At 65.1% G+C, this 115,343-nt stretch carries 90 protein-coding genes and 6 pseudogenes (1 of these 96 running past the window's edge); 40 read left to right on the top strand and 56 right to left on the bottom strand.

Translation table 11 applies throughout. The features are described 5' to 3' along the window. The 3 genes in view from EJP69_RS28905 to EJP69_RS28895 are tightly spaced (at most 9 nt apart) and all read left to right on the top strand, a layout consistent with a single transcriptional unit that may run on beyond the window. Positions 1 to 489 carry the 3' portion of an acyl-CoA/acyl-ACP dehydrogenase gene (locus EJP69_RS28905; RefSeq protein WP_126473833.1) on the top strand. Its footprint begins 522 nt before the window's first position, so only the last 489 of its 1,011 coding nucleotides appear in the window; the start codon falls outside the window, past its left edge; the stop codon is at positions 487 to 489. Next, positions 477 to 1,235 (top strand): PIG-L deacetylase family protein, encoded by a 759-nt coding sequence (locus EJP69_RS28900; protein ID WP_093206246.1) that lies wholly within the window; start codon positions 477 to 479, stop codon positions 1,233 to 1,235. Before EJP69_RS28905 ends, EJP69_RS28900 begins: the two co-directional genes overlap by 13 nt. Positions 1,236 to 1,244: 9 nt before the next feature. Then, positions 1,245 to 1,847, top strand: coding sequence for a class I SAM-dependent methyltransferase (locus tag EJP69_RS28895; protein WP_093206245.1), 603 nt, complete (start codon positions 1,245 to 1,247; stop codon positions 1,845 to 1,847). Positions 1,848 to 1,859: 12 nt separating this feature from the next. Here EJP69_RS28895 and EJP69_RS28890 read toward each other — a convergent pair whose 3' ends face one another. Next, positions 1,860 to 2,246, bottom strand: a complete 387-nt coding sequence (locus EJP69_RS28890) for a nuclear transport factor 2 family protein (RefSeq protein ID WP_126473831.1) — start codon at positions 2,244 to 2,246, stop codon at positions 1,860 to 1,862. Positions 2,247 to 2,527: 281 nt separating this feature from the next. Here EJP69_RS28890 and EJP69_RS29945 point away from each other — a divergent pair. The 3 genes and pseudogenes from EJP69_RS29945 to EJP69_RS28875 form a co-directional block, all read left to right on the top strand. Beyond that, positions 2,528 to 2,849 (top strand): annotated as a pseudogene (locus tag EJP69_RS29945) (glycoside hydrolase 100 family protein); the annotation flags it as partial. Between the two features lie 200 nt (positions 2,850 to 3,049). Further along, the gene (locus EJP69_RS28880; RefSeq protein WP_093307623.1) at positions 3,050 to 3,478 is read left to right on the top strand and encodes a hypothetical protein; all 429 of its coding nucleotides are present in this window, start codon (positions 3,050 to 3,052) and stop codon (positions 3,476 to 3,478) included. Between the two features lie 30 nt (positions 3,479 to 3,508). Continuing rightward, the gene (locus EJP69_RS28875; RefSeq protein ID WP_126473829.1) at positions 3,509 to 3,712 is read left to right on the top strand and encodes a hypothetical protein; all 204 of its coding nucleotides are present in this window, start codon (positions 3,509 to 3,511) and stop codon (positions 3,710 to 3,712) included. A 131-nt stretch (positions 3,713 to 3,843) separates the two neighbouring features. Here EJP69_RS28875 and EJP69_RS28870 read toward each other — a convergent pair. After that, positions 3,844 to 4,053, bottom strand: a pseudogene (locus EJP69_RS28870) (phosphoketolase family protein); the annotation flags it as partial. A 239-nt stretch (positions 4,054 to 4,292) separates the two neighbouring features. Here EJP69_RS28870 and EJP69_RS28865 point away from each other — a divergent pair. Both EJP69_RS28865 and EJP69_RS28860 read left to right on the top strand, forming a co-directional pair. Then, positions 4,293 to 4,445, top strand: a complete 153-nt coding sequence (locus EJP69_RS28865) for a hypothetical protein (protein WP_093082840.1) — start codon at positions 4,293 to 4,295, stop codon at positions 4,443 to 4,445. Positions 4,446 to 4,513: 68 nt separating this feature from the next. Next, positions 4,514 to 4,873 (top strand): hypothetical protein, encoded by a 360-nt coding sequence (locus tag EJP69_RS28860; protein WP_170217258.1) that lies wholly within the window; start codon positions 4,514 to 4,516, stop codon positions 4,871 to 4,873. Between the two features lie 22 nt (positions 4,874 to 4,895). On the opposite strand, the gene EJP69_RS28855 is transcribed toward EJP69_RS28860, so the two are convergent. Further along, positions 4,896 to 5,747 carry a nucleotidyltransferase gene (locus EJP69_RS28855; RefSeq protein ID WP_126473825.1) on the bottom strand — a complete coding sequence of 284 codons (852 nt, stop codon included), beginning with the start codon at positions 5,745 to 5,747 and terminating at the stop codon, positions 4,896 to 4,898. Positions 5,748 to 5,907: 160 nt separating this feature from the next. Here EJP69_RS28855 and EJP69_RS28850 point away from each other — a divergent pair, with 160 nt between their 5' ends. Beyond that, positions 5,908 to 6,684: a metallophosphoesterase family protein gene (locus EJP69_RS28850; protein ID WP_126473823.1), complete on the top strand. Its 777-nt coding sequence runs from the start codon at positions 5,908 to 5,910 to the stop codon at positions 6,682 to 6,684. A 489-nt stretch (positions 6,685 to 7,173) separates the two neighbouring features. Here the strand turns inward: EJP69_RS28850 and EJP69_RS28840 are convergent, their stop codons facing one another. The 3 genes from EJP69_RS28840 to EJP69_RS28830 all read right to left on the bottom strand — a co-directional run bounded on the left by EJP69_RS28840 (position 7,174) and on the right by EJP69_RS28830 (position 9,039). Then, on the bottom strand, positions 7,174 to 7,464 hold the full coding sequence (locus tag EJP69_RS28840) for a hypothetical protein (protein WP_126473821.1): 291 nt from the start codon (positions 7,462 to 7,464) through the stop codon (positions 7,174 to 7,176). Positions 7,465 to 7,855: 391 nt separating this feature from the next. Next, a complete protein-coding gene (locus tag EJP69_RS28835) occupies positions 7,856 to 8,596 on the bottom strand; it encodes an SDR family NAD(P)-dependent oxidoreductase (protein WP_126473892.1) in 741 nt (246 codons plus the stop codon). Between the two features lie 11 nt (positions 8,597 to 8,607). Beyond that, positions 8,608 to 9,039 (bottom strand): DoxX family protein, encoded by a 432-nt coding sequence (locus EJP69_RS28830; RefSeq protein ID WP_240652321.1) that lies wholly within the window; start codon positions 9,037 to 9,039, stop codon positions 8,608 to 8,610. A 71-nt stretch (positions 9,040 to 9,110) separates the two neighbouring features. Here EJP69_RS28830 and EJP69_RS28825 point away from each other — a divergent pair, with 71 nt between their 5' ends. Beyond that, complete coding sequence (locus EJP69_RS28825; protein WP_126473891.1) at positions 9,111 to 9,491, top strand: winged helix-turn-helix transcriptional regulator; 381 nt, start codon at positions 9,111 to 9,113, stop codon at positions 9,489 to 9,491. 495 nt (positions 9,492 to 9,986) lie between these two features. Here EJP69_RS28825 and EJP69_RS28820 read toward each other — a convergent pair whose 3' ends face one another. Continuing rightward, positions 9,987 to 10,994: a hypothetical protein gene (locus EJP69_RS28820; RefSeq protein WP_126473819.1), complete on the bottom strand. Its 1,008-nt coding sequence runs from the start codon at positions 10,992 to 10,994 to the stop codon at positions 9,987 to 9,989. A gap of 752 nt (positions 10,995 to 11,746) precedes the next feature. Here EJP69_RS28820 and EJP69_RS28815 point away from each other — a divergent pair. The 3 genes from EJP69_RS28815 to EJP69_RS28805 are packed head-to-tail and all read left to right on the top strand — an operon-like array spanning position 11,747 to position 13,220. Beyond that, the gene (locus EJP69_RS28815; RefSeq protein ID WP_093308053.1) at positions 11,747 to 12,403 is read left to right on the top strand and encodes a glutathione S-transferase family protein; all 657 of its coding nucleotides are present in this window, start codon (positions 11,747 to 11,749) and stop codon (positions 12,401 to 12,403) included. Next, positions 12,403 to 12,744 carry an ArsR/SmtB family transcription factor gene (locus EJP69_RS28810; protein WP_126473817.1) on the top strand — a complete coding sequence of 114 codons (342 nt, stop codon included), beginning with the start codon at positions 12,403 to 12,405 and terminating at the stop codon, positions 12,742 to 12,744. The genes EJP69_RS28815 and EJP69_RS28810 overlap by 1 nt, the downstream gene beginning before the upstream one ends. Positions 12,745 to 12,770: 26 nt before the next feature. Further along, on the top strand, positions 12,771 to 13,220 hold the full coding sequence (locus EJP69_RS28805; RefSeq protein ID WP_206169396.1) for an SRPBCC family protein: 450 nt from the start codon (positions 12,771 to 12,773) through the stop codon (positions 13,218 to 13,220). 1,943 nt (positions 13,221 to 15,163) lie between these two features. Here EJP69_RS28805 and EJP69_RS28800 read toward each other — a convergent pair. Both EJP69_RS28800 and EJP69_RS28795 read right to left on the bottom strand, forming a co-directional pair. Then, positions 15,164 to 15,441: pseudogene (locus EJP69_RS28800) on the bottom strand (class I SAM-dependent methyltransferase); the annotation flags it as partial. A gap of 174 nt (positions 15,442 to 15,615) precedes the next feature. Then, positions 15,616 to 15,819 carry a hypothetical protein gene (locus EJP69_RS28795; RefSeq protein ID WP_126473813.1) on the bottom strand — a complete coding sequence of 68 codons (204 nt, stop codon included), beginning with the start codon at positions 15,817 to 15,819 and terminating at the stop codon, positions 15,616 to 15,618. A 335-nt stretch (positions 15,820 to 16,154) separates the two neighbouring features. Here EJP69_RS28795 and EJP69_RS28790 point away from each other — a divergent pair, with 335 nt between their 5' ends. Further along, the gene (locus EJP69_RS28790) at positions 16,155 to 17,747 is read left to right on the top strand and encodes a HEAT repeat domain-containing protein (protein WP_170217256.1); all 1,593 of its coding nucleotides are present in this window, start codon (positions 16,155 to 16,157) and stop codon (positions 17,745 to 17,747) included. Here the strand turns inward: EJP69_RS28790 and EJP69_RS30145 are convergent. After that, a pseudogene (locus EJP69_RS30145) lies at positions 17,708 to 18,131 on the bottom strand (hypothetical protein); the annotation flags it as partial. The gene EJP69_RS28790 and the pseudogene EJP69_RS30145 overlap by 40 nt on opposite strands. Positions 18,132 to 18,197: 66 nt before the next feature. On the opposite strand from EJP69_RS30145, the gene EJP69_RS28780 reads away from it, so the two are divergent. The 3 genes and pseudogenes from EJP69_RS28780 to EJP69_RS30135 all read left to right on the top strand — a co-directional run. Continuing rightward, complete coding sequence (locus tag EJP69_RS28780; RefSeq protein WP_126473809.1) at positions 18,198 to 18,899, top strand: DUF6088 family protein; 702 nt, start codon at positions 18,198 to 18,200, stop codon at positions 18,897 to 18,899. Further along, the gene (locus EJP69_RS30140) at positions 18,896 to 19,075 is read left to right on the top strand and encodes a hypothetical protein (RefSeq protein ID WP_420824238.1); all 180 of its coding nucleotides are present in this window, start codon (positions 18,896 to 18,898) and stop codon (positions 19,073 to 19,075) included. Before EJP69_RS28780 ends, EJP69_RS30140 begins: the two co-directional genes overlap by 4 nt. Further along, positions 19,029 to 19,217 (top strand): annotated as a pseudogene (locus EJP69_RS30135) (nucleotidyl transferase AbiEii/AbiGii toxin family protein); the annotation flags it as partial. The gene EJP69_RS30140 and the pseudogene EJP69_RS30135, both read left to right, overlap by 47 nt. A gap of 32 nt (positions 19,218 to 19,249) precedes the next feature. On the opposite strand, the gene EJP69_RS29600 reads toward EJP69_RS30135, so the two are convergent. From EJP69_RS29600 to EJP69_RS28730, 10 genes are read right to left on the bottom strand one after another with little or no spacing between them, the layout of a single operon-like run. Next, entirely contained in the window at positions 19,250 to 19,459 is a 210-nt protein-coding gene (locus EJP69_RS29600; protein ID WP_170217251.1) for a hypothetical protein, read from the bottom strand. Positions 19,460 to 19,464: 5 nt separating this feature from the next. After that, the gene (locus EJP69_RS28770) at positions 19,465 to 20,214 is read right to left on the bottom strand and encodes a class I SAM-dependent methyltransferase (protein WP_126473807.1); all 750 of its coding nucleotides are present in this window, start codon (positions 20,212 to 20,214) and stop codon (positions 19,465 to 19,467) included. After that, positions 20,207 to 21,475 (bottom strand): cytochrome P450, encoded by a 1,269-nt coding sequence (locus tag EJP69_RS28765; protein WP_170217255.1) that lies wholly within the window; start codon positions 21,473 to 21,475, stop codon positions 20,207 to 20,209. Before EJP69_RS28765 ends, EJP69_RS28770 begins: the two co-directional genes overlap by 8 nt. A gap of 5 nt (positions 21,476 to 21,480) precedes the next feature. Then, a complete protein-coding gene (locus EJP69_RS28760; RefSeq protein WP_126473803.1) occupies positions 21,481 to 30,039 on the bottom strand; it encodes an RHS repeat domain-containing protein in 8,559 nt (2,852 codons plus the stop codon). A 14-nt stretch (positions 30,040 to 30,053) separates the two neighbouring features. After that, a complete protein-coding gene (locus EJP69_RS28755; RefSeq protein WP_126473801.1) occupies positions 30,054 to 30,926 on the bottom strand; it encodes a phytanoyl-CoA dioxygenase family protein in 873 nt (290 codons plus the stop codon). Then, positions 30,923 to 31,246, bottom strand: coding sequence for a hypothetical protein (locus tag EJP69_RS28750; RefSeq protein ID WP_126473799.1), 324 nt, complete (start codon positions 31,244 to 31,246; stop codon positions 30,923 to 30,925). The genes EJP69_RS28755 and EJP69_RS28750 overlap by 4 nt, the downstream gene beginning before the upstream one ends. Continuing rightward, entirely contained in the window at positions 31,239 to 33,218 is a 1,980-nt protein-coding gene (locus tag EJP69_RS28745; RefSeq protein ID WP_126473797.1) for a prenyltransferase/squalene oxidase repeat-containing protein, read from the bottom strand. Before EJP69_RS28745 ends, EJP69_RS28750 begins: the two co-directional genes overlap by 8 nt. A 20-nt stretch (positions 33,219 to 33,238) precedes the next feature. Continuing rightward, positions 33,239 to 33,934, bottom strand: coding sequence for a hypothetical protein (locus EJP69_RS29595; protein WP_170217254.1), 696 nt, complete (start codon positions 33,932 to 33,934; stop codon positions 33,239 to 33,241). Positions 33,935 to 33,971: 37 nt separating this feature from the next. Beyond that, the gene (locus EJP69_RS28735) at positions 33,972 to 34,172 is read right to left on the bottom strand and encodes a hypothetical protein (protein WP_126473795.1); all 201 of its coding nucleotides are present in this window, start codon (positions 34,170 to 34,172) and stop codon (positions 33,972 to 33,974) included. Between the two features lie 15 nt (positions 34,173 to 34,187). Continuing rightward, positions 34,188 to 34,898, bottom strand: a complete 711-nt coding sequence (locus EJP69_RS28730; protein WP_126473792.1) for a hypothetical protein — start codon at positions 34,896 to 34,898, stop codon at positions 34,188 to 34,190. A 1,216-nt stretch (positions 34,899 to 36,114) separates the two neighbouring features. Here EJP69_RS28730 and EJP69_RS28725 point away from each other — a divergent pair. After that, complete coding sequence (locus tag EJP69_RS28725; RefSeq protein WP_126473790.1) at positions 36,115 to 37,251, top strand: PDDEXK nuclease domain-containing protein; 1,137 nt, start codon at positions 36,115 to 36,117, stop codon at positions 37,249 to 37,251. 91 nt (positions 37,252 to 37,342) lie between these two features. On the opposite strand, the gene EJP69_RS28720 is transcribed toward EJP69_RS28725, so the two are convergent. Next, positions 37,343 to 37,864 carry a helix-turn-helix domain-containing protein gene (locus tag EJP69_RS28720; RefSeq protein ID WP_240652327.1) on the bottom strand — a complete coding sequence of 174 codons (522 nt, stop codon included), beginning with the start codon at positions 37,862 to 37,864 and terminating at the stop codon, positions 37,343 to 37,345. On the opposite strand from EJP69_RS28720, the gene EJP69_RS29590 reads away from it, so the two are divergent. Beyond that, complete coding sequence (locus EJP69_RS29590) at positions 37,863 to 38,057, top strand: hypothetical protein (RefSeq protein WP_170217250.1); 195 nt, start codon at positions 37,863 to 37,865, stop codon at positions 38,055 to 38,057. The two genes, EJP69_RS28720 and EJP69_RS29590, sit on opposite strands and share 2 nt — an antisense overlap. Before the next feature lie 67 nt (positions 38,058 to 38,124). Continuing rightward, the gene (locus tag EJP69_RS28715; RefSeq protein WP_240652320.1) at positions 38,125 to 38,346 is read left to right on the top strand and encodes a helix-turn-helix domain-containing protein; all 222 of its coding nucleotides are present in this window, start codon (positions 38,125 to 38,127) and stop codon (positions 38,344 to 38,346) included. 191 nt (positions 38,347 to 38,537) lie between these two features. Here EJP69_RS28715 and EJP69_RS28710 read toward each other — a convergent pair whose 3' ends face one another. From EJP69_RS28710 to EJP69_RS28700, 3 genes are all read right to left on the bottom strand, one after another. Further along, positions 38,538 to 38,732 (bottom strand): YqaE/Pmp3 family membrane protein, encoded by a 195-nt coding sequence (locus EJP69_RS28710; protein WP_126473787.1) that lies wholly within the window; start codon positions 38,730 to 38,732, stop codon positions 38,538 to 38,540. Between the two features lie 349 nt (positions 38,733 to 39,081). Then, the gene (locus EJP69_RS28705; RefSeq protein ID WP_126473785.1) at positions 39,082 to 39,720 is read right to left on the bottom strand and encodes a hypothetical protein; all 639 of its coding nucleotides are present in this window, start codon (positions 39,718 to 39,720) and stop codon (positions 39,082 to 39,084) included. 233 nt (positions 39,721 to 39,953) lie between these two features. Further along, a complete protein-coding gene (locus tag EJP69_RS28700; protein ID WP_126473783.1) occupies positions 39,954 to 40,193 on the bottom strand; it encodes a hypothetical protein in 240 nt (79 codons plus the stop codon). 474 nt (positions 40,194 to 40,667) lie between these two features. On the opposite strand from EJP69_RS28700, the gene EJP69_RS28695 reads away from it, so the two are divergent. Next, on the top strand, positions 40,668 to 41,978 hold the full coding sequence (locus tag EJP69_RS28695) for a DnaB-like helicase C-terminal domain-containing protein (RefSeq protein WP_126473781.1): 1,311 nt from the start codon (positions 40,668 to 40,670) through the stop codon (positions 41,976 to 41,978). Between the two features lie 547 nt (positions 41,979 to 42,525). Here the strand turns inward: EJP69_RS28695 and EJP69_RS28690 are convergent. The 6 genes from EJP69_RS28690 to EJP69_RS28670 form a co-directional block, all read right to left on the bottom strand. Beyond that, positions 42,526 to 44,622, bottom strand: coding sequence for a hypothetical protein (locus EJP69_RS28690; RefSeq protein ID WP_126473779.1), 2,097 nt, complete (start codon positions 44,620 to 44,622; stop codon positions 42,526 to 42,528). Between the two features lie 175 nt (positions 44,623 to 44,797). Next, entirely contained in the window at positions 44,798 to 45,778 is a 981-nt protein-coding gene (locus EJP69_RS30130) for a UvrD-helicase domain-containing protein (RefSeq protein WP_420824237.1), read from the bottom strand. A gap of 9 nt (positions 45,779 to 45,787) precedes the next feature. Continuing rightward, positions 45,788 to 46,246, bottom strand: coding sequence for a nuclease-related domain-containing protein (locus EJP69_RS30125; protein WP_420824239.1), 459 nt, complete (start codon positions 46,244 to 46,246; stop codon positions 45,788 to 45,790). A 371-nt stretch (positions 46,247 to 46,617) separates the two neighbouring features. Beyond that, positions 46,618 to 48,093, bottom strand: coding sequence for a carbon-nitrogen hydrolase family protein (locus EJP69_RS28680; protein WP_126473777.1), 1,476 nt, complete (start codon positions 48,091 to 48,093; stop codon positions 46,618 to 46,620). A gap of 1 nt (position 48,094) precedes the next feature. Next, positions 48,095 to 50,338 (bottom strand): KGGVGR-motif variant AAA ATPase, encoded by a 2,244-nt coding sequence (locus EJP69_RS28675; protein ID WP_126473775.1) that lies wholly within the window; start codon positions 50,336 to 50,338, stop codon positions 48,095 to 48,097. Next, the gene (locus tag EJP69_RS28670; protein ID WP_126473773.1) at positions 50,335 to 50,997 is read right to left on the bottom strand and encodes a helix-turn-helix domain-containing protein; all 663 of its coding nucleotides are present in this window, start codon (positions 50,995 to 50,997) and stop codon (positions 50,335 to 50,337) included. Before EJP69_RS28670 ends, EJP69_RS28675 begins: the two co-directional genes overlap by 4 nt. Positions 50,998 to 51,770: 773 nt before the next feature. Here EJP69_RS28670 and EJP69_RS28660 point away from each other — a divergent pair. Continuing rightward, a complete protein-coding gene (locus EJP69_RS28660) occupies positions 51,771 to 53,438 on the top strand; it encodes an HsdM family class I SAM-dependent methyltransferase (RefSeq protein ID WP_206169395.1) in 1,668 nt (555 codons plus the stop codon). Further along, on the top strand, positions 53,428 to 54,444 hold the full coding sequence (locus tag EJP69_RS28655; protein WP_126473761.1) for a hypothetical protein: 1,017 nt from the start codon (positions 53,428 to 53,430) through the stop codon (positions 54,442 to 54,444). Before EJP69_RS28660 ends, EJP69_RS28655 begins: the two co-directional genes overlap by 11 nt. A gap of 98 nt (positions 54,445 to 54,542) precedes the next feature. On the opposite strand, the gene EJP69_RS28650 is transcribed toward EJP69_RS28655, so the two are convergent. After that, positions 54,543 to 59,129, bottom strand: coding sequence for a CHAT domain-containing protein (locus EJP69_RS28650; RefSeq protein WP_206169394.1), 4,587 nt, complete (start codon positions 59,127 to 59,129; stop codon positions 54,543 to 54,545). Positions 59,130 to 59,177: 48 nt separating this feature from the next. Beyond that, positions 59,178 to 60,656 (bottom strand): alpha/beta hydrolase, encoded by a 1,479-nt coding sequence (locus EJP69_RS28645; RefSeq protein ID WP_126473757.1) that lies wholly within the window; start codon positions 60,654 to 60,656, stop codon positions 59,178 to 59,180. Between the two features lie 1,045 nt (positions 60,657 to 61,701). On the opposite strand from EJP69_RS28645, the gene EJP69_RS28640 reads away from it, so the two are divergent. The 4 genes from EJP69_RS28640 to EJP69_RS28625 are packed head-to-tail and all read left to right on the top strand — an operon-like array spanning position 61,702 to position 69,073. After that, a complete protein-coding gene (locus EJP69_RS28640) occupies positions 61,702 to 62,880 on the top strand; it encodes a hypothetical protein (RefSeq protein ID WP_126473755.1) in 1,179 nt (392 codons plus the stop codon). A 9-nt stretch (positions 62,881 to 62,889) separates the two neighbouring features. Beyond that, positions 62,890 to 64,794, top strand: coding sequence for a VMAP-C domain-containing protein (locus EJP69_RS28635; protein ID WP_126473753.1), 1,905 nt, complete (start codon positions 62,890 to 62,892; stop codon positions 64,792 to 64,794). 5 nt (positions 64,795 to 64,799) lie between these two features. Continuing rightward, complete coding sequence (locus EJP69_RS28630) at positions 64,800 to 65,837, top strand: AAA family ATPase (protein ID WP_206169393.1); 1,038 nt, start codon at positions 64,800 to 64,802, stop codon at positions 65,835 to 65,837. Between the two features lie 8 nt (positions 65,838 to 65,845). Next, positions 65,846 to 69,073, top strand: coding sequence for an SAV_2336 N-terminal domain-related protein (locus EJP69_RS28625; RefSeq protein WP_126473748.1), 3,228 nt, complete (start codon positions 65,846 to 65,848; stop codon positions 69,071 to 69,073). A 213-nt stretch (positions 69,074 to 69,286) separates the two neighbouring features. Here EJP69_RS28625 and EJP69_RS29935 read toward each other — a convergent pair whose 3' ends face one another. The 9 genes from EJP69_RS29935 to EJP69_RS28580 form a co-directional block, all read right to left on the bottom strand. Then, positions 69,287 to 77,650, bottom strand: coding sequence for a putative Ig domain-containing protein (locus EJP69_RS29935; RefSeq protein ID WP_126473745.1), 8,364 nt, complete (start codon positions 77,648 to 77,650; stop codon positions 69,287 to 69,289). 25 nt (positions 77,651 to 77,675) lie between these two features. Then, positions 77,676 to 78,257, bottom strand: coding sequence for a hypothetical protein (locus EJP69_RS28615; RefSeq protein ID WP_126473742.1), 582 nt, complete (start codon positions 78,255 to 78,257; stop codon positions 77,676 to 77,678). Positions 78,258 to 78,263: 6 nt separating this feature from the next. Then, positions 78,264 to 79,748: an HlyD family type I secretion periplasmic adaptor subunit gene (locus EJP69_RS28610; protein ID WP_126473739.1), complete on the bottom strand. Its 1,485-nt coding sequence runs from the start codon at positions 79,746 to 79,748 to the stop codon at positions 78,264 to 78,266. Beyond that, a complete protein-coding gene (locus EJP69_RS28605) occupies positions 79,745 to 82,006 on the bottom strand; it encodes a type I secretion system permease/ATPase (RefSeq protein ID WP_126473736.1) in 2,262 nt (753 codons plus the stop codon). Before EJP69_RS28605 ends, EJP69_RS28610 begins: the two co-directional genes overlap by 4 nt. A 578-nt stretch (positions 82,007 to 82,584) precedes the next feature. Beyond that, on the bottom strand, positions 82,585 to 83,520 hold the full coding sequence (locus EJP69_RS28600) for a LysR family transcriptional regulator (protein ID WP_126473733.1): 936 nt from the start codon (positions 83,518 to 83,520) through the stop codon (positions 82,585 to 82,587). A gap of 53 nt (positions 83,521 to 83,573) precedes the next feature. Then, on the bottom strand, positions 83,574 to 85,028 hold the full coding sequence (locus EJP69_RS28595) for an efflux transporter outer membrane subunit (protein ID WP_170217252.1): 1,455 nt from the start codon (positions 85,026 to 85,028) through the stop codon (positions 83,574 to 83,576). Then, the gene (locus EJP69_RS28590) at positions 85,025 to 86,011 is read right to left on the bottom strand and encodes an HlyD family secretion protein (RefSeq protein WP_093209892.1); all 987 of its coding nucleotides are present in this window, start codon (positions 86,009 to 86,011) and stop codon (positions 85,025 to 85,027) included. Before EJP69_RS28590 ends, EJP69_RS28595 begins: the two co-directional genes overlap by 4 nt. A gap of 27 nt (positions 86,012 to 86,038) precedes the next feature. Next, positions 86,039 to 86,245 carry a DUF1656 domain-containing protein gene (locus EJP69_RS28585; RefSeq protein WP_126473731.1) on the bottom strand — a complete coding sequence of 69 codons (207 nt, stop codon included), beginning with the start codon at positions 86,243 to 86,245 and terminating at the stop codon, positions 86,039 to 86,041. Beyond that, positions 86,242 to 88,260, bottom strand: coding sequence for an FUSC family protein (locus tag EJP69_RS28580; RefSeq protein WP_126473728.1), 2,019 nt, complete (start codon positions 88,258 to 88,260; stop codon positions 86,242 to 86,244). The genes EJP69_RS28585 and EJP69_RS28580 overlap by 4 nt, the downstream gene beginning before the upstream one ends. Positions 88,261 to 88,405: 145 nt before the next feature. Between EJP69_RS28580 and EJP69_RS28575 the strand changes: the two genes are divergently transcribed. Continuing rightward, positions 88,406 to 89,212 carry an AraC family transcriptional regulator gene (locus EJP69_RS28575; protein WP_206169392.1) on the top strand — a complete coding sequence of 269 codons (807 nt, stop codon included), beginning with the start codon at positions 88,406 to 88,408 and terminating at the stop codon, positions 89,210 to 89,212. Positions 89,213 to 89,232: 20 nt separating this feature from the next. Here EJP69_RS28575 and EJP69_RS28570 read toward each other — a convergent pair whose 3' ends face one another. Both EJP69_RS28570 and EJP69_RS28565 read right to left on the bottom strand, forming a co-directional pair. Then, on the bottom strand, positions 89,233 to 90,012 hold the full coding sequence (locus EJP69_RS28570; protein ID WP_126473725.1) for an SDR family oxidoreductase: 780 nt from the start codon (positions 90,010 to 90,012) through the stop codon (positions 89,233 to 89,235). Beyond that, positions 90,009 to 91,202, bottom strand: coding sequence for a PrpF domain-containing protein (locus EJP69_RS28565; protein ID WP_126473722.1), 1,194 nt, complete (start codon positions 91,200 to 91,202; stop codon positions 90,009 to 90,011). The genes EJP69_RS28570 and EJP69_RS28565 overlap by 4 nt, the downstream gene beginning before the upstream one ends. Before the next feature lie 189 nt (positions 91,203 to 91,391). Between EJP69_RS28565 and EJP69_RS28560 the strand changes: the two genes are divergently transcribed. The 6 genes from EJP69_RS28560 to EJP69_RS28535 all read left to right on the top strand — a co-directional run bounded on the left by EJP69_RS28560 (position 91,392) and on the right by EJP69_RS28535 (position 96,797). Continuing rightward, complete coding sequence (locus EJP69_RS28560; protein ID WP_126473719.1) at positions 91,392 to 91,748, top strand: Zn-ribbon domain-containing OB-fold protein; 357 nt, start codon at positions 91,392 to 91,394, stop codon at positions 91,746 to 91,748. Between the two features lie 6 nt (positions 91,749 to 91,754). Next, positions 91,755 to 92,891, top strand: coding sequence for a thiolase family protein (locus EJP69_RS28555; RefSeq protein ID WP_126473716.1), 1,137 nt, complete (start codon positions 91,755 to 91,757; stop codon positions 92,889 to 92,891). Between the two features lie 11 nt (positions 92,892 to 92,902). Then, positions 92,903 to 93,682 (top strand): SDR family NAD(P)-dependent oxidoreductase, encoded by a 780-nt coding sequence (locus EJP69_RS28550; protein WP_126473713.1) that lies wholly within the window; start codon positions 92,903 to 92,905, stop codon positions 93,680 to 93,682. Between the two features lie 46 nt (positions 93,683 to 93,728). Next, positions 93,729 to 94,919, top strand: coding sequence for a CaiB/BaiF CoA transferase family protein (locus EJP69_RS28545; RefSeq protein ID WP_126473710.1), 1,191 nt, complete (start codon positions 93,729 to 93,731; stop codon positions 94,917 to 94,919). Between the two features lie 9 nt (positions 94,920 to 94,928). Continuing rightward, the gene (locus EJP69_RS28540; protein ID WP_093209875.1) at positions 94,929 to 95,705 is read left to right on the top strand and encodes an enoyl-CoA hydratase/isomerase family protein; all 777 of its coding nucleotides are present in this window, start codon (positions 94,929 to 94,931) and stop codon (positions 95,703 to 95,705) included. Between the two features lie 108 nt (positions 95,706 to 95,813). Then, complete coding sequence (locus tag EJP69_RS28535; protein WP_240652319.1) at positions 95,814 to 96,797, top strand: Bug family tripartite tricarboxylate transporter substrate binding protein; 984 nt, start codon at positions 95,814 to 95,816, stop codon at positions 96,795 to 96,797. Positions 96,798 to 96,832: 35 nt separating this feature from the next. On the opposite strand, the gene EJP69_RS28530 is transcribed toward EJP69_RS28535, so the two are convergent. From EJP69_RS28530 to EJP69_RS28470, 13 genes are all read right to left on the bottom strand, one after another. Next, positions 96,833 to 97,705, bottom strand: coding sequence for a LysR substrate-binding domain-containing protein (locus EJP69_RS28530; RefSeq protein WP_093209872.1), 873 nt, complete (start codon positions 97,703 to 97,705; stop codon positions 96,833 to 96,835). A 77-nt stretch (positions 97,706 to 97,782) separates the two neighbouring features. Then, positions 97,783 to 98,505, bottom strand: coding sequence for an ABC transporter ATP-binding protein (locus tag EJP69_RS28525; RefSeq protein WP_093209870.1), 723 nt, complete (start codon positions 98,503 to 98,505; stop codon positions 97,783 to 97,785). Further along, the gene (locus EJP69_RS28520; RefSeq protein WP_093307837.1) at positions 98,486 to 99,253 is read right to left on the bottom strand and encodes an ABC transporter ATP-binding protein; all 768 of its coding nucleotides are present in this window, start codon (positions 99,251 to 99,253) and stop codon (positions 98,486 to 98,488) included. Before EJP69_RS28520 ends, EJP69_RS28525 begins: the two co-directional genes overlap by 20 nt. Then, positions 99,250 to 100,263: a branched-chain amino acid ABC transporter permease gene (locus EJP69_RS28515; RefSeq protein ID WP_126473709.1), complete on the bottom strand. Its 1,014-nt coding sequence runs from the start codon at positions 100,261 to 100,263 to the stop codon at positions 99,250 to 99,252. The genes EJP69_RS28520 and EJP69_RS28515 overlap by 4 nt, the downstream gene beginning before the upstream one ends. After that, positions 100,260 to 101,129 carry a branched-chain amino acid ABC transporter permease gene (locus EJP69_RS28510; RefSeq protein WP_093209864.1) on the bottom strand — a complete coding sequence of 290 codons (870 nt, stop codon included), beginning with the start codon at positions 101,127 to 101,129 and terminating at the stop codon, positions 100,260 to 100,262. The genes EJP69_RS28515 and EJP69_RS28510 overlap by 4 nt, the downstream gene beginning before the upstream one ends. Before the next feature lie 15 nt (positions 101,130 to 101,144). Next, positions 101,145 to 102,323 carry an ABC transporter substrate-binding protein gene (locus EJP69_RS28505; RefSeq protein ID WP_126473707.1) on the bottom strand — a complete coding sequence of 393 codons (1,179 nt, stop codon included), beginning with the start codon at positions 102,321 to 102,323 and terminating at the stop codon, positions 101,145 to 101,147. 91 nt (positions 102,324 to 102,414) lie between these two features. Next, positions 102,415 to 103,059: an isochorismatase family protein gene (locus tag EJP69_RS28500; protein ID WP_126473705.1), complete on the bottom strand. Its 645-nt coding sequence runs from the start codon at positions 103,057 to 103,059 to the stop codon at positions 102,415 to 102,417. Beyond that, positions 103,056 to 104,099 (bottom strand): 2,5-dihydroxypyridine 5,6-dioxygenase NicX family protein, encoded by a 1,044-nt coding sequence (locus EJP69_RS28495; RefSeq protein ID WP_126473703.1) that lies wholly within the window; start codon positions 104,097 to 104,099, stop codon positions 103,056 to 103,058. The genes EJP69_RS28500 and EJP69_RS28495 overlap by 4 nt, the downstream gene beginning before the upstream one ends. Positions 104,100 to 104,122: 23 nt before the next feature. Next, complete coding sequence (locus EJP69_RS28490; RefSeq protein ID WP_126473701.1) at positions 104,123 to 105,118, bottom strand: amidohydrolase family protein; 996 nt, start codon at positions 105,116 to 105,118, stop codon at positions 104,123 to 104,125. Positions 105,119 to 105,135: 17 nt separating this feature from the next. Then, on the bottom strand, positions 105,136 to 105,651 hold the full coding sequence (locus EJP69_RS28485) for an aromatic-ring-hydroxylating dioxygenase subunit beta (RefSeq protein WP_093209855.1): 516 nt from the start codon (positions 105,649 to 105,651) through the stop codon (positions 105,136 to 105,138). Then, the gene (locus EJP69_RS28480) at positions 105,648 to 106,958 is read right to left on the bottom strand and encodes an aromatic ring-hydroxylating oxygenase subunit alpha (RefSeq protein ID WP_093209853.1); all 1,311 of its coding nucleotides are present in this window, start codon (positions 106,956 to 106,958) and stop codon (positions 105,648 to 105,650) included. Before EJP69_RS28480 ends, EJP69_RS28485 begins: the two co-directional genes overlap by 4 nt. Positions 106,959 to 106,967: 9 nt before the next feature. Continuing rightward, a complete protein-coding gene (locus EJP69_RS28475; protein ID WP_126473699.1) occupies positions 106,968 to 108,239 on the bottom strand; it encodes an NAD(P)/FAD-dependent oxidoreductase in 1,272 nt (423 codons plus the stop codon). Further along, positions 108,236 to 108,553 carry a non-heme iron oxygenase ferredoxin subunit gene (locus EJP69_RS28470; protein ID WP_093209849.1) on the bottom strand — a complete coding sequence of 106 codons (318 nt, stop codon included), beginning with the start codon at positions 108,551 to 108,553 and terminating at the stop codon, positions 108,236 to 108,238. Before EJP69_RS28470 ends, EJP69_RS28475 begins: the two co-directional genes overlap by 4 nt. Before the next feature lie 430 nt (positions 108,554 to 108,983). On the opposite strand from EJP69_RS28470, the gene EJP69_RS28465 reads away from it, so the two are divergent. The 6 genes and pseudogenes from EJP69_RS28465 to EJP69_RS28440 form a co-directional block, all read left to right on the top strand. Continuing rightward, positions 108,984 to 111,365: a xanthine dehydrogenase family protein molybdopterin-binding subunit gene (locus tag EJP69_RS28465; RefSeq protein ID WP_093209847.1), complete on the top strand. Its 2,382-nt coding sequence runs from the start codon at positions 108,984 to 108,986 to the stop codon at positions 111,363 to 111,365. After that, positions 111,362 to 112,213, top strand: a complete 852-nt coding sequence (locus tag EJP69_RS28460) for an FAD binding domain-containing protein (protein ID WP_126473697.1) — start codon at positions 111,362 to 111,364, stop codon at positions 112,211 to 112,213. The genes EJP69_RS28465 and EJP69_RS28460 overlap by 4 nt, the downstream gene beginning before the upstream one ends. 6 nt (positions 112,214 to 112,219) lie before the next feature. Further along, positions 112,220 to 113,437, top strand: a complete 1,218-nt coding sequence (locus tag EJP69_RS28455; RefSeq protein ID WP_093209843.1) for a xanthine dehydrogenase family Fe-S subunit — start codon at positions 112,220 to 112,222, stop codon at positions 113,435 to 113,437. Between the two features lie 119 nt (positions 113,438 to 113,556). Further along, positions 113,557 to 114,363 (top strand): alpha/beta fold hydrolase, encoded by an 807-nt coding sequence (locus EJP69_RS28450; RefSeq protein WP_126473695.1) that lies wholly within the window; start codon positions 113,557 to 113,559, stop codon positions 114,361 to 114,363. Positions 114,364 to 114,438: 75 nt separating this feature from the next. After that, complete coding sequence (locus EJP69_RS28445; protein WP_093209839.1) at positions 114,439 to 114,975, top strand: MarR family winged helix-turn-helix transcriptional regulator; 537 nt, start codon at positions 114,439 to 114,441, stop codon at positions 114,973 to 114,975. A 107-nt stretch (positions 114,976 to 115,082) separates the two neighbouring features. Further along, positions 115,083 to 115,343, top strand: a pseudogene (locus EJP69_RS28440) (acyl-CoA dehydrogenase N-terminal domain-containing protein); the annotation flags it as partial.

Here is a 115,343-nt window from a genome sequence, read left to right as displayed (position 1 = left end):
CGCGCGGTGGCCACGCAGATCGGGCGGCCCGGCGACTACGTGAACCGCGCCGGCTTCTGGCAGGGTGGTGCCGGCATTGCGGCATGCTGGTTCGGCGGTGCATTCGGCATTGCGCGCGCGGCTCATCAACGCGCGGGACCGGCACCGGACGCCCATCGCCTCGCGCACATTGGTGCCATCGAAGTGGCTTTGACCGCGGCCGCCGCGCAACTGCGAGAGGCCGCAGCCTGGATCGACCGGCACCCCCAAGACAACGCACAGCGCATCGCCTTGCGTGCGCGCCTCGCCGTCGAGCAGGCGGCCAACGTCGTCATGCACCACGCCGGCCGCGCGGTCGGCGCCGGCCCGCTGTGCCGCGACCCGCACTTCGCCCACGCGATGGCGGATCTGCCCGTGTTCCTTCGCCAGAGCCACGCCGAGCGCGATCTTGCGGCGCTGGGCCAGCTCGCCGCGAACGAGAAAGAAGAGCCTTCGTCATGGACGCTGTAGCGCGCCGCGCCATCCGGGGTGAAGGCACGACCGAGATCGAGTGGAGCCGCTGGCCCGGCATCGCGCGACTGCCTGTGATCGAGCCGCAAGAGCTGGTTCCGGCGGGTGCCCGCGCCGTGGTTGTCGCGCCGCATCCCGACGACGAGGTGCTCTCGGTTGGTGGCCTTCTCGCGCTGCTGGCCGACTGCGGCAGGCCCGTTGAAGTGATCGCCGTCACCGACGGCACTGCCAGTCATCGGGGCTCGACCGAATGGCCCGTCGAACGGCTCGCGCGCACCCGGCCACGGGAAAGCCGAAAGGCCCTGCACTGCCTGGGCCTGGCCATCGAGCCCGCAAGACTGGGCCTGCCCGACGGCGGCCTGAAGGAACTGCGCGCCATGCTCACGGCCGAGCTCGTCTCCTTGCTCCGGCCCGGTGACGTGGTGTTCACCACATGGCGCCAGGACGGCCACCCCGACCACGAGGCGACCGGCGAGGCCTGCGCGCTGGCGGCTGCGAGCACGGGCGCCCGCTTGGTGGAAGTGCCCGTCTGGGGTTGGCACTGGTCCCGTCCCGGCGATGCGTGCATGCCCTGGCAGCGCGCCTTTCGGCTCCCGCTGAGCGAAGAGGCCGTGCGGCGCAAGCGCATGGCAGTCAAGGCATTCACCAGCCAGTTGCGGCGCGATGCGTCCACCGGCTCGGGCCCGGTGCTTCGCGCCACCACCGTCCAGCGCGCGGCGCGCCCCTTCGAAGTGGTCTTCCTTTGAGCAGCGGCAATGAATGACCAGCGGCCTTATTTCGAATCGCTCTATGCGGCGAGCGAAGACCCCTACGCACTGCGCCACCGCTGGTACGAGGCGCGCAAACGGGCACTGCTGCTGGCCGCGTTGCCGCGAGAGCGCTTCCGGAGTGCCTACGAGCCCGGCTGCGGAGCCGGCGAACTCACGCTTGCCCTTTCGCAGCGCTGCGACCATCTGCTGGCAAGCGACTTCTCGGCGCATGCCGTGGACATTGCGCGCAAGCGCACCGGCGAGCTCGCCAACGCGCACGTTGCGCACCACGTGCTGCCCGCCGACTGGCCGCGCGAGGCGGGCCAATTCGACCTCATCGTGCTGAGCGAGCTGGGCTACTTCCTCGACCGCAACGACATGCACCTGCTGGCCGCCTGCTGCCAGGACACGCTGGCGGCCGACGGCACTCTGGTGGCCTGCGACTGGCGGCCAGACTTCGCACAGCGCAGGCTCCCCACACAGGAGGTACACGACGCGCTGGCTTCGCTCGGCCTGGCGCGCCTGGCGTTCCATGAGGAAGCAGATTTCGTGCTCCAGGTCTGGACACGCGATGGCCGCTCGGTGGCTGAGCGCGAGGGCATCCGCTGACCCGCGTCATCGTTACCCTGACACAGGCGCTTCGGTGTGCATGACACAGCGCCAAGCGCCACCGTCACGGACCCACGTGGACGTGTCCGCCATGTGCTGCTCCACCCTGTCCGATTTTCCTCTCGGCGACAGAATCTGATGGACCTTGTAGCTCAGCACGGCGGTGCTATCGCCGGGAAAGGTGGCCTCCATATCGCTCAGCTCGAACGACTCGATTGTCATGGTCCCTTGCTCTGCCATCTTTCGATAGCCAGCGTGGTCGAACTTCATCGAGCCATGGGAGCTCACCATGAAGGCTGGTTCACACAGCAACTCGATGGCCGTGTCCGTGTCGGTGTCCACCATCGACTGCCAGAATTTCTTTTCAAGAGCGAAGAGCTCGCGGCTGTTGTCTTGCACGTACGTCTCCTGGTATTTTGGGGAAGGCAACGATCGCGTCGCAACAGACTCCGTGATGCAAGGTCACCCGCAGAGTTAGGGTCAGTTGCTTCCTACGACCCGGCTACGACGGCTGTACCGATGCCCGCTCGACCTGTTCGCACCGTCCTGTTGTTTTCAACGCCCGGTCGAACGACGCCTGAAGTTCCAGAGCAGGATATGGCTTGTACAGAAGCTCGAATTCCCGGCTGCGGTCGTTCGCAAGCACGTGGCTATGACCGCTGGTCAGCGCCACCGGCAAGCCTGGCCCGCGCCAGCCCGCCGTGTGGCGGGCCTACATGGGCCACCACAAGCAGAGAACATCGTGCATCGATATCACAAACGCGGCATCTGGCCCTTCGTCGACGGCTTCTGGGTGATGGCGCTCGCCAGGCTGGGTGCGCACGAGCTGGCCTGGTCCGAGCTCGTGCAACTCGCGCAGGTCAACGCACTCGACGACTGGCGCTTCACCGAGTGGTTCACGGGCGGACGCTGGCACCCATGGGCATGGCCGGACAGAGCTGGAATGCCGCGGCCTTTCTGCTGGCCCGGCGTGCCCTGCTGCACGGCGAGACGGCCGGCTGAGGCCTCACGGGCCCTCCTGCACACCTTTCATCCCGGCCAAGTCCGTGCGCCCGAGCATCCGCCGCAACGGCGTCGGCATGCACTTACGGCCGGTTCGTGCACCGTCCTATCGACGCTCCAGCCGTGGCTCCTAGTCTGGGTGACAGGCGCGGGACATCTTGTGCAACGAAAGTCCTCGGCGCCCCCCAAAGGAGATGACCATGCAGAAGCTTATATGGACCTGCGCCGTCGCATCCTCTCTCACGATGCTGTCGGCTCATGCGCAGATGGCTCCGCCTGCGGCGACCGTCGACCCGGCCGTCGCCGAACTCAAGGCTGGGCGCGACAAGATTGCGGCCGACTACAAGGCCGATCGGGCAGCTTGCGACGCCATGAAGGACAACGCCAAGGACGTGTGCGTCGAAGAGGCCAAGGGCAAGGAAAAGATCGCCAAGGCCGAACTCGACCAGAAGCTGAAGCCCAGCGACGGCAACGCCCGCAAGGTCGCGGAAGCCAAGGTGGACGTCGCCTACTCCATCGCGAAGGAAAAGTGCGACGACCAGAAGGGCGATGCCAAATCCGCCTGCATGAAGCAGGCCAAGGCGGACGAAGAGAAGGGCAAGGCCGAGGTCAAGGCGATGAAGAAGTAGGTCGAGGAACCGAAAAAAGGAAACTCGACCATGAAGGAGCAGCAGGCCAGGAGCGACGAGCGGGATGACAGCCGCCATGCCTTCACATGGGGCATCCCGGCGGTCGTCGTCGTCTTGCTTGGCGCACTTGCATACTTCCATGCGCTCCAGCAGCGCTTCGAAGTGCCGATTGAGATGCCGCCTGCGCAGAGTGCTCCCGGCGGCGAGGTGCCCGCAGCCCCATCGAACAAATAGACAGAGACGGCGAGACAGCGTTCTCGGCAGCACCAAGCCCCGGGGGCCTGTGCGGGGCTTCGGCTCGCGCGGACCGGAATCCGGTGGCGACGAGAGGGACTTCTGTCCATGATCACGCGATTCATTTCATGTGCGCGACTCATGTGGGCGCAGATGAAGTTCAGCCCGGGCGTGGTTCCCCGATGACCCACCAGGCGCGGCTTGCTGTGCGCGAGTGATAGCGGCTCGTGCAGCAGCGGGTTGCCGAACAGATGGATTTGTCCGACGGACAGGGAGTTGGCAGCGCGCCACCAGGCGTCGACTTTCTCAAAGGTGCTGACTGCCGGCGCCACGGATTCCATCGCCGTCCGCCTGGATTCGTCTGTTTCGTGCATGGCACCAAACGCACGAATCGGTTGAGGCAGTCTCGTTCTGCAGGAGATCTTCCCGCTCCGGGAAGATGACCTGAACTCCTTCGGAATTCTGGCTCCAATTCTGGCTCTGTCAGCGCGAAGTGAAATCGTCCGACATGCTCTCTCGCGGTTGCGGCCCAGAGTGAAGCTCTTCTGCCAACACCCAAGCCCTAGGAAAGGAGTCTGCGATGATCCGAAAACTCGCCTCGGGGGAATACCGCCTCTATTCGCGCAAGACCGATCCGAAGACCGGCAAGCGCCGCAACCTCGGCACATTCAGCTCGCGGGAACAGGCGCAACAGCACGAGCGCGAGGTGCAGTACTTCAAGCGCCACGGCTGAGGGCGCCGAAGCGCTGCGCACGAAAGCGCCGCTGGAGCCCGCGAGCCGCAGGCGTCGGGGACAGCACCATGCCACGACCTCTTCTCAGAGTCCTGAAGGCCGCGACCTTTGTCGCAGGCTGCCTGCTCGCAGTGCAGGCAGGAACGCAGGTGTCGCTGCCGTTGCCGGCGGAGATCGATGCAACGGGTTCGGCCCACGGGGCCGTGAAGGACGAGCCGACGGCCAACGACACCGCGCGCAAGGCAGCCGAAGCGAAGGTGGAGGCAAACTACGCCGCCGCCATGAAGAGATGCGACCCCCTGAAGGACGCCCGGAAGTCCGCCTGCACGGCACAGGCAGAAGCAGAAAGAACGAAGGGCATGGCCGACATCGATGCGTCTCTGCGCGCCGCCCCCAAGGGACAACCACCCACGAAGAGCACGCCATGAGCCAAGCCGCGGCCGGCATGCCCTATCTGCCCCGCTCCTTCGGCTTGCTGGCCTGAATGTCCTCGGTCCACGCGACCACGTCCTGCCTGGTCATCCCGCTCACCGGCGTAAGCCGCCCGTCCACGTAGCCCATCTTCTCGACGTCGTGCAGGTACTGCTCTCGCGACAGCAAGGTTCCCGCGCACACATGGTCCTCCGGATGAGGCGCCTCGCGCATCTCGCCGGCCAGTCGATCGATCAGGCAAGCGAGCAGCCAGCCGGGGATGCGATGGCGCTCGCCGGGGTAGACGTACCCGAACAGCGTCACATGGGCCAGCAGCACCCGCCAGTGCGGGCCGAAGCGCTCCAGCAGGTCGGCCCAGTCCATCCGCTCGGCGCGGGCCAGCAGCAAATGCGCGATGTCGCCGCCGTCGTAGCGCTCGCGCTCCATGATGAAGGCCTTGGACAGCACGCAGTCCTCGGCATTGGCGACGAGCACCGGCACGCCCAGGATCTCCGCATGACAGTTGCCGCGAAACCAGCGCTCGTCCACAGGCGAAAGGCCGTTGCCCGAATTGAAGATGAGGTCGATGAATTCCTCGCCGTCATGCACCTTGGCCAGCCAGTGCGGATGGCTCAGCTCGACATGCCAGCCGTGCCGGCGCATCAGCCGTGCAATGCGCTCGTAGTCTTCGCGCCGGATGAACAGGTCCAGGTCCTTGGTCGCGCGGCGGATGCCGGTGTAGCAAGCCTGGGCGAAGGCGCCGCCCACGAGAAACGGGATGTCCGCGCCGTTCAGTGCGCGCAGGGTCTTCCTGTAGAAGGCGGCGACATGAGGCTCGACTTCCTTTTCCAGCGAAGGCGCGAGATCGGAAAGAACGGTGGAAGGCCTCATGCGCGCAGCGTAGGTTCGGCGGGCGATCCTCGGGCCGGCGCAAACGGCCTCATCGGGCGTCGGTTGGCGCCTACAGCCGCAGCGGGATGAAGCCGATGACGGCCAATCGCGCAGGGGCGCAGTCTGGCTGTGCCCTTTTTCTTCGGACCACCGGATCACCATGCCCCAGCCGAAATCCTCTTCCCACATCCGGTTTGCCGCGGTCGGCGACCTCCATGTCCAAAGCGACGCCGCCGGCCAGCTGCACGACTTCTTCGCGCAGGCTGCCGACCAGGCCGATGCGCTGCTGCTGTGCGGCGACCTGACCGACTACGGCACCGCGGAGGAAGCCAAGGTCCTGGCCGAGGAGCTGAGCGTCGTATCGATCCCCGTCGTGGCCGTGCTGGGCAATCATGACTTCGAGTCCGGCACGCCCGAGCTGGTGATCGCGGCGCTCAACCAGGCGGGTGTTCGCGTGCTCGATGGCTCCATCTGCGAGATCGAGGGTGTGGGCATCGCCGGCGTCAAGGGCTTCGGCGGCGGCTTCGGACGCGGGTCGCTGGGCGCCTGGGGCGAGCCGGCGATCAAGCTGTTCGTGCAGGAGGCGCTCAACGAGGCGATGAAGCTGGAATCGGCGCTGGCCAAGCTGCGCACCCGGCGCCGGATCGCGCTGCTGCACTACTCGCCGGTCGTCGGCACGGTGCAAGGCGAGCCGGCGGAAATCTTCCCGTTCCTGGGCAGCAGCCGGCTGGAAGAGCCTCTGCTGCGCTATCCGATGGACGCTGTCTTCCACGGCCATGCGCACCGCGGCACCTTCGAGGCGCGCACCATCAACGACGTGCCGGTCTACAACGTCGCCAGGCCGCTGCTGCAGCGCACGCGGCCCGACGCGCCACCCTTTTTCCTTTACGAGTTGCCTCGCGAGGCGCTCGGGGAACCAGTGCGGACGGCGGCATAGACCGGCTCATTCGCTCTCGTCCGAGTGCGCCCAACATGACACACCGGGCGGCACCTGTTCACGCACCCTCTACACAAGGCCGGGACGATATTCGAGGTCAGTCTGCTCCCGCATGCAGAGGGCTTCCAACGGGCAAGAAACTGCTTTCGTTTTCTTTTTCGGAGCACCGATGTCCGACCGACACCTCATCGAAGAAGCACAACAAGGCTGGCCACCCGGCGAGTGGCTGGATGAACATTGAGTTCGGGTGAATACGCCGCTCGCCGCTCGCCCATGGCCCGTCGCGTTGGACTTCCGCTTGTGGCCGAGTTGGCGACTTTGGCCTTTGCCGCCGACAGGCCGATGCTGCTCTCGAGATGGTGACCGATGCTGCGGTGCTACCCGATGTCTCGCTGGCGCAAGCCAGGGCCTGTTCCTCGGCGCTGTGGCAGGGCGATCCGGAAGGCATGCGCACGTTGAAGGCGGTGATCCGGGAGCACTGGGCCGGCTTCACGGCTGGTCGGTTGGAGAGGACTTCCTGATCTGCTCAGGAGACGCCGGAGGCGTCGGCTTGCCTGCCTGCTCGATCTGCTCTATCCAGGAGATACATTGCTGCTTCAGGATGGCGATGCCTGCTTCGGTGGAAATGTCGGGACGGCAAAGCACAAGCTTGCATCGATGCCGACCGCGAAAGGCAATGTCCCCCACTGCGGAGAAGTCGCCCTCGTTGCTTTTCAATAGATAGATGGTGCAGGTCCATGGCCCCGAGCGGGTTTCGTGAATAAAAGTCTGTTCATTCATGACACACCTCGTGACTCTGCGCGGGCGCGCGATCCCGCATCAATGGCTCGGCGTGGGCACAGGCAGGGATGAACATACCCGCAAGTTCCGAACGCACCAATTCAGACGCTGAGGAAATGGTTTTTTGACGGTCGTCATGAAGAATGCTGGACGCCTCCAGACGCAATCACAGGCCGAGCGAGTTGCCTCATGAATCCCTGAAAGGAAAGAGCAGAGATTGAAGGAAATCCGCTCGACCTCCAGGGGCCGAGCGGAAAAGCCTTGCGCCGTCACGCACAGGCGTCGGTGCAGGGGGAGACACGGAAGTCCATCATCGGCGTTGCGCGGACCAGTCCTTCGCAAGACGAAGCCGGGAATTCCCGCCCTGAAGATCGCTTTTGAATGAATGGGTTCAACGGGCGCTGTCGATGATCTGGCCACCGTCAGGCGTCAGGCTGTACCCTGTCAGGTACTGCGCATCCTTGCTGGCAAGGAACAGGACGACCGGCGCGACGTCTTCCTCCGGCGATCCGTAGCGGGCCAGCGCATTGGCCGGCGGAGGAACGTTCGCCGCGCCCCAGGTGTCCGCGATCGGCAGCACGTTGTTCACGGTGATCTTGTCGGCACCCCACTCGCGTGCGGCAGAACGGGTCAAAGCGCGCACGGCTTCCTTCGCCATGTTGTAAGGGCCATAGCCCACCGAGCCAAGGACGCCAGCCAACGAGGCGAAGTTGATGACGCGGCCCTCACCACTGGCCTTGAGGTGGGGATAGCAGGCCTGCATCGTGCGCAGATAGGCAATCGGGCCCATCTCGAAATTGCGCTGCAGTTGCTCGATTGACAACTCGAGGATCGATGACGAGACGGACGACGGATCGAAGGCGTTGTTCACGAGGATGTCGATCCCGCCGTACGTGGCCGCCACCTTGTCGATCGAGTCCTTGACCTGATCGGGGTCGGCAATGTCGCAGACCACGCCAAGCGCAACGCCGCCTGCCGCCCGGATCTCGGAGACGACACGATCGACGTTTTCGGCAGTGCGTGAAACAACGGCCACGTTCGCGCCTTCGGCCGCAAACAGCTTCGCGGTGGCGCGGCCGATGCCGCGACCGGCGCCGGTGACGAGAGCAACTTTTCCATTCAGTCGAGTCATGATGAATTCCATCAGTTGAGGGTTGCTTGCTGCGCCGCCATGGCCAGGGCATCAGGCGACGGGATATCGCGGGCAAGGTTCTGCGTTGCGAACGAAGCGACGAGCAACACGAGGCCCACCGCTGCAGGCAGGGCGCCGCCGGGCTTGCGCACACCAATGTGCGCAAGCCCGGAAAGCAGCAGGTGATAGAACATGCCCGCGTAGGCGAGATCGCTCAGCGGTACGCTGATGCGCGACAGGATCGCGGCCACAGCCAGGATCTTCACGACAGTGAGGACCGGCACGAGATAGCCAGGGTAGCCAAGATCGGCCAGCGCTTGGCGAACCCAGTCCCTCTTGGCTACGTAGGCGGCGGCAGAAGCCAGATAGAGAAGCGACAGCAACGCGGTGCTGATCCAGTATGTGTAGTTTCCAGTCATGAGGTTTTCCTGATCGAGCGTCATTGCATCGATCCGCAGCAAGGATGTCGCCTAACATCGAAAACCACAAGTAGGATGAAAAAGTGATGCCTAGTATGGAAAAGCAGACCAAGGGAAATGCCGAGATCAACATGCACGAGGAAATGCGCCGCGCGTTCGCGCTGCTCTCGGGCAAATGGAAGCTGGAAATCATGTGGCTGCTCAATCAGCGCATCTACCGCTTCGGGGAACTGCGAAAGGCGATTCCCGGCATCACTCAACACATGCTGACGGCGCAGCTTCGCGAGCTCGAGGCGGATGGCCTGGTGTCGCGCACCGTCTTCGCGGAAGTGCCGCCCCGCGTCGAATACGAGATCACATCGAAGGCCCGGGGACTCGGTCCGACGATGCAGGCGCTCACGGCCTGGTGGAACGAGCATGGAAAGAGCGTCCCGGTGAAGTCGAACGCGCGCGGTCGCAAGGCCAAGGGAAGCTAGATGCGGTAGGCCAAGCGAGCGCCTGATGACGTCCGCGGCCATCGACGCTCCGTGGGGCGGCGCCTCCGCGATGACGCTGTGCGTCTTTGCGCTGATCGCCTCGGCGCTCCAACAGATGCTTTCGTCGAGGCCAATCGCATCAGCGGCGGCACCGCGCCGCTCTTCGCGTACTCGGGAGCGGGCATCGAGCAACTGTCGCAACGGCTGGCATACGAACACCTGAAGGGCGTTGTCATTTCCCAGGTCACCCCAAATCCCCAAAAGGGCAGCAGCCGCCCAGTGCGCGAGCTCAACAACGCCGTGGCCCAGCAGGGCCCAACGTCTGATGACACTCAGTGTCGCCACGTCAATCACTCCTGTGCTCCCGCCGCTGAAAGCGGCAGGCCGGGGTTACGACGTGGGTCAGTTTTGGATGGAAATCACACCACCGGCAGCAGAGGGATCGCCCCGCCGATGCCTGGGAAGGCGCGCTCCCCAGGAATCACTTGGCTGAGCCTATCGACCAAAAAGAGAAGTCGAATTGCAAAGTTCGCCGGCGCAATTGGCGGCCGCAAAAAAAAGGTTCTTGGCCTGACCACTTGGCATCATGTAGTCCCCGATCAGTCCATGGCCCTGCGCCCCCTGCGCATTGACCTGCTCCATCCACTTGGCACTGCCCTCAGCCGGATCCAGCGCAGAGAAGCTGAAAGTGGACGACTGGCTGCCGTCTTGCACATACAGCAGGCCGCTGCGGTCTGAGAAGCTGTACGGAGAACGGAACCGGAAGCCACGTGCGCCCTGCCCATTGAGCTGGGCCCACAGATCCGCATCGCTGCCTGGCGAGGAGGGAAATTCGTAGACGTAGCGCGCACGGCCGGCGCTGCCCTTCTCGTAGATGGCCACGGTTTCCGTGCCGACCATGAAGCCCGGCGCCAAGTTCAGGTAGCCGTTTGCCCCCTGTGCATTGGCCTCCTGAAGAAAGCCCGCACTGCTCGAGGAAGCGGTGGTGAGAACATACGAATAGGTGCCGGCGTCGTCCTTTCTGTAGAGCGTGACGCTCGCACCGCCCACCGCATAGGAGCCGGCCCAGCGGAATCCCCGTGCGCCTTGTGCATCGAGCTGCGCCTGGAACGCGCTGCGATTGGTGGTGGTATCCAGCAATTCGTAGACGTAGCTTGCACTCCCATCCTTCACATAGGTCTCAACGGTACTGACGTTCTGCCCGGACACAAAAGCCAGGGATGTGAGAAAGCGAAAGCTCCGTGCGCCCTCGGCATTGAGATGACCGAGGAACGCATCCTTGTCGGCAGCGGGCGACAGCGCCTCGTACATGTACGTGCGTGCTGCCGCAGCAGGTGCGGGGGCGGGAGACGGCGCCGGAGAAGGCGCTGGCGTACTGCCAGAATCCGGCGGCGCAACGGATCCCATGGGCAGTGAGGAAAATCCGCCGCCGCCTCCTCCCCCGCCACCGCAAGCGACGAGAACCGCGGCCGCGACAGCGGTAAGAACCAGTTTCAACTTCATATCTTCGAACCTCCTTGAATGGGACTTCTCTTTGGATGGGCCTCGTCAGAGGCAAAGGTTGCGTGCCGCCATTTCGGTGCTGCACGCCGCCAGGGTGGATGCGTGTCTGCCGCTGAAACGACGAAAGAGTCCAGCCTGCCCCGCTCCTTCAGCCTGCAGCCAGTCCGCCTCGAACGCCGCCACGACGGCCGGTGAGGCCCGGCGCCAACTCTTTCGATGTCGCGTTCGATATCCCGACTGCAGAGCGCCCGTCGATGTCGTTGTTCGTTGGTGAGCCCATGGCTCGCCAGAGCCAAGGCCAACGAGAACCTGTGGGTACCGACCAGTCAGACACACGCTATGAACGCGAATCGCAAGATTCCTGCTTTGGAGAATTGCCGGCTTGGCGCGGTGGCAAACGCCCTCTCAACGAGTCGCACTCCTGTGTGCGCATGTTGAGAGAGGGCCCTACACCCCTCACGCCGAATGGGCGCGCTGGAGTCGCAACGATCTGGCGACGACGCATCGGTGGTGCCCGTACGGTCACCACCTCGGCACATGCTAGTTCGGGTGTCCCACATCCCGAGTGCAACTTCATCCACATCCGGTGGAGAGCCGGCACCGCCCTCTCAGCCGTGGAGACGCAGCCACGTCCGCGACCAGGCACACCAGGCCACGGAACATGCTGGCCCGTTCTGTGCCACCCGCAAACCGCTTGACGCTTCGCCGGCCAGCCCAGATACTTAAGCATCTTCTTAAGTTTTAGGCCAGCGATGTCCTTTGCCCTCTACTACCACCCGCTGTCTTCTTTCTGCTGGAAAGCGCTGATCGCGCTCTATGAAGCCGACATCGCGTTCGAGGCGCGGCTGGTGAATCTCGGCGATCCAGCCGACCGTGCCGCCTTCCAGGCGATCTGGCCGCTGGCCAAGTTCCCCGTGCTGCGCGACAACACGCGAGGCAAGACGATCCCGGAGTCGAGCGTCATCATCGACTACCTGGCGCGCACCGAGCCCCGCGCCGCGTCCCTGGTGCCGGGCGATCCCGAGTTGGCGATGCAGACCCGCCTGCTCGATCGACTCATCGACAGCTACATCCACGCGCCATTCCAACAGGTCGTTGCCGAACGGTTGCGCCCCGATGGTCAGCACGATCCTTTCGGCGTCGAACAGGCGCGTCGCCAGATCCGAGCGGGCTATGACCTCGTCGCCCCCATGATCAGCGGCAGCGGGCCCTGGGCCATGGGCGAGTCCTTCACCATGGCCGACTGCGCGGCGCTGCCGGCGCTGTTCTACGCCGACTACGCCGTCGGCCTGACCGAATGGCCCGAACTCGCGGCCTACCTCGGTCGCCTGAAGGCGCGACCCAGCGTGGCCCGCGTGCTGGCCGAGGCCGAACCCTACTTCCAGTACTTCCCCCTGAGGAACGGCTGATGCCACACGCGACCGCCAATCTCGACCTGACGTTCCAGGCGCTCGCGGATCCGACGCGGCGCGACATCGTGGAGCGCTTGTCGCGCGGCCAGGCCACTGTCAGCGAGATCGCCGAACCCTACGCGATGTCGCTGCCGGCCGTCGTCCAGCACCTGGCGCTGCTGGAGGCCAGCGGCCTGGTGCGCTCCGAGAAGGTCGGACGGGTACGCACCTGCCGCATAGATACCGCCACGCTCAGCCTTGCCGAGATGTGGTTCAACCGGCGTCGGGCGGAGTGGGACCAGCGTCTCGACCGCCTCGGCGAACACCTCAAGCACTTCCCAGACGGAGAATCAAATTGACAAATCAGACCGAACAAAACCGCAGCGTGTCCCACGGAGTCTTCACCATCGAACGCACCTATGCGGACGTGAGGCCGCAGCGGGTGTTCGACGCATTCGCGAGCATCGAGGGCAAGAACGGCTGGTTCACTGCGCCCAATGACAACTGGGACATCGTCGAGCGGACCATGGATTTCAAGGTCGGCGGCCGCGAGCGACTGAAGGGCAAATGGAAAACCGGCATGGTGACCGAGTTCGACGCGACCTACTTCGACATCATTCCTGGAGAGCGGATCGTCTACACCTACGAGATGCACCTGGACGGACGCAAGATCTCGGTCTCGCTCGCCACCCTCGAGTTCAAGGCGTCGGGCGCGGGAACCCAACTGATCATGACGGAACAGGGCGCGTTCCTCGATGGCTTCGATGACAACGGCAGCCGGGAGCGAGGCAGCCGCGAGATCATCGACAAGCTCAGTGCCTATCTGCAGCGCTGACGAAAGCCAAAGACCGGGGCCACCTTGACGCTCGGTCAGAGCTTGACGTTTGCGCTGCACTTCGCAGTCGACGTGCCTTGCGACACGGCGACTGCGTGTTGCACGAACCTGACGCCGGTGAGATCCTGGGGCGCTCGCTGCAGGAGCGACTCGCACGACGACGCTGCGCCGACATGCCGAGGCGGTCCGCAACGGCCTGCCGACCCTCCCGCCCCTTCCTCTGTCCGGCTGGTGCGAAACTCTCAACACCGTTGAGAGAAAGAAGACAAAGAAACTCACGTGCACGCACCGGGCAGCCGTGCGAGACAAAGCACGGCCCGGATGCTTCTGAGCGGCGATCCGTGCGCTCGGAGACACCATGGAGGCGCCGCATTTGCCCGGTGCCTGTTACCACTGTCTTCACCCCATTCAAAGCCCAGCTCTTCGGCGGGGCCTCCAACACCTCCGGCCGTCCAGGTGAACGGGGCCGGGCGTGAGCAAAGCCGTCGGAGCAGCACGCCGCGCGGCGGCGACAACAACGACCGCGAAGGCCTCGCGTCTTGGAGAGGGATGAGCCTGCGGCGCCGCGCTTCAAGAGCGAGCGAATCGGACGCCCGCCGGCATCCGACGTCCCTCGTCTCTCCCACTGTCCCAGCTCAGGCCTGTCGAACCCCATATCCGGGAGGCCGCAGGCCTCAAGAGGGTGCCGAAGCGGGCCGCATCCCGTAGAAGTTGATACTGGCCAAAGGCTTCCTCGCGGTGTCTTCGAAGACCATCCACAGGGACATCGAGCGCTTGCAGACACCCGCCGCAGTGGCCTGGGTGACGTGGATATGGGCCGAGCCGGCCCTGTACTCGAGCATCCTGCAAGGCGTCTGGCCGGCCTGGGCGACATCGGTGGCCACGAAGTCGAAAACGAGGTCGTTCTTCAAAGTGCCGGCATCGCGATGCCGGAAGTTGCCGGAGAACGCGCACATGCCGAGGCCGTAAGCCATCATCGGCGAGATCACGCCGGTGAACGAGCCATCAGGCGCCACGACGAGTTCGCCCGCAGTGACCGCGTTCAGATCGCCCCAGCGTTTGGCAAGCACCGTCGAGTCCACGGCGAGCGAATTGCCAGGCGAATAGGTCCAGGGGCCGAAAGTCCTCGAGGCAGAGGCTCCGATGGTGTAGCTGCCGCTCAAGGTGCTGTTGGCGCTGAAGTTCCCGTTGCCCGACAACGGTTTCGGATTGCCCATCTCCGGATAGAGCATTCCGGAGCCGAGGTTGAACTGCCAACTCGAACTGGCGGCGCTGAAAACGAGGTCGCCGTAAAACGACGCATCGAGTCTGGGGAACTGCGCCCCGCTCAAGGTCATGAACTCGTAGGTCGAGCCTTGCGCTCTCGCAGCACTGTCGATCTGCATGGTTCCGCCACTGAAGCCCCCGGCGAGCGGTGGCGCCTCCCAGACACCTTCGATCCCGTTGCCCACATCCGCGATCGAACCGGCCTGCGGTGCCGTCAGGCACTCGCCTGGATCGGATACGGGAAGCGTCTCGGATTTGAAGGAAGGTGCGGTATCCAAGGCCTGTGCCGGCTTGTCGCTGGACGACGCGGCCGGTGACAGAGCGAATCCACCACCACCGCTGCTCCCGCCGCCCCCGCAGCCTTGCAGCATGGCGAGAACGAGTGCGGAGGCCGACGCCGCGACGATGCGGCTTTTCGTTCGCGACCACTCCTCGTGGCCGATATTCGAGACGGTCATCGCGACCAGCGCATGCAAAACGTTTGTCTTCACGACATGCCCTCCTGAGGCCAGAGATCCGGGTGTTCGAAGTCTCGCGGTGGGAGGAGCAAAGAAGCCAGTGCAGAAAGTCATCGGCATTTTGTTTGCGGCCACACGCCGTGCGGCAGCCAACCGGGAAAGCAGGACACGCCCTGTTGATCTCCATGGAATCCTGGCCTGCAATTGAATGCCGCGATGGATGCCATGGTTCATCACCACGCCGTCGTCGACCCGCAGCTGCTGCACGCGCTTGAAGTACTCGGGCAGGTTCTTGCGGCCCACGTGCTCGAACATGCCGACGCTGGTGATGCGGTCGCATCGGCCGCTCACGTCGCGATAGTCCTGCAGATCTCGATGCGGTCTTCCAGGCCCGCGACCTTCACGAGCTCGGTCGCGAGGTCGAACTGGATCTGCGACAGCGTCACGCCCACGCAGCGCGCGTCGAACTTCTGCGCCGCGCGGATGACCCGCGCACCAGCGATATCGATGACATCGCCCACCTTGGCCTGCGAGTCGATCCTGTTCTCGATGCGGGCCGCTCAAATGTCGAGCGCGGGTTCGAGCAGCAAGGTCAGCGAAACACTTCATTCTGTCCCGCTGACCCCGCCCCGACGTCATGAGCGAAAGTGCTCGGAGACCATCCCGGGACGTCACCCGCTGAGCATCCGCGTCGCGCCCTTGACCAGGGCGTCGTGCAACTCCTGCGTCACGCGCGAGGCGGTCAACACCACCAGCGGCACCATGATCCGCTCCCGCAGCGGCCTGGGCTGTACGCCCGCATAGCGATGCAGCGCAAAGGGCGCAGGCAGGCAGGTGCAGCCGCGGCCGGCGCCGATCTGCGCGAAAACGTGCAACGGATCGGGTGCCGGCGCCTCGGCCTACCGACTGTTCTGCGAAGACGCCTTCAGCGTGTAACTCGCGTCAGTCCTGGGTGCGGCGGACCACAGGGCTAGGGAGGAGCGGCGCGCCAGAGGTAGCCGTGGCGCGGTCCGCGCATTGCGCCGGCCCCTGGCAGTCCCATCACCGATGATCGCTCCTCAGACCGTCTGCAAGCGACCCCGCAAGCTCCTGGTTCGGCCAGCGCTCGACGATTGCGACAACCTCCTGGAGATCGAGCGAGCCAGCTTCGCATCTGCGATGCGCGAAAGGCAGCTTGGTGGGCGACGGTCGTCACAAAATGAGGGATGAAATGCTGGATCAAGTACGTATAGAGGCCGCAGAAAAAGAGGCTGAGCAAGCGACTGATATCACCGGGCAACTTGCCCCCTGGTTGAGGCTATTGGCCGACGAGGATGAAGAAATGCGCAGTGCCGCTTTATCTGCCCTCGCAGGTTCTCGATTGAGAGGGGATGAAATGACAAAGGTGTTCGTCGAGGCAGCCTGCGCTCCCCTTCCTGCCGCAAGATGGCAAGCGATGTGGTGGTTTGGCGATGAAGAAGATAGGGGCGTCGGCACGGCGGCATTCGACGCGTTAACAGCGGGCCTGCGGGACGCCGATGCCCGTGTGCGTGCTGCCGCCGCCCAAGGTCTGCGTTTCAGCGACCCCGCCGCGATCGACCCGCTGCTGGTCGCACTGTGTGATACGGATGCCGATGTGCGCAGTAACGTCGTGATTGCTCTCAAAGACTTCGACCTGCCCGACCCGTCTGTATTAGAGGCGTTGATCTCTGTTTTCCACAACGATCTCGACTTGGAGGTCCGTGAGGAAGCTCTGCATGCATTGGCTTACCTCAACGGAAGCCAAGCATTGGATGTGCTTCGATTGGCCACTCGCGCCGAGGACTTGAGGCTCCGTTTGGCCGCCGCGCTAGCGCTTAGCAACTCGCGCTCGCTGCCTGAAGAGCATCGGCTTGAACTCGTTGCGTTGATGCTGACAGATAGCAATGAGGAAGTGCGTGAGCGTGCCGTTCGCTCGCTAGCCCCGCTGTTCGACAAGCAGCCTGGGGCTGCTTCGCTTCCGCTTTGGCATGCTGCGCTATGCGACCCATCTGAAGAGGTGCGAGTGGCGGCGATTGAGGCGCTGCCGCTTGCAGGCCAGGGCCTTGCGGAGCGCCTATCGCCGCTCGTGTTCGAGTTGCTTGAGGATCCCGTTGCCGAGATACGCAATGCCGCGATCAAGGCGCTTAAATTCGACGCGAGCGCGCCGGTTCCGCCAGTATTTCTCCGTCTATTGCAGTCGTCTGAGGGGACTGACCTCCAGGCCCGCAGGCTGGCGGTACAAGCACTCGCATACCGTGGTCGCGCCGATGACACGGTCCCACTGCTATTGCCGCTCCTGAACGAGAGCACGCTGACAAGGGAGGTTACTGACGCGCTCATTGATCTGCCGGATCGCCGTGCGCTCGCCCCGTTGCTGACACAACTTGATCACGAGGATGACGATTGCTGCGCCAACGCCGCGCTGGCACTGGCTGCGATTGGCGATAGTGAAGCCATTGAACCGTTGATCCGCACCTTGAACAAGCGTGAGCCCTACGTGCGCCGGCGCATCGTGTGGGGGTTGAGTTTCTTCACTTCGAAGCATGTGATGCCGGTATTGACCGAGAGCTTGTCGGACCCTGCACCAAGCGTAGCCCGTACCGCGGCCAGGGCGCTGCTGGAAACGCTCACGCCCGCCCAGATTCGCGCGTTGCTATGTCGCTTACCTCTGCTGCGGCGGCTACCGGCGCCAGCGCGCGAGCTGCTGCGCCGCGAGCTCGGGCAGGAATTGGAGGAAGGTGATAGCTCCCCGGGTCCGAATTGTCAGCGTCTGGTGCGTTTGGGGACCATTGAGTATGAATAAGCGCGGCTAACAAAACGGGGCGAGATTGCGAGAGCAGATGACACAGCAAGCCAGAGGAAGCACGGCGATATGAACGTCGATGCAGCACTCGAAGCGAGTGCACAGCTTGCCGGAGGCACCAGCCAGGAATGCGTGCGTTCGACTATCGCTGCCCTGCGCAAACGGCGAAGCCAAGGTTCTGCTTCATGTTGGCAATGGTCTGTTCGGAGATGACCGTGCCTGAGCAATGCCACGCAGGTCTCCCTTGATCAGCGTCACCTGGGCCCTGCTCACCGCAACGTCCGTGCCAGTTCCCATGGCCACGCCCACGTCGGCCTTGGCGAGCACAGGTGCGTCGTGGATGCCGTCGCCGGCCATGGCGACGACGCGCCCCTCGCGCCGTACTTCCCGCCCGTTTTGCATGCCCAATATGTCCGAAAAATGTATATATTTTTCGGACAGGAGTTGGTCATGTCCGACATTGCGGCCCGTATCTCATCGCTGATCGACGCTTCCGGCCCCGGCCATGTCTGGGTTCCGGCCGACTTCGCGCAGCTTGGCTCCCGGGATGTCATCGACAAGACCTTGCAGCGCATGACCCAGCGCGACCAACTCCGCCGTATTGACCGGGGGCTCTACGACAAGCCCGTCACAAACAGGCTTACCAAGCGCACGACGACCCCGGACTATCGGGCCATCATTGACGCGATTGCCCGCCGCGACAACCTGCGCATCCTGGTTGACGGCATGACGGCCGCGAACGATCTGGGCCTGACCGATGCCGTCCCTGCTCACGTCACCATCTATACCGACACCCGGCGCCGCTCCATCCGGCTTGACAAGCTGCTGATCGAGTTCAAGCTGTGCGCGCCAAGCCGGTTGTATTGGGCGGGCCGTCCGGCCATGCGCCTAGTGCAAGCCTTGCACTGGCTGAAGGACACGCTGCCTTCGGACAGCGACCATATCTGGAAAAAAATCGGCAGGCTTCTGACGGACAAGAAGCAAGGCGATGCCATTCGCGATGACCTGACGCAAGGATTCAGCGTGCTTCCGATCTGGATGCAGGACTATTTGCGCCCCCTCCTTGATCTCATGCCGGACGCGGCAAGCGCCAGCAAGCCAACGCCTGTCCAGAAGAAATCGCACAGCGACATACCGGCAGGCGTGAAATGAACGAGGCCTATCAGACCGTCATCACTGCCAGCGACGAAGAACGCCGCGATCTGTTTCTTGGCACGGCGGCTCGCCTTGGCACTGCCGTCCAAAACGTCGAGAAAGACTTCTGGGTCTGCTGGACGCTCGATGCGCTTTTCAATGGACTGGAGCCGGGGTCCGCGCCTTCTCTTTAAAGGCGGGACATCGCTCTCGAAAGCCTTCAGCCTGATTTCACGGTTCTCGGAGGACATCGACATCACGGTGTTCCGTGAAGACCTTCATCAGGCCGTAGACGTGGCGGAGCTTGAGGCCATGAGCGGCAAGAAGCGCCGCGCGCGGCTCGATGAGATCCGTGATGCTTGCCGAACCTACATCGACGGCCCCTTCTTCTCGCAGTTGCAGGCTTCGACGGCCACGTGCCATGGGGTCCCGTCGGCCGGGTCGACGGTGCAGGTGCTGGGGTGGATGTGCACGGCCTTGCGCGCTGCAGTGGAGATGGGGAGGTTCCTGTGCTCGCGGGACGCCTGCTCGCCGCCATGGAGGTCGTGGCGACCGGCCTCGTGCGCGGTGACGCGCATGCCGCTCAGGCCTTCCTCAGGGCCACCAGGACGTACGCATCGACCTCCTCGCGCAACGCCTGCGCAACGCCCGTGGCGGGATAGCGCCTCGTCAGGTGCTCGCAGAACGGCTCGAGCGTCGCGGCCGTGAGGTCGTCCATCGCTTCGACGACGAAGCCGGCGGCATGGCAGTCGCGCAGGTAGCCCGCCGCGTCCTGCCGGGCGTTTTCCGGGGGGACCCACCACGGCGGTTCCACCACGGGATTGAAGAGCATGTCGCTCATCAGCAGCATGCCGCCCGGCTGCAGCACACGGGCGGCCTCCACCAGGAAATCGAAGCGCGACCGGAAATGGAACGCCGCTTCGACCGAGACGACGCATCGCACGCTCGCATCCGCGAAGCCCAGCCGCGTGGCGTCCATCGCACAGAAGGTCGGACCGTCATGCCGCTGCCGCGCATGCGCGAGCTGCGCGGGCGACAGGTTCACCCCGATCACGCGCGACAGCGCCAACAGGGCCGCGAGCTGCGCGGTGGAAGCGCCCAGGCCGCAGCCGACGTCCAGCACGAGGTCGCCCGGGCGGCACAGGGCGCGCGCGCCCGCCGGAACGGCCGGCGCGGCCACGCGCCGCACCAGCGCGGCGCAGGCCTGCGCGAGGCTGCCGGTCGCGGCGTCCCAGTGGCCGACGTTGTAGTAGTCGCCGCCACCGTAGAACGCGCGCATCTGCGCGTCGAGGATCATGCGGTCGTAGCGCTCGACGAATGCGGCGTCACCCATGGCGCCCCTCCTCCTGGCTCAGCAGCATGAGCGGCAGGGCGGCCAGTCCCCGCTGCACAAGGGCCCCCCGGACCCGGCGCAGGGCCGGCATGTTCGCGGGGAGCGCGAAGCCGCGCGCCACGATCTTCGAGAACGCCGTGGCCCCGATGCGCAGCGCCAGGCGCGCACCGATGCAGCGCCACGCACCGCTGCCGAAGGACAGGGAGTCCATGGGGTTGGCCCGCGCGAAGTCCAGGCCGTCGGGATCCTCGAAGACGGTCTCGTCGCGGTTGGCCGACCCCGTGCACACGAGGACCTCGTCGCCGCGCGCGATCTCGCGCCCGTGCAGCGCGAGCGGCTCGCTCGCCACGAGCACGATGTATTGCAGCGGACTGTCGTGGCGCAGCAGCTCCAGCATCGCCCGGTCGGCCAGCGCCGGCTCCTGGCGCAGCCGGGCCTGCGCCTGCGGATGCATCGCCAGCGCCAGCAATCCGTTGCCGATGAAGTTGAGCATGTTGTGGTGCCCGGCGTAGACCAGCACGAGCAAGGCGTTGAGCAGCCGGTCGCGTCGATCCGCCGCAGGGCCCTGCGCGTCGACGGCCGCGTGCAGGCCCGAGATCAGCGCGTCGGGCCTGTCCTGCGCCTGATCGATGAGCGCATCCATGCAGGCCTGCAACCGGGCGACCGGCCCCGAAGCGGGCGCCGCGATGCCCGCGCCGCGCAGGCCCTCGAACAGCGAGCCGTCCAGGCCGCCCATCGCCTGCGCAAGTGCCAGCGTCTGCGCATCCGAAAGACCCAGCATGTCGCCCACCGCCTGCATGGTGAGCGGGTGCGCATAGGCGGCCAGCACGTCGCGGCTGCGGCCTTCTCCGAGTCCATCGAGTCCATCGAGTCCGCCGCCTCCGCCGTGTCCACCAAGCCCATCGAGCAGCCGGTCGGCCAGCGGCGCGAGGCGCTGCGGCATGCGCTCCAGCACCTGGGTGTTGAACACGGCACTCATCTGGCGGCGCAGCGCACCGGGCGGGTCGGACGGCGCGAACAGGCGCAGGGCCTGCGCCAGCGCCCGCTCGTGCGGCGAGCGCAAGGCATCGAGCTCGGGCGCGTGGCCCCAGTGCGCGCAGCGCGGATCGCGCAACAGGGCCAGCACATCGGCATGGCGCGAGACGATCCAGCGCCCGGGCGCCACCGGGTGCACGGGCGACTGTTCGCGCAGGCGCCGGTAGACCGGGTAGGGATCGGCCAGCGCCTGCGGCGAGAACGGATCGAGCAAGGTCGCGTCCATCGCCATCAATAGCCGAAGAGGTAGTTCCAGCCGGTGCGCAACTGGCTCGGGTAGTAGGTCCGGAAGGTGATGCCCTGCAGCGACTGCGAGACCCGAAGAAAGTTCTCGCCTGCAGGTACGATCCGAAACCCTCGCCTGGGAAAGTCGTTACCGGCGGTCCAGGTCGATCCGGTCGCGGCACGCACCGGCTGCCCCAGGTCACGCGCCGCCGTCCGGGCCACGCCGGATGTGCCCGCGTAGCAAACCCCCGACAGGTCCAGGCCACCGCCGGCGAAGTTCGCCCCACCCAGGTCGGCGATCACATGCGAAATGTCCTGGTTGGGCAATCCCTGCCCGACCGGGCCCACAGGTCCGTTGGTGAAATCCAGCCTGGTGTTGCGCGCGCCCCCATGCGCGTTCAGCCCCACCACGTCGCGCCGGCCAATGCCCGCCACGCCAGGGCCGATGTTGCCTTCGCTCACGACAGTGGCGCCATGCAGGGTTGCATTCAGCCGCCCGGTAGGCCGATTGGTGATGACCCTGCTCGGCCGGGCGAGCCGGGAGGCGGTGCGGTAGTTGACCGCGCCCGTGATGCCTCCCAGCACCGCGCCGGACGCAGCGCCGATCGCCGCGCCCATCCACGCGGCCTGGCCCACGCCCTCGTTCAGCGGTCGGCCTTCGATGAGGTTCACGCCCACCTGGTTCATGGTCCCGGCCACGACCCCGTCCGCAGCACCCGCCACGGCCCCCACCACGATGCCGCTGCCGATGGAGGTGGAGGTCGACACCCCGATGGCGCCGAGCGCGGCGGTGGCCATCAGGCCCCCGCCGAACGCCGCGGCGCCCCCCGCCGCTCCCGCGACCAGACCGGCGGCCGCATAGAGGAAGAACTTGCCGACGTCGAAGTTGCCCTCGTGCGTGACGGCGTAGGTCACCGCGCCGACGACCGCACCGATGATCGCGCTGACGATCACGGCGATGAGGAAGGCCGTCAGCGCCTCCTCGCCGTCCGGGTCCACGAGGCCGATGGGGTTGTTCAGCACGTAGACGTAGGGCGACGATCCCTGGCGCCGCGGGTCGACGGCGACGAAGCGGCCCAGCTCCGGGTCGTAGAAGCGCGCCTGGTAGTTGTACAGGCCCGTCTCGGCGTCGAACTCCTGGCCCGTGTAGCGGTAGAACAGGATGTCCGGCCGGCTGGAGCCGGCGCGCGTGACCGTCACGCCGAAGGCGGTGTAGTCGTACTGCGCCACCACCGCGCCGGTGGCGTCGACCACGCAGCGCACGGAGCCGAGGTGGTCGCGCACCACCGCGTAGCGCTGCCCACCGAGCTGCATCCCGATCAGCCCCGAAGGGCCGTAGAGGTACTGCGCCTTGGTGTCCTCGGCACCCGCCGTGCGGCTGAGCTCCAGCAGCGGGTTGCCGCTGCTGTCGCGCAGGTACTGCTTGGCGCTGATCTCGGCGCCCGCGGCATCGGTGAGCCGCTTCACGCTGCGCGCCTGGCTGGCGTCGTAGCCGAAGATCACCTTGTGCCCGTTGTCCAGCGTGATGGTGTCGGTCATGCCGGTCGACGGGCTGTACGCGATGTCGCTCAGGCCCAGACGCTGCGCCGCGATGGCCGCGCCCTGCGCGTTGTAGCGGAAGGCGTCGAGCGTGGTGCCTACAGCGTCCACGGTGTCGACGCGGTCGGTGTACGGCTGGTAGGCGTAGGTCCGGGACACGCCGAGTGTTTCCAGCGTGGCGAAGTTCCCGTTGGCGTCGTAGCTCAGGGCCGCGTCGGTGCTGTCCTGGCCGTTCTCGCTGCGCTGCGCCATGAGAAGGCGCGACTGCGTGTCGTAGGCGTACGCGAAGCGCTGTGCGTCGCCGGCATCCGAGACGGTTTCCACGCTCGCGATCTTGCCGTCGAAGTAGCCCGCGTCCTGGTAGCCGCCCTCGGTGTAGCTCAGCCCTTCTTCCCAGATGGTGGTGCCCGCACTCGTGGTCGTGGTGGTGCCCTGCAGCCATCCCGGCGGGCCGTAGCGAGACTGGCTCAGCAGGTCCAGGGCCGCGGCCAGCCGGACCACCGAGCGCTCGACCTGGCCCGCCGCGTTGTACGAGAAGGTGGCGAAGGCGTCCGGCTGCTGCGGCGTGCCGACCTCGAAGACCTGGCCCAGGCGCGTGTAGGCATAGCTGATCTGCGCGATCTCGCTGTCCTGCGGGTAGGTCAGGCCCACCACGCGGCCCAGCGCATCGTAGGCATAGCGCGTCGTGCGCGCGGTGGCGTCGAAGGCCGTGGCGGTCTGCGTCTCCTCGCGCACCAGGCCCCCCGTGTCGTAGGCATAGCGCTGATCGACCTGCGTGAGCCCGTCAGGCGCCTGCTCGGTGCTGCGCACGATGCGGCCGAACTGCGTCGGGTCGCTGCCGTCGCCGTCGTAGGCGTAGCTGCGGTTCACGACCGCGCCCTGCGCGGCGCCCGGCCAGGCCGGGTCGTCCAGCGCGATGCGCTGCAGCGCCTCGCGGTTCCACTCGGTGCGCACGACGCCGGCCTCGATGTCGCGGCCGATGGCGTCGTACTTCACGTAGCGGATGGTCGCCAGGCCGTCCTTGTCGTCGGGACCGGCCGCGAAGCGCAGCTGGCTGCCGGGGCCGAACACCGAGCGCGTGAGGCCCGCATCGGGTTCGCTCGACTCGATGCCCTCGCCCAGGAAGTTGTAGGTGGTGGTGCTCGCCCAGCGCCCGGCATCCGGGTCGCCCGCGCGCTGCGCATCGACGCCCGCGGGCGGCAGCGTCTTCACGAGGCGGCCGCTGCCGTCGTAGAAGTACTGGGTGACGGCGAGGCCGCCGTCGTCCGTCAGGCTCAGGCTGGCCAGCGCCTGGTCGGTCTGGCTCGTGAGCGTGAAGCCCGGGTTGCCGTTGGGGTCCGTGATCTTCTTGACGAAGTACTGGTTCGACGGCCAGGTGTCGCCGCCGAACTGCCCTTGCACGTTGGTGCCGTAGCTGAACTGCTGGATGTGCGGGTTGAGGTCGACGCCTGCGCCGGTGCCGCCTGTGCCGTAGGCGATCGCCAGCGCCTTGCCCGGCGCGCCCTGGCGCGAGGCGAGCGACTGCGCGGTGCGGAAGTACTCGGTGCGCACGTACGGGAAGCCTTCGTCGTCGGGGTAGGCCGACGCGGCGCGCCCCGTCATGACGCCGCTGGTCGGATCGAAGCTCAGCACGTAGTCCGCGTCGTAGGCCAGGCCCCGGCCCGGCGCGTTCGCGGGCTTCACGCCGATCGCGGCGCGCCCGATCGGGTCGTACAGCGAGCCCGAGACGATGCTGCCCTCCCCCGTGAACGACTGCTGCTGGCGTTCCTTGCCCGAGCCGTCGAGGAACACCGCCGAGAGCGCCGGCGCGCGCAGCATCGCCAGCGCCGAGACGCCGACACCCGTGCCCGTGAGCACGAGGCTGGCCGCGCCGCGCACGAGCGCGCCGCCGGTCTGCGCGAACAGCAGGCGCCCCCCGGCGTAGAAGTGCACCGAGTTCGTGCCGCTGGCCGGATCCACCGGCACGAACAGCGCCCAGTCGTTGGCGAAGCGGGCCGCGCCGAGATCGTGGGTCGTGCCCGCCAGCGTCAGGCGCCAGCCGGTGGCCGGCTCCCAGCGCACGCTCAGGTCGGCGCCGATGTCCACCCCCGTCGCGCCCGCCGGCGGGATCGGCGCGCCATCCGTGTCCTGCGGCAGGCGGACGGTGACGATCACGCCGTAGTCCGCGAGGTCGCTCGAGGGGCGGAATGCGATGCTGTCGGTGCCGCTGCCGGCATGGGTCAGCACGCCGTCGATCACCTGCCAGGCCGCGGTGTTCGCGATGTCCCACTGCGATGTCCAGTCGCTGCCCTGCATGAAGTCGGCAAGAACACCGCCGCCGGCCGACGCCACCTGCGTCACGGCATTGGGATCGGTGGGCGCGAACACGAAGTCGGCGCGCGGATCGTTCTCGCGCACCAGGTAGGCCATGCCGCCGCCGTGCACCTGGCCGCTCGCGCCCGCCTGCGCCGCCACGCGCTGGCGGCTGTCGAAGACGCTGCGCGCGGTGTTGCCGTTGAGCGCCAGCGTGGCCGTCTCGGCGCCGTAGAGCTCGTCGTACACGCTCACGCCGACGCTGCCCACCAGCGGCGCGAACATCACGTCGTCCAGCAGCAGCACGCCCTGTGCGCCCGACTTGGCGTTGCACAGCTGCAGCGACACCGCGTTCGCCGACGCACCACCGCCTCCACTGCTTCCACCGCCGGCCGGCCACACCACCGGCCAGTGGCGGTAGGCCCAGGCGCCGTCCGAGCCCGCGATCTCCAGGCTCAGCGTCGCCTGGCCGCCGGCCACGACCTGCCATTGCGCCTTGCCGGCCACGCCGTCGAATCCGGCCGGCGTCTTGACCCAGCAGGCGAGGATGTAGGTCTTGCCGCCCTCCAGCGACAGCCCGGTCGACAGCACCTGCGAGGCGTCGCCCGCCAGGCGCAGCGCGCGGCTGCCGGTGTGCGCGTCGCCGGGCACCACGAGGTCGCCGGGCAGCGGCTGGCCGCCGAGGCGCCAGCGCGCGAGGTCCTCGTAGCTTTCGAAGCCGCTGTACAGCGTTTCCGCCGTCGTCGCGTTGGCGAACTCGGCGACGCGCGCGGTGCCGCAGCGGTTGAGCAGCGTGGCCGTGGGCCGGCCGAAGGCATCGCGCGCCTCGATCGTGGTGCCGCCGCTGTCGCGCACGGTGACCTCGCCGCTCAGGCGCCACAGGTCGTCCGAAGGCAGCGCGGCGTTGTCCCATGCGTCGAAGCGCACGGGAATCGGCAGCGTGGGGTCGTAGACCGATGCGCTTGCGGCCACGAAACTGCGCCTGGGCGCCCAGCGCTCGCCCGCGCCCTCGGGGTCGTCGAACCACGGCGCCAGCGTGTTGAGCGAGACGGTCTGCGGCAGGCCGGGTTCGGCCATGCCGTCCTCGCGCCAGAAGCGGATCGAGACAGCCACCGGCGCCCAGATGTGCGCGGCCTTGAGCTGCGCGTACGCGCTCACCTGCCACGCGTAGTAGACCGCGCGCGACAGGATCTCGTGCTTGCCCTGGCTGTTGTAGTTGTCGACGAAGTCGCTGCCCAGCAGGCCGGTCTGCCACGAGTAGTCGGAGCCCACCTGCCGCGTGACCGCCACCGAGGCGACCAGGTTGCCGTCGCGCACCGCCACGGGCAGGTAGCGCGGGGAGGCCGGATCGGGATGCAGGCGCCAGTGGCCCCCGTCGCGCGCCGGCACCAGCAGGGCCTCGGCAGGCAGCGCCACGTCGCGTTCGCCGAGCGCCCGGACCAGCGCGGGCGGAACGGCCACGGGCTGCGGCGCGCGGCCGCGGGTGGATGCGGACGAGGATGCGGACGAGGACGAGGACGCGGAGACGGATGCGAGCGCGAGGCCGGCCTGCGGCACCTCGATCGCTTGCTCGTACTGGCTGATCTCGGTGCGCGGGCGCTTCACGTAGCCGCCGATGATCGGCAGGCGCGTCGAGGCGTCGTCGATCGAGGCGATCTCGGTGCGCACGTCGTAGACGTTGTAGGTGCGCTCCACCGGCATGCCCTCGGCGTCGTAGTCCGTCTGGTCGAACAGCATGCCGTTGAGGAAGCTGTAGTACGTGGTCGCCGACGGATCGAGCATCGCGTCGTCCGGCACCAGGCCGCTCGTGCGCGGCGAACGGTTGTTGTGGAAGCGGTACTCGGAGCGCCCGAACAGGGTGTCGACCGGGGGCGGGTAGGCCACGCCCGCGGTGCCTGCGTCCGCGCCATAGACGACGGTGGCGGCCGCGAATTCGGTGACGGTGCCCTCGGGCGAGACGGTGACGTTGTCGCAGTCGTAGTAGAAGCGCGAGCATTTGCTTGCCGCCGCCCACACGCCGCCCCAGTCGTCGGGGTAGCCGTCGTCGATGCGCAGGGCCTCCACCGGGTAGCCGCCGACCTGGCCCTCGATGCCGTGCTGCACGAACTGGTAGAGCTTGAGCGCGCTGGGGTTGTCGAAGCTGCCCTGGTAGGTCATCAGGGCGCTCGGCCCCGCGAGCGTGGTGCCCTGGCCGCCGTCGGGCACATGGATGCGCTCGTTCGCCAGCACCACCTCCGCGGCCGCGTCGACCGTGCCGTTGCTCAGCGGCAGCACGTGCGTGTTGCCGCTCTGGTCCTCGTAGGCGATGAAGTACGGCGCGCGGTTGACCAGGCTCTGCGCGACCATGTTCGAGTCCAGCACGTACACGGGCTGCAGGACGTTCGCCGGATCGCGGTAGTAGACCTGCCGGTCGACCGACACGTAGTCGCCGTTCGCGGTGGGCGTGATGCCCAGCTGCGAGATCGGGATCTGGACAGCCGCCTCCCAGCTCGGCTGGTAGGGGTTGAACAGCGCGATGGCCGCCTCCTCCTTGCCCGAGACCACCGCGACGTCGCTGCCGTAGACGAAACGCGGCGGGTCGCCTGTACCGCCGGGCACCGGCAGCGCCCCCGGCTGCCAGGTCTGCCCGTCGTAGCGAAACAGGTTCGCCACGTTGCCCAGCACGCTGCCGCTGACCACAGACTGCGCGTAGGGCAGCTCGGTGTCCGCGTCGATCGTGAGGCGCTCGTCGAGCACGGTGCGCGCGTAGAAGCTGTCGTCCCACTGCAGCACCTTGACCGTGTAGCGGATCGTGCGGTCGTCCCCGCCGTTGACGTAGGTCATCGAGGCGAAGCACGAGCCCAGGCTCCAGAAGTTCGTGGGCGTGCTGTCGAACTGCCAGTCGACATCGCTGAGGGTGCTCTGGTCGATCTGCGCGGCGGCGAAGCCCGAGCCCTGGCGCACGCGATACCACAGCTGCAGAGAGACGCGGCGCGACGCGGCATCGGCCGACGCCAGGGCCACGTAGTCCGCGCTCGCGCAAAGCGCGTAGCTCGCGTTCGAGGGCACGGCGAAGGCCCCCGATTCGTCGATCCAGCGGCCGGTGCGCTCGTCCCACACCTTGGCCATGAGGTTCGGGCCCGAGCTCAGCGCCACGGCGAAGTCCGTGCCGGTGGCGAGCTGGGCCTGCTCGCCGTTTTGCAGCGGCAGGCTCGTGAAGTCCTGCTCGGCGATCCACTGGCCGTAGCGCCCCTTCTGCTTGTGGAACAGCAGCACGAGGAAGTCGGCGCTGGTGCCCGCGGTGCGGCACGCCAGCGCGAAGAACTCGGGCTGCACCGACACCTGCAGCGTCGCCAGGTCGATGTCCTGCGACAGGTTGTAGGTGCTGGGGGCCTCTACCCACTGCCCGTTCCACGAGAAGATGCGCACGTCCAGGCCGCTGTTCGCGCCCTCGTAGTTCACGAGCACCGCGTAGTCCGCGCCGAACCACACGCGCGGCGCGCCGCGCGAGGCCACGGGCAGCGCGCGGTCGGTGCCGGCCAGCAGCGTGTGGCGGTAGGTGTAGCTGATGCGTCCGCCCTGCGGGTAGAGGATGCTGCGCAGGGCGCCGCGGTTGAAGTCGGCGCTCAGCTGCTGCGACGGGTCGTTGTAGTAGTCGAAGCGCACGTCGGGCATCGCCAGCCCCTGAGGCGTGGTATAGGTCACGGCCGTGAGGTAGCGCTTGACGTAGTCGGGGTCGTCCTGGTGGTCCAGCGACATGTTGACCAGCGCGTACTCGAAGCCCACGCGCTGGATCAGCGCCCCGGGCGCGGAAGGCGCGTCGTCGGCGTTGCGCACCTCCACCGAGGCGAGGAAGTGCGTCTCGTAGCGGTCCTGGTAGGCGTGCAGTGAGGGCGTGTTCGGGTCGAGGTGCGGCACCTGGTACTCGCGCGCCGTGTCGTCGTTGCGCTTGGGCGCGTAGTTGAAGACGAGGGTGCGCACCATCGGCACCACCACGCGCTTCAGGCGCGAGGACACGGTGTAGGCCAGCCCCGCGTTGTCGCCGATGACGGCGAGGGTGTTCTCGTACTCCATGCGCACGCCGTCGCCCCAGGGCGGCACGATGGCCGCGAGGTTCCAGCCCACCGCGTAGCGGCTCTGGCCGGAGCTCACCACCGTGGCATCGCTCCAGTTGCCCTCGGCGCCGACCCACTTGACGCCGTACTGCACGGGGCCGTCGTCGCCGCCTGCGCTCGCACCGGCCGCGCCGCCGTACAGGCGGCGCGTGCCGTCTTCCTGCACCAGCTCCCACTGCTCCTTCTGCGGGTAGTAGCGGATGCGCCAGAACAGGTAGTTCTCGGCCTCGTACTCCCAGTAGGTGGACGTGACCGCGGTGCGGAAGAGCCGGTTGGAGCTGCCGCCGGCCACCAGGTAGCACACCCCGTCGATGGGCTTGGCCGCGAGCGCCGCGTCGCGCGCGATGAACTCGTAGCCCAGCGACCATCCCATCCCCACGGGGCCGGTGGGCGCCGTCAGGTTCCAGGTGTCGACCTGCTCGCCGGTGTTGCTGTTGTAGATCAGCGCCAGGCTCGCGTCGATGCCGCTGCGGCTGGCGAGCGACACCACGCTCAGCGGCACGCTCACGTCGCCGCGAAACAGGTTCACGCTCTGGGCGATGCCGCCCAGGCCGCTGGGGTCGATCTGGAAGACGCGCTCCGCGGGCGTCTGGGCCTGGGCGCCGAGGCCCTGGGTGTCGGTGGTGTTGGAGCCGGACATGGAAGGTTCCTCGATCAAGGGACTGCGCAGGCGGGCCCGGGCCGGGGGGCCAGGGTCCGCGGGTGGATGAAGTCGACGCGCTCGGGCGCCACGCCCAGGCGCGTGCCGCGCGCGGGGCGGCTGCCCAGCGGGTGGCCGAGATGGAAGTCGTCCTCCACGGCGAAGCCCTCGAGCAGGGCCACGCCGTCGACGACGCTGCGGTGGTAGTAGCGCAGGCCCTCCTCGGCGGGAACGGCCACGGCCGTCGCGACGGCGCGCACCGCCTGCGAGCGGTTGCCCGGCGAGGCATGCAGCAGCCGCTGGTCCATCACCACGGCCTCGCCGCGGCGCATGGGCAGCTCGCGCAGCAGGCCCGCCTGCGCGTAGGCCTGCAGGCTGTCGGCCGCCGGCGTCGAGCCGGGCGCGCGCGCGCCGGTGTTCACGCGGTGGCTGCCCGGCACGAGCACCAGGCAGCCGTTGAGGCCCGAGACGTCGACCAGCGGCGCCCACACGCTCACGGCGGGCCGCCCCTCGGGACGCGAGAAGCTGATGTCCTGGTGCAGCGGCATCTCGCCGCCGTCGGTGCACGGCGCCTTGACGGCAAAGCCGCAGAACACCGACCGGTAGCCGGCCAGCACGCGCGCCAGCGCGGGCGCCAGCACCGCCTGCACGGCGTGGTGGACCGCGCCGCGCGCGGCGGCATCGGGGATCAGCAGGCTGGCCGCGAAGGGGCCTTCGTGCAGGACGGCATGCTGGGCGAAGGCCGCCTGCAGGCGGTCCAGCTCGGCAGGCGACAGCAGCCCGACCACCGCGTAGCCGTCGCGCGCGAAGTCCGCCTCGGCGCGGGCATCGCTCAGGGTCACGGTCGCCGCCGCGCGCGGCGGCGACCCGGCGGGTGCGCCCGTCATGGCCCGGTCGGCCTGTGGCCGTCGCGCGCCCCGCCCAGCGCGCGCAGGCGCTGCCACGCACGCGAGGCCACCACGCGCGGCAGGGCCAGGAAGACCGCCGGCCCCGCGGCCACGCGCTCGCCGTGGACCAGCACGGGCATGCCCTCGAGCGCCGGGTGCTGCGCGTAGAAGTCCCGCGCCTGCGCGGCGTCCAGCGGCACGCGGCGCACGGCCCCGAGCGACAGGACCACCGCCAGCCGGGACAGGACGACACAGGGCGGGCACTGGCGCTTGAAGAACAGCAAGGCGGCGCGCCGGCCGTGCAGCAGCGGGCTATCCACGCAGGACCTCCGTGAGCACGAACAGCGCACTGGCGGTGGTGATGGTGCCGGCCTGGTCCCGGTACAGCTCGCCCGCGGGCTGCTGCCAGGGCGCCGTGCAGGCGGGGTCGGTCACGCGCAGGTTGAAGCCGCCGGTCCAACCGCCGTCCACGCGCTGGGCGCCCAGCAGGTCGCGCAGCAGCCGGTCGGCCTCGGCCGAGCCGGGTTTGCGGAAATGCGCGATGCCCGCGGCATAGGCGAGCTCGAAGGCCCCCGGGGACGGATGGACGGCACCCGAACCCTTGCCCGCGCCCACGCCGGTGCCCGCACCCGTGCCCACATGCGCCGGCGCCGCGCCGCACGTGCCCTGCCCCAGGCGGCGCAGCAGCAGCAGGTGGTGCCAGGTGCTGTAGTGGTGCGTGCGCCACCAGTAGGCCGGCCAGTTGCCGTCGGCCAGGGCGGTGCGCGCGACGCAGGCCTGCAGCGTGCTCGACAGCGCCCGGCGGGCCTCGTCGTCGAGCGCCAGGCCGGCGGCGGCCGTCACGCAGGGATGCGCCTGCCCCCAGGCCTGCGGGCCATCGTCGTAGGTGGCGAAGCCGCCCTCCTCCCGCCAATGCCGCAGGAGGCTGCGCCGGTCCGCCGGGGCCACCTCGCGGCCGAGGGCGCGCAGCAGGCGGATCGCGAAGCCGGTGGAGTCCGCGTCGATGCCCGTCGTCTCGTTGTAGCCCCAGCCCGCGGCATAGGGCCGGTCCCGCGTGAGCCGGTCGGCGGTCCGCCCGGCGGCCGCGAAGGCCCAGGGCAGGTCCGCGACCCACGCGGCCTCGGCCAGCGCGAGGCCGGCGAAGGCGCTCACCCACTGGGTCGAGGCGCCCACGGGCAGCCGGTAGTCGGCGAAGCCGCCGTCGGCGGCCTGCAGGTCGCACAGGTAGGCGCAGGCCGAGGCGATGCACGCGCGCAGCGCGCGGCGGTCGAGCGCGGCCGGCAGGCCCGGGCCCGACGGCTTGAGGTAGATGTTCAGGCGATGCTGGCCGCGCCGGTCGACGCCGGCGCCCAGGAAGGCCACCTCGCAGTGCTGCGTGTCCAGGGCCGCCTGCACGGGTGGCACCGGCAGGCCCAGCCCGTGCGACACGCGCGCCACCAGGTCCAGCCAGGACGCGGCCGGCTGCGGCATGCAGTGCCCGCACAGGTCGATCTTGGTGTCCTCGAGGGCCCCCGAGGCGAAGTCGAAGCCCGCACTCATCACCAGCCCCGACAGCGGGAACTCGCGCAGCCCGACGGCCGTGGCCAGGAAGGCCGCCAGCCCGGGATCGTCCAGCAGCGGCAGCCCGAGGGCCGCGAGGCCCACGGGTGTGCGCAGGCGCCAGTACAGCTTGGCCCGCGCACGCTGGCGGGAGAGGCCCTCGATGCCGATGCTCGAGAGCTGCACATGCGGGCGCAGGCGCTCCAGCGTGCCGAGGGCTTCCGCGGCATCGGGCAGGACCACGTGCAGCCAGTCGCGCGTGCGCGCCCAGACCGCGTCGCCCAGCGGCCGCACGTCCACGTACACCGCGCAGCCGGGCTGGCCCAGGCCCGTGCCGATCCACAGCAGGCTGCTTGGGTAGGCGTGCAGCGCCGACTCCTCGAGCAACAGCGCATCCAGCAGTGCCTCGCACGCGGGTGCGAGATCGCCGGCGCCGCCGCGCTCGAGCGCCAGGGCCAGCGCCTCGCGGCTCGCGACCAGCCGCGCCGGTGCGTCGGCCAGGTGCCATGCCGGATCGACCAGCATGCGCAGCCCCGTGCCCTCGCGCGATTGCGACAGGCACAGCTGGGCCGGGCTGCCGTCGTTGTTGAGCTCGGAAAACCCGCCCCGGCGGCCGTCGCCGCCTGAGGGCGGCGACAGCAGCGCCCAGCCGGTGGCGGCCACCTCGCGGGCGTCGAGGCCGGCCAGGCGTGCGCCCTCCTGCCACAGGCGCTCGACGCCTGTGCGCAGCGCGGACTGCTGCACGTTCGTCATGCGGATCGGCGCCCGGGCGCTCAGACCTTGGTGATCGAGAAGGTCGAGGTCGCCCCCGACTTGCTGCCGCGGTTGCCCGCGCGCCCCGGGCTGCCGCTCTTGCCGGCGCTGCCCCCCGGGCTGCCCGCCGCCCCCGGACCGCCGGCGCCGCCGGCGCCGCCGCCCTCGCCCGGCTGCGACTGCGCGGTGCGCCCGACCATGGCGGCGGAGGCGCCGCTGTCGAGCGAGTACCGGACGGTGACCGTGGTGCCGTCGCCGCCGTTGCCGCCATAGCCGCCGTTCGCGCCGTTGCCGCCCGTGCCGCCGTTGCCGCCGCCGCTGCCGGTGCACTTGTAGGCGCCGTCCTTGTCCGACTTGCCGCCCTGGCCGCCCGAGCCGCCATCGCCGCCGCCGCCGCCGTCGCCGCCCGAGCCGCCATTGCCGCCCGCGCTGAAGACGACGATGTTGTGGCTGGCGTCGCCCAGCAGCTTGGTGACGGTGATCGTTGCCGGGAAGGCCTGCTTGCCGTCGGCGCCATCGGTGCCGTTGCTGCCGTTGCCGCCGGTGTCGCCATTGCCGCCGGCCGTGCTGTCACGGCAGCCGCTGGCCCAGTTGCAGTCGCAGTTGCGGCCGTTCGAGCCGTCGCTGCCTTTGGGGCCGGCCGTGCCGGCCGTGCCCTTGGTGCCCGAGTAGCCGAGCACCACGATATCGCCCAGGGGGACGTCGTCGATCAACATGTGTGTACTCCTTGCGTGCTTGCGTGGGATGTGGGGCTCAGCTCGTCTTCTCGAGCGAAGCGAAGGTCACGGTCGACTTCACCTGCACGATGACCTCGCCGCCCGCGATCTGCACGGCGCCGAAGTTCGCCGGGTCCTCGTTCACGACCAGCGGGTTGTCCGGCGTCACGATGCGCACATCGCCTTCGGCGAAATCGGTCATGCCGGCGGGCTGGGATTGGGGGGTCTTGGTTGCCATGGCGGGTCCTTCCGTTCAGTTGAGCGAGGGGGCGCCGCAGAACTTGCGCACGCTGCCGAAATGGGCGTGGCAGGGCGTGTGCAGCACGAGCTGGCCGGGTGCGTGCAGGTCGAACTTGCTGCACAGCAGGACCGCGGGGGCGCCGACCACGCTCAGGCGCGCGCCGGGCATGACGCTGAGTTCGTCCATCGCGTAGATGGCGGCCTCGAAGGTGCCGTGGTACAGCCCGATGACGTCGCGGTAGTCGCGCACCAGAGCCGAATCGCCGAACAGGTAGACGCGGCCCGCGCGCTCGATGTCGGCGGCCTCCTCGGCGGTGAAGTCGCGGCGCGAGGACACGGAGCGCCCGGACCACGCCCGCGTGGGCAGCGGCCAGTACTGGTGGGTCTCGGCATGTGCGCGGCAGCTCTCGTCGGGCGCGCCGATCCAGCGCTTGAAGAGGTCGACATCGGTGGTCGTGAGCATGAGCGGGGCCACCGCCGACGCGTCGGCGGGGTCGCTGCTGAGCACGCGCTGCTGGCCGCGCTCGACGCTCAGCGACACCGGCGCGATGTCGCGCGCCGCGTCGCAGCGCGCGAGCGCTTCCTGGATGGCGGCCGCGCTCTCCTCGCTTTGCAGCGCCAGGGCGAAGTGGCCGGGCAGGGACGCGGCCGCGGAGGGCCGGGCGGCGCCCGACGGGCGCCGGGCATGCCCGCGCGGCGGGTGTCCTGTAAGTCCTGTGAACATGGTTCTCTCCTTGGGAAAGCTGGAAACCATCTCGAGCGGGCTGTGATTCATCACCCTCAAAAGCTGGCCATGGAATGCGCCGGTTATTTGCTGTAACTGCATGCAACCGGCTCGCGCAGCCTATCAATTTATTTCGCCAGCGCCAATGGATTTGGCGAATTAATTTTTCGACTAGGCACAAGGAATTAATTTCCCTTTCAGGCCAAAAAATGAAGATATTCAGAATCCATCAATTCAGGAAAAATCAATTTCACGGCATTACAACCAATACCGGCCATCAAAGCAGAATCTTTGGATTAATCCCTTCGCAGCACAAGGCACCGTGACCGCGCTACAGCGGGCGGCGGAGGGCGGTTTTCACCAGCATGGTGCGGCTGCACGTCGATCGTGATTTTTGGGGCTTTTAATTTGAAAACGGAAGAACCAGTTCGCCGAAGTCAATCCCGAAGACTGGTTAATTCGAATTGCCGAGGCCAGCACTTCAATTGCAACGATCAGCGATCCGAAATCGACCCGAAGCGGCAAGAAACGGCCTCAGAACCTACAAGGCCTCGGCAATTGGTATTGCATTTCAAATGCAATACCTCATGAAAACCGCAGGGTCAAAAAGGTATATCCGAGCGAAAAGAACTGGTGGGCACGACGACGCGGTGCCGAGGCGGTCGGCAAGGGCCTGTCTGCCCTGCCAGTCCGGCGAGCGCGAAACTCTCAACGCCGTTGAGAGAAAGAACCAGAAACCCCCGGACCCGCGCCGGGCTGCCACGCGGCCCGATGCCGCACGGCCGGGGCCGGATGCCGCGCAGCGACGACCGTGGGGCGAGGAAGCACCATCGAGGCACTACATTTGCCCGGTGCCTGCCTCCACCGCCCCCACCCTGTTCGATGACCTGCGCTTCACCGAGGACCTGAAACCCCGCGTCGACGGTAGGCAGCCGCCAGCCGCGCACGCCGTCAACCGCAGCCCGATGGTTCGGTCCCGGCACATCGGACCGCCCATCCGCGCGCCACAGGCACGTCGCGGCCGGGGCACTGCGATGATCACCCGGCTGATGTCCCGTCCCCAGGCACCCTGCCCCCGATCTCGCGAAGCTGGCGCCGCGAGCCCCTGGCGCATGCGCCAGGTTCGCGGGAGCTGCACCGCGCAGGACCTTCTCGCTCGGCCTGCGCGGAAAACGACCAGCACACGCCCCGCCCTCCAGATGGACGGGGTCCAGGCATGAGCAAGGCCGTCGGACCGGCACGCCGCGCAGCAGCGGCGGCAACGACCGCGGAGGCCGCCTTCGGCGAAGTGCTCGCGCTGATCCAGGGCGCACGCCAGCGCGTGGCCCGGGCCGCCAACGCCGAGGTGATCGAGCTCTACTGGCGCATCGGCGAGTACCTGCACCGGCGCATCGAGGCCGACGGCTGGGCCATGGGCACCGTGGAGCAGCTCGCCGCCTACATCGCGCGGCGCGAGCCGGGCCGGCGCGGCTTCTCGGCCCAGAACCTCTGGCGCATGCGGCAGTTCTTCCTGGCCTATCCGCCGGACTCGAAACTCTCAACATTGTTGAGAGAAGTCCCATGGTCCTCGCACCTGCACATCCTCAGCCGCGCCAAGCGCGAGGAGGAGCGCGAGTTCTACCTGCGCATGACAGCGCAGCAGGGCTGGCAGGTGCGCGAGGTGGCGCGGCAGATCGACAGCGGCCTGTTCGAGCGCGCCCTGCTCCAGCCGCCCAAGATCTCGACGGCGTTGAGAGAGATGCAGCCGCAGGCCGCACAGCACTTCAAGGACGCCTACCTGCTGGACTTCCTGGCCCTGCCCGAGCCGCACTCCGAAGCCGAGCTGCACCGCAGCCTGCTGATGAACCTGGGGCGTTTCCTCACCGAGCTGGGACGCGACTTCTGCTACATCGGCAGCGAGTACCCGGTGCAGGTGGGCGGCCAAGACTTCGCGCTCGACCTGCTGTTTTTTCACCGCGGCCTGAACTGCCTCGTGGCCATCGAGCTCAAGGTCACGGCCTTCGAGCCCGAGCACCTGGGCAAGCTGAATTTCTACCTCGAAGCGCTCGACCGCCAGGTGAAGAAGCCGCACGAGAACCCGGCCATCGGCCTGCTGCTGTGCGCGAGCAAGGACGCCGAGGTGGTCGAGTACGCGCTGAGCCGCTCGCTCTCGCCCGCGCTGGTGGCTCAGTACCAGATGCAGCTGCCGGACAAGCGCATGCTCGCCGAGAAGCTGCACGAGTTCTACGCCTTGAGCGCGCCGGAAGCGGCACCCGACCCCACGGCAGCAACGCCAACAACCGCGACAGCGAAGACGAAGAAGAGAACGGCGACACCGCAAGCGCCGAAGCGCAGGAAGCGCGGCGCTCCCTGACCGGACACGACGAGCCTCGATCCCAAGGCCGCTCAGAGCGGTGAAGCAGCCAAGCGTCCTCCTGCAGGACGGGACAGCCCGGCGCCCGCCCCTACTCCCTCAGCGTGGAAACCACCGAGAGGTACGACACCGGCCCCGAATGGATGGCCTCGATGCCATGCAACGCCGTGGCGTCGAACAGCAGCGTGTCCCCTGCCCCCACCTCGACCACCTTCGCGCCGTAGCGATAGGTGACCGACCCTGACAGAAAGTACAGGAACTTGAGCCCCGGATGCTGGAAAGTCGCGTACGGCCCGGCCTCCGGCTGCAGCGTCACCAAGTACGGCTCCACGAACAGGTTGCCGGACAGCGAATGCCCCAGCAACTCGTAGCGGTAACCCGCCACGGCGCCGATGCGGTCGACCACGAGTCCCTGCCCTGCCCGCACGTGGCAGAAGTCCGTGCGCCGGGCCTGGTCGCCGAAGAAACGCGACACCGGCACGTGCAGCCCCTGCGCGAGCCGCTCCAGCGTCTCCACCGAAGGCGAGACCAACCCACGCTCGATGCGTGAGAGCATCGACGCTGAAATCCCAGACGCCGCAGCCAGTTGGCCAGCAGATGCTCCCTCCGCCATGCGCAGCGCCCTCACCTGTGCGCCGATGCGCGACACCGACGAACTGCGCACAGGCTGCAACGATTTTTTGGGACGCACGCGCGAGATTGATGCCGGCAACCTGGGCGATCGGGCGGTGGGAAACGGAGATGGAAGCCGAGAAGTTCGCATGAACGCAAGCTCTTCGCAGATGCACACAGCTCGCGAATTGTGACTCAAACACGGCTGACTTAAAAGCATCTTTCTCGAAGACTTCCTGCGTGGCTGGCCCCAGGAATTCTTTGAAGCACCCCGCAGCGTCGGCGCGGGAAGTGCTCGCGCTGAATTTGATCCGGCTACGCGGATTGAGGGGGTGGTCGCAAGAAGCGCTGGCTTTCGAGGCGGGGTTGCATCGGACCTTTGTCGCTCACGTTGAACGTCAAGCTCGCAACATTTCTCTCGACAACCTTGAGCGTCTCGCCTTGGCCTTGGAAATCCGGCCTTATCAGCTCCTCGAGGAATGAGGACATCCCCCTGCATGTTGATCCGTACAACAAAGCCTGATAGCACCGCGCCAACTCATCAGGGCTGTGTACGCACCATAACTAGGTAGATGGGCCGCCTCAAGATGGAATCCTCTATCTGCGATGCCGGCCAATCATCAAGAACATGTGCGGACAGCATTGAGATTGACTTCCGACGCCACCCGCCTCCCTCACACCCTTTGGCTGAGCGCCTTTTCGATCTTCTTGTCGGTCTTGTACTGGCCCAACGCGTACACTGCCCATATCGTCGCCGGCAGCCATCCAATCAAGGTGAGCTGGAGAATCAAGCAGATGACGGCGGCGATCGGCCGACCAATGGTGAAGAACGCCAGCCACGGCAAAATCAAGGCGATCAACAGACGCATTTCTCTTTCCTTTCTGCGATTCAATTCTCCAGACCTACGATCGCGAAGCCAGCATCGACCAGCTACGCCACGTTCATGATCGATATCACCCCGAAGGAACCGCTTCGAACGGCTGCTTCGCAGCCATCGCGCACAAGGATCCAGATCTTCGAGTTTCGGGTGGTTCCGCCCGCCATTCTTCTTGGCACCTCGCCATGCGAGTCACTGCTCCGACTCTCCAAGATAACGCCGGTTCCATGAATTCCAAGCCGAGTTTGCCGAGCAACGGAAACAGTCCGTCTTCGTCACACAGGTGAGCACAGGCTCAGTCGCGCACGCTTGACTTGCAGGTGCGCGGCCACTCCCTCCCTCAGGGGCGCATGGCACTGAGGCTCAAACGCATCTGCGGCTCGAGCGAGCGGACCTGCTCCATGAAATGCAGGCACCTGGCCTGAAGCGCATCGAGCGTTCGATCTGCCATCCGAGCGAAGGCGAAGACATTCATGCGCAAGCCGCTCGGCATCGACGGCCCTCCGGTCGAGGCGACGGGGTAGCGGAAAGCATATGAGCCGGGATCGATGCGGTCCAACTCAAAGAGGAACTGCAGTTCTTCCTCATCAAAGACGCGCAGCGCCAACGGCAGCCTCTCGCGCATTGCAGCAAGCACGGGCTGCGCCATGTCCAACAGCTTCGCCAACGAATGCTCACGCCACAGTCTCGGCAGCAACTGGCGCAGCGCCTGGTCGTCCACGCTCATCTTCGCAATGCGATGCAACATCGCCTTAAGGTACAGCTCGATGGCATGCCGATAGAGAAAGACGGCCGGGCAGGCGGTGTGGTCGGTCTGGCTGGTCTCACCAGATTGCTCCAGCGCGTCGATCAGGCCATGCGCAGCATTGCGATAGGCCTCAGCATAGGCGAGCACATCTTCGGGTGCGCTGGCGCGCCAGTTCAGCAACACGTTCCCATGCGTACCGATCGGGGAGGCACAAAATTCTTCCGTCGTCATGGACGCGACAGCATACGCGGCGCGCCGAACCCGGAAGTGCGAGTGATCCTGAGCCGTGCATTCCGCCGCAGCCCCACCGAACCCCACAGGCCGATCCTTGATGCCGCTCACTTTACGCCCCGCCTTCAGGGGCGCACTACTCAGATCTCCGCCCAGATTGCCTGGGTTTCGATGACCTCGGGGAACCGGTCTTCAGAAAATCCCTGCGGGTAGAGGCTGTCCGACGCGCCGGCCTAGCGAACCGGCACGGAACGTGCCCCCCCGAGCGGCTCGTGCAGCAACCGGACGTCGTCGAGCGGAGCGATCAGAACCTCTTCGAGCGACAGTTTCCAGAAGCTGCGGGAGTACTTGTGATCGCACTCGATCGACGTGTTGACGATCCAGCCCTGAATGTCGGCCGCAGCCGCCGCCACTCCTGGACGCTGCACAAGTGGCGCTTCCGCTGCGCCAAACGTCTCACTGGAGACGGTCATCGTCGCGCCCTCTGTGAGCACCGATCGCACCCGCAGTCGCTTTGCATAAAGTGGTGCTGGCATACTGCCAAGTCTCGCGCCGTGACCGCCCAAGAAACATCGATTTCACCTCGAGCACCACGCCGTCGCGCGCACAGATCAGGTCCCCCCAGCATCATCGGACGCGCTTCGTGGCGGCTGCCAGTTCAAGACCACAGTAATACCGCCCCCAAGCTCGTCTCGATGCGGTCTGTCTCGGTCCGGTACTCACCCGGGGCAACCCGAGACAACCCAAGTTGTTCAGCACCCCAGTGCCGTTGTCCTGCAAGCCGGCAAGCCAGGGCAGTTGGACTAGCATCGATCCGAACCGCAAATAGGGTCGCCCGAGAAGCACCAAGTTGCCCTTCACTGGCGCGCGGTGACGGCGAAGGAAACCTCGGCAAGTTACAAGAAAATGAGCCTGAACGACCGACTGTGACCGACTAGACTGCCGCTATGAAGTACGACGTGTTTATCAGCCACGCAAGCGAAGACAAAGATGATGTAGCGCGACCGCTTGCTGAAGGCCTTCGTGATCGCGGATTACGCGTCTGGATTGACGAAATGGAGCTAAAGCTGGGAGACAGCCTTCGTAGAGGCATTGATCGCGGCTTGGCGGAGTCACGATATGGACTTTTGGTTCTCAGTCCCAACTTCCTGCGCAAAGAATGGCCTCAAAAGGAGCTTGATGGCCTGGTGGCTCGTGAAGACGGATCGCAGAAGGTCATCCTTCCGGTCTGGCACCAAGTAAGCAGGGAGGACATTACAAAATACTCCCCTCCGCTTGCAGACAAGCTCGCGGCGCCCACTTCCAAAGGATTGAACTACGTTATCGACCAAGTAGTTCGGGCTATGGAGACTTCGCCGAAAGTGAGTGAAACGTCACTTGCAGAAGAAGGCAGCGCCCGCGGTTTTGGTGTCGATCAGTTGGTCGCGGAATTGCTCGACCGAGTCGTTGATGCAGCCGACAAGAGCTTCCAAGAAGTGACTGGAGTGCGGACCGGCTTTCTAGATCTGGATCGCGTTATTGACGGGCTGCAACCAGGGACGCTCACGCTCTTGGCAGGACGCCCCTTACACGGGAAGACCGCATTCGCTCTTGAAGTTGCTCAGCACGTCGCCACGGTGGAGAGCCTTCCTGTCGTACTCTTTTCACCGGCAACCTCCGCTAAGAAAACAACAGAACGACTCATTAGCACGATTGGAAAAATCCCTGCCCTCCATATGCGTGCGGGCCAGTTGACAGACGCAGGATGGGTTGGTCTGACTAGAGCCGTGGAGCGGCTCTATAAAGCGTCCATCTACATTCTCGATGAACCATCCACGTCGGTTTATGAATTGCAAGCCGAGGCTCGAAAGCGAGCCAAGCTATGGGGTGGTGTTGGAGTCGTCATAGTGGATTCGCTTCAGCATCTGCTTGGCAATGACCGCACTGACGCCGGAGAGATTTGCAGAGAGCTTAAAAAACTTGCTCGTGAAGTTAACTGTCCGGTGCTAGTGACATCCAACTTACCTCGTACAGTGGAGACTCGAACGGATCGCCGACCAATGCTCGCCGACCTCCACGAAATCAGCAATGTCGAGTCGCATACAGATACGATTCTTTTTGCTCACCGTCAGGCTCTGTATGAGCGAGAACTGGTAGAGCCACACATCTTAGAAATCATTGTCGCACTGCAGCGGGAAATTCAGGGCGCCTTAACTATCAGGCTAGCCTTCAGTGACACCGGCAGCATTGAAAACATCGTTCCCGAACCACGCGCATAAATTTCAACATCTTGATTAGGCACAACCGCGTGAGGCCTGAAATTGAACTCCCCCACACCGGTGAATTTGGCAGAAGCGCCTAGTTCAAATTGGCTTGATACACCCACGAAGAGCTGCTCGAAATTCAGCCTCGTAGCCGTCGCGTATCGACCGCAGCGCCGAAGGAAGGTGTGACCGCCAGCCGGCCGGGGCGACCGTGTAGGCCGCATCGGCGTCTGTGGCGTGGCGCCAGTTATAGGAACCAGGCGCATAAGTCTGCGTGATCTGCGCAAAGACCACGACACAGTGCGCGACACCGCCAGCCGTTGCAGCGATTTCGTAGCGGTGCTGCGCGTTGAGGGGTGTAGCCCAGTGCCCAACCGGCCGAGGCTGGTTAGTCCGCAAGTGCGCGCGTCCATCTAACAATATCGCCGGGAGTGATTGAGACGCGTTCGGTGTGAAGGTGTCAATTGCACGGTCGTGCCCATGGTCCGTCCCGACCGCACTATCAACGGCATCAGGTGACATCGACAAGGCGGAGCGTGTCACCTCCCGCACCTCACTAGCCCTAGTCAAAATCGACCATCGTGCCGAACCAGTCGTCTTTCGACGCCGCGTACATCCGCACCGGCCGCAAATGCAGCGCGTCGCTGTACTGCTTCAACTGAGGGGGATGCTCGAAATAGCGCGCTGCATTCGCCTGCGCTTCGCCAGCGTCGGAGTAAAAGGGCCGACGGATGCGCTCCGAGATGGAGAAGTCGTCTGTGTTCAGGCCGACGTACTCGTAACCCCCTTTGAAGAACCCTTCGAGAACAAGTTCATCAACGATGGGAACACCGCCCAGTGGCACACCAACTTGCGCAACGGTGCTCGTCGCAACTAAGGGCTTGACATCGAAGTCCTGGGGCAGGTTCCAACCAAACTGCTTCATATCTACGATGAACTCTTCGCGATGCGCCTCGATGAGTGCGACGCGCATCTTCACTTGCTCGACGGCATGCTCGATGGCGGCCCGGTGAGTACCGATGGATGTCGACTCGGTCGGTTCAAGGATGCACTTGGCTTCTAAAACGAAGACCCGCGAACCAACGCAAAACAGTGCATCAATTTGCGCAAAAGTCTTGTCGGTACATCGGAATGTGTAGTCGCAAGGGACAACCTTAGCAACTCTGGAAAGCATTGGCGAGGTCGCTACGGCGTTTACGAGGCTTGTGCGCAGATGTTGCTCAAACGCAGGTCCACGGTCTTCAAGCTTGACCTTAAGCTGCGCCATCCAGCGCTCAAGAGCAAAGCGCAGGTTTGGCGGCGCAGCAATCGCTCCAAAAACCGGATATAGCTTCGACGGGTCGCCCGCCGACACTAATGGCTGTGTCCAGAATTCCTGTTGACCTTTACCAACGAAGGTAAGGAATTCGACGATAGCCTGCGCACCGGGGACGGGTATGCCTGTAGCCTCGTGCACGGCGGCTGTCAGTGCTTCTTTTGTGAAGAACGGGACGTACTCGCGCATGTCGCTCAGCGCTTCTGGATCCACTGGCGAATCGGTCTTCTGCGCTAACGATGTCATTTCCCACAACTGACTTGCGGCCTGCGCGATCACCATCCAGCCATCAAAGAGTTGGGACAGTGATGCGCCAGCCAGCTGCGGCTGAGACTCGCTGAGCAAGGAGTCGTAGTACGGCGGGCATGCCATCGTTCTCAACGCAAGAAGCAATGCGTGATTGTGCGAGTCTGCTTTACCCGGCCCAAGCTGGATGCGCTGTTGATCACCGTCGATCAGGATGGCCTGGACTTCTTTAATTTTTGGCGTCAGCCCTTGATCCTGCGACTGCTGGATAACCCGGACGGCGTAGGAAGTCGATTCGATGCCGAGCGCGAATCTTCTTGCCGCTGCTGCACGCGTGCCGCGCTTTGCGTCGATATCCATAGGAATCGCGAGCATCTTGTTGCCTTCGCCGTTAACGATATACGTGTTCCACACGCAATCCTCCCATAGGTTCTCCGCTTGATCGTATAGAGCCCCAAGATTGATTTCCAATCGCACGTCGTTCCAATTGACGTCGGCAAAACTGTCATCGGCGATCCTTGGCAGCCCTGCTAAGGCGACTTTGACAGGTATAGCGATACCATCGAGCATGCTGCCGAGCGCCGCATCCGCGTTGTAGCTGCTGCCATCGGCCAATCTGATCTGAGTCGCCGCGAGGTCACCAATACGAATCTCTCCGGAGATGTTTTCTCCAGCAGCTTCCGCAGATCGCTTCTTTATCTGAAGCTGGAGCGCTTCGAACTGGTGGTTGGCGGCAGCAACGAGTGCCTTAACCTGCGTCTGGGTCGAAAGATGCGAAAGCGAGGACTGCTTGATGGCCTTGCGAATAGCCCCAAGTTTCGAGTGGATATGCTGTCCGGAGACATACAAGGCGATGTCCGCACTATCTTCCGAGGAGAACTCGTCGCGAGCCTTCCTCCAGGCTTCAACCGTGAATGTCTGCCTCCTTGGCCCGGGCACCTTGCCTCGCCTGACTTTTTCAGAAAACTCGCCCATTAGCTTCTCTCTCGTATCGGTGTTTTTCTCCCAGTTGATAGTAGCTGGAGCACAGGAACGGCGCGGGCATACATGTCGCACAGTGCCCTGCTCATAGCCGTCCCATTTGAAGCCGTGCGGCACCCTTCTTCCTTGCCCAACCCACAGCAGCGGGTGGCCCCCTCGTGCCAGGCACTCGCGAGCAAATGAGCTAAGGCATAGGCCCGAGTGCCAGAGGCTCGATCGTCTCCCGCTCACCGAGCTCCATGTATGGCGCAATCAGGTCCACCTCGCGTTCGCCGTAGACGAGACCCAAGCCTCACCATTCGCGCCCATCCATGATGCGACATCCTCCGGCACTGGGTGCCGGTTCTGCAGATCGATCAGCAGATGGGTCTTGTTCACTGTCTTGTGCGCGCTCGCCATGAGCCCCGCGATCCGGTCGGCCTGCGCACGGGTGTTCGGCAGTTCGATGACGATCGGCTCCGGCCCTTCCCTGCCGCAACTCACCGGCTGAACGAGCGGAACGCCATCGTCGTCCTTCTCCTGAGGCCGAAGCAGCTCGGTGGCCATCGCGCTTGCCGTCTGTCTGCAGGATCTGACGAGTGTTGCGGTAGTTGATCCTCAGGATGGTCGTGCGACCCTGCGCCTGCACACCGACGCTCTTGAAACTGAAGGGCTTGCCGCTGCGCTTGTCGTAGATGCTGTGGGCATCGTCGTACAGCAGCAGTAGGCTGTTGGTCGCAGGGTCAACCATCTGGGTGACCAGCTTGAGCCACTCGGGCGCGAAGTCGTGGCCTTCGTCGATCAGCACCGCCAAGTATTGGCCCGACGGAATCATCTTGCGATCCACGCCATTGATGACGTTGCGCACCATCTGCTCCATCTTGGCGCCCACGGCAAGGTCGTTGGACGGCAGCGGCTGGCCGAGCGCCACGAGCCGGTCTCGGCACCATTTGTGGAAATGCCGCACCTGGACACGGTCGGCCAGCCCCTTGACCAGCATCGTCGCCTGCAGCTTGATCGCCAGCGGTTCGTTGTAGCAAAGCACGAGCACGGGCTTGTGCGCGTCCGCGGTGGCCTTGGCCAGGTACTCGGCGCGGTACCCCAGGATCATGGTCTTGCCGGAGCCCGCCACACCGTAGATCACCCGGTGGCCGTCGCCCAGACTGCGCGCGAGTTGCTCCTGCTGCAGGTCCATCACGCGCAGAAGATCAGGGACCGTGGCCTTTTCATCCGCATCGTCGAAGAGCGCGCCCTGCTGCGGCACCCGCACCTCGGGAAACAGATTCCATCGCACCCGATCGATCTACGGCAGCGAAAGCGTGCCGCGCATCAGCACCGGGAACATGTCCCAGAGCCTGCCCTGAAAAGACTCCGGCTCGGCATCCTCCAGCATCTCGTCGGAACAGACCACGCAATTGGGTTCGATCGCGCTCCCGAGCCCCGCCGCGTCGAACTGCTTGCGCGTGATCCGGGTGAAGACAACACAGTAACTCCATGGAAAGGTGAGCATGCCTTTCCATTTGCCCTCATGCTGGATCAGCTGCGGATCGCGCTTGAGGGCGTCGACCACCTGCAGCGCCTGATGCCGGGCCTGCTCGATCGGGTTGGAAACACTCTTCGGAACACCGTCGGGCACGATCGACCAATCGCCGCGACTGGCCTGCTGGATGGTGTCCAGACGCCAATCCTTGGCCTCCAGGATCAGCAAGCCGCGACTGGGGTGCAGCACGACGAAGTCAGGGTGGCGCTGCTTGGGACCGATCGGAACATCGAACCACAGTAGGTAGTCTTCGTTGGCTTCTGCTGCAGCCGCTCCGCCAATCGACGCTCGCCCGAGGTCATCCGGGCGACGCAGGTGCTCAACGCAAGAATCAGGACAGCCATTGCAGATGCGACTACCGGGGAATCGGTCAACGAAGAGGTGAAGCGCAAGCTACCGTAACAGACGGATACGGTCAATCGCTTCGACTGCTGGCCAACTGTGGGGATTCAAATCTCGACGCCCTGTCACCCCAAGAAGATCAAGCACTTGCACAACAACCGAGCTTCTGCAATCCGGTTGGTGATTCAAAGTTGCTTAACTTTTCCTACTCGCCCGATCAATGTCATTTGGCCCCTGAATTTACGGTCCACTTAGAAGCGGAACTGGACGTCGTCACCCGCCCAGTTTTGCGGATCCCATTGCACACTCACTGCCTGAGGCGTACCGCCGTCAGCGCTGGGTTCTATGCGCTTGACCTTGCGTCCTGCGTAGCCGTCATAGAGGATGCTGACGCCGACCTCGGCAGGCAAGACATCGGAGAGTTTTGCCACCCCTTTGCGTCGTACCGTCAGCGTCGTGCTGGACGTCACCACGATGCGCGAAAGAGTTCGGCGGGCAATCTCGATGCTGCGCTGGTGAGTCCAGCGGCCTGGCTCCTGGCTCACGTCGAGCACCGGCGTGAAAATCCAATCCGGACGCGTAGCAATGGCAACCTGTCCCGCAGGGGCCTCCTGCTCGAAATCCTCGCAAATCGTGACGATCACGCGGCCAAGGTCGGGCAGGTCGCAGACCGTAAGAGTCGTGGACGCCGCGATGTCCTCCATGTGGCTTTTGTCGTCGTGCGCAGGATCGCGCGCAACCGAGCATTCCGCCATCCTCGTGGCGGTCATGTTGAACGGGTGAATCTTGCGCTGCTTAAAGAGGACCCAGCCGCGGCCTGTCATGACGGTGGCCTCATTGAAGTGCCGTCCGGTCGAAGGGCAGGGGTCGGTGCTCAAGCCGCTGCCGCAGATCACGAGCGCGTTGTCTGGGGCGACAGCGCGGGCGCTCAACCGCCTCTTCAGGCTCTCCAGCGCCGTGTCGCTGGAGACCAGCTCCGGCAGAGTGATGACCCCGGCCCCTTGGTCCAGGAGGCTTACGACGGCGTCCGTGAGTCTTGTCGCAAGTGCGTCGGGGTCTGTGGGGCGGGCGTCGAGGTACGCTCGTCCGATGCGCGCGCTGGCACGAAAAGTCAGGTCGTTCGCGTCCTCGGCCACCGGCGCAACGCCGACGATCTGCGCCTTTGCATCCGACAGGCCAAACCGATAGGGCGAGACAACGAGAAAATCGATCTTGTAGATCGTGTGAGACGGAACCAGCGTCAGGTGCTCGAACTGGGACGCTAAATTTGCGCCGTTTGCAGTTTCGCTTTCCTCATCCAGTCTGCGGGATGTCAGCTGACCTTTGGGGACCACGGTTCCGATGGTGGGCACGTGTGCATAAGAATGCTCAACAGTTCGGCGTGTCTTCATCTCATCGAGTAGCCCGCCCAGCGCGACGCTGCGACCCGCAAGGCGGGTTTTTCGTGCAGGGTGGATATCCATGGCCGCATCGTCAAGTGCACACATCGCGACAAACGCGCGTTGATCCCGATTGTTCTGGGCAATGGTCGTTGCGAACGTGACGGCCTTGCCCTCCACATAGGCCAGGACCTCCGCTGGGACAGCGGGATCCGGGCATGCGCGAATCAATCTGGTGAGCTCTGTGCACTCCACGGCCGCACGGCCATGCCATGGGGTAAGGATCACCGCCTGCGCTTGCGCTTCGATCAGCTGCCACAGAGTTGCGAACAGTTCTCCGGGCAGCACGTTAAAGCATTCCGGTTGAGAGTGATCGACTTCTGGAGCGCTCTAGCGTCTCCTGGAGGAACATCAGCACCGGGTGCCTGTCTTCGGGCATGAACTCCATGGCGGAACTGAGCATGTGCCTCAGCAATTGCGGCTCGTGCGGCTCCTGGTTAGGGCCAGCGCGTTTGAGTACAAGGTCATACAACAGTTGGGGGTTGCCTGTAGCCCGGATCGTCTCGAGCACCAACTCGCACAAGCGTGGTGAAGGTGCGCGTGAACTTTGCTGGATGAGCTGGGATAGCAACACCTCTGTCTCGGTTGCGCGGCCGAGCTTGAGAAGCGCCAGTGCGCGCATTTCCGCAGTTTCTGGCAACTGCGCATCTGCGGAGTGATACAGCAGCGAATCTTCGAACTCAAGCTTTTCGATGACGGCAAGTGCTTCGCTCCAGTCATTGCGCCGCACGAGCGCATCGGTCTCGACGATGGCCAGTCGTCGCTCGAGGATGGATGTCAAGGCACGCGCATCGAGCAGGTGCGCGGCAAGCGACTTGACCTCCTCGACAATCGCGCGAGCGCGCTCGGGGTGAACAACGGCCGCAACCTCCGCATACAGACCAAGCACGTTGGCGGCTTCGGAGGATCGGCTGTTTCGCATTTCGCGCCCCCCGCGCAGGATCGCCATGGCTCGCTCAAGAACGTGCAGGGCGGCCTCGTAGTCGCCCGCCTGCACATGGCGCTCCGCCAGGAGACGACGTGCGCGCAGGGCGTCGCCGAGAAAACCTGCCGGTACGCGCAACCCATCGAGATCTTCGAATCTGTCGAAGAGCTCGACCATCTTCTGGTAGAGCGGAAGCGCTGCTTCATTGCCTCGTGACGCAAGTGTCAACTCCGCCAGCCGCTCGTATCCGCGTGCGTGGCGCCATGCGGAGCTTGTAGATCCGTCGGACTTGTAGATATCTACTGCCTCGCCAGCCGCCCGCAGCGCTTCTTCGTAGCGCCCGAGGCGTTGCAGATGATCTGCACGTCCTTGGAGCGCGGCGGCAAACCGGATGCGGTAGCCACGGCGATCCTGTTCATAGGCGCGCTTGGCGAGTTCGAACCCTTTTTCACTCAAGAAGTCCGAAGCGCGCGAATCGGTATCGTTGAGCGCATTGGCCTGTTCAACGCAGGCCAGCGCGAGCGCGCCGGTCCAATCGGTGCGCTCCTGAGGTTCATCGAGCGCATCATCAAGCCAGTGCGTTAGCTTGGCGATGACCTCACTGTTGGGTGCGCCCGAGAGTGCTTCCAGTTCCGCAAGGCGCGGATCATCGAAGGCGGCGCGGCGCCAGAAGTAAGAAATGATCGCGGGATCCAACTCCACGGCCGTCAGTTTCCGCTCGGAAATTCGACCAGCGAGGTTGTGCATCGCATCCAGCAGCGAGCCGCTGTCGTCCGGAATTTCCTCAAAGACCGCAAGCTTTTCCTCGAACGAGCACCAAGGAAAATGACGGATCTCGGAGCGCCTGAGTTCGTGCGCCAACCGCGCGGTGGGCAAACGCAAGATGCCTTGAAGCGACTCGACGCAATGACGCCGCGCCGATGTCACGGCGCTGCGATCCTCGACGCGTGAGGGGGTTATGATCATTTCCACGCGAGGCTGCCCGCGCTGCGCTCTTGTTCGCACAATCGAGCGGGCAACTGCCGCTGTTCCCTCGATACTTTGTCGGTTGTAGACCAGGCACATGACCAGTGCATCCGGCAACTGCGTGGTGCATAACCCTGCCGTGTCTGCCACTCCGGTACGGCTATCGATAAGAATGTGTGTGTAACGCTCCTTGGCCCACGCCATGAACGAATCTAGGAAACGCTCCCCGCCGAAGCGCCCGTAGAAGCTGCTCCAATCCAACCCGCCGACCTTGTCGCTGTAGTGGTCGTCCTGGCGGCCCGCACCGATGAAATGAAGGCACCCGGGGCCTTCCAGGGGCAGCTGCAGTTCTTGGACAAGCTCGTCTCCCGGGGCGAGTTCGCCTGCGGAATCCGCCTTTTCGGGGTCCGCCAAGGCCAAGATATAGCGCCAGATGTGATCTACGAGCCCCAGGTAGCGGGCCTGACTGGGATCGTCCAGGAATGGATGAAAGTACCGATGCAGCCCCGGCGCCTCAAGGTCCCAGTCGATGGTGAGAACCTTCTCCCCGTTGGTGGCCAGCGCCCAGGCGACGTTGGCCATTGTCATGCTGCGGCCGCTGCCGCCCTTGTACGAGTAGAACGTCGTTACCTTGGAGGTCATGCGGAATTACTCAGGCGAGGCAGTTCACTGCCGGAGACATTGGCAGCAGGTTTGATTGCATTGAGGCGCAAACCCTGGTTGGCAGCAAGGTCGATCACGTTGGTGTGTTCCAGTGGCACTCGCTGTGCGCGCTGAACACCTTGTTCGACCGCGAGCCGGCCAATGGGGGTCAGCGCATTGAAGACTTCACGCCCGCGACGCTGTGGCGCCACAAGGTCGAGCTCCCGCAGCTTTCTGAGATGGCGACATATCTCCGCGTCCGACTTGGTGACTTCAGCTGCGAGATCGACGTTGCGAAGCGGGTGTTTGGCAAGCGCGCTCAGTATTCCCGCATAAGGGCTGCGCCCAGCGATCGATTCCGCCTCAGAGTTCGCCGTGCGGGCCGCCGCATAGCCCAGCAAGTCCGCCGCTGCTGCGAGCCGCCCCCCGACGAAAGCAGGTGAAGCTGGATCCAAGTGATGCACGGCGTCCACGCGTTCGAAAGCCTGGCGAGCAGCTTGAGCTCCTTCCCCTAGGCCGCTCACCCCCATGCTTTGGAATGCATCTGCTATGCGTTCCATCAAGGCCGAGAGCCAGGCGTCAACCTTTGGATCAACATTTGACCCCTCAGAAGTTGTCAATGCGTTGATTTGGTCGAAAATTTGCCAAGTTCTGGTCATTGCCTAGACCCCAAGAGTAGCGGCGAGGCCGCGCCGGCCTCGAAGAGTCAATGATTCTATCAATGATAACGAAGACAGAGCATTCCTTGAGTGGTCCACAGGAATTTCTGAGCGAGGCGCGGAAGGTCAGCATCACCTAGTGGTGAATGTTGCTGAATGGTCGACCCACTTTGAATCCCCATCAACGCAAGGCCCCCCGGAGAACAAAACCGTAGTACTGAATACTGGACACATACATAGTGCTGTATAAAATGCCAGGCTCCAGACGCTGACCTCCAGGCGTCCGGCAATTTCGTACGCGTGGAGGGAAGGAGCAAGCATGTCCAGGAACACCAAGCAGACATCTCCGACCGTGGCCTCCGTCGCCGGTAGAACACTCGGAAACGCATCAGCCAGTAGCATCCAGCGCTCACTCGCAGGCTCGGCATTGCGGCAAAGCGGCCGCCCCGCGCAGACCGGAGCGAAGACGGAGGACCGAGCCTCGCGCGCGCTGGACAATCCTCACTCATCCAAGGTGACCAGGACGCTTGCCGGGAGTGTGGTGTCCCAATCGAACAAGACACGATAGACCATCGCCCACAGCCTCATGCGTTGTCCGCAGCGCATGAGCGCGGCGGCATGGGCACGCATGATCTGACCCGCGACATGATCGGATCAAGTGCATGGCCACACAGCGCGGGCAGTGCTCCTCGCATCCCGTCTCCAGCCTCCAAGCCGCGACCTGACAGACCTCTCAGCAAGGTGCGCGCGCTTTGCAAAATAGAATGCCCCCGGTGACTCTCGCGCACTCCATCCACCCCGACGACACACCTGCGCTGCGCAAGGAGCGAGGGGCCTTTTTCACGCCCGATGAGATCACCCGGTTCATCGCCCACTGGGCCATCCGAAAGGCAGACGACCTCGTGATGGAGCCCTCGGCAGGCGACGCTGCCTTTCTCGTCGCAGCCGTGGATCGCCTTCGCGAACTCGCACCGGGCTCCGATGCACAGCCCATCGTGGACGGTGTCGAGATCCATGCCCACAGTGCAAAGGTCGCCCGCCAGCGCGTGCTTGATGCGGGCGGCCAGGCCAATGTGAGGCAGAGCGACTTCTTCGCGATCGAGCCCGAGCCGGTCTACGACACGGTCATCGGCAACCCGCCGTACATCCGCTACCAGGATTTCTCGGGCGAATCCCGTGCGCGCTCGCGCGAGGCCGCCCTGCGAGGCGGCGTGTCGCTCACCGGCCTTGCCTCCAGCTGGGCCGCCTTCACCATCCACTCTGCCCTGTTCCTGGGGCAAGGCGGACGCCTCGGACTGGTGCTCCCGGCCGAGCTGCTGTCGGTGAACTACGCGGCGCCCGTGCGCCGCTTCCTCTTCGAGCGCTTTCGCGACGTGCAGCTCGTGCTCTTTGCCGAGCAGGTCTTTCCCGAGGCCGAAGCGGATGTCGTGCTGCTGCTGGCCGACGGGTACCTTGAGGGCCCGGCCAACCACGCCACCATCCGACAAGCCAGGAACGCGGCAGAGCTCGCCTCGCTGGGCGTGGGACAGACCTGGACGCCCACGGACCCGGCTGCAAAGTGGACCTCCAGCCTCGTCGACCCCGAGGCCGTCGAGCCGCTGCACAAGCTGCTGAAAGAAGGCCTCTTCACCAGCCTGGAGACATGGGGAGACACCACCCTTGGCATCGTCACGGGCAACAACAAGTACTTCACGCTCTCGCCCCAGCGGGCCAAGGAGCTCGGCCTGCACACCAAGGAACTGCTGCGCCTCTCGCCGCCGGGGAGCTCACACCTGCGGGGTCTCTCGCTTTCGAGCGACATGCTCACGAAGCTGGGTCGAGAGGGGCAGGCCACCCTCCTCTTCTACCCGAGCACGCCACCTTCGGCCAAGGCCGCTGCGTACATCGCGGACGGTCATCGCACCGGTGTCGATACGGCCTACAAGTGCCGCGTGCGCAAGACCTGGTACCAGGTGCCGCTGGTCCCCGCTGCGGACCTGTTGCTGACCTGCATGAACGCAGACACGCCCAGGCTCACAGCCAATGAAGCGAAGGCTCGGCACCTCAATTCGGTGCACGGCGTCTACCTCGCACCCAAGCACCGGGAACTCGGCTGCGAGCTCCTGCCGCTGGCGAGCCTGAACTCAGTCACGCTGCTGCATGCGGAAATGGTCGGGCGCGCTTACGGAGGCGGCATCCTGAAGATCGAGCCCAAGGAGGCCGATGTCTGGACCATGCCCTCGCCCGCGTTAGTTCTGGCCCGTGCAGAAGCGCTTCGCACCATCAGACAACAAGTCGTCAACCTGCTTGCCGATGGCAGGCTGCTCGACGCAGTAGCGCTCGTGGATCAGGCGCTCCTGGCGGACGTCGGTGACCTTTCAGGTTTACAGATCGAGCGCATCCGGCAAGCACGGGCAGAATTCGCCCATCGTCGCATAACGAGGGGGGCCAGTGGCCGTTAAACAATCCGCAAGAGCGAGAGCATGGGTTCTTTTCGATCGCATCGTTGCGCTTGCAGCCCCCGACGAAATACACAGCAACCCTTGGCGCAAAGGTCCGAACGATAAGCTGTTCTTCGAGCCCGACTATGCGACCTTGGAGCGTTTGCTTGGAGTGCCGCTGCACCTCAAAGCCGGCACCACGTCCGGCGTGCCGGCGCTGGCGCTCGACGTGTGGCTGAGCTACGAGCTGCGACGCGCGGGCTTCGACGCTGACCAAGCTTGGCCGCGCCCGGCTCATCCACGCATCCTTCCAGGTGCTGTGACAGAGCTGCTGAAAGACTTGCCCAAGGCAATGCGGCAGCCACTAGAAGATCGCCTGATCAGAAAGGGCTCGATCCCAGGTGTCACCTCGTCCAGTGCATCGATTCTTGGCAAGAACTACCTCAAGCAGGTCGACGTCATCATCACCGACTGGGTCACGGGACCCGAGCTCCTGATTTCAACCAAGCGCATGGACTCGTCCTACGGCAAGAACGCCCCGAACCGGGTCGAGGAGTCCTACGGCGACGCCAAGAACCTGCGCCTGAGGCACCCTCTCGCCGCCCTTGGCTTTGTGTTCGGACTTCGCTCCGACATTCTTCAAAAAGAACCTTACGTCGCGGATTGGTTGTTCGACTTGCTCGCCAAGCTTGGGCGCGAGGACGATGCGTACCACGCCACCTGTCTCGTCCTGATGGAGTATGCCGACGATGCAGCGCTTCCCGATACGGGCGAAGAGGCGCCCGCCGCTGGTGTGCCGGAACCCGGCCCCGAGGCAGACGCGGAAGAGGATGCACCGGCATCGGTACCTGTCACCCAGGTAGATCAATACATTGAGCAACTCCCAAAGGTAAGGGTTCTGCAGGACAAGACTCCGGAAGATTTGGCGCCTAGCCGCTTCCTTGCGGCGATGGTGGAGCGCGTCCTCAGCGCAACGCCGGTCAACATGCACACAGAGGCGCGGAGGCGACGGAAGGCAGCGCAATAAGAGGATCGATGCCCCATCGCGGCTAGCTTTACGTTGCGGCCGTTCGCGTGGCGCGGGGGTTCCCGCTGTAGGCCGACTGCGCGCGAAGAGTGGCTGATTCAGAGCCAGTTTCCCAGCAGGATGAAGGGGGCCCAGAAATAGGGATGCGAGTACTGTCTGGGCGAAGTAAACGAAGCGGAAGTCATCCCCTCACGCAAATTGCCTCCTCCTCGGAGCATCTCGAGCTGGGCACGCTGCAAGGCCTCGCTCTTCGACACGGTCTTGCCGTCCTGCCGCAGGGTATAGAAGCGCTGCATGAATTGCGCTGTACTCGGATCTGCCACTGGCCACAGCGTTGCCAGCACGGCAGACGCCCCCTGTTGCTGAGCCAGCAAAGCCAGCCCTTCGATTTCACGTCCGGCAAGGTCGCGGCCGCCGCCAACACCGGTCTCGCAGGCCGAAAGCGTCAGCAGATCACTGGACTGGAAGCGGTAGCGCGAACCCGCCAAGTCGCGCAGCGTAAGGCGAGTGCCGTCGCCCAGAAGAAGAAACGAACGGGTATCGCTGCCAGGAGAAAACTTGAAATGGCTGGCCACATGGATCACCGCAGGTGCATCGCTGAGGACACTTTGAAGCCGCTCTGCAGTGAACTCACCATCGATCCATGCGACACCTGGCAACACTCCGGAAGACATGCCCGACGCCCCTCTGACTACCGCCGCGATCTCCTTGCGCACACTGGGAAGCTCCAGAAAATCAGGGTCGACCTTCGCGGAGACCCCTAAACCGGCAACATTCCAGTTGGGCCGAGGAGGCTGCATGCCCATAAGCGGCGCCGCCTCGCTCATCAGGGCGATGCGATACCGTTCGACCAGATATCTGGAGCCGTCGTGCAAGGCAGCAAAGGGAACGTATCTCAGCACACCAGTGAGTGAAACCATCAAGGTGTCGGCACCATCCTCTTTGAGTGCCGCCGCAATCGGCCTCACGAGCAACTCATAGAGCCTGCCGCCCGCTTTGCTCGGATCGGCACGTGTATCCTGCACGGCCTCGCGAAAACTCTGAACCAATTGCCCGAGTTGCTGGCCTTCGAGGGAGACCTCTCTCGAGAACTGGAGTTCGGGCGTGGTCACCAGGATGTAGATCTTCTTGTCCAGAACAACGTACTGCAGGGCCACCACCCGCGAGCCGGATCGCTTGCTCAGCTCGCTCAGCCCGGCCACCGATGCCCTCAGCAGGGGGACGGCGCTCCTCGCAGTTGCACCTGCACTTTCCGCGTCGGCCGAGGGAGCCTCGCGCCGGATGGCATCAAGGGTCCGTCCGAAGCTGCGCTGCTCGTCATCGACAAAGTCACGCAGTTGCTCCCACCGGCGCCGCTGCGGTGCAGTCAAGCTGTCAAGGCGACCCAGCGCCTCAAGCTTGCTCAGCTCCGCGCTCACTGCACCGAACCGCGCCGCGCTCAGGTCAATTGCAGCTTGCCATCGAGTCTCCACGCCGTCCACCTCGGCACGAACGTTGCGCGGGTCCTCGCCGGGCCCACTGCGCTGCGTGAACTGCTGCAATTCATCCAGTTTGTACATCGAGAGAACCTGCTGAGCTTCCCCGAGGCGTCCGGCATCGATCAACAACGCTGTCGCGTTCTCGAACACCACGTGGCGTGCTTTCATGAGCGAGACCTGAGATTGCGCATCCAGGCCGCTCAACTGGCTTCTGACATGCTGCAATTCGTTGACGGCTCGCTTGGCGAAAAAAATGGCCAGCGAACTGCTTCCAGCGAGCGCCAACGCCCGGCTCATGGTGTGGTCTGCCGCGGATCGCCATTCCGGCAGGCCGCCGGCGTAAGCCGACGACAGGGCTCGGGTCGCCCAGAGCGTAGCACCTTCGACGTCGCGCAGTTCGATGGCTGCTTCGGCGCGCGTCACCAGCGACCGCGTGACCCGCCAGTGGGAAAAACTCAGGGCGGCCTGCAGATTGTCGTTCGCACCATTCAACAATTGAACGGCTCCCCCCGGGTTCCCGGCACGCAACCGCGCCTCCGCCCACCTGACACGCAGGTCGGCCAACCTGGGATGCACGCCGGGCAGTCGTCGCGCGGCATCGGTCGCCGTTGCATCAAAAGCGGCTTCCGATTCATCATGCCGGCCAAGCTCTGAGAGGCTGCTGGCCAGGTTCGCGGCGTCATCGCCCATGTGATCCCCGGCCAACCGGATGGCCTCACGACCATCATTGACAGCTTCGGCGTACATCCCGAGTCGGCTCGACAACAGCGCCCTCGTGCTCAGCAACCTCGCGCGAACGCTGTCATTGCCAGCAGCATGCCAGAAGGACTTTTCCATGAGCTGCGATGCCGCCGCGTACTGCCCCGCATATGTCAGCGTCAGGACTTCGGCTTCCAGAAGCCTTGCATAGCTTGCATTCGGGCTTGGAGAAGATGGAGGAAGCCCCTTGAACAGGCGCTGAACCCGAACCTTGTTGATGGCCAGCGCGTCATCGAAGCGCCCCTGCGCCCGAAGAATTTCTTCCACAATGCCGAGTGCCGAAAAACCAGAGTATTCACCGTCACCATCATCCGAAGTCCATTCCTGATACGGATCGACAAGGCTGAGGAACACGATCCTGGACTGCAGAAGTGTCTCGAGCGCCAATTCGTAGAGTCCCGCCTGGCTGTAGATCACGGCGACCTCTTCAACCCCTTCCTTGGGCCATATGGCGGCTCCACTGGCCCCCACAGACGACGAGGACACCTCCCGCAAGGCTTCGAGCGCAAGCTTGGGATTACCAGCTTCACGCTCCGCGGTCGCAAGCGCGAGATGCAGTTGGAGCATCGTCTCAGCAGGCGGCGTTGTCGCACGACGCTTCAGGATGGCTATAGCCACCCGCAAGGCTGCAATGGCCTGCTGCGGCTTCGCAGATTGCCGGGAGAGCTGATCGACGAGCAAGCCGGCACGGGCCACGTCGATGGATTCAACATCGGGTGAGACCTCCAGGACAAACTTCGCCAGAGCAAGGCTGATGTCGGCAGAATCCGTCGACGCAAGCTCATCGGCAAGCACCAACGCAAGCTGGGCGACATTCGCCCGGCCAAGTGCCGCCTCGCCCTGATCTCGCAGTTCCGCATCCATCGTCCTCGCAAGTGCAACGGCCGACTCGAAGCGGCGCTGTGCCCGCATCTCATGCCATCGATCGAGCTGCCGGTCCATGTGTTCGGACGATGCGTTGAACCGAGCCACTGCCTCGTTTGCCTTTTCCACACTCGCCGCCTGAATCGCCCGCTGGCGTTGACGCTCCACAGCCGGCATGGTGTAGAGCGCACCCCAAGGATCAGTCTTGTGACGTGTGACTTCAGGCTCTCCATCAGAGCGAACTGTCTCTTCCAGCACCACGACACCTTCTGTGTCAGACGAGTCTCCCCCAAACACCCATTTCGTATCGCCGGACACCCTGGACTTCACGCGTCCAGCAGAGGAGTTTTCGTAGGTTGTGACGATGCCATCTTTGCTGATTCGAATTGGCAACCCGAAGACCTGCTCGTAGTCAATTTCAGTGATCTGCTGCGCGACAAAAGTGCGAACACGTTGCAGCGCAAATCTTCCGTCAGCGGACGGCGCATGCCAGAACTCATAGAAATTCGAGGCCACCGGTGTCCCTCTGCACCGCTTCAACACTTGAGAGGAATAGTGCTCCCTGCCAGGAGTCACATAGGTGTAGTTCTCAATACACTCTTCGCGATCCTGAAATGAGATGACCCAATCTTTCCTATCGTCGTAGTACAGATGAATGGCAGTTTTGTCCGGCCATTCGGCCCGCGTAAGGTTATGCCTTGCGTTGTAGCGATAGCGATAGGTTTTTATCCATGCGTTCTCTACTTCGATCAGATCGTCATCGCGGTTGTGTCGATACCGAGAGAGGAGAAAAGTTGTTTCTCCTTTCAACTGCCGACGGACTGAAGTTATCTTTCCGTTCTCGCTGTAGGTCAGGATGAGCTCATGTCCTTCTTCGTTCTGTACGCGAACCGGTTTGTCTGCGTCATAGGTGATTTCGATGCGCCGACCGTCCTGATGCCGCAGCCCAATCAAGCGACCGCTTCGGTCGAAGATGAGCTGCATCGGTGACTGTGCCGAAATAAGGCGGATCTCGTCCTTGTGAAAAACCAAGGCGGCATCGCCTACGCCCATCTCTGCAAGAGTCTGGCCCGTCAGGTCGGGCCGCTTCCTTCCCAGACTCTTCGCCAGATTGCTATCGAGGTACTCGTCCTCCAGCAACGTTTCGCGCAGCTTCAACCAATGCCGGTCATCACGGCCGCTTAACATTCGCTTGAAAGTACCCGAGACCTCAGCTCGCATCCGAAGCCTCGTCACCATGTCATCCAAGCGGCGTTCAACCCCATCGAAAACCTGTGGCGCCCCGAATCTGCGTTGCTGCCCGCCACCACAATGCGTCAGCTGAACCACTCCTGACTCAAAGAAATCAAGCTTCGTCTCGATATCCGTACACCAGCCGAATCCGAACACTCCGTCGTGCAGAGATCGGCTGTTGTACGTGCGCTGCACACCGAGATTGAGAAGATATTCTTCGCTCCAGAAGCGATTGACCTCCTCACGAAGAGGTGCAATGTCGATCCACGTATGGGAGTAGTTGGCATTCTTCATGTCCACGAGAGCGTGTGCAGGAAGCTGCGGAAGCACAAGAAAGAGGAACGACAACAAGCCCCGCAGCGAAGTGATTCGTCCCCAGGACATCGCTTCCCCCGTCGATCAGTGAAGTTCCCAGCGATAGGGAGGCAGCGAGCCGACGCGCCTCAAATGAGGCCGCTTGTCCGCGTCTTTCCCTTGGCGTATGAGAAAGAAAATATCCGACAGCACCGTTTGCGAGTCGCCGAAGTACGAGTGGTTCAGTCCGAAGAATTCGCGCGCAACTCTGCTGGCGTCAACAGAGTCGACGTCGGGATCGAGATAGAGCGCAGTTCCCCCCATTCCCAGGCGCACACCACCGTTGAGGAACTCGGACGAACCCAGCGCCAGATCGTGGGATGACGCATACAGCGTGAGACGTGGCCCGCGATTCTGAACGCGCCGTGCCCAGTTCAGCCGGTAGTAGTCCTGATCGACATCGGGTGCAGCCAGTACCACCTCACGGAAAGCCTTCCTGCTTGATGTGCTCTCGTCAAAGAGTGTCGCCAGTCCACCAAGAAGAACGCGGTTTCCCATGCTGTGTGCAACCACGTAGATCGGCCCGGTCGGCAAGGCTTCGACCAGATCCGAAAGCACCTGGGCCGAGGCCTGCCAGGAATTCTCCGCGTCGCGCCCGTCACGAAGATACTTCAGCGTCGAGGCATCAGAAGGCCAGGCAAAGAAAACTGTCGGCCCAGGAAATGCAAGGTCGTAACTGAGCTGCGCCGCGCGCTTGGCAGCGTTCGCGAAATCGACGTTGTATCCATGGACAAACAGCAGAACGCCCGGCTTTTCGAAGCTCGCGGCCTTTCGGCGCAGTTCAGCCAGCCATGCATCTCGCTCAAGCACAACCGGCGGGGCGCTGATCGAGAAATTGTCCATCGCAGACACCTTCTCAAGGCGAAGGATGGCGGCACTTTCGTTGTCTCGCATGCGCGGCTGGCTTTGCACCGCGACCTCGACCTCTCCATAGGACAGCTTGTCCACCCGTTCCGAACCATAGCTCGCAGGAGCCGTATCACTCTTGCTTGCGTTCAACTGCCTGTTGGTTGCGTAAAAGATGCGCAACCAGGTGGCGTTGCCATCCGCCGTTTTGGAGCCTTCGGAAACGGCAATGGCGATGCTGCGGACCATACGAGGGACGAAGGTCGCGAAACTCCGATCACTGCGTGAGATAAGGCTCTCGAACTCGGGCATGGCATCAGCGCGGAGATCAACTGACAGTTCGACCACTCCGCCGTCGAGTACCGGGCAGTCCTGGGCGTTGAAATTTTCAACATAGACGCGAGACGCCTGCTCGGGCCACAGTGCCTGATTGATAAGTTGAGCCTGAAGCGCATTCAGCGCAGCCTCGCTGGGAACTGCTCCGCGCAACAACAACCTGACTCTGGCCTTTTTTGTGAAGGGACGGTCTGAGTCGTAACCCAAGCCGTGGGCGCAAAGGTCGTAGGTGCGGTCAACCTGAGCTGCAGGCTCGGCGACCGCCTCCGCCGCGGAGGCTGGTCGAAATGCCCAAAAGATTCCTGTGATCAGCGCCATCAGCGCAAGAGCCGGCTTGTTCACGAGAATTCCCCCTCAGAACTTCTGATCGACAAGTCGCCATCCAAGGACATTTGGATGATTTTTCGTTTGATGTAAGTGTGAATCCTGCTGCCAATTGTGTAAAGCATGGACTTGGAATGAGCCTCAGCCAGGATAGTCCCCGAAGCGTCGAAGGCTGACCTCAACTTCTGAGGCAACGGGCTTCAGTCAGACCGACAACGAGCTCAGCGACCTGCAATCGGCGCGAAGGAAAAAACACTGCCACGCGGTTCGCGAAGCGGCGCACACAGGATCTCAATGCACGGTCAATCCTCCTCAGGATCGCCCCTCGCCCGCAGCTGTTCGATCACGCCGGGCTCTACGAAGACGCAGGTCACATGACGGAGCGAGTTACATGCTAGCTGCTCAGTCTTTTCCCAACATCGAGGAGCGCGTCCGCATCGGCAATGCGATGGAAGGCCACGCGGCCTGGTCAAAGACCGCTGCGGCCTGAATCTCTCGCGGGAGGACGCGGCCTCGGAACCGGTCCCCATAGCCGTCGAGAACTGCTTCCTTCGGGCCACCCCACTTGCTTCACCCTGATCACCAGGGAAGAACGCCAGAAGTTCCGTGTCCCGGTGCCGTTCAATTTGCCCTGCACGTGTGAGTGATGCCTTCCTGGCCGTTCGCGATCGGGATGAGCGCGCTCGCCCGATCGACCGGATGCGGGTCATCGCTCGGGACTGGAGGTCAGCCCGCCTATCCGAGCGCCTGCACCGTGGCCGCTGCGTGCCAATATGCAGGGATGGAGCCGTCTCGGCATCCCACAAAAATGGGAGCCACACGGATCCATTCCACGCCATACGATCTCGCACAGGTGGGCTTCAAACACCTGACGCTTGATGACCGCCGTAGCGCAGCATCCATCTGTCTGGCGAGTTCTTGTGGATGTCAACGGCGGCCCCGGGGTGTACGTGGCGTGCGCCACACGGCCTGTGACGCACGCCACCGGACAGAGATCCTTGCGATGCTCAAACCGGCGAAGCCTAGTAGATACTTACAACCTACTGCGGGTGAGGAAGCGGAAATGGTCAAAACGGTGTTGTTCGTCCATGGCACGGGTGTGCGCAAGCATTCTTACGAATCGAGCGCGGCGCGCATCGCCGAAGGCCTGCGGAGCATCAATCGCGGCATCCGGTTGGAGCCCTGTCTCTGGGGGGACGTTCATGGTGCCCGACTGGGCATGAATGGCGTCTCCATCCCCGAATTCAACGGACCTATCGCTGCCGTTTCAGAAGAAACGCAGATGGAAGCCCTTTGGGAATTGCTGGCGCAGGACGCCCTGTTCGAGTTGCGGGAACTGGCGGCTGCCGGAAATCCCGACGACCTGGATGCGCCGCAGGACAGGATCGACAAGGCCAAGCTGCTGACGCAACTCGCCGCGCTGGAGACCAATGCAGTTCTGCTCGCGCGAATCCAGGAGCGGGCGCTGACGGCCCAGTGGCAGCAGGCCGTACGCGCAGTGGCGACCTCGCAAGCGGCCAAGGACGCGGTCGACGCCGCGAGCCGGGTCGACACAACGCTGCGCCTTGGTCTCTCGCGCGCGGTCGTGGCATCCCTGCAGGCGCGCCTGCTGGAGGACAACATGGCGGTCCTTCCAGCGCCCCTGCGCGATGCGCTTGTCAAGAAAGGCGTCGATGAACTCGGAGGCGGAGAGCTGAATATCTTCACCGACTGGGTGACCAGCAAACTCAAGGGCCTCGGCCTGCGCTGGGCGACGGCCAAGGCCAAACGGGAACGCGATGCCCTGTACACCGCCGCCGCGCCCACCGCCGGCGATGTCCTGCTCTATCAGGCACGCGGCGCGAGCATCCGCGATTTCATCGCCGAACGGGTCGGTCAATGCGGCGACGATGTCGTCATCTTCGCGCACAGCCTGGGCGGCATCGCCTGCGTCGACCTGCTGATCGAGCGATCGCTTCCGCAGGTCAAGGCACTGGTCACGGTCGGCTCGCAGGCCCCGTTCATGTACGAGATCGGCGCATTGACCAGTCTGGAGCTTGGGAAACAGCTTCCGACGCACTTCCCTCCGAAGTGGATCAATTTCTACGACTGCAACGACCTCCTGAGCTACAAGGCATCCCAGGTCTTCGCCGGCCGTGCGACAGACCACGAAGTCCGCAGCGGGCTGCCGTTCCCGATGTCGCACAGCGCGTACTGGGACATGCCCGAACTCTGGCAAACGCTCGAGCCGCACCTCAAATAGCAGGCCAAGATGCCCATCCAGTTGCCTGCACCTGATCAGGTGCGCGCCATCGTCGTCGGCATCGAACGCTACGCCGGGCTTGGAGAAAGATTCACCGCCCATGGTGCGGCCAAGGGTGCGTTCTCGTTCGTGCACTGGCTGATCGAGCGCAAGGTCTCTCCTTCCAGCATCGCGTTGTGGATCTCGATGGCCGATGGCTCGGATGCAGGCCAAGCCAGTCACGCGGCTGGCCTGGTTGGCGTGGCAACCCGGGAGTTCGTGTCGGAGGACTTTCGCGGTGCGATGAGCCAACCCGACGAAATTCTTGCGGATGGCCAGTTCCTGATGGTTTACTTCTGCGGACATGGCGTTGTGTCCCGGGAGGGCAGCACCCATATCCAGCAACTGCTGGTTCTGCCTGAAGCGACCAAGAACCAGCTTCGCTGCATCGCCATACCGAACTGGCAAGACCTCTTCCATGGCAGTGGCTGGGAGTGCTTCCGAAAGCAGCTCTGGATCGTCGACGCGTGCAGGAACCAGTGGAGCAATGCCATGCCGACGACACTCGAGAAGTGGATCCCGGGCAAGGTCCATCCGGTCAAGCAATGCAGCATGTTCTCCTGCGGGACCGGGGAGACGGCTTCCATCACCTCAGACCAAGGGCCACGCTTCACCCGAGAGCTGATCACCACATTGAGGTCCAAGCTTCCGGCTGATCGCGATTGGCCCGACTTCGTGGAGGCATTCAATGAAGCAGCCACACGACTTCGCGACGAATCTTCGTCCTCGCAGGATCCCGTCCTGCTGATCGGTGCGGACTGGAGCGGTTCGACGCTCGTGCCCGCGCCCGACCTTGCGGCTCAGTTGCTCGGGCATCTGGCGGATCTCTCATGGCCGAACAAGGACTTCCTGCCCTACCTGAGGCGAGTGGACATTCAATCGGACTTCGCCGAACCATTGGATCTGGGCCTCGCAGTGGATCGCCTATGCAACCTGATGGCTGTCCGGGGCCTCCCTCCGGTTCTCGAATTCGCCGCGCGCGTGGCACGCGCCGCCGGTTCGCCGAAGCTGGAAGAATGGGTCAAAGCCCGTCTGTCGCCACAGCAGATGGCTGAACTGGCTGATTGCCTCGCAGCAGATGGTGGCAGGGCTCGGCTTTCGCTGTGGTACCGCGACGACGCGGGCCATTCCTGCATCGAGGGCGATCTCGAGATCCTGGACGCAGGCGGCGGCTTGCGCACCTGGTCGCGTCCACCCGCCAAATCGGTCACCGCCGACACCCTGGTCAAGGTGATCGGGCAATGGGTGGATGATGTCTATGCGCACGTCAGCACAGGCTCCGACGTCGTGGTCGAGCTGTATCTTTCGCGCAAGCTGCTGACTTCTTCAGCACTCGATACAGCTGACATCCAGACGGAGGAAGGAGAGGTCGTCCGGCTCGGCAGAGACCTGGCAGTCCTGCTGAGATCCACGGACCGGTACAAGGGCCGCATGAAGCGCCTGCGCTGGACCAGGGAGGCGCCCGCAATCCTGTCCAGGCTCGGCGCAGCCGACGCCAACGCCTTGCATTGGGCCGATACGGCCGACGCACGGAAGATGGTCCCTGCGGCATTTCTCGCCAAGACGAAGGAAGCCCCGGTGTGGCTGGGATTCGAGTCCGCGTGCCAGGCCGGCGAAGCGCTGCTGGATACCGCGTTGACCGAGGGCCTGCCCGCCGTCATTTTCCTGCGAGCCAGCAGCGATCCGGCCGCCATGGCGCCGCTGTTGGCCCAGCTCCAGCAGCTCCTGAGGTCCTCGCTGGACCAGTTGCCGGACGCCCTTCGCGACTGGCGGTCCACCGGACAGGACGAAGTCAGCAAGACGGCATCGCTGTTGCTCGACGACCCCGGTCACTTTCCGAAGATCTGGGCACCGTTTACCCAACCAGGAGGATGAATTCAATGGCCCCGACAGAAAACTGGCGGATCTTCACAGGCGAGCGCATGCCGCACAATGGCCTGGCGGACCTGCCCGATCCGCCTCCCTGGCGTCCCCGGCGCAGCAAAGTGGAGCGGGAGCGGCCTTGGCCGAGAAACAAGCGAGAGGACAACACGCTGCCCCCCGCGGCATTGAAGCGCGGCCGGGACTTCCACTCCACGGACAAGATCATCGACATGGTGAACGCGGCGCTCTACCTTCGCCGCCCCTTGCTGGTGACGGGCCAACCCGGCAGCGGAAAATCCTCGCTGGTCGATGCGATCGCCTACGAGCTGCGCATGGGCCCGGCCCTTCGCTGGTCCGTGACGTCGCGCAGCACCTTGCGAGACGCCCTCTACCAATACGACGCGATCGGACGCCTGCAGCAGCAGGAGTCCGGCACGCCAGCCGCCATCGGGGACTTCATCACCCTCGGGCCGTTGGGCACGGCACTGCTGCCGACCCAGCGCCCCCGCGCCCTGCTCATCGACGAGATCGACAAAAGCGACATCGACCTGCCGAACGACCTGCTGAACATCTTCGAGGAAGGCGAGTTCGAGATTCCCGAGCTGCGCCGCCTCGGCGCGCAAGCCTCGGTGGAAGTCTTCACCTCCGATCCGCTTCAGCCCCGGGCCGACATCAAGGGGGGCACGGTCTCGGGCCACGAGTTCCCGTTGATGATCCTCACGAGCAACGGCGAGCGCGAGTTTCCGGCGCCCTTTCTGCGCCGCTGCCTCAGGCTGCGCATGCCCAATCCCACCGGGATGCTCGACGAGGACGACAACAAGGACTGGCGCCGGCTGAACGCCATCGTCGATCTGCACTTCTCGCCGCAAGACCGCGACGCCGCGGAGTCGATCATCGACGCATTCAAGGCGCGCGCGGGCCAGGGCAAGGAAGTCGCCACGGATCAGCTGCTCAACTCGATCCACTTCGTGCTGAGCTCCCAGATCGACCCGGGCACGCAACGCGACGCCATCGTCGAGGAGCTCATGCGCGAGCTCGTGGTCGCCGGCAGCTGAGCGATCGCGTGGAAATCGGCGAGCTCATCCGTCGGCTGCGGGCGGCCGGACTGGAGGTCGATTGGCCCGACCTGCGGGACATGCTGTGGCTTGCGCCCAAGCTCACGCCGCTCGGGCGGCACACGCTGGAAGAAGCGATCTCTCCCGTCGAGCCGTCAACGCCCTCCTCGCCAGCGCAGACGACCCCGGATGCCAGGCCGGATGAGCAGTCGTCGGTGCCGCGCCCGCATGGGATTTCCGACAGCGATGCCGAGAGGGCGGCCGCGTACGCGGCCGGGGGCACGGGAGGAGGTGCCTCGGCGCGCAGGATTCAGCTGCGCGGCGCGCCCGCCTTGCCGCAGGCGCTCGCCATCGCGCGCGCGCTTCGTCCCTTGTCTCGCCGCCGCGCGGGCAAGCGCCTCGAGTTGGACGAGCGCGCCACGGCCGAATTCATCGCCGAAGCCGGCTACCGCGGCGCCGTATGGCGGCCGGCACGCGAAAGATGGTTCGACATCGTCGTTGCGATCGACGACGTGCCGTCGCTTGCAGCCTGGGGACCGACGGTCTCGCGGTTCGAGCGCCTGCTTCGGCGCCAGGGCGGCTTCCGGGACGTGAGGACACTGCTTCTTCGGCCCCAGGGGGAGCGCGTCGGGACCTTCGGCCCCGACGGACGCGAGGTGTCGATCTCGGCGCTGCAGGATCGCGACGGCCGACGCATCGTCATCGTGGTTTCCGACTGCACGGCACTCGCATGGCGAGACGGTCGCATGGGCGCCTGGATGCAGGCCGCAGGCGGCCATGCCCCCGTTGCCGTGGCACAGTTGCTGCCGCAGTCGCTGTGGCCCAACACCGCCATCGGCTTCGCGGAATTGCAGACGCGCTCTCCGCGACTGGGCGCCACGGTCCCTGAAATGCGGGTGAAGCTTCCATCCTGGGCCCACGGGGAACCCGGGATGGTCGTCCCCGTCGTGGCGCTCGAACCGGCCGCCGTCAACACATGGGCAAGGATGATGAGCGCGGCGGGCGAGGCGTGGAGTCCGGCGGCCCTCCTGCCGCTGCCGGACGTGGACCCGGACAACGCAGCAGCCGACGACCAGCCCACCGCGGTCGAGAGACTTTCCCGGTTTCGAGCCAGCGCGACACCCGACGCGCAGAGGCTGGCGGCCTACTTTTCTGTCGTCAGGCCGCTCAGCCCGCCGGTCATGCGCGTCATCCACTGGGCGATCGCACCGGCAAGCGGGGCCGTGGCGCTGGCCCAGGTGTTCCTCGCGGGAATCCTGTTCCCGGTGCCCAAGCCCGAACCTGAACCGGGGTCCGGGCCATCGTCGAATGCCGACGACAAGGAGTACGACTTCTATCCCGGCCTGCGCGACCCGCTTGCGCAGACGCTCACGCGAGCCGAATTCGTCCAGATCAACCTGGCGCTGCATGACTACCTTCAACAGAAAAGCGGCACGGACTTCGATTTTTTCGCGCTGCTCGAGGATCCCGCCGGCAGCGCCCGGCTGCCCGCCGCGGCGTTGCCGTTCGTTCAGTCTTCGAGGGCGTTCGCCCGTCGATTCGGTGCAGACGCGCCCAGCACCGCCGAAAAGAAATTCCTCGACATCCGCGAGCCGGTCGCGGAGCTTCGCATCACCCCCGAGGGAGATCGGCTGGCTTTCGTCTACCGCAGCCCCCGCGGGCAACTGACGCTGCGCCACGACCTGCCTCAGGGAGTCACAGGACTGCTGTCCCGGGCACTGCATCAAGGCACCTACAGGACACTGCAGGAGCTGGCCGAAGCCGTCGTTCCTGCGGGCCTGTCCGAATCCACGGCCATCGTGCAGGGCCCCGGGCTTGTCGAGCTGCTTGTCGATGAGGCCATCGATTTGCTGCCATGGGAGATTCTGCTCGGCCCCCCCCGCGTGGCGGTCGAGTCGCTCGCGATCGAACGAGGCCTCACACGGCGAGCGCTCGGGCCCCGCCGTCGCGTTCCTACCGAGTTCGGGGAACCCGCGCAGGTTCTCATCGTTGCCGACCCTCCCACGAATCAGAAGAACATGCCTTCCTTGCCGGGAGCACGCCACGAGGCGGATTCGATCGCCACCCTGCTGGAACAAGCGTTGAGCACCAGGTCCGTGCATAAGCTCGTTGCAGGCAGTGCCATCGACGTCATTTCCAACCTGCTGCTGACCGCTCCCCGGGTTCTTCACATCGCGGCCCACAGCAGGCTGCGGACCGGCACGGGTTTCGACAACGAGTTCGGTAACAGCGGCATGGGCGATCGCGTGGAGATTTTGCTGGATCAGGACAGTCGGCTGACGCTGCGGGACTTCGGGTCGATGGAACGCGTGCCGGAACTGATTTTCCTGGGGACTCACTACACGGCGGCGATGGCCCCGGAGCTGATCCGGCTGGGCGCCCAGGCCGTCGTCGGCTGCTTCGGCCAGCTCAATGACGAGCCCGCAAGGGACTTCGCCATTGCCTTCTACGAGGCGCTGGCGCGCGGGTCGCCACTGATCGAAGCGATGCGGGAGGCCCGACAGCAATGCTGGCGCAAGCACCCTTCCGATCCAGCCTGGGGACTGTTCCAGTGCTACGGCGACCCGTCCTGGCGCCTGCTGAAGCGCCCACCCGCAACGATCATCGCACCCGACGGCATTCCGCCCATTGAAGCCCCGCCCCCTCGCGCATGGGTTCTGGTCGCCGGAACGGGAGACAAGAGCAAGCTCAGCGCGAAGCTCGCGCGCACCTGCAAGGATCTGGGTGTGGGCTTGGCGCGCGGCGGCTATGGCCTGGTGACGGGGGCATGGCCCGGCGTCGATCAGGCAGTCATTCGCAGTTTCGTTGACGAATTGGAACTTGACGTCCCCAACGCACCGCTCGATGCAAGGCTGATGCACGTGATGACACGCAGCAGGAAGCCGCCGAGCCAGGCAGGGCAGCTCAAGCGAGTGACGAAGGGCGAAGAGGAATACACCGAGAGCATCCGCCACGCCCAGTTCGTCGTTCTCGTCGGCGGATCGGGGGGCACCCTGGAGATCGGCGAGCGAGCGCGCGCCGCCGGTCGACCTGTTCTGCCGCTTGCCGACACCGGTGGCGCAGCAAGAACATTCCATCGGCTGTTGACCACCGATCAGGAAGCCCCGGGGTCCGAGAAGGATACGCCGATGAACCTCAAGGTCCTTGCGGCGCCGGCGCCTGTCGTCGTCGGCCATGTCCTGGACATGCTCGAACTGCTGACGAGACAGCTCACCGATTCGCAACCCGAAGCCTAGTGCCACTCCCCTCCTGAGAATCGCAGGCCATCTTCGCACCGCGGTCTTTGGCCACGCAGGGAGGGGATGGCTCTCCTCACGCAGCATCGGCCCCGTCACGCCTTGATTTCAGCTGTTGCGACTTGCCACCGGAGAGGCTGGAACGGTCCGACTTGAGGATAGAGTCGCCCCCCAGAGCGCGCAAACCGCGCCCTGGGGGAGCATCCACCTCTATCACTGCCAGTTGGCAACAATCACGGCGTTCAGGCTGCTTTGGTAGTTCGGCGGCAGCGTAGTCTGCCCCGCCGCCGGCGGAGAGAAGCTCGCCATCGCCTGCACGAGGTTCTGCACGTTGCTGTCGCTCAGCACGCGGCCGTCGCTGGTCCTGAACTGCTCTACGTGGTATTGGCTGCCCAGGTACCAGTTGTTCAAGGTGAACTGATCGGAAGACCCGATCACGCTCACCTCGAGGTTGTTGCCGACCTGGCGGAACCACAGCTGGTCCGTCGCGATGTCGGCGCCGAACAGGGCCACATCGGCATTTCCCGCCGTGGCATCGTTCTCGACGATCGTGTCGCTTCCCTGGCCTCTCCCCATGCGGTAGGTGTCGTTGCCGGCCCCGCCTGTCAGGGTGTCATTGCCTGCACCACCCTCCAGCACGTTGGCAGCTGCGTTGCCTGCGAGGGTGTCATTGAAGGCACTGCCCTCCAGGTTCTCGATGTTCTGCAGCGTATCGCTACCCGAGCCGCCGGTGGCCTGCGCCGTGGTGACGGCCAGACTGACTGTGACAGCGGAGGCCGCGTAGAGATACGAAGCCGTATCCGTTCCCCCCAACCCGTTCAGCGTGTTGTTCCCGGCACCGGCATACAAGATATTGTCGAGCGTGTTGCCGGTGCCGTTGACGGCACCCGTAGCGCTCAAGCGCAGGTTCTCGACATTGGCGGCCAGCGTGTGCGTGAGGGTCGAGATCACCGTGTCGGTGCCCTCGCCCGCCAGTTCGGTCACCACATCGGAGGCGTTGTCGACATAGTAGGTATCGTCTCCGGTCCCTCCCTTCATCGTGTCCGCGCCGGCCAAGCCATCGAGCACGTCATTGCCGGCGTTGCCGGTCAGCGTGTTCGCGGCGCTGTTGCCGGTCAGCACGTTGTCCAGTGCATTCCCGGTGCCGTTGATTGCCGTCGTACCCGTGAGCGTCAGCCTCTCGACATTGGCACCCAGCGTCCACGTCACGCTCGACTCCACGGTATCCGTGCCCTCGCCGGCGTTCTCGTTCACGACGTCTGAAGTCGAGTCCACCACGTAGGTGTCGTCTCCCGTGCCGCCGCTCATCGTGTCGTTGCCGGTACCACCGTTCAGTCTGTCGTTACCTGCGTTGCCGATCAGCGTGTCGTTTCCACCGCTGCCATTGAGGGTGTCGTTGCCCGAGCGGCCAGTCAGCGTTTCGGCCGACGTGGTGCCATTGAGCGTGAGGTTCTGCACCGTCACGGCAATGTTGAACACGTCCTGAACGGCGAGCCCGCCCTGGTCCGTTGCCGTCACCCGCACGCTCAAAGGCTGCAGCGAGCCGATGGGCACCGTGCCGGTGAATCTGCGCGTGCTGGCATTGAAGCTGAGCCACGAAGGCAGCGCCGAACCATCTGCGAGCGTGGCCACATAGCTCAGGCTGTCGCCCGCGTCCGGGTCCGTGAAGGAGCCAGACGGTATGGTGTAGTTGATCGCGGTGCCCTCGGCCACGCTCTGGTCGGCCAATGGCGTGGCGATGACCGGGCTCTGGTTGGGCGGCGTGACGCTCAAGTTGACATAGAAACCCGTGCCGGAGCCGTAGTTGTCGGTGCCCCAGAGCACGAACTGCAGGCTGCCGAGGTTGGCCGATGTCGGCGTCCCGGAGAACGTGCGCGTCTGTGCATCGAAGGACAGCCAGGACGGCAGCGGATCGCCGTTGGGCATGGTCGCGCTGTAGATCACCGAATCCCACGCATCCGGGTCGGTGATGGTGTTGAGCGGCACCACATAGGTGAACAGGGTGCCCTGGCTTGCCCGCAAGGTCGGCAGGTTGCTATTGACGGTCGGCGCATGGTTGTTGTTGGCCCGATCCACCACGGACTGGATCATGGCCTGGTCCCACACCGTGCCGTTGGCGAATTCGATGTGATCGATCTTGTGGTCCATCGTGACGCCGCCGGTTTGCGTGTTGGCGCCGTAGTAGTCGAGGAACGCGATCTGATCGGAGGTTCCCTTGATCTTGAAGAAGATATGGCTTCCCGATTGGAAGGCCAACACATCGTTCTCGCCAATGCCCGCACCGAAGCGCAGCGTGTCGAGCGCATCGAGTGCGTCGGTGTTGTCAATGGTGTCCTGGCCATCGCCTGCGTTGAACACGTAGACATCGTCGCCGGCCCCGCCCGAGAGGAAGTCATTGCCCTGACCGCCCGTGAGCAGGTTGTTGCCGTCGTTGCCCCAAAGGCCGTTGGCCAGGTTGTTGCCCGTGGCATAGAGGTCGTCCGTTCCATCCAGCGCCAACCGCTCGACATTGGCGCCCAGGGTCCAGCTGATGGAGGAACGAACGAAGTCATCGCCTTCGCCCGCGTTCTCGACGATCGTGTCGCCCACATCATCGATCTCGTAGTAGTCGTCCCCGGTGCCACCGATCAGCGTGTCCTGGCCCTCGGAGCCGAACAGCGCGTCGTCCCCGCCGCCGCCGATCAGTGTGTCGTTGCCGCCCAGCCCCAGCAGGTTGTTGTCGGCATCGTTGCCGGTGATGACGTTGTCGAGTTCGTTGCCGTTGCCCCGGTAGACGGTGCCTGCGAGCGTCAGGTTTTCGACGTTGCCTTCAAGCACGTAGGTCGTGTCGAAATTGCGGATGATGGTGTCGATGCCTTCATCCTGATGCTCCGTGACTCGGTTGTCGTACTCGTCGACGATGTAGGTGTCGTTGCCCGCACCGCCCGCCATGACGTCGTCCCCAAGGCCTCCGTCGAGCACGTTGTCGCCTGCATTGCCGATCAGGACGTTGTCGCCGTCGTCCCCCGTGGCATTGATGTTCAACGTGCCGGTCAGCGTCACGTTCTCGATGTTCGCGATCTCCGAGACCGAGAAACTCCTGCCGATCTCCACCGTGTCGTAGCCTTCGCCCTCGAGTTCGACCACGACATCGCCGGCGCTGTCGATCACGTAGGTGTCGTCACCCGCACCGCCCTCCAGGTGGTCTTCGCCCCCGCCCCCGTCCAGCCGGTTTTCGTACTCGTTGCCCACGATGACGTTGTCACCGGCATTCCCGGTGCCGTTGCGGCCATCCTGGCCGACCAGCGTGAGGTTCTCCAGGTCCGTTCCCAACACATAGCTGATCGTGCTCAGGACCGTGTCGGTGCCTCCACCGGCGGCCTCCACGATGACGTCCTGCGCGTTGTCGACCTTGTACACGTCGTCGCCATCTCCACCGTCCAGCGTGTCGACACCACTGCCGCCGTCAAGGACGTCGTTGCCCGCGCCGCCCACAAGAGTGTCATTGCCGCCTTCGCCACGGAGCGTGTTGTCGAGCGCGTTCCCGGTGATGACATTGGCCAGTTCGTTGCCGGCGCCATCCAGGGCATCGGGGCCCACCAGCGTCAGATTCTCGACATTGCTCCAGAGCGTATGGCTCACGGTGGCGAACACCGAATCGGTGCCGCTTGCGAACGCTTCGTTGACCTGGTCTCCGACATCGTCCACGCGGTACTCATCGTCCCCGGTAAAACCGGCCATCAGATCAGCGCCTTCGCCGCCGTCCAGCAGGTCGTTGCCCGCGCCGCCATCGATGGTGTCGTTGCCCGCCATGCCCAGCAGCGTGCTGCCGAGGACGCTGTTGCCCACGATGGTGTTGTCCGCGGCGTTGCCAGTGGCGTGCGTGGCCAGGGAGCCCTGGACGATGCGCAGGTCTTCGATGTTCTCGGCCAGTACATAGTCGATGCTGGTGAAGATGGCATCGCGGCCCTCTCCTTGTGCCTCGCTGACGGTGTCGCCGGCATCGTCGACGTGGTACTCGTCATCGCCCGCGCCGCCGACCATGGCGTCTGCCCCCAGACCTCCGTCGAGGCGATCGGCACCCTCGCCCCCGTTCAACTGGTCGGCGCCAGCGCCTCCGAGCAGCACGTCATCTCCTGTGCCGCCCTCCAGCGCATCGTCGCCCGTGCCACCGCTCAGGCTGTCGTTGCCGTCGCCGCCATTCAGGATATCGATGCCATCTTCGCCCAGCAGTTCGTCGTTGCCAGCTGCGCCAAGGAGTGTGTCATCACCGCTTCCGCCGATCAGGCTGTCGTCGTCCGAGCCGCCATCCAGCAGATCGTCGCCGACACCGCCCTCCAAGCGGTCCTTTCCTGCATCGCCGTAGAGCTGGTCGTTGCCACCCGCGCCGAGAACGATGTCGTCGCCGTCACCGCCGCGGCCGATGTCATTGCCCTCGCCAAGATCGAGGGAATCATTGCCGCCCCGGCCGTCGACCACATCGTCCCCGGCCAGGGCGTGGATGACCTCTCGGCCTGAAGTACCGCGCACCGTGTCTGCGAACTCGGTCGTCGGGATATCGACAGGCACGGCATCGAGCAGTTGCGCGATGGACATCGTCACGCCGTCGGAGAACCTGATTTCCTGAACGGGCGAGGTCCCAGCCAGATCGTCGTAGTCGACACCGTCGAGATGGATCTCGGTGGTGCCCGTGGCATCGCCGATCACTAGTGAGCCAAGCGAGAGTCGGACCAGCCCGAAATTGAATCCCCCTTCAAGAACCAGCACGTTGTGCGAACCGTCATCCACATCAGAAATGCGTTTCGCACCACTGCCCAACGCAACGTAGAAGAAGTCAGCGCCCTCCCCTCCGTCGAGAAAGTCATTGCCGGCGCCGGATCGGATGAAGTCGTCGCCATTTCCACCCAGCAAGACGTCGTCTCCTTCGCCGCCCCACAAGTAGTCGTTGCCATCGTCGCCAGACAGGTAGTTCTTCCCAGCACCACCGAGAAGTGTGTCGTTGCCGTCCCCGCCGTATAGATAGTCGTCGCCTGTAAGCGTAGTGGTGGAGAACGAGCTCTGCTGATCCTCTCCAGACAGAAAGTCATCACCCGCGCCGCCAATCAGGACATCGTTGCCTCCACCACCGAAGAGCGTGTCATTGCCATCCCCGCCATCGAGGTGATCTTGGCCGTGATACTGGGCGGCAACCTCCGAGAGCTGCCCATCGCCAAGGAGTACGTCGTCGCCAGCGCCGCCGGTCAGGATATCGTCCTTGCCTAGGCCGAACAGCCGATCATTGCCGTCTCCGCCGTCGAGCGTGTCGTTCCCATGGAACTCTCCGCTCAGTTGCGCTTCGACCAAGTCCCCGACGAGGATATCCGCGCCGTCGCCACCGATGAGCATGTCGTCTTTGCCGCCACCATAAAGCGAATCGTCGTCCCCTCCACCGTCGAGGTAGTCATTGCCGTGTGCCGAGCCAGCCAGCTTTTCACTGCTGTCGTTGTCGCCCCACATCCGGTCTTGGCCCGCACCACCAAACAGGACATCGTCCTTTCCGCCTCCAACCAATTGATCGTCCCCAGCGCCTCCATCGAGATAGTCCTCGCCATGGAAGTCTGACGAGAGATCGGCCTCATTGAAGGAGTCTCCCAAGAGGGAATCGTCACCAGCCCCTCCAATCAGCGTATCGTTCGAGCCACCTCCGGTCAGTTGATCTGCACCATCACCGCCATCGAGATAGTCCGCGCCGTGGAATGCGCCACCGAGCTGAGCCTCGTCGTCGTCGCCCAACATGACGTCGGCACCAAGACCACCCAAGAGGGTGTCGTTGCCTCCACCACCGATCAGTTGGTCCTCGCCATCTTCGCCATCGAGGTAGTCGTCGCCATGAAACTCCCCAGCCAGCTTTTGATCGGAGTCGTGATCACCCCAGAGGTTGTCGTTACCGCTGCCGCCGTACAGCGTGTCGTCATTGCCACCTCCGACCAATTGATCGTCGCCGTCTTCGCCATCTAGGTAGTCGGCCCCGTGGTACTGCCCACCCAACTCATCTTCATCACGAGAGTCGCCCCAGAGCAGATCCGCACCGATCCCACCATACAGGACGTCATTTGCGCCGCCGCCGTTGAGGTTGTCATCACCGGCACCGCCGTCGAGAAAGTCATCGCCGTGCTCCGCTTCAGCAAGGGTCTGGTAGTAACCCGCATCCTTGATTCCATCGCCCTCGAGACCGTCATTGCCGTCCCCTCCCAAGAGGACGTCATTGCCACCATGGCCCCAGAGAACGTCGTCGCCCGTGCCCCCCTCAATGCGGTCATTCCCACGGCCAGCGATGACGAGATCGTCACCAGCACCACCATCGACAACGTCGCCGGCCGTATCCATGGAGGTCGATCCCCCACCCTCGATGGTGCGGCCACCACTTCCTACCTGGTAGACGCCCCAGTTGCTGCCTTGGATCCACGCGGTGGTGCCGGCCGGCGGCGCCCAGGAGTCATCCGGCTGTCGCGCGCTCACACTGAGGCCGGTTGCACTCAGGATGACATCCTTTCCTTCACCGCCACGAAGGATGTCGCTTCCGGAACCACCTGCGATCAGGTCATCGCCTGCTCCGCCATCGATCTCGTCGTCACCACCGCCACCCGACAAGGCGTCATTGCCACCAAGGCCATTGATCCTCTCTTTGCCACCGCCGCCATAGATAACATCATTGAAGTCCTCCTCCTCGACACCGCCGACAAGGGTGCCGTCGGATGCCCAGTGCGTTCCGCTCCAGTCGTAAGTATTGAATCTTGGATCACCCACATGGACGTCGAAATTGGTTTCGATGCCGTTGATGAGCGCGCGCTGGTCGCCGTTGTAGGTCTGCACCGCCTCATCGGAATCCTGCAGGCTGATGTCCCATTCGTTGGATTCCGTCGACCCAGTTTGGCGGATATAGGTAGCACTCAGCTTGGCAGTCCCATCGTCTTCGACGTCACCCACCTGAATCAGAGCTACTCGAATTTGGGTCTGCCCCTCAGCAAGAATGATCTCTGCGCCATCCGCAGGTACGATGTCATCGCCGAGCACGACTTGAAATTTGTCCGTCAAGTCAGATAGCGATAGTCTGATCACTTCACCCGCCTTGGCAGGAAGATCAAGGTAGATCGTGAAGCTTCGCCCTGCCCCCTCCCCGACGTTTGTCAGTCCCGTAAGAGATGCGACATTGAAGTCTCGGTCTTCAAATGGATTGGCGCCACTGCCCTCACGGATGGCTACGCGTGTATTGCTGCCAAGCTTTATTCCAAGGTAGCCCTCATTTTGAGCTGCGGCAAAGTCGAAGTTGTCGATCCGTACTGTCGCAGTGTTACTGGTGTCGCGTGCCTTCTTGATCAGCAGCGAGTATCCGGTCGTGGACTCGCTGCTTTCATATAGCGTGTAGCTGTAATCCTCGCCACCGATCTTTGCAAACCATACATTTCGCCAGCCACTTCCTTGTCCGATCATCTCGCCGCTGGCGCTGATCGCAGTCCCATTGATCTTGATGATCCCCCTTCCATCACTGTCGATGATGGCGTCCTTGCCAAAGATCCCTTCGAAAACGTAGGTATCGACTCCCTCGCCGCCGAACAGCATGTCGTTGTCCGCTCCGCCCTCCAAGGTGTCGTTGCCAGCAAGGCCAACGAGCAAGTCTCCGCCGCGCCCGCCTTTTAGGACGTTATCCAACTCGTTTCCGATGATCTCGTCGTTTCCGCTACCCCCAATGGCATTCTCTATTTTTGTGTCGAAAGCAATGCCGACGTTGTCTGTCAGTCCGCCCACAGAGCTCAAGGAACCAGCCTGCAGACGGAGCACCACACGTGAGCTCGGGTCGGTGTAGGCGGATGCATCCAGCGTATCGGTGCCTCCCGAATCCCAGATATCGCGTCTCTGCCCTTGAAATATTTCCTTGAGCTGCAGGCCCGCCAGTCCTTCCGCGGCCAATGGATTGAACTTGTAGACCGAGTCTCCCGATTCAGAAGCTGTGTTTGGCCCTCCAAAAATTGCCCTGAGCGCAGCAATGTCGTAGGCCAAGGGTGTGATCGGCTCCGATGAACTCGACAGTGGAGCACTTTCATAAGACATCACGCTACCGCTGCGCGTGATCGAGGAGTCCGTTATTGCGTCTGGGTAGTCCTGAGTCCCGAATGGATGCTTCAGACCCAGGGCATGCAATATTTCGTGGACGAGAGCATAGAAAGAATAGCTCCCCAGCTCGGTTCCCGTCGTGCCGGTCACTGGAGTATTCGACATCAACACATCGTTGATTCTCGGTTTATCGGCGTAAGGTGCGACTCGGTAGTTGATTGCGCCATACGATGGCAGCGTGGTGTTTCCGAACCGGATGTCGGAGGTAGCTCCTGCAGTTGCCAGCACGAACTTGACGTTCGTGATGGTCTCGATGATGTCGAAGATCTTTCGAACTGCCTGCTGCTGAGCCGTTGAAAACGCCGTGAATCCATTCAGATACTTCGCGGTATCGTCAGCCGAATATCCGGTGGGCACCGCAGCCATGAAGGAGTAGGTAATAGTCCTTCCGGTGCCATACGGTTGCCACTTTGCATCGATAACTGCTGCACCAACTGAATCTGCCATTTCGCTGTCCTCAATGGTTGATAAGTTACTTCTTGCGATTTGCAATCGCTCTCAGAACAAGAGGCTCCTCTACCAACGACAGTGCATGCGTCTTTGATTGATAGAGTCGGTATGTGCGTTTGTCTGCGTCTACGAGTACGCCTCCATCTGTGAGAAATATCATCTTTCTCCCTCGATATTTGAGATGGTCCTCTCGCGGGATTGCAGCGGAGATACGGATGGACTCCTTTCTCTGCAACTTCCTCTCAGGCCGATCTTTCAGAACTCGAACGACGTTCACGATGACATCGATAGCGCGATTTCCCATTTGATTGTCACCATCGAAATCGCGGCCATACTCCTCGGGTAGAACGGTCAAACTGAGCCCTCTGAACTTGACGGTCCTGATCTCGCCGATCAGGATGACCTCGGATGCCTCAACGTAGTCTTCCAAGGTCAGCGCCGGCGGAGGAGGTGGAACTGTCGCGTTCCCTACCGATAGGCTTCCCCATAGACCGAGCCCCAGAAAGCACATCGCTGCACGGCGGTTTGTCTTTCCCTCTCGCGAGTCGAGGTGCTCCCAATCCCATCCATGCGATCTGTTGGGACAGGTATCTTTGAAGTTCATGGATGTCTACCTTTCTCTCAAACTTTCACTCGTCGCTCGCTGAACCGGACTGAGCAGGAACTCGATGATTCGCCGCTTGCCCGTCTTGATCTCCGCCGTCAGGTTCATCCCCGGGCTGAGCTTGATCGGCCTGCCGTCCACGTCGATGGTTGTGGAGTTCAGGCTGAGCGTCACAGGGAAGATCGCCCCGCGCTTCTCGTCATTCACGGCATCGGCCGTCACCGTCTTCACGGTCGCGTTCACCGTCCCGTAGCGCGTGTACGGGAACGTCTCCAGCTTGATCGCCGCTTCCTGCGTCGGACTCACGAAGCCGATGTCCTTGTTCTCCAGCGTCACCTCGGCCGTCACCTGCGCCCCGTCGGGCACGATCACCATCAGCGGCTGCGCTTCCGTGACCACGCCGCCTTCGGTGTGCGCGGCGAGCTGCTGTACGGTGCCCGCCACTGGGGCCTTCAACGTGGTGAGCCGCTCTCGCTGACCGGCCTTGGCCAGGTCCTGCGTGCCTTGCTGGCGCTTGAGTTCGGCTGCGGCCTCCCGCGTCCTCAGGCTGTGCTTCGTCTCCGCGATGTAGGCGGCCCTTGTGTTCTCGCTCTCTCTCAGCGTGGCGTTGGCTTCAGCCAGTCTGGCTCGTTGCGTTGCAAGGTCCCGCTCCATCTCGATGCGCTCGCGCGTGCGGTCCTGGTTCGCGTGGCTCGACATGAAGCCCTGGTCGGCCAGCTGGCGGAAGTCGGCTTCTCTTTGTCTTGCGATGGGAAGCGTCGTCTCCAGCTTGGTGACCACCTCGCGCGCGGTCGCGATCTCGGCCTGACGCCGGTTGATCTCCGCCGCCGCCTTGGCCAGCTTTGCCGTGATGTCGCTCCATTCGTCATTGAGCTCCGCGCGGGCTGAACTGAGGTCTTCGTCGGTCCAGCCTGCCGGAGTGGCCTTGCCCAGATCCGGCGCAGGTGCCTCGGCGGCGTTGGGAGTAGCAGTCAGGGCCTTCAAGAGCGCCCGGGTGCGCATGACTTCGGACTGCGCCGCCTTCAGCAGCTCATTGACGTTCGTCCTGTCGGCCGTGGCCATGGTGGGGTCAAGCTCGACCAAAGACTGGCCTGCCTCCACATGGTCTCCATCCCTCACCAGCACCCGCTTGACCACGCTCACCTCCAGCGGCTGGATGATCTTGGTGCGCTCGCTCACGATGATCTTGCCGGGCGCCACCGCCACGATGTCCACTTGCCCGAAGATGGACCAGGCCAGCGCGATGAGGAACAGCACGATCAGCGCGTAGGCCAGTCGCCTGGGCGCGGGGTGCACGGGGGTGTCCTGCAGGCTGAGTGCTGCGGGCAGGAAGGCGGCCTCATCAGTCAGCCGCTTCGGGCCGGCCAGCTCGTGGCGATGCTTCCAGGCCGCCTTGAAGACCGCACCGTAGCGCCCCAGCAGTTCAAACGCTGGATGGCGAACGCTGGGTGCATTGGCTGCAGGAGCCGTTGTAGATACTTCAGGCGTCATGCAGGAGCTCCCGCACCCTTGGCGCTGTTGCTGCCTTCTGTCTCCGTCGGATGCCCACCGCCCTGCATGTTCCACAGGTGCGCATAGATGCCCTTGGGCCGGGCTAGCAGGCTCTCGTGCGTACCGCCTTCGACAATCCTGCCCTTGTCCATCACTATGATGCGGTTCGCATGCCGCACCGCGCTCAGGCGGTGGGCGATGATGAAGACCGTTCGCCCCTTGCAGATGTGCGCCATGTTGCGCTGCACGATGGCCTCGCTCTCGTAGTCCAGCGCGCTGGTCGCCTCGTCGAAGATCAGGATGCGCGGATGGGTGAACAGAGCCCGGGCAATGGCGATGCGCTGGCGCTGCCCGCCCGAGAGGCTCGCACCCTGCTCGCCGACCATGGTGTCGTAGCCCTCGGGCAGCTCGCTGATGAACTCATGAGCCCCGGCCAGCTGTGCCGCCTGGATCACCGCATCCAGCGGCGCCGCCGGATCGACGATAGCGATGTTCTCGCGCACGCTGCGGTTGAAAAGGGTGTTCTCCTGCAGCACCACGCCCACCTGTCTTCTGAGCTGCGCCGCATCGATCAGGCTGATGTCGATGCCATCGACCAGCAAGCGCCCTTGCTCGGGGGTGTACAGGCGCTGGACGAGCTTGGTCAGCGTGCTCTTGCCGGAACCCGAGCGCCCGACGATGCCGATGACCTCGCCGGGGCGCACGTCGAGGCTGACGCCATTGAGCACAGGTGCTGCCTCGGGGCGATAGCGGAAAGTGAGGTTGTCCAGCGTCACGCGGCCCTTGAGGGCCGGGAGCTGGGCGGCAGTGCTCGGTGGCACCTCGGTGCGGGTATTGAGGATGTCCCCGAGCCGGGCCATGGAGATGCCGGTCTGCTGGAAGTCGGTCCACAGCTGGGCCATGCGCATGATGGGCTGCGACACGCGCTGGGCGAACATGTTGAAGGCGACGAACTGGCCGACGGTCAGGTCGTTGTTCATCACAAGGTGCGCGCCGTACCAGAGCGTGGCAGCGTTGACGAGCTTGCCGATGAGGTTGACGCCTTCGTGCGCCCAGCTCGCGAGGTTCTGGGTCCGGAAGCTGGCCGAGACGTAGGCTGCGAGCTGGTTGTCCCAGCGCCGGGCGAAGGCGGGCTCGAGCGCGGTGGCCTTGACGGTCTGCACGGCGCTGACGGTCTCCACCAGCATCGCCTGGTTCTCCGCGCCGCGCGCGAACTTCTCGTCCAGGCGCCGGCGTAGGACGGGCACCACGGCCAGGCTCAGCCCGAAGTACAGCGGCATGCTCGCCAGCACGATCAAGGTGAGGGGCACGCTGTAGAACAGCATGACGGCCACGAAGACGATGGAGAAGACGACGTCCAGCAGCACCGTCAAGGCGTTGCCGGTCAGGAAGCTGCGGATGTTCTCGAGTTCGCGCACGCGGGCGACGGAATCGCCGACGCGCCGGGCCTGGAAGTAGGCCAGGGGTAGTTGCACGAGGTGGCGGAACAGGCGTGCGCCGAGCTCGACGTCGATGCGGTTCGTGGTGTGGCTGAAGACGTAGCTGCGCAGGCCATTGAGCAGCGATTCGAAGACGACGACGACCAGCAAGCCGATGACGAGCACATCCAGCGTGGTGAGCCCGCGGTGCACGAGCACCTTGTCCATGACGACCTGGAAGAAGAGAGGACTGACCAGCGCGAAGAGTTGCAGGATGAAGGAGATGAAGAGCACTTCGCCCAGCAGCTTCCTGTGCTTGACGAGGCTGGGGATGAACCAGGAGAAGTCGAACCTGGCGAGTTCGCCTGCGAGGCTTGCGCGGCTGGTGATGAGGATGAGTTCACCTGTCCAGTGCGAGGCGAAGACTTCCAGGGGTTCGATGACCGGGCGGCCGTTTGAGGAGGAAGGGTCTTGCAGGAGAACACGCTGGGCGTCGCACTGGGCGAGGATGACGAAGCGTTCCTGGCCGGATTCATCGCGCAAGACTGCCAGGGCTGGCAGCGGCGTCAGCGACAGACGGTCAAGGGTGGTGCGCGAGGACTTGGCCTTCAGCCCCAGGTGCTTGGCTGCGCGCAGCAGCGTGGCGGTGTCGACGCTCTCAGACGATACGAGGCCCAACTGGTGCGACAGCAGCGAGGCATCGGCTGCGATCTGATGGAAGCGGGCGAGGGTGCACAGCGCGACGAGAGACGGGTTTGCAGCACCCCCTGCATCAGGTGCTTCTTGCGGCCGCGCCCCTTCCTCCCCCTGCGGCTGTACAGCCGCCTCCAGCACTCCCATTTGGGATCCCTCGAGTGTTCTTTTGAAACATCAAGATACCTGAGTAGGAACTGACTGACAATCGCAATATCGCGACATACTTTTAGGCTACATCGAGCAGGCACACAGCGATGCGCTGGCCCAAGTAGGAGGGAACTGCATCCATGTTTCTAAAGAACACCGGCGGCGCCTACGAGCCAGCATTTTTTATCATCCGCATCGATGCCGACCAGGCGCCTGAAGATCTGCTGGCTCAGAACGAATCGACGTTCATCCACGAATACCTTCACCTCCTGCAGGACTTGGTCTTGCCGTATTGCATGCGGGAAACATCGCCCGCCTCGAGACTTTTCTCTTGCAGATCAAGAATGCGAGGCTCCTGGGCGAATTGCGTCTGCCGAGCTCGTACTCGGATGCGAGCGTGGCACTGGTGAAGCGAATCGGCGAGGCCACCTGGGGGCAAGCTCGTCGCATGACGACGTCGCCGAGATCAACCGCATTGAGCTGATTGAAGAGTCGGTCGAGGGTCAGGACTACAAGCTTCAGAAGTACCTCCTGTCTGCACGAGGCGTGCATGACTATCACTTTGGCGCCTTACCTCATGCAGGAGGTGCAGGTGCAGCACCTGTCAAGACCGCAAGGGAAGGCACGCTGTCCCGCATACGAACTTCCAGCATCGCGAGCAGTGCGCGCAGCGCGGCGCTGTTCTGGCGGCGCTGTGCGTAGGCTGCATAGAGCCAGATGTCGCCGGGCATGAAGTCCTGAAGAACCGGCACCAGATGGGCGCCTTCCACGTATGGTTGCGCGAGCAGCTCGGGAACACATACCGCACCAATGTCCGCCAGCGCTGCGCCGATCAACGCACTCGCATCGTTGGCGTCCATGCGTCCCCGAACGGGGACGTTATAGGGCCGACCGTCCACCTCAAACGCAATCTGTGGCGGCCCGGGCACGACCGAGTAGGCGAGGACATCGTGCTTTCGCATGTCATCGGGATGTACCGGAATGCCGCGCCGCGCCCAGTAGCGCGGTGTGGCGCAAAGGGTCAGTCCCATCCGGCGCAGGCGCCGTACGATCAGGTTCTCGTCGCCGATCCGCCCGAACCGCAAGGCCATGTCCACCCCCTCTTCGACCAGGTCGATCACGCGGTTGCTCAGCTTCAGGTCCACCAGCACGTCGGGATGGCTTGTGAGGAAGTCCCCCAGCAGACGCGGAAACGCGGTCTGAACCATCCCGTGCGGCGCCGTGATCAGCAAGCGGCCGCTCGGGTGCGAGCCCCGTGCCTGCAGTTCGCTCGTGGTCTGCTCGATCATCTCCATCAGCGGCGCACATCGCGCCTGCAGCAAGCGGCCTGCGTCCGTGAGGGAGACCGAACGCGTCGAACGGTTGAGCAACCGCACGTTGAAGCGAGCCTCCAGCGCCGCGACGTGCTTGCTCACGCTGGCCTTCGAGATGCCGAGCCTGCCCGCTGCGCGCGAGAAACTGCCCTGGAAGGCGACTTCTGCAAAGGTCCTGAGGAGCTCGAATCCGTCCATCTTTCATCCTGTCACTCGCGAAGTGGCCCATTGCAGATGACTGCCCTTCGCCCTCACGGGGGCGACGCAGTGGAACCGCTCTCCCATCCGCCCCCCAGGGCCATGAATACCCCGACTTGGTACTCCGCCAACCGGGCGTCGGACTCAGCCAGCGCGGCTTCGTGCGAGGCCAGGGTGCGTTGGGCGTCCAGCGCATCGAACTGGCCAACCTTTCCGCTGATCAGCAGCGCCCGCGCCTGATCGGCCACGGTCAGGCTCTGGTCGCGTGCGGCAGCGAGCGCCGCATGGCGGTCGAGCTCCCGGGCATAGGCATCCAACGCGGCTTCGGCTTCTCGCAGCGCATTCAGCACGATGCCTTCGAATCGCGCGAGCGCGCCGCGAGCGGTTGCTTCAGCCTGGGTGATGCGCGCTCGCGCGACACCCGTGTTGGGAAAGGACCAGCTGATCAGCGGCCCCACGCTGTAGCTGAAAGTCTCTCGGTTGGCGAACCGTTCGACAAAGCCGGCGGACGCCGATGAGAGGCCCAGCGTCACCTTGGGATAGAGATCGCCCGTCGCGACACCGATTCGCGCCGTCGCGGAGGCCAGGCTTCGCTCGGCCTGCCGCACGTCGGGGCGCCGGGCGAGCAGCGCAGCGCCGTCGCCCACGGGCAGCAGTCCGGCCACGCGTGGAGGCTGCTCGCAATGGCTGATGGCTTCCGGAAAGTCGCGCGGCGGCGCGCCCGTGAGCGTGGCGAGCCGGTACAACGCCTGTTGGCGCCGGGCTTGCAGCGGGGGGATGGCGGCGCGCAGGATTTCGAGCTGCGCGCGCGCACGCGCGGTATCCATGGTGCTCGCCTTGCCCGCGCGCTGCAGCCGCTGAGCAAGGCCGAGCGCCTCTTCCTGCAAGCGCACCGACGCCCGCGCCACGCGCAACTGCAGACCGCTGGAACACACCGCGGCATACGTCTGCGCCGTCCCGCCGGCAACGCTCACGCGCACCAGGTCCACCGCGGCGCCTGCAGCGCCGGCATCCGCTTCGGCGGCTTCGACGGCGCGGCGCAACTGGCCAAAGAGATCCAATTGATAGGACACGGCCATGCCCATGCTGTAGTTGTGCCGGCTCGGTGGCACATGGTCGGGTTGCAGCACCGACAAGCCCGAGACGTGGCCGAAGCTCGGGCCGCCCTGGAGAGTGACCGATGGCTGTTCGCTCCCGTGCGCCTCGGCCTCGAGGGCCACGGCACGCTCGAAGGTGGCCAGGGCTTGCCGCAGATCGGTGTTATGCGCCAGGGCCTGGGCGATCAGGCCGTCGAGCTGCGGGTCGTCGAAAAGGCGCCACCAGTGCACAGGCATCGTTGCGTCCGATGCGGCCGCGCCGCCGGAGAGGAACGGCCCGGCCGAAGCAGACTGCGCTGCGGTGAGCGCGGCCGGAGCGACGTAGTCGGGGCCGACGGGACCATGGGCACAGCCAGCCAGCAGCGCACATACGGCAGCGGTTGCGAGAGCGAGGACGCGAGGCGGCTTCATGAGCGCGGCTCCTGAACGCGAGCCGCGGCGGCGGCAGAAGCTGCCCGGTCCTCCATCACCTCGACGGAGACGGTCTGCCCGACGACCAGGCGAACATTGGCCGGCAGCGGGTCGAGCTTTACCCGCACCGGAACGCGCTGCGCGAGCCTGACCCAGTTGAACGTCGGATTCACGCTGGGCAGCAGGTTGGCACCGGTGCTGCGGTCGCGGTCGCCGATGCCTGCAGAGATGCTCTCTACCTCGCCTTCAAGGGCGGGCGCGTCCATGGGGGTCACACGCACCCGGTCGCCCAACCGGATGCGCGCCAGCTTGTTTTCCTCGAAGTAACCCTCGACGTAGATCGAATCGTCAGCCACGAGCGCCAATGCGGGGTGGCCTGCCGTCGCATAGGCGCCCTGGCGCAGATCGAGATTGGTGACACGTCCCGCCGCGGGCGCGCGCACTCCTGAGCGCTGCAGGTTCAGGCGCGCCACCTCGAGCGCCACCTGCGCCTGGCGCAGGGCCGTTTCGGCAGCCAGCAGCGCACCTCTGGCCTGCTCGACGCGCAGGCGCGACTGCTCGCGCACCTCCTGCGCGACAAGCCCCTCCAGTTCGTCGTTGCGGCGGCGCTCGCGCTGCGCCTGGGCCAGCGCGACCTGTTGATTGCCGATGACGATCCGCTGGGCGGCGACTGCAGCCTCGGCCTGCTGCAGCGCCAGCGTGAAGCGGGCTGCGTCGATCGAGAAGAGCAACTCGCCCGCCCCGACCGGCTGGTTGTCGCGCACCGCCACGGCGGCCACCATGCCGGAAACATCAGGCGCCACCTGGACGACGTCGGCCCGCACCCGGCCGTTGCGTGTCCAGGGTGCCAGTTCATAGTGGTCCCAGAGTTGCAGAGCTGCCCAGCAGGCGGCCGCAGCGATCAGCGCGGTCAGCAGCATGCGAAAGAGGGAGGGTACCGGGCGCGGCAGCCAGGCGGGAAGACGGACGGATTTGGTATTCATGGTCGAGCAGCGGGACAACGGGTCAGTTCAGGAGGAGATGGCGCCGGTCAGCCGGACCAACGCATAGAGCGACAGGAGATACAGCCCCAGATCGAAGAGCGGTGGATGCCACACCCACCGGTAGACACCGAGCAGCGACAGCAAGCGGCGAATCCACCTGGCGCAAGCCATCGCGCCTCCTGCGAGCAGGAGCAGGCCGGGAACGTAGAGGCCGAAGAAGCTTGTTTCGATCATGGTTGCAGGTCCGAAGGCGCAGAAGGAAAGAGATCCCTGCGCAACCCCACGAGGGCCGAGACAGCGGGCTCGCACGCGGTGCTTGCGAGGCAAAGGGCCAGCAGCCGGTCGATCTGCGGCAACAGCGCGTCGAGCCGCGGCGGCGATTCCGTGGCTCGGGCGAGGAAGGCTCGTTCGAGCGCGGCCAGCAGCTCGCGCACAGGCATTTCGGGCAGCAGGTGGCGATGCTGCTGAAGAGCGCCAATGCTGGCGCCCATACGAATTTCACGCATGGCGAGCTGCGCCGCCTCGCCAGCCTGGTCTGCGGGGCCGCCAGCGGTGCGCGGGACCAGCAGCGCGATGCGGTCCAGCATGCGGCCTGTGAACGCGTCGCGCGCCAGCGCGCGCTTCGGGCGTGCTGCCATCTCGGAAAGATCGCGCCAGGTGGCCCGGTGGATGCGCTGCACGCTCCATTCGCTGCTCACGCTGCGCACGATGGCGGTGGCGCGCGCGGCAATCAGGGCACCGGCGAAGAGGGCCAGATTGCCCTCGAGAAAGCTGACCCAGTCGGCGCTGGCAATGTCGTGCAGGGCCAGCGTGCCGGCCACGCCGAAAAACATGCCCAGTGCCGTGAGGCTGCTTGCCGGACGAGCGAGGTAGCCGCCCACGACCAGGAACAAGGGCGCGATACACAGCACCAGCATGCCGAAGTCGTGCGCCAGCGGCATGACGCCGAGGATGTAAAAGGCAGACACCGGCATCGACCACAGCAAAGCGACCAGGAACTTGTGCATGCCCGGCACGGGATCGTCCATGGTGGCGAAGAAACTGCAGAAGACCGCCGCCGCCATGGCCATCGACGAGCCCGCCCGCCAACCGCTGAATATCCACGCCGCGCATGCGATGCAGGTGGAAAGCACGACCGTGAATGCGGAGCGCAGCGCCAGGCCCCTGTCCACGTGCAGGACGGGTCGCGAAGCCTCTCCTCGCTTCGGAGGCGGCGCGTGGCCGGCCAGCCCGGCGGCGATGTCGACGCGAAGCGCGTTGCACCAGCGCCATCCGGCGACCAGCTCGTCGACATGGGCGGCGACGTCGATATTCAGCGCACGCACCCAGGACGAGTTCCGCCGGTCCGCGCCCTCCGCCCGGGCAGCGGCGCGAACGCCGTCCAAGGCGCCGGGCGGCGCATCGGCATCGAGGCAGGCGCAGCCTTGTGCCATGACTCGGGCGACCGGGTCGGGCACGCCGCCTGTTGCATCGCGCAAGGCTGCGAGCCGGTCCTCCAGGGCCGAAAGCGAAGGCGTCAGTGCCGCAAGGCCGTCGTGCAGGTCGCCCACGGCATGTCGGGTCCAACGCAGGCCGCCGGTATCGAAGGGCACGTGGGTGGCCAGCAGGCGCAACTGGGTGATGTCGGTGGCGATGCGCCGCCTGTCCTGTGCCAGCCGGTTGCCTGTCTCATCGTCGGCACCAGGGCTCATCAGGTCGCCGGCCCATCGGCGTACATCGCCCAATGTGCGGTCGATCAGTCCGAGGAGTGAAGGCGCGAGGCTGGCGGGCAGGACGATGCTGTGCACGAGGCTCGCGCAGACGATGCCCAGCGCGATCTCCTCGGTTCGGGCGACGGCGGTGTCGAACATCGCCGCGGGCGCGTCCACCAGCGGAAAGCCGATCAGTGCCGCCGAGTAGCCTCCGAGCATGAAGGCATAGGAGCGCGCGCTTCGGTCCATCAGCGACAGGTAGAGGCACGAGCCCACCCACAGCGCCAGCGCGAGCGACAGAAGCACGGGCGACCCCGACAGCGACGGGATCAGCACCACGGTGGCCGCGCATCCCAGCACGGTGCCGCACAGGCGGTAGAGCGACTTCGAGCGCACATGGCCCGCCAGGGGATGGGCCACGATGTACGCGGTCATCATGGACCAGAAGGGCCGGGGCAGCCCGAAACGGCTGGACAGGTACAGCGCGAGCATGGCCGCGAAAAAGCTCTTGAGCGAAAAGAGCCACTCCTGCCTGGAGAAACGAGGCCGCGCGATCATGCGGCGCCCCTGGAGATCGGGCTCGAAGGCGTCGATCTGGCCTCAAACTTGTTGCGAATCATTTGCATGCATCGATGCTAGGCATCTGCATGCAAGGCAAGAATCGTAAACTTGGACAAATGATTTCTCTTTTCGGTCATCCCGGATGAACCGTTCCGTCCGTGCGACGTCTCGCGCCAGCCTCGACCTGGACTACGAGCCGTCGGTGCCCGTCATGGCACATCGCGTGGATGTCGAGGAGCGCGAGCGCGAGGTCCCGATTCACGTGCATCGATCGGGCCAGTTGGTGATGGCCCTGCGCGGGGCGGTCTCCTGCGACGTGCCCGGTGCGATGTGGATGGTTCCGCCCCAAGCGGGCGTGTGGATTCCGGGCGGCACGCCGCACAGCAACCACAGCACGGCGAACGCCGTGATCTTCTACCTGTTCGTTGCGCGCGATGCCGCGCCCCTGCCCGCCAGCTGCTGCACCTTGCGCATCAGCCCGATGCTCGGCGAGATGATCCAGTACCTGGCGGAACAACCACCCTCCTACGAGCCCGGCGGGTCGACCGATCGGCTCGCCCATGTGCTGCTGGACCAGCTCTGCGCCATGCCGAAGGAGGAGATTTCCCTGCCCATGCCCGAGGATGCGCGGCTGCGAAAGGTGTCGCGCGCCATGATGCGGGACCCGTCCGACCGCCGTACGCAGAAGGACTGGGCCCACCAGCTGGGCATGAGCGAGCGGACGCTGAACCGGCTGTGCACGGCCTCGACCGGCCTGAGCTTCGGACGCTGGCGACGCCAACTGCACATGATGGTCGCGCTTCGGGAACTGTCCGGAGGAGCGACCGTGCAGCAGGTCGCCTACGACCTCGGCTATGAGTCGCCCTCGGCCTTCATCACGATGTTCAAGAAGGCGTTCGGCAAGCCTCCCGCCACGTACATCAATGACCGGCTGATGGCCGGAGGATGAGGGGCGTCCGCTTCAAGCCTTTACCGGTAGGGGCGCGCGTGGGTCACGCCGCCGTCCACCACCAGGGTGGCACCCATCACGTAGTCTCCCGCGCGCGAGGCCAGGAATATGGCCGCACCTGCGATGTCCTGCGGCGTGCCGATGCGCCGGGCGGGAATGTGCCCCGACAGCGCCTGCCCATGGTCGCGGGCATTGCGGTTCATCTCGGAGGGAAATGCGCCCGGCGCAATGGCGCTGACCGCGATGTTGTCCTGCGCCAGCCGCATCGCCATGCGCCGCGTCAGGTGAACCAGTCCGGCCTTGCTCGCAACGTAGGAGTAGTTCTCCTGTGGGTTGAGCCCGATGCCGTCGGTGGAAGCGATGTTGATGATCTTCCCCACGCGTGCCCTGGCCGCCGCGCGCAGCGGTCCGGCAAGTGCCTTCGTCAGGAAGAAAGGCGTCTTCAGGTTCAGGTCGACCACCTTGTCCCAGCCGCTCTCCGGAAAAGCGTCGAAGTCTTCTCCCCATGCAGCCCCGGCGTTGTTGACCAGGATGTCCAGCGTCGACTCATGGCGGGCGTAGGCGTCGGCCATCGCCTGGCAGCCCGCGACCGTGGACACGTCGTGCGGCAGCGATACGCAGTGGCCCGTGCCCGCGAGTTCCCGCGCGGCCAGGTCGCAGGCCTCGGCCTTGCGCGCGCTGATGTAGACGCGTGCGCCGTGCGCCAGGAACCCCTCGGCGATCATGCGGCCGATGCCTCGCGAGCCACCGGTGATGAGCGCCGTGCGGCCCTGCAGCGAGAAAAGATCCTGGGCACTCATGGCGACCTCACCGCGGTACCCGCACGCACGGACGTGCCTTCTTCTGCGGGCAGCTCGAGACGCGCTCGCCGCACATAGGCCGTTCCGTCGAACAGGCGCCGCGCCGTGCGCGTGAAGTGCACTTCGCGCACCGTCCATTCGTTTTCGCCCGCATGCTCGACATTCGCGAAGATCTTGAGCACCCCGCTCGGATGGCCGATGCGGATGCGCGCCGGACCGGCATGCGTGCCCCGCGCTTCGGCTGGAATGGTTCCCGCGATCTGCGCCGCGACCGAGAGGCAGACCGAGCCGCCACCGGGGAATGCCTTGTGCATGGCGCCACCGTTGAGCACCATGCGCGCGACGAAGTCGATTTCCGATGACTGCACGACGCGGTCGCCGGCAATGGTCCGGTAGTCCTGCGCTTCGCTGATCAGGATCTGGTACGGCGTCAGGATGCCCGACGACGGAAGACTGCAGCGTTCGACGGCCCAGCGCCTCACCTCCTCGGCCATCTCGTAGATCTCGGGGCCGAGCTGGCCCGGCAGTTGCGTGCCGGTGATGCCCAGGTCCGCCGCGCGGATGAACACGCACGCCGTGCCGACATCGACCACCGACACCGGTATTTCGCGGCCGAGCTTCGACACGTGGACCCAATCGCGCGCCTGCCCCGTGGGCAGCAGCTTGCCGGTCGTGGAGCCGCTGGTGTCGGAGTAATCCAGTGCCACCTCAGCACCGGTGCCCGGCACGCCGTCCACTTCGCTGTCGCCCTCCACGCGTGGCTCGCCGTCGGCGCATTGCACGGCCATCCGGAGGATCTTTCCGGTGTTCGTGTTGTGCACCCGAACGGTGGTGACGGGTTCCTGCACCGGAACCAGCTTCTCCTGCAACGCATACACCCCCGTGGCCGACGAAATGTTGCCGCAGACGATCTCGAAGCTGGCCGTGGGCTGGTCGATGCCGATCTGCACGAAGGTGTAGTCGATGTCCGCATCCGGGCGCGACGGCGGCCCGATGATGGCGCACTTGCTCGTCAGGATGTCTGCGCCGCCGAGCCCATCGATCTGCCGCACATCCGGGCTGCCGAACAGGGCCAGCAGGAATCGAAGGCGCGCCTCGGCATCGGCGGGCACGTCCTGCTGCGAGAGGAAAACGGCCTTGCTCGTGCCACCGCGCATCAAGGTGACCGGTACGTTGATTTGTTCTTTCATCGGCCCAGTATGCGGTTGCACCCGGGCCGCCGTCCTTTCAGTTTGGCTGGCCTCTCTTTAGCCTGGCTGCATGCTTCGCATGCTTTAGCGCAGCTAAAGAATGCCGAGCAGAAATCCAATGACCACGAGGAGGTGCGTCTCGATACTTCCTGTCGCTGTGGCCCGCTCCACACGAACAGGAGACACCTTTTGAAGATCATCAAGCGAACGGAATCCCCCTTCCGTGACACCCCCGGCGGCATGGTGCTTGTCGCCACACGCGTGGCCAGCCAGCCACCCCAGTTCCCGCCGATCGAATTCGTTCACGACGACCAGAAGGTCGAGGAGATCGAGCTCGGTCCGACCGGCTCCCTCTACAGCTTCACGATCGTCCACCCCGGCAAGGAGAAGCAGCCCTACGGCCTGGCCATGGTCGACTTCGCGCCTGGCGTTCGTGCGTTCGGGCGGCTGCTGTTCGGCACCGAGGCGCCCGCCATCGGCAGCCGCCTGAGGGTGGTGCCCTTCGCGTTGCCGGACGGCACGCCCGACTATGCCTTCCAGGAGTGATGCGAGATGAACCAACCACTGATCACCGGGGTCGGCATCACGGACTTCGGCCGCTTTCCCGAACTGACCGAAGAGGCCATGGCCCAGGCAGCGATTCTCGATGCCCTGGCCGATGCCGGCACGCAGCTCTCGCAGGTGCAGGCGTTCTACTGCGGCAACGCGCTCGGAGCCATGCTGCCCGGCCAGCGTGCATTGCGCGAGCTGCATGCCGAGGGCGGCGCGGTCTACAACGTGGACAACGCCTGCTCCAGCGGCGCCACTGCGTTGAATCTCGCGCTGCAGGCGCTCAAGGTCGGCCAGTACGACACCGTGGTGGTGTTCGGCATGGACCACCTGAGCAGCCTCGGCGGCGGCCCGCTGCAGCTCAGCCAGAAGGACTGGAACAACCGGCGCGGAATGATCATGCCCGCCCTGTATGCCATGCGCGCCACGCGATACATGCACGACCACGGCCTCACGCTGGAGACGCTGGCGGACATCTCCGTCAAGAATCGAAAGCACGGCGTCCTGAATCCCATCGCCAAGTTCGCCAAGCTGGCGGGCCGCGAGGAGGTTCTGGCGTCCCGTCCGGTGGCCGAGCCGCTCACGCTGCTCCAGTGCTGCCCAGCGGTGGTCGACGGGGCAGCGGCGCTGGTGCTCAGCACCAAGCCTGCCAAGGGCGTTGCAAAGCCGGTCCGTGTCCTGGCATCGGTGGTGCAGTCGGGCCTGTTCGAGACCGCACCGGTCGACATGACCGAGGCCGAGATCACCGCGCGTGCCGCCAGGCTGGCCTATGAACAGGCCGGCATCGGACCGCAGGATCTGAGCCTGCTGGAGGTGCACGACGCGTTCACCATTTCCGAGCTGCTCTACTACGAGGCCCTCGGTCTTTGCAGCCGGGGCGAGGCGGCAAGCCTCCTGCAAAGCGGCGCGACCACGCTGGGCGGGCGCGTGCCGGTCAACCCCAGCGGCGGACTGATCGCCAAGGGACATCCGCCCGGAGCGACGGGCGTCGCGCAGGTCGTGGAGGTCTGCGAGCAGTTGCAAGGCCGCGCCGGCGCACGGCAGGTGCGCGGAGCGCGCATCGGCCTCACGCAGGTGACCGGCGGCGGCATCTGGGGCGTGGACCACGCCGCCTGCTCCATCAACATTCTTTCGCTTTGATTGCAAGCACCATGAACCAGACAAGCACAACCACGCCGGCCTCGCTGCACGGCCTCGTTGCCGTCGTGACCGGTGGCGCCAAGGGCATCGGCCTGGGCATCGCCCGCGAACTCGCGCAGGCCGGATGCCGCATCACGCTGTGGGACTTCGACGAGGCGGCGCTGCAGGCAGCCGAGCAGACCCTTTCGGACGAAGGCTTCGACGTGCGGACCTTCCAGGTCGACGTCAGCTCGGTGGAACAGGTGGAGGCGACCGTGGCCCGGCTTCTCGCGTCTCATGGTCGCATCGACATCCTGGTCAACAACGCAGGCATCGGCGGCGACAAGCTGGTCTCCAAGATGGATCTCGCGTTCTGGACCCGAGTGATCGAGGTCAACCTCCATTCGCAGTTCATCTGCTCCAAGGCGGTTTTGGCACAGATGGCGCAGAACCGGTTCGGCCGCATCATCAACATCGGCTCGCGCGCATGGCTGGGCAACCGCGGCCAGGCGGCCTACTCCGCCTCCAAGGGCGCCGTGGTGAGCCTGACGCGCTCGCTGGCGCTCGAATATGCGCGCAAGGGCATCACCGTGAATGCCATCGCACCCGGCATCGTGGAGACGCCGCTGTTCGAGACGCTGACCGAGGAGGTCCGCCAGGGGCTTCACAAGACCGTGCCGATGGAACGCATCGGCCAGCCGCAGGACATCGGCCGTGCAGTCCGGTTCTTCGCGGAACCCGGCTCCAGCTACGTGACCGGCCAGCTCCTGTACGTCTGCGGCGGGCGCAGCCTCGGCAGCCCCTCGGTATAGCGCGTCGAACTCACGACATGTGCAATCCAACAAGACTGAAGATCGCATGCTCGCCAACGCATTGAGCGGTTTGAAAGTGATCGACTTCACGCAGGTGATGGCCGGTCCGACCTGCACGCTGTGCATGGCCGACCTGGGCGCCGACGTCGTGAAGATCGAAGCGCCTGCCGGCGATCTCTCGCGGGCCCTTTCGCCCTGGGTGCAGGGCGAGGGGGTGGCCTTCATGGCGCTCAATCGCAACAAGCGCAGCGTCGTGCTCGACCTCAAGCACCCCGAGCACCTGCAGGCGGCGCAGGCGCTGGTCGCGCAGGCGGATGTGCTGGTGGAGAGCTTCCGCCCGGGCGTGATGGCGCGCCTCGGGCTGGACTACGCCGCGGTGTCCGCGGGCAATCCGCGGCTCATCTACTGCTCGGTCTCGGCGTATGGCCAGCACGGCGCCAGCAGGGATCTTCCCGGAGTCGACGGCGTGCTCCAGGCCGTGAGCGGCCTGATGAGCGTCACCGGCGCGCGCGACGGGGAACCGTGCAAGGTGCCGGTGCCGGTGGTCGACCTGGTCACGGGGTCGCTGGCAACCATCGCGGTCCTGGCCGCCCTCGCGGACCGGCAACGCACGGGCCTGGGGCAGCACGTCGAAGCCAGCATGTTCGCGAGCGCCATCGCGCTTCAGCACGTGAGCTTCGCGTCCTACTTCGCTGACGCCCAGGTGCCAGGGCCGCAGGGGCATGCCGCGCCGTATTCGACCCCGAACGAGGCCCTGCGCTGCGCCGACGGATGGATCATGGTGGCGGCCTACCACCCCGCACGTTGGCAGGCCCTGTGTGCCGCCACAGGCGCGCCGGAATTGGCCCGCGATCCGCGCTTCGCCGACAACAAGAGCCGCCTCCAGCACCGCGAGACGCTGCTGCGCCTGCTCGAAGCGCGCATGCTCGCGCATCCCCGCGCCTTCTGGCTGGAGAAGTTCGCGGCCGTGGACATCATCTGCGGCCCCATCAACAACTATGCGGAGGTGGCGCAGTCCGCGCCCTTCCTCGAAGCGGCGCTCGCGGAGCAGCTGCAGCATCCGGTCGCCGGGCCGATGACGCTGCCACGCAGCGTGCTCGGCGCGGTCGGCGAGCGGCCCCGGGCGCGACGCCCGGCCCCCACGCTGGGCCAGCACACCCGGGAGGTGCTGGCCGAGCTCGGCATGCCGGCCGCGGCCATCGATTCGGTGATCGCGCCCAGCCCTTCCCAGAACTGAAGCACAACCATGCCCATCGTCAAGACAGTCCAGAACGGCGTCGCCGTCGTCACCCTGAATCGGCCCGAGGCCATGAACTCCATCGACCCGGAGTCGAACGAGCAACTGCTCGCGATCTGGGACGAGGTGTCGAACGACGAGGACATCCGCGTGCTCGTCCTCACGGGTGCAGGCGAGCGCGCCTTCTGCACAGGCGCGGACCTCAAGAAGACCATGCCGCCCGCCGACAGCGCGGCGCGGCAGGTCTTTCGCTGCGGAACCGGGCATTTCAACTTCGGCACGCTGCAGACCGACAAGCCCGTCATCGCCGCCATCAATGGCTACGCCCTGGGCGGCGGGCTGGAGCTGGCCTTGCTGGCGGACATTCGCATCTGCTCCGACAACGCCCGCTTCGGCTTGCCGGAAGTGCGGGTCGGCAGCATCCCGGGCGCCGGCGGCACGCAGCGCCTGATCCGCGCAGTCGGCCAGTCGGACGCGATGTGGATGCTGCTGACCGGTGAACGCATCGATGCCGCGGAGGCGCTGCGGATCGGATTGGTCAGCAAGGTGGTTCCCTTCTCCGAACTGAAGCAGGCAGCCCTGCAGCTCGCAGGCGCGATGGCAGCCAATGCCCCGCTGGCGATGACCGCCGCCAAGCGCCTCGCGATGAACGGACGCGAACTGCCGCTGGCGGGCGGGCTGGCCCTTGAGCGCCAGGCCTTCGGGCTGCTCAGGGACAGCGAAGACCGGCTGGAGGGGCGCCGCGCCTTCGCCGAGAAGCGTCCTCCGGTATTTCGCGGCCGCTGAAATGCCTCGCCCGGAAGACGGATGCGTCTTGCGGGCGAGCCTTCGATCTGCTCGCACGCACGAGTCGACGCTCGAACAAGCGATGTGAGCCTTCCCCTGGAGCATCCCGTGAAGAAATCGCCTGCCGCCTGGCTGAACACCCTCGCACTCATCGTTGCCGCGTTCGTCGGCGCATCGCCGGCCATCGGGCAGCAAGCCGGCCGCCCACCCGCCAGGATCCTGGTCGGCTTCTCGCCCGGTGGCACGCTCGACGTGGTGACACGCGCGCTTGCCGATCAATTGCATGGCCCGCTCGATCGCACCGTGGTGGTGGAGAACAAGCCGGGCGCCGGCGGGAAGATCGCGATCGATGCGATGCGCTCCGCTCCCGCCGACGGCAGCGTGGCCATGCTGTGTCCCGACTTCCTCGCATCGATCTACCCCTTCGTCTTCAACAAGCTCAACTACGACCCGCAGCGGGACATCCTGCCGGTGTCAACGGTGGTCGAGTTCCCGATGGCACTGGCCGTGCCCTCCTCCTCGCCCGTCAAGACCTTCGGCGAATACGCCCAATGGGTGCGCGCGCATCCGGAGAAAGCCAACTTCGGCCACGCGGCATCGGGCGGCCCGACGCACTTCCTGGGACTTCAGATCGCCAGGATCATCGGCACACCGCTGCAGGACATCCCTTTCCAGGGCGCAGCGCCGATGATCGTGAATCTGACGGGCGCCAATGTCGCGGCGGGCACCTCCACGGTCGGGGACTTCGCGCAGCACCACAACGCCGGCAAGCTGCGCGTGCTGGCCGTCACCTCCGCACGACGCTCGCCGCTGCTGCCGGACGTGCCGACCTTCGGCGAACTCGGCCGCAAGGAACTCACCGCAGTCGGCGTGCTGGCCATCTGCATGGCCCCCGGCACGCCTGCGGCCGTCGTCTCCGAATGGAGCGCTGCCGTGCGCAAGGCGGCAGCCACAGAGCAGTTCGCGAGCAAGGTCCGCATGCTCGGCTTCATGAACACGGGAAGCTCGCCCGCCGAAGCACGCGCCAGGTTCGGCGAGATGCGCGTGTTCTGGGAGCCGGTCGTCAAGGCCTCGGGATTCAAGGCCGACTAGCGCGATGACGCGATGACGTGCTCCTCGCGGTCCGCCTAGCGCACCGAGCGGATCCAGTCCCGAAAGAGCCGGACCGGCGCCGTGGCCGCCTTCAAAGGGTCGCAGACGAGGTAGTAGCCGAGCTCCGTCCTGGCGACGTGGTCCACCGCCACCACGAGGCGCCCGGTGCGCAGGTCCTCCTGCACGTACGCCCGCTGCGCCATTGCCACGCCCAGGCCGTCCGCTGCGGCCTGGTAGCACAACGCGGCATTCGCCAACGCGATTCCCGGCAGGCATGGGGTGTCCGCCAGGCCGGCCGAGCCGAGCCACAGCGGCCAGGCTTGTGGCCGCATCATGGAATGCAGCAGGTCGGCCCGCAGCAGATCGCCGGGCACCTGGAACTGACCCGCCAGGGCGGGTGCGCAGACCGGGACGAACTCGTCGTCGAACAGGTGGTCGAGCTCGACATCGGCCCACTCGCCCATGCCGTGCCGTATCGCGCAGTCGGCGCCTTCGAGCCGGACGTCATCCGCGAGTGCGATCGTTGCGATCTCCAGGGCGATGTCGGGATGAAGCGCATGGAAGCCGTTCAGGCGGGGAACCAGCCAGCGGATGGCAATGCTCGGAGGCACCTTGAGGCGCAGCCGCTTCTCCCGCTGGCTGTCGGCCAGGTCGCCCAGCGCGTCGTGCAGGCGATCGAAGGCGTCGCAGACGCGCGTGGCGAGTCGTTCGCCCACCGCGGTGAGTTCGATCTCGCGACCGGCCCTCTGGAACAGCTGCACGCCCAGCCCCGCTTCCAGCAGCTTGATCTGCTGGCTCACGGCACCGGGAGTGACGTGGAGCAACTGGGCGGCTCGCGATACCCCCTTGGCCCGATACACCGCATCGAACGCCCGCAGCGGGCTCAGGAGCGCGCGAAGGTTCTGCATGACAGGATGAGATTTCCGGAGAACTCAGTGCTGGCTGAAGAGACAGCTGCCTGCCTCGGCACTCGCACACATCGGCTTCAACATTTCTGAATGCCGATGGTGCGGTTCAGGAGTTCCTCGTCCTCACGCAGCGCGGCTGCCGAGCCGGCATAAGCGGCAACGCCCCGCTCCAGCACGATGACATTTGTGGAGAAGTCGAGAACGACGTCGACGTGCTGCTCCACGAGGACGCAGCCGACTCCGAGCTGGTCGCTCATCCGGACGATGGCGTCCATCAGTTCCTCGCGCACCATGGGAGCGAGGCCCTCCAGCGGCTCGTCGAGCAGCAGAATGCGCGGCTGGCCAACGAGTGCCCGTGCCACAGACAGCATCTGCTGCTCTCCGCCCGACAGCTGCGTGCCACCGTTTCGCCGCCGCTCCTTGAGCCGCGGGAACAGTGCATAGACCGGCGGCAGGGCCACGCCGGCCGAGCGCCCCTGCAGGCCCGACAGCAGGTTCTCCTCCACCGTCAGCGAAGGAAAGATGTCCCGGCCCTGCGGCACGTAGCCGAGCCCTGCCCGTGCCCGTGCGTACGTGGTGGCGCCGCCGATGTCGTTGCCGCCGAAGTGGATGCGGCCCTGCATCAGGTCCGCCAGGCCGATCGCGGTTGCCAGCGTGGTGGTCTTGCCGGCGCCGTTGCGCCCGATGAGGCCCAGGCGTTCGCCTTCGCGCACGCTGAAGCTCAGATGCTCGACGACTGGCACGCCGGCGTAGCCGGTCGTGACGTCGTCGAACCGAAGTTCAATGGGAGGGCTGGGCATGGTGAGCGTCTCGTCCGAAGTAGATTTGTTTGACTTGTTCGTTGGCCGCGACTTCCTGCGGCGACCCCTCCACCATCACCGCGCCGGCAACCAGGACGATGATGTGCGAGGCGAAGCGGAACACCAGGTCCATGTCGTGCTCGATGAGCAGGACCGACAGATCCTTCGGCAGGCCCTCGATGGCGCTCATGATGCGGCCGCCTTCTCCCTGCGGCACGCCCGCGCCGGGCTCGTCCAGCAGCAGCACCTCGGGCTTCATGGCGAGCGCGAGCGCGATCTCCGCAAGCCGCTGCTCGCCGAGCGCCAGCCGCCCGACCACCCGGTTCGCATAGGGGTTCAGGCCCAGCATGCCGAGGGTCTCGTGGACCTCGTCGTGCACGCGCGCGGAACGCGCCGGCGAAGGCCACCACTGCATGGAGGCGCGCAGCCGCTGGAGCACCGCGACCCTGACGTTGTCCGCCACGCTCAGGTCCTTGAACAGGCGGCTGATCTGGAAGGTGCGAACGATGCCGCTGCGCACGCGTGCGTACTGCGGCAGCTGCACGATCGAGCGGCCGTCGAGCTGGATGTCGCCGGACTTCGGACGGATCGCTCCGCTGAGCAGGTTGACCAGCGTGGTCTTGCCCGCGCCGTTGGGCCCGATCAGCGCCGTGCGGGCACCCTGCGGGAGGGACAGCGTGACGTTCTGCGTGACGGCCAGGCCGCCGAAGGAGTGGCACAGGTTGCGGGTTTGCAGACGGGGAGTCATCGGGCTCCTCCGTTGCCGCCCAGACGCCTGGCGTATGCCGCGGCCCGGTCCAGGAGCCCGATAAGACCTTCGGGCAGGACGATGAGCACGACGATCAGCATCGACCCGATGACGAACAGCCAGTGATACGGGTTCAAGGTCGACGCGATGTGGTGGATGGTCATGTACGCGACGGTGCCGAGCACCGCACCGGCCAGGCGGCGCGTGCCGCCCAGGACGATCATGACCACCACACCCGCGGACGTCGTGAAGTCCAGCATGAAGAGATTGGCCACCTTGCTGGTCTGTGCCGTCAGTGCGCCCGCCAGCCCCGCCACGACGCCGCCGACGGTGTAGACGGCCAGCAGGTGCAGGTACACGCGCCCGCCGAGTGCCTGGACGCGCCCCGGGTCCTGCCGGATCGCCCTGGCCGTCAGGCCGAAGGGCGACTCGGCCAGGTTGCGCACCAGGAAGTACACCAGCACCAGCGCGCCCAGCGCGTAGAAATAGCCGGTGTGCCCCATGAAGTTGAACTCCCAGAGGCCGAACAATGGGGCGACCTCGAAGCCGGCAAGTCCGTCGTCGCCGCCGGTGAGCCACCTGGCCCAGTTGGCGAGCTCGAGCAGCAACTGCGCCACGGCGATGGTGAGCATGACCAGCGTGAGCTTGGTCGAGCGCAGCATGACGGCACCGCTGAGCAGCGCGATCAGCCCTCCGCCCAGGCCGCCGAGCAGCAGCCCGGCGACGGGATCGGTCGTCAGGTACAGCGCGGTCCATCCCGCGACGTAGGCGCCGGCGCCATACAGCGCGGCCTGGCCAAGTGTCGCGATGCCCGCCTGTCCGAGCACGATGCTCAGCGACAGTGCAAAGATCGACATCGTCGCCATGTTGGTCAGCAACCCGAGGTCCTGCGGGAACACCACGAAGGCCAGCAGCCCCGCGAGCGTCAGGACGATCTCGGCGCGCAACTGCTTCCACGGGCGAGCACGGGGCGGCGCAGCCATCGCCATGGGCGGAATCACCGCGCTCATGCCTGCCTCCCGAACAGCCCCTGCGGGCGGAACAGCAGGACGACGATCATCGTCAGGAAGAAGGCAGCCGATGCGAGCTGCGGAACCATGTATTTCATCGAGGTCTCCACGATGCCGAGCAGCAACGCTGCGAAGAAAGAGCCAAACAGATTTCCGTTTCCTCCGACGGCCACGACCGCCAGGAGGATCACCAGGTACTTGGAGGCGTAGGTCGGCTCCATCGGCAGCATCTCGGCACCGGCGATGCCGCCCAGCGCCGCGAGCGCCGCACCGATCGCGAAGGTGGCCGCATAGATCCTGGTCGTGTCGATGCCGATGGCCCGGGCGATCGGCGCGTTGTCGACCGCGGCGCGCACCCGGATGCCGAAGGACGACCGGTCCACGGCGAGCCACAGGACGGCGACGACCACCAGCCCGCAGGCGACGACGATGAGCCGGTGCCGGGGAATGGAGCGAAACCCCAGGTCCACCGAGCCGCCGAATGCCTCGGGAAGCGCGACGGATGTCACCGACGATCCGAACATCAGGTTGACCGCCGCGGTCGCGACGAACATCAGGCCGATCGTCACCAGCATCTGGTCGAGATCGTCGCGGCGGTAGAAGCGGCGCAGCAGGGTGCGCTCGAAAAGCACCGCCACCAAGGCCACGACGGCGATCGCTAGGACGAAGCCCAGCCCGACGGGCACGCCCAGGCGCTGAGGAATGCTCGCCGCGAGAAAACCACCGAGCATCGCGAAGGCGCCATGGGCCAGGTTCACCACACGCATCAGGCCCATGGTCATCGACAGGCCCACGGTGATCATGAACAGGATCATGGCGTACGTGACGCCGTCGACCAGGATGCTGCTGAGAAGCGCAAAGGACATGCTGCAGTCCCTGCGTTACTTGGCCGCGCCCTGGATGCGTCCGTAGTCGGGCTGCATCTCGAAGGTCCGGAACTCGCGGTTGACGAAACGCCCCGAGGAATCCTTCTCGACCACCCGCATGTAGACGTTCTGCACGAACTCGCGGGAGGCCGGATCGATCTTCACCGGACCGCGCGGGCTTTCCCAGGAAAAGCCCTTGGCGGCGGCAAGAGCCTTGGGTCCGTCGCGCTTGCCGTCCGTCGCCTTGACCATGTGATAAATCACATGCAGGCCGTCGAACGCATTCGCGAGCTGGACGGTCGGGATGGCCTTGGGCGCCACTTCGGCCAGGGCCTTGACCGCGGCATGGTTCAGCGGCGAGTTGTGCGTCGCCGAATAGAACATGCCGGTCTCGATTCCCAGCAGCTCGGGGCCGATCGCGCGCAGCTGGTCTTCATCCGTCTCGCCCGTGCCCAGGAAGCGCACGCCCGCGGCCCGCAATCCCGCTTCGTTGTAGGCCTTGATCATTGCGTAGGTGGCCGGCCCTCCAGGACCGAAGACGTAGAGCGCATCGGGCTTGAGCGCCTTCACGCGCTGCATCAGGGGGCCGAAGTCCGTCGTCTTCAGCGGCGCGCGGATGGCCTCGAGCAGCTTGCCGCCTCCGGCGACGAAAGCGGTGTTGAAGGCCTTCTCGGCGTCGAGGCCGGGACCGAAGTCGCTGACCAGCGACACGACGTTCCTGATGTTCTTCTCGAGCGCGTACTTGGCCACCGGCACGGCCATCTGCGGCAGCGTGTAGGAGGTGCGCAGCAGGTAGTCGGACTTCTCGAGAAGCGAGGAGGTCGACGCATTGAAGATCACGACAGGCACCTTCGCCTCCTGTGCGAGCGCGGCGACAGCCAGCGTATCGGGCGTGAAATACAGGCCTGCGATGTACTGGGCGCCTTCCTTGATGATGAGCTCCTGGGCCAACGCCTTGGCCTGCGCGGGATTGATGTCCGGCAGGTCGCGGTAGATGACTTCGATCGTGTGCCCGCCCGCAGTGGTGCCGTTGAGCTTCTGGTAGGCCTTGGTCGCTCCTTCCCAGGTCTGCCCCACCGCGGAGAATGGTCCGGACATGGGTGCGATCACACCCACCTTGACGACGTCGGCGCGGCTTTGCAAGGCCAGCGTCGCGAGTGAGACCGCGATCGCGGCAATGAGTCTGAGGGTCATCTTCTTCTCCAAGTGGTGCGGGTCGCTGGGGGCATGCGCCCGGGTTTTGACGAGAGGTGGGTCGGGAATCGTGGGACGGCGCGACCCGGCTTCAGGCCGGGACGCTGTGGGGCTGCGCTGCTTCGGTCGCCTGCAGGGCGGCGTCTCGGGGCATCAGGGTCGCGTACTTCTGTTCCATGTCGAAGAGGTTGGCCGCGTGCGCCTGCAGCGACCGGTCGCCCACGCAGTCCGTGACGACCAGGGGGCGAAAGCCGTGGCACATGGCATCGACCACGCTGGCACGGACACACCCGCTGGTGGTGCATCCCGCGATCAGCAGCGTCTGCACGCCGCGCTGGGACAACCAGGAAGCCAGCGAAGTGCCGAAGAAGGCCGAGGGATGGATCTTGCGCAGCACCAGCTCGCCGCTGCGCGGCTGCAGCTGCGCGACGACCTGGCTTTGCGGCGCGTCCTCCCGCAGGGCCAGGATGGACGGCACCTTGAGCGCGAAGATGTTGGCGTCGGCGCCATCGTCCTGGTACACGACGCGCGTGTGGACGATGGGCCATCGGCGCTCGCGTGCGGCAGCCAGCAGGCCGCGCGTGCATTCGATGGCCGGCTCGATGTTGCCGCCGCCGAACGTGAGCGGATCGGCGAATCCGTTGACGAAATCGATGATCAGCAGGCCGTACGGCGCCTTCGGTGCGACGGCGTTGCCGAAGCCCTGCTTCTGGTAGATGTCCGGATCGGCGTTCATTGGAAGGCCTCGTCGATGACCTTGCCGTCGCGAACCACGACGACGTCGTCGAGCTTCACCGTGCAGTTGCGCAAGGGAATGTCCAGGTGGCAAGGCGTGGTGCGAGGCCCTCCGGCCTCGTTGTTCGGGCCCAGCGAGAACAGGAAGTTGCCTTCGAACGCACGCGCGTCCTGCCCGGACGTGGCTTCGCGGTCCACCAGCGACAGCGTGTGCCAGTAGCAGCTCGGCTGCATCCCCCAGCCGATGTGCGCGATCGCGTAGGCCTCGGGGTCCTTGTAGGCCTCCATGAACTCGCGCAGCAAGGCGGCGTCGATGTCACCTTCGATGCTGCGCACGAAGCCTTCGCGCAGATGCATGGTGATCCTGTCCGAGACGTAGTTCTTCTGCGGCAGCAGGATGTCGCCGCGGTCGATCACGATGGTGCCGTCGCTGCCGCCTTCGTTGGCGAAGGTGAAGAGGAAGCCGCTGGGCCAGTGGTCCCAGCGCCCGGGCTCCTCGCAGAAGCCGTACTCGGAGATGGTCGGGTAGTCGCCGAGCTTGAAAGTCACGTCCGTGCCGGCCGGCGAGGTCACATGCATCTTCCTGGCGGCCTTGAGCAGCTTCGATGCGGCGAGCACGCGTTCGCGATCGGCCTCGGTGGGCACCGCCCGCACCAGCACCTCGGGCGGCTCGACGGCCAGGAGGATCTTCGTCCCCGACTCGAGGATCTCCATCTGCTCGGGCGAGAACAGCAGCAGCATCAGGTCCAGGACGATGTCGCTGTTCTTCATCGCCGCGAGCGCGACAGGGTTGTTGGTGAGGGGCGTCTCCCCCAGGTAGTTCATCAGGTCGCGGCTGGGGGCCTTCTCCGCGTTGATGGGCTGCAGCTCGATCCTGGTGACGACCGCGCCCGCGGCCTGCGCCGCGATCGTCGCGGTCTGCAACGTCTGCGGATGGGTGTGGGGTCCGCACAGGATCGAGACCTTCTGTCCGCGCTCCACCTTGCTGAGCTTCAGAACCTCGTCCCAGGCCTTGACCATTTGATAATCGCTGACTGGCATTTTTCGTCCTTTGTTTGAAAGTGTCAGATCTGCAGGAGCGCAAGGTCCTGCGGGCTGCCCAGCTTGAAGAGCCGGCGGGCATTGCCGTGGCACACCTGCTCGCGGGTGCGCGCGTCGAGCGGCGCCTGTTCGATGAAGGCGCAGGCCTCGGCGGTGGACTCGTAGGGGTAGTCCACGGAGAAGAGCACGGCCTGGGCGCCGAGCTCGCCGATGGCGCCCAGCAGAGCCGGCGCGGAGCACACGCCGGACGTCGTGATCAGGATGTTGCTGCCGATGTACTCGCTGGGCTTGCGTGCCAGCTTGATGCCCGAGGGGTAAGCGGCGAAGCGGCTGTCGATGCGCCAGCGTTGATACGGCAGGGCCTCGCCCATGTGGCCCAGCAGCAGGGTCAACCGCGGAAAACGGTCGAACACCCCGCCGAACAGCAGGCGCAGTGCATGCCCCGCCGTCTCCACGCCCCAGCCCCAGGCGGCCCCCTGGAGCACCGGCATGCCTTCCAGCAACGCCGGCGGCTGGCTGAACGCGTTGGGGTGCAGATAGATGGGCACGCCGAGTGCCTCTGCGCGCTCCCAGAACACGTCGAACTCGCTGCCTTCGTAGTAGCGGCCCAGGGTGTGGCCGTTGATCAGCGCGCCCTTGAAGCCGCACTCGACGACGGTGCGCTCGAGTTCCCGGGCTGCGGCCGCCGGGTCCTGGAGCGCGACGTGCGCGAAGGCGCCGAAGCGCTGCGGATGGCGCGCCACGCGCTCGGCGAGGAACTCGTTGTTCTCGCGTGCGCGCCGCACGGCGGCTGCGCCGTCCGCCTCGGCCTGTACGCCGGGCATCGTCTGCGACAGCACGGCGTACTCGATGTTTGCGGCGTCCATCTCGGCCAGGCGCTGGTCGTCGAAATCGCTGAGCCTGGCATCGAGCCGCGCCACGAAGTCGGCCGGCAGCGCGCGCGTGTATTTGGCGGAGTACGCATCGAAGCCGGGGGCGGAGAAGTGCTCTTCGAGCGCGATCTTGGGGGTTTGATTCATTGTCGTCCTCATTGGATTCAGGCCGGGTACGCCAGGGCCGTGTCGAGAATTTCCGTGTCGTGCACCACTTCGCGGCTGGCGATGAGCAGCCGTTCGCCGTCGCGCACAAAGCGGTCGTGGTAGATGCCCGCGAGATGCACGGTGGAAGGCCCCTCGACCAGCGTCTGCATCAGGATGAAGGGGGTCTGCGAGCTGATCGTCTCGCCCGTCTCTTGCAGCACGCGCGTGATCCCCAGCACATGCAGCATGTGCCGTGGCGCGAACATCTGCGAATGCGCCACGGCGAGCGCGCGGTCGGTGATCATGTCCAGGCCCTCGCAGTAGACGAGGCCCACGGGCATGTCCAGCAGCGCGTTCTGGCGCGAGGTGATCCGGTAGGTCGCCTCCTTGCTGAAGAACTCGGGCCAGCGCTCGATGTCGTTGGCATCGAGGGCGGCGCAGTACTCGACGTGGAAGGAGTCGACCTCCGCGCGCAGCTCGGCCGCGCGGCGCGGCGAGATCGTGGATCTGGCGTAGGCGAGCCGCTCTTTCATGCTGCCACCTCCGCGACACGGATGCCCATGACGTCCCGGTAGTACTGGTAGAGCGACCGGATGCACGACTCCGAGATCAGGTTGCGCGCCGTTCCCTGGTGGCCTGCATCGAGCTTGACGACGTTGTTGTCCGTGGACGAATTGCGGATGCCTTCCTGCACGAACTTCAATGCCTCGTTGTCTTCGAGGCCCAGGAAGCCGGAGGGGCCCATCAGGTTGCCCTGCCGAAGGCGGTGCCGCGTCATCTCGGGCGTATCGTCCTCGTAGCCGAACATGGTCCACTGCATCACCATGCTGTTCGGGCCGTTCGGAATGATCTGGCGCACACCCATCGTGTTCATCTGGCGCTGCACGATCAGGTTCGGCCACATGGTCATCATGTTGGCGGACCAGGGCGAATCGAACTCGCGCACGTAGTCCAGAAACCGCTCGTCGCGCAGCCGGAGCTTGTCGCTGAACGACCGCATCTGCGCCTTGTCGTCGGCGTCGACCGTGGCATAGACCTGGTCGGGCTTGGACGACGCCATGTAGCCGTGGCGGCCATGTTCCTTGTCGGCGAAGACGATCGACTTGATGCCAGGCACCAGGAGGCCGAACACCACGAGGAACGAATGCAGCAGCGTCGCGTGGTATGGGTCCTTGAGGTTCTCGTGGTACATCTTCCAGTTGCACGGAAGCTCGTTGCGGCAGTAGCCCAGGATCCTGAGCTTGCGGCCCGAGAACGGAACGTCGAACTCCTGGACGATCTCCTTGGTCATGTACTCTTCCAGTGGCGGCGTCTTGTCGGAGTAGGTGGCGAACACCACGCCGTTGCGCGTGGCCACGCGCAGCTGCCGGGTACCGTGCTCCGCGTTCTTGAAGTCCGGCGGCATGCCGCCGACCTTGTTGATGCCGCGCTTGAACGGAACGCCCTGCAGGTTGCCCTTGAGGTCGTACGACCACTGGTGGTAGGGGCAGACGAACTCCTTGGCGTTGCCGTGGCTGGAGCGACAGAATTCGGCGCCGCGGTGGGCGCAGCGGTTCTCGAAGACGGAGATCGTGTGGTCTTCCGCGCGAACGATCACCACGGCCGTTGCGCCCACGTAGCCTCGCTTGTAGTCGCCGGGATTCGGGATCTCGGCTTCCAGCGCGACGAAGTTCCAGGTGTCGCCCCGGAAGATGCGCTCGATCTCCTGGTCGTAGATGGCCTGGCTGGTGTAGACCCAGTCCGGAATGTTGTTGAGCGCGTCCGCGGGCCAGACGCACTGTTCCAGGGGCGGGTTCTTTCGGGCATTCGTGATGCCGATGACCGCCTGCGATTGATACATGAAAGCTCCTTAGGCTCTGAGGTGTGGTTGAACGGTGGAAGGGGCGCCGCCTCGCATCTGCTTGGCCCATGCGCGCAGATCGGTGGCGTCCCGCTGGAATTCGTCGAGCAGCACCGGCTGGCGCTGCTCGAAGAGGGGCCGAATGGCGCGCAGATCGGCACCGGCGTTGATGGCCACGCCGTGCAGCGGAACGGCACCGCGATGGCCGATCCACAGCACCTTGCCGGTGGCCGGATCGCCTCGGCGCACGTATTCGAGACCGGGGGCCGGCAGGCCCAGCATCTGGATGTTGTGCCGGCCCTGGTCGGTCCAGAACCAGGGCACCGCCGGTGCCGGGCTGGTCGCACCGAGCATGGCGGCCGCGGCGGTGCGGGCCTGCTCGTTGGCGTTCTGCCAGGATTCCAGGCGCGTCGGCGTCGCGTGCCCCGGGCGTTGCTGGCTGGTGCAGTCGCCGCACGCGAACACGTGCTCGTCGCTGGTGCGGCACTGCGCGTCGACCAGAACGCCACCGCCCGCCGCGATCTCCAGGCCCGCATCGCGGGCCAATGCGTCGTTGGGCGAGAGGCCGATGGCCACGACGATCTCGTCCGCCTCCAGGTCACCGGCATGGGTCGACAGGCGCATGCGGCCATCGGGCAGAGGGTCGACGCCTTCGAGGGCGGTGCCGAGCAGGAGCCGCGCGCCTGCCTGCCGCAGACCGGATTCGAGCCACGCCGACGCTTCCGGCGGAAGAAATCGATCGAGCAAGGACTTCGCGCGCTCGACCACGCTCACCGCCGCACCGGCCGACAACGCGGAGCTGGCGATCTCGAGGCCAAGAAAGCCGCCACCCAGGATCGCGACCCGCGGCTTGCCCTGGAGGGCGGCGCGCAGCCGTCGCGCGTCGTCGAGGGTGCGCACGTAGTGCACGTGCGATCGGCCCGCCGGTGCGGACGCCAGCGTGCGGGCCTCGCCGCCCGTGGCGAGCAGGCACATCTCGTACGGGAGCACCTGGCCGCCGGCAAGGCGAACCTGCCGCTTCGAGAGATCCAGGGCCACCGCATCGCTGCTGCTTCGAAGATCGATGTCGCCAAGTTCCCATGCGTCCTGCGAAAAGACGCCGAGGCTCGGCTCCTCGGCCGCCACCAGCACGGCCTTGGACAGCGGGGGCCGCTCATACGGCTTGTGGCGCTCCCTCCCCAGCATCGTGATGCGTCCGCGGTAGCCGTGTTCGCGCAGCGCATGGGCGGCGACCGCCGCAGCCTGGCCCGCACCAACGATGACGACGCCGGGCGAAGTCATTTCGCGGCCGACGACATCACGTAGATGTCATCGCCTTCCTGCTTCACGGCGTGAGTGCGCAGGTCCACGGTGACCGGCGCGCACATCGCCCTGCCCGTGCGGATGTCGAAGCGGCCCTGGTGCAGCGGGCATTCGACACAGCCGTCCTCGACATAGCCCTCCGACAGCAGCGCGGTGGCATGCGTGCACATGCTGTCCGTGGCGAAGAACTCGTCGTCGATACGAAACAGCGCGACGCCGTGGCCCGCGACGTTGACGGTTTTCGCTTCATCGTTTTTCAGCTCTCGCGCCGAAGCGACTTTGATCCAGTTCATGGCTCCATCCGGGGATTTTCCGGACCCTTCAAAATTAGTCAGTGAACTGTCATATTAGTTGGACTCATATGTGATTTCAAGTACGGGTTTTTACTGTCCGACGTTGCACCAGATTGGATCCGAAAGGCAGACAAATAACGCCACAGAAGCGATTTATGCCAATGCAGATGCACCACTTTCGAGATGTTTCCTAGTTAGGGTTTGCATCGACGGCAGGCTGCTTCCATCGCGCCAGCATCGGTCATATACTTGTGAAAGTGAACTGTCATATCGTGCGAATCAAATGTCGAAACGCACGTTGGCGATCAAGCCCTTGTGCGGGGTACGGCGAAGAGACTTGTTCTTGCGCGCCGATCACCTGGGCATTGCCGGGCATGGGCGGACTCGATGGAGTCCGGCACCAGGAAACCAGTCAAGGAAAAGGAAACGCATGGACCGAGCAGACATTCCGGCGAGGCTGTTGAAGCGCGAGGGCATCGGCGCCCGGGTGCCTCGCAAGGAGGACGCGCGCCACCTCGTGGGAAAGGGCAACTTCGTGGGCGACTTCGTGCTGCCTGGCCTCCAGGAGGTCGCGTTCCTGCGCAGCCCGCTCGCGCACGCGGTGGTCACCGGCGTCGACATTCCAGAGGCGCTCGCGGGGAAGGTGTTCCTGCGCGAGATGATGTCGGATGCGGCGGACATCGGATCGCCGTCTTCGGTGCCCACCTATCAGTACTCGGCGCTGCCGCCGCTGGCTTCGGGCAAGGTCCGTCACGTCGGCGAGGCCATCGCGATGGCGGTGGCACCGACACGCGCCATGGCGGAAGACCTGCTGGAGGAAGTGGAGGTCTCGTACGACGAACTGCCCGTGTACCACAGCGCGGATTCCGCGCTCGCGGCCACGGGGGAGTTCATGCACCCTGACTGGAAGGACAACGTCTTTCTCACGCTGCGGACTGATCGCGACTTCGAAGCACTCGCCGCGAAGGCCGAGGTGAAGGTCAGCCGCACGGTCGAGCTGTCGCGCCAATGCATCGTGCCGCTGGAGGGCAAATCTGTCCTGGCCTACTGGGATTTCCAGACCGACCAGCTCGTGGTCGTCAGCGCCACCCAGGTCCCGCATCTGCTGCGCGTGGGCATCGCCCAGCACCTCGCGATGAACGAGGAAGCCGTGCGGGTCGTGTCCCCGGACGTCGGCGGCGCCTTCGGCTACAAGGGACAGCTCTATCCCGAGGACCTCTGCGTCGCCTGGCTGGCCAAGACGTATCGCACGCCGTTTCGCTACCTCGAGGATCGGCGCGAGCACCTGATCGTCGGCGCCAACACGCGCCAGCATCACTACCGGCTCACGGCCTATGCGGACCGCACGGGCAGGCTTCTGGCGCTGGACGCCGTCATCACCATCGACGGCGGCGCCTATTCCTACTATCCCTTCTTCGTCGGCCTGGAGCCTGGCCAGGCGATCGGCAATCTGCCCGGGCCCTACAGCTTCCGCGGCTATCGGTGCGAGACCCTGTGCGTTGCGACCAACAAGCCCGGCTTCATGGCCTACCGTGGCGTCGCGCGCACCGGCGTCTGCTTCGCGATCGAGCTGCTCATGGACGCCGTGGCCCGCGAGGTGGGGCGTGAGCCGTGGGAGGTACGGCTGGAGAACCTGGTTCCGGCCTCGGCCATGCCCTATGTGAACGTGGCCAACAAACACTTCGACAGCGGCGACTTTCCGGCAAGCCTGCGCCGCGCCGTGGAGATGATCGGACTGCAGGCCGTGCGCGAGCGCCAGGCGCGCGGCGAGCCTGACGGGCGGCTGATCGGCTTCGGCACCGCCACCTATACCGAGCAGTCCGCCCACGGCACGACGGTGTTCGCGAACTGGGGCCTGCCAGTGGTGCCCGGCTTCGACCAGGCGGTCGTCAGGATGACCGCGGACGGCGGACTCGAAGTGCGTGTGGGCGTGCACTCGCACGGCCAGGGCATGGAGACCAGCTTCGCGCAGATCGCCAACGACGTGCTGGGCATTCCGGTGGCAAGGATCCGGGTGGTGCACGGGGACACGGCACTCACGCCGTTTTCTTCGGGCACCTACGCCTCGCGCGCCACCGTCATGTCGGGAGGCGCCATATCGGTCGCGTGCAAGGAACTGCTGCCGCGGATCCAGTCGATCGCAGGCTACCTCATGGGTGTGGATGCGCAGACCGTCGCATTGATCGAAGGACGCGCCGTGTCCGGCGACAAGTCGATCCCGCTTTCGGAGGTCGGGGGCGCGTGGTACCTCACGCCGCAGGACCTGCCTGCCGACGTTCATCTCGGCGGCCTGGAGGTGTCCCGTGCGTACAAGCCCAACGTCGATACAGGCACCTTCACCTATGCAACGCATGCGGTGGTGGTGGCCGTCGACACCGAAACCGGCGAGGTCGAGATCCTCGACTATGTGGTCGTGGAGGACTGCGGGACCATGGTCAATCCCATGATCGTGGAGGGCCAGACCATCGGCGGCATCGCACAGGGCATCGGCACCGCGATGTACGAGGAGAGTCCGTACGACGAACAGGGCCAGCCGCTGGCTTCCACCCTGGCGGACTACATCCTGCCGGGTGCCACCGAGGTGCCGCGCATCCGCATCGACCATTTCGAGACACCGTCGCCGCACACCGAATTCGGAGCCAAGGGCGTCGGCGAAGGTGGCGCGATCGCGCCGCCGGCGGTGATCTTCAATGCGGTGAACGACGCCCTGCGCGGCACCGGTGCTGCCGAGGTGCTCATGACACCGCTGACGCCACGCCGCTTGCTCACGGCCCTCGAAAGCGCGAATCGCGAACAGGAGCACGCCCGATGAAAGCGCCGAAGTTCGCATACACGCGCGTTCTCGAGGTCGGCGAGGCGATCGCCGCACTGGCGGCAAGCGCAGGCACCGCGAAGGCCATGAGCGGGAGCCAGTCCCTCGGCCCGATGCTCAACCTGAGGCTGGCGCGGCCTGCTCAGGTGGTCGACGTCGCGCAGATTCCCAGCCTGCGCACTGTCAGCCGCAAGGCCGACTGGATCGAGATCGGTGCCGCCGTCACCCATGCGGAGATCGAGGACGGCACGCACCCGCCGCTGGCCGCGCACCCCATGCGCCAAGTCGCAGGCGGGATCGCCTACCGCGCGATCCGGACCCGAGGCACCGTGGGTGGCAGCCTGGCGCATGCCGATCCCGCGGCTGACTGGGTGGTGGTACTGGCGGCACTCGGCGCGCGGATAGTGGTCAGGTCGCCGCGCGGCGAACGCACGATCGACGCCGACGCATTCATGCTCGGCGCCTACACGACCGTGCTCGAGTCCGATGAACTGATCGTGTCGGTCGCCGTGCCTTCGGAGACATCCTCCATGCATTGGGGATATCACAAGGTCTGCCGCAAGCCGGGCGAGTTCGCGGAAGCCAGTGCGGCGGTGTATTTCGACGCTTCACGCGAGCGTGCGCGCATCGTCCTCGGGGCTGCCGACGGCCCTCCCCTGCTGCTGCATCCGCTCGCAGCCGAGATCGCGCACAACGGTGCCGCCGCGGCCGGCCGCGAGTCGTTGCGGGCAGCCGTACGCGCCGCGCTCCCTGAACGCGACGCCATCGACCAGAAGCTCTTCACCGCCTGCCTGGAGCGCGCACTTGAGCAGTCCGGCGTCCTGGCCGGTGCCAAACACGCGGAGTAAAAAGACTTGGACCCCATTTCCATTCAAGTGAACGGTCGCAGCATCTGCCGACCGGCCGAGCCCAGGGTGCATCTGGGCGATTTCCTGCGCGACGAACTGCGCCTCACCGGAACGCACCTCGGCTGCGAGCACGGCGTGTGCGGTGCCTGCACGGTGCTCGTCGACGGCCAGCCCACGCGCTCGTGCATCACATTCGCCGTGGCATGCGAAGGCCGGGAGGTCACCACCATCGAGGGCTACGACGACGACGCGGCGATGCAGCGACTGCGGCAGGCATTCACGCGCCACCATGCGCTGCAGTGCGGTTTCTGCACGCCGGGAATGCTGGCCACGGCGCGCGACATCGTGCTTCGCTTGCCCGATGCCGACGAAGCGCGCGTGCGCCTCGAGTTGTCGGGCAACCTGTGCCGCTGCACGGGTTACCAGGGCATCGTCGACGCCATCCTGGACGTGCTCCAGCAGCAACGCGACACCCCCGACGCGCAGTTCGAGAAGCTGCGCCAGAGACTCGTCGCACCGCGAACGGTCGCGCTGAAACGCGTCGCCGCGGCGACGCCCGCCGAATCGCCGGTACCGTCGCCTGGCAGGACCGCGGCATCCGATCCGGCCGCCGCGGCGGACATGGCAGAGGTCGATCCCGTGGCGATGGCCAAGGCCAAGGCGAAAGGCAACGCCATCGAGGTCCATTTCGACGTGCCTCATCCGATCGACCGGGTGTGGGCATTCATGGGGGACCTGCCCGCGGTGGCGTCGTGCCTGCCCGGCGCGACCATCGACTCGCACGAGGGTGAAAGGGTCAAGGGCACGATCGCCATCAAGTTCGGGCCGATGTCCGCAGCCTTCGCCGGCGCGGCGCGGCTGGAACGCGACGATGCCGCCAGGCGTGCCGTCCTTCGAGGCGCGGGCCAGGACAGCCTCAGCAAGTCGCGCACCCAGGGCGACATCACCTATCGGCTCGAAGCGCTGGCCGCCGACAACACCCGGGTCCACGTGGACATGGTCTACGCGCTTCAGGGGCCGCTCGCGCAGTTTTCGCGCTCGGGGCTCGTGAAGGACTTCGTACGCCGCATGGTGGCGGACTTCGGCAAGCAGATCTCGCGTCGGCTGAGCGGCCAGGCGGCTTCGGTCGACGAGCCGCAACCCACGGTCTCCATGGCCGCAATGATGTGGAGCGTGTTATGGAACCGCATTCGAGGCTGGTTCGGGAGGCCGCCGCAGTCCTGAGACTGTTCGTGCCGGGTGCCGCATCGCTTCCAGCGCAACGGCGAAGGTTCGTGTCGATGCCGTTTGCGCCGCCAGTCGGGGCGGGAGCGGCTGGTGAATGAAACACCACGGAGTCGCAATTGAGTTCATTTCTTCATGGCTACCACGTGCGCGCCAACGGGGTTCGGCTGCACCTGCTGCGCTATGGCGGGCAGGGCCCGCGCATGCTCCTGTTGCCCGGCATCACGAGCCCGGCCATCACATGGGGCTTCGTCGCCGAGCGACTGGCCCGCCACTTCGACGTTCATGTTCTGGACTTCCGCGGGCGGGGCCTGTCCTCCAGCGTGCCCGGCATCGACGCCAGCCTCGATGCCATGGCGGGCGACGTGCTCGACCTGCTGGAGGTGCAGGGGTGGTCGTCCGTCACGCTGCTGGGGCACTCCATGGGGGCACGCGTCGCGATCCGCGCCGCGTCGCGCGACGCGCGCCGCCTCGACAGGTTGCTGCTGATCGATCCGCCCGTCTCAGGCCCCGGCCGCCGCCCCTATCCCGTGCCGCTGTCGTGGTACGTGGATTCCATCCGGATGGCCACCCAGGGCATCACGGCCGACGGGCTGCGTCCCTACGCACCGACCTGGACGGACGAGCAGTTGCAGCTACGGGCCGAGTGGCTCCACACGTGCAGCGAGGAGGCGGTGGTCCAGGCGCATGCAGGTTTCCACGGCGACGACATCCACGCCGATCTGGCGAGGTTGCAGACACCCGGGCTGCTCATGACGGCGGGGCGCAGCGGCGTGGTGCTCGCCGAAGACCTGGCGGAGATCGGAAACCTCGCACCCCACCTGAGGCAGTGCACGGCCCGCGACGCCGGCCACATGATCCCGTGGGACGACGAGCTGGATTTCCACCGCCTGTTGGGCGAGTACTTCGAGGTCGGCCTGCTGTAGCGGCTGGCGTTCTCGTTCCTTTTGCATATGGGGGAGCCGATACACTCGCCGGCTGACACTATTGGCGATCTCGAGATGATGACGAAGCGTTCTCCCGCCCGGAAGAAGACAGGTGGCACCACCGAGGTGGAGGCGGCAAAGCCCAAGGGTCCAGAGCCATTCAATCCGCTGCGCGAAGTCATGTGGCGGCGTCCGGGCTTCCTGATCCGCCGGCTCACTCAGATCGGGCAGGCGATCTTCTTCGATCTGTGCAAGTCCGAGAGCATCACGCCGCTGCAGATCGGCATGTTGACCGCGCTTTCGATGAATCCGTGGCTCGATCAGAAGGCCCTCGGCCGCGAGCTTTCACTGGATCGAACGACGACGGCCGAAGTGGTCAAGCGCCTGGTCGACAAGGGGCTGGTCGAGACCCGCGTCAATCCGGACGATCGCCGGTCGAGGCTGTCGGTGATCACCAAGGACGGACTGAACCTGATCAACGACCTGCAGGACAGCATCCACCGCTCGCAGGAACTCTTGATAGAGCCGCTGTCACCCGAGGATCGCGCCGTCTTCATGAAGCTGCTGGCTCAGCTCGTGGATGCCCACGAGAAGATGGAGAAGCAGGGCTAGCCCGTCTGGCTTGAACCTTCGCCTCGTCCCGCCGGCTGCCTGGCGCCCCTGTCCGGCCGAGCCGAATTTTTCATTTACCTTGGATCTGCTTCGAAAGAAAAATCGAGATGAGCTACACCGCCCCCATCAAGGACATGCTGTTCGACATCGAACACCTGGCCAACATCGGCGAGATCGCGAAGCTGCCGGGCTTCGAGGACGCCGGCCTGGAAACCGCACAGGCCGTGCTCGAAGAGTGCGCGCGCTTCAATCAGGACGTGGTCGCGCCGCTGAACGTGCCGGGCGATCGCAATCCCTCGTCGCTCAAGGACGGCGCCGTCACCACCACGCCGGGCTTCAAGGAAGCCTTCGCGCAGTACGTGGCGGGC

The sequence above is a fragment of the Variovorax gossypii genome (genome assembly GCF_003965815.1).
GTDB classification, from domain to species: domain Bacteria; phylum Pseudomonadota; class Gammaproteobacteria; order Burkholderiales; family Burkholderiaceae_C; genus Variovorax; species Variovorax gossypii.
Note: the sequence above shows the minus strand (reverse complement) of the source record. Positions and strands in the feature narration are given on the sequence as shown.

What these genes read in the sequence shown, in the direction of transcription:
- EJP69_RS28675 (WP_126473775.1), bottom strand. Translation starts at nt 50,338, where the DNA reads ATGACCTCCAAGGTAACGACGTTCTACTCGTACAAGGGCGGCAGCGGC.
- EJP69_RS28465 (WP_093209847.1), top strand. Translation starts at nt 108,984, where the DNA reads ATGGACCGAGCAGACATTCCGGCGAGGCTGTTGAAGCGCGAGGGCATC.
- EJP69_RS28875 (WP_126473829.1), top strand. Translation starts at nt 3,509, where the DNA reads ATGAAGGAGCAGCAGGCCAGGAGCGACGAGCGGGATGACAGCCGCCAT.
- EJP69_RS28635 (WP_126473753.1), top strand. Translation starts at nt 62,890, where the DNA reads ATGCCCATCCAGTTGCCTGCACCTGATCAGGTGCGCGCCATCGTCGTC.
- EJP69_RS28830 (WP_240652321.1), bottom strand. Translation starts at nt 9,039, where the DNA reads ATGACGCTCGATCAGGAAAACCTCATGACTGGAAACTACACATACTGG.
- EJP69_RS28755 (WP_126473801.1), bottom strand. Translation starts at nt 30,926, where the DNA reads ATGACGGGCGCACCCGCCGGGTCGCCGCCGCGCGCGGCGGCGACCGTG.
- EJP69_RS28630 (WP_206169393.1), top strand. Translation starts at nt 64,800, where the DNA reads ATGGCCCCGACAGAAAACTGGCGGATCTTCACAGGCGAGCGCATGCCG.
- EJP69_RS28445 (WP_093209839.1), top strand. Translation starts at nt 114,439, where the DNA reads ATGATGACGAAGCGTTCTCCCGCCCGGAAGAAGACAGGTGGCACCACC.
- EJP69_RS28745 (WP_126473797.1), bottom strand. Translation starts at nt 33,218, where the DNA reads ATGACGAACGTGCAGCAGTCCGCGCTGCGCACAGGCGTCGAGCGCCTG.
- EJP69_RS28815 (WP_093308053.1), top strand. Translation starts at nt 11,747, where the DNA reads ATGTCCTTTGCCCTCTACTACCACCCGCTGTCTTCTTTCTGCTGGAAA.
- EJP69_RS28770 (WP_126473807.1), bottom strand. Translation starts at nt 20,214, where the DNA reads ATGGGTGACGCCGCATTCGTCGAGCGCTACGACCGCATGATCCTCGAC.
- EJP69_RS28610 (WP_126473739.1), bottom strand. Translation starts at nt 79,748, where the DNA reads ATGACGCCTGAAGTATCTACAACGGCTCCTGCAGCCAATGCACCCAGC.
- EJP69_RS28550 (WP_126473713.1), top strand. Translation starts at nt 92,903, where the DNA reads ATGAACCAGACAAGCACAACCACGCCGGCCTCGCTGCACGGCCTCGTT.
- EJP69_RS29935 (WP_126473745.1), bottom strand. Translation starts at nt 77,650, where the DNA reads ATGGCAGATTCAGTTGGTGCAGCAGTTATCGATGCAAAGTGGCAACCG.
- EJP69_RS28595 (WP_170217252.1), bottom strand. Translation starts at nt 85,028, where the DNA reads ATGAAGCCGCCTCGCGTCCTCGCTCTCGCAACCGCTGCCGTATGTGCG.
- EJP69_RS28780 (WP_126473809.1), top strand. Translation starts at nt 18,198, where the DNA reads ATGTCCGACATTGCGGCCCGTATCTCATCGCTGATCGACGCTTCCGGC.
- EJP69_RS28835 (WP_126473892.1), bottom strand. Translation starts at nt 8,596, where the DNA reads ATGACTCGACTGAATGGAAAAGTTGCTCTCGTCACCGGCGCCGGTCGC.
- EJP69_RS28515 (WP_126473709.1), bottom strand. Translation starts at nt 100,263, where the DNA reads ATGAGCGCGGTGATTCCGCCCATGGCGATGGCTGCGCCGCCCCGTGCT.
- EJP69_RS29600 (WP_170217251.1), bottom strand. Translation starts at nt 19,459, where the DNA reads ATGCGCGTCACCGCGCACGAGGCCGGTCGCCACGACCTCCATGGCGGC.
- EJP69_RS28530 (WP_093209872.1), bottom strand. Translation starts at nt 97,705, where the DNA reads ATGCAGAACCTTCGCGCGCTCCTGAGCCCGCTGCGGGCGTTCGATGCG.
- EJP69_RS28865 (WP_093082840.1), top strand. Translation starts at nt 4,293, where the DNA reads ATGATCCGAAAACTCGCCTCGGGGGAATACCGCCTCTATTCGCGCAAG.
- EJP69_RS28540 (WP_093209875.1), top strand. Translation starts at nt 94,929, where the DNA reads ATGCCCATCGTCAAGACAGTCCAGAACGGCGTCGCCGTCGTCACCCTG.
- EJP69_RS28720 (WP_240652327.1), bottom strand. Translation starts at nt 37,864, where the DNA reads ATGGCGGAGGGAGCATCTGCTGGCCAACTGGCTGCGGCGTCTGGGATT.
- EJP69_RS28470 (WP_093209849.1), bottom strand. Translation starts at nt 108,553, where the DNA reads ATGAACTGGATCAAAGTCGCTTCGGCGCGAGAGCTGAAAAACGATGAA.
- EJP69_RS28860 (WP_170217258.1), top strand. Translation starts at nt 4,514, where the DNA reads ATGCCACGACCTCTTCTCAGAGTCCTGAAGGCCGCGACCTTTGTCGCA.
- EJP69_RS28730 (WP_126473792.1), bottom strand. Translation starts at nt 34,898, where the DNA reads ATGTTCACAGGACTTACAGGACACCCGCCGCGCGGGCATGCCCGGCGC.
- EJP69_RS28485 (WP_093209855.1), bottom strand. Translation starts at nt 105,651, where the DNA reads ATGAAAGAGCGGCTCGCCTACGCCAGATCCACGATCTCGCCGCGCCGC.
- EJP69_RS28490 (WP_126473701.1), bottom strand. Translation starts at nt 105,118, where the DNA reads ATGAATCAAACCCCCAAGATCGCGCTCGAAGAGCACTTCTCCGCCCCC.
- EJP69_RS28505 (WP_126473707.1), bottom strand. Translation starts at nt 102,323, where the DNA reads ATGACCCTCAGACTCATTGCCGCGATCGCGGTCTCACTCGCGACGCTG.
- EJP69_RS28725 (WP_126473790.1), top strand. Translation starts at nt 36,115, where the DNA reads ATGAGCAAGGCCGTCGGACCGGCACGCCGCGCAGCAGCGGCGGCAACG.
- EJP69_RS28695 (WP_126473781.1), top strand. Translation starts at nt 40,668, where the DNA reads ATGAAGTACGACGTGTTTATCAGCCACGCAAGCGAAGACAAAGATGAT.
- EJP69_RS28545 (WP_126473710.1), top strand. Translation starts at nt 93,729, where the DNA reads ATGCTCGCCAACGCATTGAGCGGTTTGAAAGTGATCGACTTCACGCAG.
- EJP69_RS28825 (WP_126473891.1), top strand. Translation starts at nt 9,111, where the DNA reads ATGGAAAAGCAGACCAAGGGAAATGCCGAGATCAACATGCACGAGGAA.
- EJP69_RS28600 (WP_126473733.1), bottom strand. Translation starts at nt 83,520, where the DNA reads ATGGACGGATTCGAGCTCCTCAGGACCTTTGCAGAAGTCGCCTTCCAG.
- EJP69_RS28480 (WP_093209853.1), bottom strand. Translation starts at nt 106,958, where the DNA reads ATGTATCAATCGCAGGCGGTCATCGGCATCACGAATGCCCGAAAGAAC.
- EJP69_RS28605 (WP_126473736.1), bottom strand. Translation starts at nt 82,006, where the DNA reads ATGGGAGTGCTGGAGGCGGCTGTACAGCCGCAGGGGGAGGAAGGGGCG.
- EJP69_RS28520 (WP_093307837.1), bottom strand. Translation starts at nt 99,253, where the DNA reads ATGACTCCCCGTCTGCAAACCCGCAACCTGTGCCACTCCTTCGGCGGC.
- EJP69_RS28855 (WP_126473825.1), bottom strand. Translation starts at nt 5,747, where the DNA reads ATGAGGCCTTCCACCGTTCTTTCCGATCTCGCGCCTTCGCTGGAAAAG.
- EJP69_RS28475 (WP_126473699.1), bottom strand. Translation starts at nt 108,239, where the DNA reads ATGACTTCGCCCGGCGTCGTCATCGTTGGTGCGGGCCAGGCTGCGGCG.
- EJP69_RS29590 (WP_170217250.1), top strand. Translation starts at nt 37,863, where the DNA reads ATGCGCAGCGCCCTCACCTGTGCGCCGATGCGCGACACCGACGAACTG.
- EJP69_RS28585 (WP_126473731.1), bottom strand. Translation starts at nt 86,245, where the DNA reads ATGATCGAAACAAGCTTCTTCGGCCTCTACGTTCCCGGCCTGCTCCTG.
- EJP69_RS28500 (WP_126473705.1), bottom strand. Translation starts at nt 103,059, where the DNA reads ATGAACGCCGATCCGGACATCTACCAGAAGCAGGGCTTCGGCAACGCC.
- EJP69_RS28810 (WP_126473817.1), top strand. Translation starts at nt 12,403, where the DNA reads ATGCCACACGCGACCGCCAATCTCGACCTGACGTTCCAGGCGCTCGCG.
- EJP69_RS28460 (WP_126473697.1), top strand. Translation starts at nt 111,362, where the DNA reads ATGAAAGCGCCGAAGTTCGCATACACGCGCGTTCTCGAGGTCGGCGAG.
- EJP69_RS28700 (WP_126473783.1), bottom strand. Translation starts at nt 40,193, where the DNA reads ATGACCGTCTCCAGTGAGACGTTTGGCGCAGCGGAAGCGCCACTTGTG.
- EJP69_RS28880 (WP_093307623.1), top strand. Translation starts at nt 3,050, where the DNA reads ATGCAGAAGCTTATATGGACCTGCGCCGTCGCATCCTCTCTCACGATG.
- EJP69_RS28570 (WP_126473725.1), bottom strand. Translation starts at nt 90,012, where the DNA reads ATGAGTGCCCAGGATCTTTTCTCGCTGCAGGGCCGCACGGCGCTCATC.
- EJP69_RS28790 (WP_170217256.1), top strand. Translation starts at nt 16,155, where the DNA reads ATGCTGGATCAAGTACGTATAGAGGCCGCAGAAAAAGAGGCTGAGCAA.
- EJP69_RS28590 (WP_093209892.1), bottom strand. Translation starts at nt 86,011, where the DNA reads ATGAATACCAAATCCGTCCGTCTTCCCGCCTGGCTGCCGCGCCCGGTA.
- EJP69_RS28575 (WP_206169392.1), top strand. Translation starts at nt 88,406, where the DNA reads ATGAACCGTTCCGTCCGTGCGACGTCTCGCGCCAGCCTCGACCTGGAC.
- EJP69_RS28555 (WP_126473716.1), top strand. Translation starts at nt 91,755, where the DNA reads ATGAACCAACCACTGATCACCGGGGTCGGCATCACGGACTTCGGCCGC.
- EJP69_RS28510 (WP_093209864.1), bottom strand. Translation starts at nt 101,129, where the DNA reads ATGTCCTTTGCGCTTCTCAGCAGCATCCTGGTCGACGGCGTCACGTAC.
- EJP69_RS28525 (WP_093209870.1), bottom strand. Translation starts at nt 98,505, where the DNA reads ATGCCCAGCCCTCCCATTGAACTTCGGTTCGACGACGTCACGACCGGC.
- EJP69_RS28640 (WP_126473755.1), top strand. Translation starts at nt 61,702, where the DNA reads ATGGTCAAAACGGTGTTGTTCGTCCATGGCACGGGTGTGCGCAAGCAT.
- EJP69_RS28615 (WP_126473742.1), bottom strand. Translation starts at nt 78,257, where the DNA reads ATGAACTTCAAAGATACCTGTCCCAACAGATCGCATGGATGGGATTGG.
- EJP69_RS28895 (WP_093206245.1), top strand. Translation starts at nt 1,245, where the DNA reads ATGAATGACCAGCGGCCTTATTTCGAATCGCTCTATGCGGCGAGCGAA.
- EJP69_RS28580 (WP_126473728.1), bottom strand. Translation starts at nt 88,260, where the DNA reads ATGATCGCGCGGCCTCGTTTCTCCAGGCAGGAGTGGCTCTTTTCGCTC.
- EJP69_RS28850 (WP_126473823.1), top strand. Translation starts at nt 5,908, where the DNA reads ATGCCCCAGCCGAAATCCTCTTCCCACATCCGGTTTGCCGCGGTCGGC.
- EJP69_RS28765 (WP_170217255.1), bottom strand. Translation starts at nt 21,475, where the DNA reads ATGGACGCGACCTTGCTCGATCCGTTCTCGCCGCAGGCGCTGGCCGAT.
- EJP69_RS30140 (WP_420824238.1), top strand. Translation starts at nt 18,896, where the DNA reads ATGAACGAGGCCTATCAGACCGTCATCACTGCCAGCGACGAAGAACGC.
- EJP69_RS28820 (WP_126473819.1), bottom strand. Translation starts at nt 10,994, where the DNA reads ATGAAGTTGAAACTGGTTCTTACCGCTGTCGCGGCCGCGGTTCTCGTC.
- EJP69_RS28705 (WP_126473785.1), bottom strand. Translation starts at nt 39,720, where the DNA reads ATGACGACGGAAGAATTTTGTGCCTCCCCGATCGGTACGCATGGGAAC.
- EJP69_RS28840 (WP_126473821.1), bottom strand. Translation starts at nt 7,464, where the DNA reads ATGAATGAACAGACTTTTATTCACGAAACCCGCTCGGGGCCATGGACC.
- EJP69_RS29595 (WP_170217254.1), bottom strand. Translation starts at nt 33,934, where the DNA reads ATGTTGATCGACGACGTCCCCCTGGGCGATATCGTGGTGCTCGGCTAC.
- EJP69_RS28670 (WP_126473773.1), bottom strand. Translation starts at nt 50,997, where the DNA reads ATGACCAGAACTTGGCAAATTTTCGACCAAATCAACGCATTGACAACT.
- EJP69_RS28565 (WP_126473722.1), bottom strand. Translation starts at nt 91,202, where the DNA reads ATGAAAGAACAAATCAACGTACCGGTCACCTTGATGCGCGGTGGCACG.
- EJP69_RS28735 (WP_126473795.1), bottom strand. Translation starts at nt 34,172, where the DNA reads ATGGCAACCAAGACCCCCCAATCCCAGCCCGCCGGCATGACCGATTTC.
- EJP69_RS28710 (WP_126473787.1), bottom strand. Translation starts at nt 38,732, where the DNA reads ATGCGTCTGTTGATCGCCTTGATTTTGCCGTGGCTGGCGTTCTTCACC.
- EJP69_RS28900 (WP_093206246.1), top strand. Translation starts at nt 477, where the DNA reads ATGGACGCTGTAGCGCGCCGCGCCATCCGGGGTGAAGGCACGACCGAG.
- EJP69_RS28495 (WP_126473703.1), bottom strand. Translation starts at nt 104,099, where the DNA reads ATGCCAGTCAGCGATTATCAAATGGTCAAGGCCTGGGACGAGGTTCTG.
- EJP69_RS28760 (WP_126473803.1), bottom strand. Translation starts at nt 30,039, where the DNA reads ATGTCCGGCTCCAACACCACCGACACCCAGGGCCTCGGCGCCCAGGCC.